The following is a 115,343-nucleotide window of genomic DNA, read 5'->3' on the forward strand; positions in this document are numbered from 1 at the left end:
CAATCGCTTATATAATTAAATGATAATTATTAATAATACCCAAGCAATAAGACATACGCCAAAGAAAGTAACCATTTGAGTAATTAACTTAGCGACCATTTTATTCTCAGATATTTCTGTTTGGCTTCTTTTCTCTTGTGTTAATATACGAAATGCTTCTTTTGCAGATGGCGTTGTTTTAGGCAATTCACTTTGATGTTTATCAATTAATTCTGCAGGACTTACATTAATTGCAGATGCATACTTAGTGATGAATCCTCTAGCGTAATCAGGATTTGGTAATTTTTCGAATTCATTTTTTTCAATCATCACTAAAAATGGTCTCTGTATCTTAGTCTTTTTTTCAAGTTCAACTAATGTCATACCTAACTGTTCTCTTTTATTCCTTAATGTTTCCCCAATATATTTCAAAATATATTCACCTCAGCAAAATTATTCAAAGAAACCAAATCCATCTCCAAATGCCATATTGTCATTTGTAAATAAATCATTTTTATTCAATTGTTCGTATGTAATTTCTTGATCTTCAGTTTCTCTCAATTCAATAATATAATCAAAATCTTCAAGACTATATTCTGAGCGCTGCACAAATAAATCAGGATGTTCAACGACTTTAATAGTTGGTAAACTCATGACTTCTCTAACCAACTGTTTATGCTTTTCATCTGTCTGTTTAGATGTTACAGCACCATCAATTATATAAACGTTCTCGTCTCCATACTCACCTTTTAAGAGAGAGCTTCTCACAGTTTGTTTAATCAGAGTTGAACTAATAAACAACCATTTCTTATGTGCACAGACACTTGCTGCTACTACTGACTCTGTCTTACCAACTCTCGGCATACCACGTACACCAATCAATTTATGTCGATTTTCTTTAAAAAGTTCAGCCATAAAATCAACTAACAAACCTAAATCTTTTCTTTCAAATCTAAATGTCTTTTTATCATCAACATCTCGTTTAATATACCTACCATGTCTTACTGCCAATCTATCTCTTAAACCAGGTGTACGTAATTTCTTTATGGTAATATCATCAATTTCTTTCACGATATTTTCGAAGCGTTTAACTTTATTCATATCATCTGTTTTAATGAGCAAACCTCTTCTCCCTTGGTCTACACCATTAATCGTAATAATATTAATACCTAAAATACCTAATAGACTAGATATATCCCCTAATAATCCTGCTCTATTTACTTGAATATCATATTCTAAGTACCATTCTTTTTTAATTACTTCTTCCATAATATCCACCCCAATATTAAATATACCATCCTCCGTTAATTCGAAGTACTTGGCCAGTTACACTTTGAGATAGCGGGTTTAGTAAATAAGCTACAGTCGCACTAATCTCTCCAGTCGTAACAAAGCGACCTTGTGGTATTTCTTCTTTTAACTGTGTTTGAGTAATTGCATCAAGTTCATCTGTCATTTTACCATGAACAACGCCTGGAGTTATAGCATTAACTGTAATTGATGTTAAAGCTAACTCTTTAGCTAATGACTTTACAAAACCTAATTGTGCCGCTTTCATAGTTGAGTAAATCGTTTCGTAACTTGCACCTGTTTCTCCCCAAATTGAAGATACAACAATAACTCTTCCATTTTCACTTTTTCTCAGTCTATCTACAAATAATTGTACTACCTTAATTAAAGAAAATACATTTATATGGTATTGTACATCAATTTCTTGATCAGTAAAGTCTTGAATAGATCCAAATGACGATTGTCCAGCTACGTATATCAATTGATCTATATGTCCTACTGATTCTAATTCACTTATGTCATTCCTGATTGCAAGATCAAACTGTAGAAAACTAACTGCTTGTCCTTCGTATCTTTGTTTAAGTAGATTTAAATTCGAACTATTATAATGTAGTATGACTTCATTACCAAGTGATAAACATTCGTCTACTATTGAAAGTCCAATATCGCCGCTTCCACCTATTATAAGCGTTCTAGCCATTTTGTTTCACCAAACGACTTTCAACTATATTGTCAAAATCAATTAATGATTTCAATGTTTGCTGAACACTATCAACCGTTACTGATTCTAATATATCAATCAGTTCAAACAGCTCAAGACCTTCAAAATAAAACTTCGTATATTGATTTGCAATATATTCTGGAGAATTCAAACTTGAAATAATTTCGCCTAATGTTTGTTTTCGGACTCTTTCTAATTCATCTTTATTAAAACCTGTATTTATATAATTATTTAATTCTCTAAATAAAGCATCTTTAAATACTTTATGGTTATCTGTTGTTACAGCTAGAATTAAGTAACTATATGTCATTTCATTAGCAAATTGATAACCAAACGTATCATCAATAATACCTTCTTCAAGAAGTCCTTGATAAAAATCTGTCTGTTCTCCAAACATCAGGTCTAAAGCAATCATCATTTCCATATCATTTTTAACTCTATTTTTGTCTGAAATTGTATTAGGCTCAAATTTAAAAGCTAGCATAGACTTCTCTTGTATTATATCCATTTTTGTCTCGATGTAAGGCGTATGCACAGATGTAGGTTCTTCTATAGGTTTTCTTGTAATAGGCGGCATTTCTTTCATATTTCTTGCAGCCTCATGTTTACGAACTAACTCTATTGTGTCTTCTGGACTTACATCTCCAACAATAATTAACACCATATTCGCAGGATGGTAAAACGTTTCATAAGATAAATATAAGTCTTCAGCAGTTATTTTATAAATGCTGTCCACTGAACCAGCAATATCTACTTGAACTGGATGATTATGATAAAGTGCTCCTAAAGTTTGAAACATTAATTTATAATTCGGCTGTTCTTGATACATTTTAATTTCTTCAGCTATAATACCTTTTTCTTTCTCAACAGTCTTCTCTGTAAAATAAGGGCTCTCTATCATTTTTAATAGTCTTATAATATTGTTATTTATATTACCAGTCGCGCTAAATAAATAACTCGTTCTGTCGAAAGTCGTAAAGGCATTAACTTGTGCATCATTTTCGGCAAAGCTAGTAAACACATCGCCTTCTTCTTTTTCAAAAAGTTTATGTTCTAGAAAATGTGCCACACCATCAGGAACTGAGACAAATGCTTCTTTCCCGTGTGGTTTAAATGTATGGTCAAGTGAACCAAAATTAGTCGTATATGTTACAAAAGTTTTAGAAAAACCAGCCTTAGGAATAACAACCACTTTTAATCCATTGTCTAAAGTTTCTTCATAAACTGTTTCATCAATCTGTTCGTAATATTGATTACTCATTATTTTCACCTTCAGTCAGTATATATATTGTATCCAATTGTCCTAGTTGAGCAATATTTTTAATGTCATCTATCGTAATTGATTCTATTTCTTTAATCCAATCATCATGATTATATACTGATTGATAACGTGCATGTGTATGTAATAAATCAATCATTTGCCGTTGCTTATCAAACGTCTCTCGTGCATGAGATATAAGAACTTTTTTAGCTAACTCTAACTTTTGCTCGTCGAAGTTCCCTTCCTCTAAATCTTTATAAATGTCCAATATCGTGTCTTTAGCTAATTGAACTTTATCTTTGGAAATTCCACCAACAATATATAAAAAGCCATTTCTAGCATCAATTTGAGAATGAATAGAATATGCCAAACTTTGTTTTTCTCGAACTTCGCTAAATAATATTGAGGATGCATCTCCACCTAATAACATATTCAATACTAAAAATGAATAATATTCTTTAGAATGGAATGCAATTGGGAATCTATAGCCCATATTTAACTTAGCTTGATCAATTTTAGTATAATCCACTATTTCTTTTACTTCTTCAATGACTTTTAATGATGAAGTTTCAATTTCTAAATGACTATTGTGATCAAAACTAAAATAATCATTACAAAGTGCTTTAACTTCGTCTAATTCAACGTTTCCAATAATATATGTAGAAATTGCGTTTTCATGAAGTAAATCATGATATGTATCAACTAATGATTCTGGAGTCACATTATCAATGTCTTCAAGACGACCAGATGCTAAATATTTATATGGTTCATCCTCAAACATATGATTCATGAACTGAATAAATGCTCGTTGCGACTTGTTATCTTCTATTGCAGTTAATTTTTTATGTAAAAGTGATTTTTCTTGCTTTGTATATTTTTCATTGAACTTTCCATTTTCAATTAATGGATTAAATATTACTTCGTGTAATAATTGAACAGCATTTTCAAATAAGGATAACTCACTTCTTAAGTATTTTTCATTCACTATTTCAATACCAATCGTCATAATATGATTATTTGCTTGTTTATTTACATAACTAAATAAATGTGCACCGTATAAATCAGCGAGTAGATTATTCATCTCTCTATCTGTTTGATACTTTTTAGTTATTCTTGTTATTAACTTACTTAAAATTGACCTAGATGTAATCGTAGTACTATTTAAAGGCGCTACAAATTTAAAAACTATCGTCGTTGTTTTAAACTTTTCTGTTGGTATGACATAAACATCGTTTGATGCTAATTGTATATGTTCTGTAGTAATCATCAAATACACCTCTCTTATATGTATATATATACAGAAACAAAGCAACAATTGTTACTTTGTTTTCCTCAATATATTTATTATATCCTATTTCTTGTAATTCGAAACTTTACAAGACTACTTTTAAAATAATTTAAAGAATAAAGAACCGGTGTACCATGTTCATTATAATGTATCTGCGTTAATAACATCATAGCATCGTCTGGTTCAGAGTTAAGTATTTCACTTATATAAGGTTCATAGCTTATAGATTCTATAGATGTATTTGCATGCGTAATTTTAAACTCTACTTTACTTTCTATTGCTGATAGTATTGAAGAATTCGAACGATAGTCACTACATGCAAATAAATCAGTAGCAATTTTATCTAAACAATATACAACTGGTTCTCCATCAGCAGTTCGCAATCTTTCAATTACAGATATCATGGCATCTTTTTCTAAATTAAGAACTTCTATATCTTTTGAAGTAGCAACTTCTTCATCTAAACTGATAAATTCTGTACCCGCCACTTCTCCATTCTTTTCTATCATTTTAGTAATACTTAACAATTCATCTAAAGGATAATAGTAAGGTTGAGTCGGTTTAACAACTGTGACATCCCCAGATTTTTGCGATAGGATTTGTTCAGTGACAAGTTCATGTATAGCTTTTTCAATTTCTTCATAATTTACTTTCAACAATCTTTTGATTTCGAACTCATTAGGTATCGTTTCACCAGGTTTAATTTCTCCTGATTGAATTTGATCTAATATCCAGTTCTTTACAAAATTTGTAGTTGCATCTGTAGACATAATATCCCCCTATTCCTCTTGATAAATATCAACCAATACTTGTCTAGGTTTACTACCTGATTGTGGTCCAATAACACCATTGTTTTCTAAATCGTCCATTAATCTAGATGCTCTATTATAACCTATTCTAAATCTTCGTTGTAACAAACTAGCACTTGCTTTTTGTTCTTCAACAACAAATAAATATGCTTCTTTATATAGTGCATCTTCACTTTCCATTTCACTCGCTTCAGTAGGTTCATCAGGTTCCATTTCTTTCACATAATTAGCAGTTTGTTCTCCAACTACATGCTGAACGACTGTCTCTACTTCACCATCTGATAAGAATGCACCTTGTATTCTTGTTGGTTTTGATGAATCTCTTGATAAGAATAGCATATCTCCTCTACCAAGTAGTTTTTCAGCACCACCACCATCTAGTATCGTTCTAGAATCTGTTGCAGAACTTACTGCAAAGGCAATTCTCGATGGTATATTTGCTTTAATACTACCTGTAATAACATCTACAGAAGGTCTTTGCGTCGCGATTATTAAATGTATACCTGCTGCTCTAGCTAACTGAGCTATTCGCATAATTGATGACTCCACATCTTTCCCTGCAACCATCATTAAATCTGCAAGTTCATCAACAATAACTACGATATATGGTAATTGTGCTTGCTTTTCTTCCATTTCTTGATTCGTACGTTCAATAAATTGATTATATCCTTCTATATTTCTCGCACCTACATGTTGGAATAAGTCATATCTTTTTTCCATCTCTGATACAACTTTTTGTAATGCTTGATTTGCCTTTTGAGGGTTTGTGACTACCGGCGTTAATAAATGCGGCACACCGTTATAAACATTTAATTCTACCATTTTAGGGTCAATCAGCATTAGTTTCACTTCATGTGGTTTAGCATTCATTAAAATACTCGTAATAATACCATTAATACAAACTGATTTACCACTACCAGTTGCACCAGCTACAAGTAAATGAGGTAATTTATTTAACTCTGCTGTTATTGGCTCACCAGAAATATCTCTACCAAGTGCTACTTCAAGTTTATTTGTCGTAGGTTTCGCTTCGCTTAACACTTCTTTTAATGTAACCATTGAAATATGTTCGTTTGGCACTTCAATTCCAACAGCTGATTTACCTGGAATAGGTGCTTCAATTCTTATGTCTTTAGCTGCTAAATTAAGTGCGATGTCATTACTTAAATTGACTATTTTGTTAACTTTCACACCTTGAGCTGGCTGAACTTCATATTGAGTAACAGCTGGACCAATTCTAATTTGTGTTACTTTAGCATCTACATTAAAGTTTCTTAATGTTGCTTCTAGTAACTTGCCTTTTTCTTGAACAGTCTTTTTTGAAACCGATTGAGATTGAGGTGGATCATTTAAAATATCTAATGATGGTAATTTATAATTTAAATTCTCCGTTTCATCTATAGTTGATTCATTGATTTCACTTTCGACAGGTTCAGTATTTTGTGGTGATCGCTTCGGCTGTTGCTTTCTTTTAGCTTCTAGTTTTTCTTGTGATTCATAAATTGGAATATCTTCATTCACTGGTTCTGGTTCAACTGTTGAAACTTCATTAGTAGGTTCTAGTTCTTTTAAGTTCGATACATCTTTTGGTTGATTTTTTTGACGCTTTTCTTTTTCTAATTGTTTAGCTCTTGCTTTTTCTTCACGTTTTTTTTCTAAATTAGTCATTTTTGATTTAGTTTTGCTTTGAGCAATATCAAAAGTTGATTTCGTTATGTCACGATGTCTTTTCTTAGCAATTAAAATAACACTAGATATTAATATAAGTATTGTCAATAAACTATAACCAAAAACAGATATTAGTTTACTCAAAACATTAAAAGCATAATAACCTATATATCCACCACCATTAAAGTAAAATGAATTTCTTTCTAAACTTGAGTACGTTTCACTTATTGTCATTTTAAAAGTATCAAAAGACTTATCTTTAAAATATAAAATCAATTGCATAACAAAAATTAGTGCAATTTGAAATATAAGTAGACCATTTAGTCTTCTTGTAAATTTCAATTTACCGTTTATTGTAATTAGCAGTGATATAACCGCAATGAGAATATATGTGAAGTACTTAGAGTAACCGAATAAAAAATGAAAGAAGCTATCTATCATTAATCCTATAAATCCTAATTGAAAAACTCCTAGCACTAATAAAAACAGCACTATCATTTGAATGACATATTTTAAAGTATTATCCTTTTGCTTTTTCTTACCACGTGTTGTTTTTCTTTTACTAGTTGCTGGCTTCTTCTTTTGTACCATCTTGAAATAGCCTCCTTATCTATAATGCAAAAAATAAGCCCATGATTGGGCTTATTTGACTGTTAATAAATCTTCCATAAAACAATCCATTAGATTTCAGAAATAATAGGAATAATCATCGGGCGACGCTTCGTTTGTTCATATAAATATTTGCCGAGTTTATCACGCATATTTTGTTTCATTTCAGACCATTCAATTTTCTTTTGGAGTAATCCTTCTTCAACAATTTCACGTACTTTTTCTGAAGCATCATTTAATAATTCTTCACTTTCTCTTACATATACAAATCCACGTGATTGAATTTCAGGTCCTCCAACAATTTTTCTGTTCTTAGGATCTAATGTTACTACAGCTATAAATATGCCATCTTCAGCTAATAAGTGTCTATCTCTTAAGACAATATTACCTACATCTCCGACACCAATTCCGTCTATTAATACATTCCCTGCTGTTACTTTTTCATTGGCAAGCATTTTTTCACCATCAAAATTAACAACGTCACCTTTTTCAAGTAAGAAAATCTTCTCAGGATTCACACCAGTTTCAGCAGCCAATTTCGCATGTGCAATTTGCATTTTAAATTCACCTTGTACAGGAATAAAGTATTCCGGTTTCATTAAATTAAGCATCATTTTAAGTTCTTCCATACAACCATGACTTGAAGCATGCGTCTTTTTATTATTAGGCATGATATGTGCACCAGCTTTAACAAGCTCATTTAAAGTTTGTCCAATAATAACTTCCATATTTGCAGAGGCAGTAGTAGAAATGTAAACATTATCCCCTTCTAAAATATTCATAATTGGATGTCTTTGTTGAGCCATTTGACCTAGTGCTTCAATTGGTTCACCTTGCATACCAGTTGCAATGATAATCATCTCGTTCTTAGGATACTTACTAATATCGTGAACAGGAACTAATAAGTTTTCTGGAATATTAAAATAACCTAGTTTACGTGCTACGTTAAATGAACTTTCTAATGAACGTCCTAAGAATGAAACTTTACGATTTAATTTGCTTGCTGCGTTTAATACTTGTTGTATACGGATAAAGTTAGATGCATAACAAGATACAATGATTCGACCATTTGCTTTAGCAAATTCATCTACTATATGACTTTCAATAACATTTTCCGGAACATTATATCCAGGCTTTTCTGCTTCTGTTGAATCACTAATTAGTGCAAATACACCATTTTGACCAATTTCAGTCATTTTAGCAATATCTGGTGCATATGCCCCTTGTAAACTTTGGTCGAATTTAAATTCACCAGTATATACGATAGATCCGTAAGATGTATGTATACATACACCTAAACTATCTGGGATTGAATGTGTTGTATTAAAGAACGTTACATTAACATTTTTAAATCTCATTACTGAATCTTTATTTACTGTATAGTAACGTACTTTTTTATTTATTTTTCTAGCTTTCATATGGTCTTTTACTAACGCAATCGTTAATCTAGAACCATAAACAGGTGCATCTAATTTTTCAAGTATATAACTTACTGCACCAATTGAATCTTCATGTCCATGTGATAAGAAGATACCTTTAAGCTTTTCTTTATTTTCAATTACATATTGTATATCTGGTATAACAACGTCTACGCCTAACATTTCATCTTCTGGAAACATTAAACCAGCGTCTAACATGAACATTTCTTCATCCACTTCAACGATATACATATTTTTTGCGATTTCTCCAACACCACCAAGTGGTATGATACGAATTTTATCATTTTTCTTTTTAATTAAACTCAAAATTGTTCCTCCTAAATGTAGTCCCGTCCATAATATATTTATTTAATCATACCATTTATATAATCGTTTACACAAGCACATACAACAGACTTATACATAATTAAAATAAAGGAAGAGAATATTTTTACTTCTTATTACGATATATATTATTTCTCTGTAAGTATAAATTCAGAATAAGGCGCTTCAAGTAATATTTTTGTAGCTGTTTTAATATCTTTTAACTGAATTTGATTGATTTCTTTTTCAAATTTATCGTTTGAAATAAGTTCGTTATGAAACATGATTGAACGCGCATTTCTTGTCATTTTATTTTGATTAGATTCGGAAGCCATTAAGAAACTTGTTATAATATGACTTTTTGCATCGTCTAGTTCTTCTTGCGTAATGCCATCTTTGAGTAGGTTTTCAAGAACTTCTGTAATCAACTTGCTTGAAGCATCCACATTCTCTTTATCTGTTGCAACATAGATTGTCAACAAGCCATCGTTCGGAAAGCTTTGGAAATCCGAATAAACATTATAGCAAAGACCGTGTTCTTCTCTAAGCACTTGGAATAATTTAGAACTCATCGTTTCACCTAATATTGTATTTAATATATTAGTAGAATAATAGTGCTCATCATTATAGCTTGGTGCGACGTAGCTTCTCATAAAGTGCGTTTGTTCAAGTTCATTTTTATAGTAAGTTTCTTTCTTTTCAATAAACTGCATTTTTTGTTGATCTTCATCAATAGCAATACTCTGCTCATCTGTTAATCGTTCGATTATTTCTTCTTTTAAAGATTCACTGTACGCACCAGCAACAGAAACGATTAATCGATTACTTTGATAAAATTTTTCATGAAAATCGACTAAAGTCTTTCTATCAATTTCATTAACACTTTGTGGTGTACCTAAAATCATTCTACCTAATGGTTGGTCTTTATAGATTTCATTTTCTAATTTATCCAATAACCATTCTTCAGGTGTATCTTCAATCATTTTAATTTCTTCAAGGATTACTTTTTTCTCGCGCGTAATTTCTTCTTCTATAAATAAAGGATTCTTAACCATGTCCAATAATAAATCTGTTGCTTTTTTTTCAAATCTTTTTAAAGTTTTACAGAAGTAACAAGTATAAAGCTTAGTTGTGTATGCATTATTATATCCACCAATTTTATCAAATTCAGTTGATAATTGCTGTCTTGAATACTGTTTACTTCCTTTAAAAAGCATATGTTCCATAAAATGGGCAATACCTTCAGGATAATCTCCTTCATTAGCTGTACCAGTCTTTACATATACACCAATACTAATTGTTTCACTATTAGGAACATCTTCAAATATTAATGTTGTACCATTTTTTAATGATTTTAATTCTGTCATTCTATCACCTCATAATAAAAATAGGGACACGTGAATGTCCCTATTTAAAGCATTTATTTAATTATATTACTATTTTTGTTCTTTTTCTTCATCCAATAACACTTTACGTGAAGCATTTACACGTCCTTGACGGTCAATTTCAGTAACTTTCACTAAGAATTGATCACCAATTTTTGCTACATCTTCAACTTTGTTAACTCTTTCGTTTGAAAATTGAGAGATATGAACTAGTGCATCTTTACCTGGGAATATTTCAACAAATGCACCAAATTTCTCGATACGTTTAACTGTACCCATATAAATAGCGCCGACTTCCGCTTCTCTTACGATATCTTCAATGATTTTACGTGCACGATCAATCATTTCTTTATCTTTAGAACCGATAAATACTGTACCATCTTGTTCAATGTCTAATTTAACACCTGTTTCATCAATGATTTCATTGATTTTTTTACCTCCAGGTCCAATAACATCTCTTATTTTGGCTGATTTAATATGCATGATTTCTATTTTAGGAGCATATTGACTTAATTCTTCTCTAGGCTCTCTTAACGTTTCTAACATATGGTTTAAGATATATAGTCTACCAATTCTAGCTTGTTCAAGTGCTTCTTTTAAAATTTGCTCACTTAAACCGTCAATCTTGATATCCATTTGAATTGCAGTAATACCTTTTTCAGTACCTGCAACTTTAAAGTCCATATCACCTAAGGCATCTTCCATACCTTGAATATCTGATAAAATTGTATAATTATCATCTTTAGTAATTAACCCCATTGCGATACCTGCAACTGGCGCTTTAATTGGTACACCAGCATCCATTAATGCTAATGTTGATCCACAAATTGAAGCTTGTGAAGATGAACCATTAGATTCAAGTACTTCAGATACAACTCTTATTGTATAAGGGAATTCTTTTTCATCTGGAATTACTTGTAATAAAGCACGTTCTCCTAATGCACCGTGTCCAATTTCACGACGACCTGGTCCTCTTACTGGGCCAGTTTCACCAACTGAGAAGTTAGGGAAATTATAGTGATGCATGTAACGTTTTTGTTCTTCAGTACCAAGTCCATCAATAATTTGATGTTCTCCAAGCGCACCTAAAGTAGCAACTGAAAATGCTTGTGTTTGTCCACGCGTAAACAATCCAGAACCATGCGCTCTTGGTAATAGACCAACTTCTGATGCTAATGGTCTAATTTCTTCAGGATTACGTCCATCAGGTCTAATTTTATCTTCTGTAATTAAGCGACGAACTTCGTCCTTAACAAGTGTATCTAAAATTTTACTTGCAGACTTTAGAACTTGTTCGTTATCAGGATCTTCTTCATTATCGAAATGTTGAAGCACTTCATCTTTAACAGCAGAAATATTAATATCACGTTGTTGTTTTTCTTCAGTTCTTATTGCAGCGTTTATGTCTAAAGCTTCAGCTTTTGTACGAACTGATTCTTCAAATGAAGCTTCAATTTCTACTGGAATAAATTCTGCTTTTACAGGTTGAATTTCTTCAATAATTGCTTCTTGGAATTCAACAAGTCTTTGTATTTCTTTATGTCCGAACAAAATTCCATTTAACATCATTTCTTCTGTTACTTCTTTAGCACCTGCTTCAACCATGTTTACTGCATCTTTATGTCCTGCTACTTGTAAATCCAATAAAGAAACTTCTTTTTGCTCTACATTTGGATTTATAACATACTCACCATCTACTAAACCTACATTTACACCTGCAATAGGTCTTTCAAATGGGATGTCAGAAACAGATAATGCCATTGAAGAACCAATCATTGCTGCCATTTCTGGAGAACAATTTGAATCTACACTCATGACAATTGATATTACTTGAACATCATGTTTATAGCCTTTAGGAAATAGAGGTCTAATTGGTCTATCAATTAATCGACTTGTTAAAGTAGCATCTTCACCAGGTCTACCTTCACGTTTATTAAATCCACCAGGAATTTTACCTGCTGCGTACATTTTTTCTTCGTAATTTACCATTAATGGGAAAAAGTCTACATTTCTAGGTTCTTTAGATGCAGTTGCTGTTGATAATACAACTGTATCCCCATATCTTACTAATACTGCACCATTAGCTTGTTTTGCTAATTGGCCTGTTTCAATTATTAATGGACTGCCTGCCCATTCTGTCTTAAAGACTTTTTTCTCTTGAGACATTTATGAATCTCCTCTCATACAATTAATCTCTTATATCATACCATTATATACTTATTTTTTATATTTATTTATAAAAAAAATCGAAAGAAATCTGATCGATTTCCTTCGATTGATATTGTGATTAACGACGTAATCCTAATGATTTGATTAAATCACGGTAACGTTGAACATCATTGTCACGTAAATATGTTAATAAATGTTTACGACGACCAACCATTTTTAATAATCCACGACGTGAATGATGGTCTTTCTTATGTGTACGTAAATGTTCGTTTAAAGTAGTAATTTCTTCAGTTAAAACTGCGATTTGTACTTCTGGAGAACCCGTATCTGTTTCGTGTACGCGGTATTCTTTAATTAGTTCGTTTTTTCTTTCTTGTGAAATTGCCATTGTCAATTTCCCTCCTATAATTGTATTCACCGTAAACCTGAGCGAATCGTCGGAGTGTCGATTAGCCAAGGAATAGGCACTTAAACTATTATACATAAAAGCATATTATCTTTCAAGCAATAATAACGATTTCGCTTCTTCTTTATCTTTTGTGATTTGACTTACGAGTGCATCAATTCCATCAAACTTTTGTTCTGGTCGAATAAAGTGATGCCAATAAACTTCAACACGCTCTCCGTAAATACTTTCATCAAAATCAAATATATTTACTTCAATACTTATTTGAGAAGCAGAAGGGTCATGGAATGTCGGTTTAACACCAACGTTACATACACCTTTATACGTTTTATCTCTAGATTTAATGAGTATAGTAACTGCGTATACGCCTTTTCTAGGTAAAACGTAATCATCAACCGGTTCTACATTAGCCGTTGGAAATCCAATTGTTCTACCTCTTTTTTCACCTTGTACAACCATTCCTTTAATAACATAAGGTCTACCAAGAGCCAAATTACACGCTTCAATTTCACCAAGTTCAAGTGAAGCTCTTATATCCGTTGTAGAAATTTTATCATCGTCTTGCAAAGTTTGTTTAGATACTACATGTACGCTAAAAGGATAATCATTCTCTTGTAAAGAAGACATATTACCTTTTCCATATTTACCAAAACTAAAATCATATCCTGCAATAACAGCTTTCACATGATTTTGTATGAAATACTGATCTATAAAATCATCTGCAGATACATTTGCAAAAGTTGAAGAAAAGTTTACTACGAAACAATAATCGACGCCTAATTTTTCTATTGATTCTATTTTGTCAGCAATAGGTGTTAAATATGTTGTTCGCTTCTTCTCAGGATTCAATACTACTGAAGGGTGTGGATCAAATGTCATGACTGCTTTCTTTAAATGTTGATCTTTAGCTACTTTAATCATTTTTTGAAGTACTTTTTGATGCCCTAAATGTATGCCATCAAAAAATCCAATTGCTAAAGCAATATTTTCATTTACAAATTGTGTTGATTTTATTGGGTGTGTAATTTCTATAACTTCCATCAAAATACTCCTTTAAAGAAAAACTTTTTTCGGCTTATATAATGCACTATTTTTTTCGTATGTATCCATTATTGCTATGGCTTTTTCTTCATACCAAACAACGAATATACCATCATGTTTATGTTCGTCTATTAAATGTTTTTCTATTTTTTGTCCGTTTTGAATTCTTTTAACGATGTCTTCATCGTTTATCGTTATTTTTTCTAAACCATTCAATCCATATTCTAATGGAAGAAGCACATTTTGTAACTTATCTTGCTCAACTATTTCTCTTAAATCATCCAATTTAACAGCTTGGTCGAGTGAAAATCCACCACTTTTTAATCTGATCAAATGAGACATATGTGCTGGAAAGCCTAATAACTCACCCACTTGGGTTGCTAAAGTTCTAATATAAGTCCCTTTACCACATTCTACTTCGATTTCAAATTTGCAGATTTGGTCAACATATGAAATTTCTGAAGTTAATTCTATGCTATTAATAAAGACTTTACGAACAGGTCTTTCAACTTCAATATTTTGTCGTGCGTATTCATATAATTTTTTGCCGTTTACTTTCACAGCAGAGTACATAGGTGGTATTTGTTCAATCTCACCAACTAATTTATTCAATGTAGATCTTATATCTTCGGTACTCCATGTATGCTCATTTACAATTTTCTGTTCTACTAATTCACCTGTTTGATCTTCAGTAGTCGTACTAAAACCAATCGTAACTTCTGCTTTATATTTTTTGCCACTTTCCATAACATAGTCACTTACACGTGTTGCTTTACCAATACAGATAGGTAATACACCACTCACTTCCGGATCCAATGTTCCCGTATGACCAACTTTTTTTGTCTTTAATATTTTACGAAGTTTAAACACAACATCATGGCTTGTCATGCCTACTTCTTTATGAATTGCTAATATGCCATCCAACTTTACGACCTCCAAAACATGCTTCATTTCAATATAAGTTTACATGAAAATGCAATTAAAAAGAAGAAATAACTGATAATCTACTTTAATCGTCTTCGTAGTCATCATTATCATAGTCATCATCATCTTCATAATAATACTGTTCTTTCTTAGCATTTCCCTCATTATAGTCAGTTTGAGGGCGTTCTATATTAAACCAAGATACTGAATTAACCTTACCATTTAACGCATTAACAGAAACCATTGCACCTTCATCATGATCTACATGCTGAGTGACTGTATAAGTAGCTGGTTTAGATTTCTCATTTTTTTTAATATCTACAAATGTTCCACCAACTTCATTCATAACAATCTGTTTAGCTCTTTTTTCAGTTATAAATGTTTGTTTCTCTTTTTCTTTTTTAGGTTTCTGCTTTTTTGCGACTTGTTTAGAAATTGATTGTGATGTAACATTTTTAATTGTTTCATCTTTTCTGTCAATTTCTAAACTATATTTTTTATCTTTATCTTTAATCACTACATAAAACATTCGATCATCCTTAGATTGAGTTAATTTAATTAACTCGCCTTTATACCTTTCTGACACCAAAGTTTTCGCATGATTTTTATCCATCAATTGTTCTGTTGACCTGAAATAAATAATAGTAATTAAAGTAATTAGAAGTATTGCCATAATAACGATAAGAACAGGCTTAATTAGTTTCTTCACATTTTCACACCTTTCTCACTTTTAAAATAAATTCTGATCCAATACCTAATTTACTATTAACTTGTATATCGATTTGGTTTTTAGATGCCAGTTCTTTTGCTATGGATAAACCTAATCCAGATCCACCAGACTGACGAGATCTCGCTTTATCAATTCTATAAAACCTCGTGAATATTTTATCAATATCTTCTTCAGGGATACCAGGACCATAATCTTTAATTTTAATTTCTATATATTTATTTTTACTTATTAAAAATAAATCAATTTCTGATTGACTATATTTGTACGCATTATCTAAGAAAATTGTTATTAACTGATTAAAACTTTCTTTATTAATTTTACCAATTAAAACATTTTCATTTGTGTGTACATTAATTTTTCTTTTATATACTTGTGAAAGTTTTTTAGTTAAATTCGAAACTTGTGAAACAATATCAACATTTGAAAAAACAATATCATGAAATGTACGTTCTATTTTAGCCAAATCTAACATTTGTTCAGTTAAATATTTTAACCTTTTAGCTTCTTCATTTATTGTATCTATTCCCTCATCTAATAAATCGGGTCTTGTTTTGCCAAATCTTTTTAACATTTCGCTATAAGAAGTCATAACAGTAATTGGCGTTTTTAATTCATGAGAAGCATTAAGTATAAATGCTTGTTGCTTTTCGTCATGGTCTTTTAAATTAAGCATCATTTCATTGAAAGTATTTGAAAGTTCTTTCAATTCTTTCATATCGTTATTATTTATATTTATTTTACTGTAATGTTTTGTTTCTCTCGTTTTATTCATTTGTTCAATAAGCTCATTGATAGGCTTCAAAATAATTTGCGTAATGATTCGATTCAATAGAAATATCACGATTAGTATAATGAATGTTGAAACAATTAATATCCACTTTAATATTGAAAAAGTTTCGTACTTAAAATCAATATTTTCAAATATTTGAAGATTATTTACTTCACCATTTTTCAAAATAATCGGTAAAGATACCATTGCAAAATGATTTCCATTTTTATCAACCACTTTTTTATATTGTCTATTTTTGTATGATTCTGCTAAATTCTTATATTTAATATCAGTTGATATTTGCACAATATTTTTATTTTTTGGATTTACTACAGTAATATATCCATCTGAGAGTAAATAAGATTGAAGAACTGCCTCCGTATTTACATCACTATCTGAAGTGTTTTGGAATTCTTTCATTATATTTATTCCCCTGCTTTCTAACTGAGTCACTTCAGATTCTAGTGAAATCTTTTGGTAGACAAAGTAAACAAATAAATTAATGCAAATAACAACAATAACTATCATAACAGTGGTATAGAGTTGTATTTTCGTCCCAAGTTTCATTGATTTAATCCTTTATCATATATCCAATACCTCTTACGCTAGATATTAAGGATATTTCATTTTGATCTAGTTTTTTTCTTAAATATCTTACATAAACATCGATGACATTTGTATCACCATAATATTCGTATCCCCAAACTTTTTCAATAATCTGTTCTCTAGTCAAGGCTTGGTTTTTATTCTCAACAAAATATAACAATAAATCATATTCTTTCTGCGTTAAGTTTATTAATACTTTATCCATGTATACTTCTCGACTTAATGGATGAATAACTATATGTTTAAAGTGAATTTCACTATTATTCTCATTTGTGACTTCATTATTTTGTTTTAAATGAACTCTAATTCTAGCTAGCAGTTCTTCTATTTCAAATGGTTTTGTCATATAATCATTTGCCCCAGAATCTAAGCCACTTACTTTATCCATAACTGCATCTCTTGCAGTTAACATAATTATTTTAATGTTATTATCTACTTCTCGAATCCTTCTCAGAACCTCTAATCCGTTTAATTCAGGAATCATAACGTCTAATAAGACTAGGTCAAAGTCTTTTGATTCAAATAAATCTAAAGCTCGCTTACCAGTATTCGCAATACTAATTTCGTAATTTGCATACTCTAACTCTATTTGTATAACTCTTGCAATTTTCACTTCATCTTCGACTATTAATATTTTTTTCATTTTAGTACTCCTTTATCTAAGCGATAAGCCAGTAAATTGCCACCAAAAATAATAACATGCAATCATCATTAACATATATATTGGCATCAAAATACTGCTAAGTTTTGCTAAATCTTTATTTTCAAAAGGCTTATTTTCTTGCTCATAAAATAAAAGTAGTGCTTTCGAACTTACTGGAAAAGTAACACAATAGTTAGTTCCAATCAAAGTTATAAAAACGACCGCAACTGGATTTAAATTAAACATATCACTAAACAATAAAAATAATGGAACAAACACGACAGCTCTAGTAGTATGACTTGTTACATATAAATGTGACGTTACAGTTATTATAACAATAATCAATAATATAACTTGTACATTTATATTTTCAAATCCAGATAGATAACCAAATAAATGTTCTTGTATATATTGAACAACTTTATATGAAACGAGTAATTTTCCAAGTGATGTTGCTCCAGCTACAAAAAATATTAAACTCCATGAAATACTTTGTAATCCTTCTTTCCATGATATGACACCTACATTAGGCGTTACTATAACAATACTCATAACAATTGTTATAAATGCAATATCAAATCCATGTATAGATTCTGTTATCCACAAACTAATAGTAATTAACAAATATAACAAAGTCTTTTGCTCTTTAACACTAAATGCTGAACGATTCCTTTTTAAATAGTTTGAAGTTGTTTGGGTATTGATTTCATTTGTATTAAAATTCATTTTATTTATAATAATTAAGCTTATAATGCCTATCATGATGCCAAAAGGCCCACCCCATAAAAGAAATTCAACATAAGAAATATTTTCATTTGTTTGACCTTTTAACAATCCAATACCTACAATATGACTACCAGCACCTATTAATGTCAGGTTTGCACCCATTAAAATAAGTACAGGTATCAATAATGCAAAATATTTTTGATTGTCTTGAAATCTAATAGCAAAAGCTTTATATATTGGCAACATAGCTGCAGCTCTCCCAGAAGTCGATGGAACCAATATTGATATTACTTGAACTATTATAAATAGAAATAAATTCATTTTATTTTTTGTACGACATTTATCATTTATCCAATAAATTAATCTATCTAACAAACCACTTTTCTCAACAGCAGCTCCAATAATAAATGCCCCAATCATGAGCCACACAACTTGTTCATTTAAAGATTCAAATAATACTTTTTCTGGCAATCCAAGTACAATACCTATTATTAATGCTATAAATGCAGAAAGTCCTGCAGGCATGTTCGTTAATAGAAACAATCCTAAAGATAATACAAATACTATTAAACTAAGTTGTCCTAAATAAGGTAAATCAGTACTTAAAAATACTATTATAGAAAACACAAAATAAATACACAGATATATTAATTGTTTATTACTCATTGTACAGCATCTTTTATTTTATACATTTGATTGCCTAAATTTATACCAATCAAAATATGTCTCAGTGCATTTTCAGAACAATTTTCTAACCATTTATCTGCGTCTAAAATTGAATTTTCTAATGTCGTTGGTTCTGGAATAATACTACTAAACGCATCAATACCACTTTGATAATTTATCTTTGCATTATGCCCGATTGTACCTGCAAATGCGATGACAGGTTTTCCATGTATTTTTGCTATTCTCGCAACTTCTGATGGGATTTTTCCGTTAGGTGTTTGAAAATCAATACATCCTTCTGCAGTAATTACTAAATCTGCATTTTTTATAGCATCAGAAATTTCAATATACTTCATGATGATTTCAAATCTAGGGTATAAACGCGCATTAAGAAATCCATATAATCCAGCACCTAAACCACCCGAAGCACCACCACCACTCATTAATGAAACATCCTTGTTTTTAAATCTTTTTATGAGTCTTGCAAGGTGTTCTAGATTATTAGACAATTTTTCGACATCACGAGGAGATGCACCTTTTTGTGGCCCATACACTCTTGCTACTCCTTTATTACCACATAATAAATTTGTCCAATTTACTGCTACATCTATATTTACTAAGTGAATTCTAGCATCTATATATCTCATATCAACACCATGAATTCGATCGATTTCACCGCCGCCATTTATGAATATTTCATTACCATGTTTATTTAAGAATTTAACACCTAATGCTTGCGCCATTCCAACGCCACCATCAGAAGTTCCTGAATCCCCACATCCAATTAAAATTCGTTCAGCACCGCAATCTAATGCTTTAATTATAGTTTCACCTACACCAAATGTAGTTGTATTAATTGGATTTCTCATGTCCTTAGGTACTTGTCTTAACCCTGCAATTGCTGCCATTTCTATCACTGCTGTTTTAACACCATTTTCTACAAAAATTCCAAAAAAAGATTCTGTAGGTATACCAACTGGCCCCATCACATGAGTCTTGATTTTGCTTCCTTCTTTCAATTTTATAATCGTATCTACAAAACCTTCACCGCCATCTACCATCGGAATAGTTGTTACTTGATGTGAAGAATCTACTTTTTTTATACCCTTTGTAATTGAATGACCCACTTCCTCTGCACTTAAACTTTCTTTAAATCCTGAAGGTACAACAACAATTCTCATTTTTATTTCCCCCTTATTTATTCTTTGCTATTTTTAACTTGATTTAACTATACCTTTGCAAAGTTCATAAATAATTAGAGAAAAATTAAAACTTGATTAAAAAGAAAAAACGAAGCTAGGACAAATTAATTGTCTTAGCTTCGCTTTATTATATTTGCAGTAGATGATTGGTCCACTACATATAAATTCAATCAAATATTCAAACTTTAGTCATTACGATTTAAATCTTGAATCATACGTTCAATCTTATTACCATAATCGATTGATTCATCATATTTAAAATGTAATTCAGGTAGAATACGTAATTTCATACGACTTCCAATCTCAGATTTAATGAAACCTTTACCTTTTTCTAAACCTTTAAATGTATCTTCTTTTTCTTTATCTGTTCCTAATACTGTTAAATAAACAGTAGCATGAGATAAATCACCAGGAAGTTCTACATCTGTAATCGTTAAAAATCCAACTCTTGGATCTTTAAGTTTATTGTTTATAATATCCATTAATTCTTTTTTCATTTGTTCGCCAACGCGTTCAGAACGAATACTCATTTCTTTCACCTCTTAATATTCAAATCTCTATTTATACATTATTAAATTATAACACATGCTTGTTGGCTTAAAAAGACAATCATATCAAAGTTTAGGTAGTTTAAATATTATGATAAATGCGACATTATTTAAACATCATTAATCGTTCTTATCTTTATAAGCATTGATCGTATTATAAATAATACTTCTTGCTTCTTTAGCTTCTGGTATAGGCTCTAATGGAAACACATGATTTTGATTTATATACTCATGATATGCCACGTTATTATTAAATGCTTGTAACTTGTCATTAAACAATTGAATATCCGGTAATAAAATTTCTCTAGAACCTACGAATAATGTAATTGGTGGTAAGTCTTGCAAGTCTCCATAAGTTGGTGATAATAGATGATGTTTTTTATCAGTATGTCCACTCCATAATTCACCAACAAATTTTAATGATTCAACTGTTAACATTGGATCACTTTCTTGAAGGAATTCAGTCATATTTTCATTATCCATATTAATATCAATCCATGGAGAAATTAAAAAGACATGAAGCGGTTGTTTAATCTCTTGTTCTTTCAATAACTGAACTAAACCTGTCGCTAATCCACCTCCAGCAGAATCACCAATTATCACTATGTCATCGTAAGTTTCAATCATTCTACGATACAAATCAATAATAAGTTCATAAGACCTTAAAAACATTTCATTTGGAGCTTTAGGATATATTGGCAACTCAACAGTAGCATCTACTTTCGTCGCTAATTCTTCTATAAAATAATGATGAAAAATAGACGGTTGATGAATATATGCACCACCATGTAGGTATAATATACCAATATTTGATTTTGCTTTCACATTATAATTAATCACTTTCATTTCATCAATAAAATAATCATCCATATCAGTCTTTGGCTTATACATTTTAGGAAGTTGATATTCTTCCTTATTAACTTTATACAACGCATTAACAAAATCACATTTAGAATCATAATCGTCATAACTAGGACGTTGCGTTTTTGAAGCAATAATCCATTCAGCAATTTGACTTCTCATACTTCTTTTAGAAAGTTTCTTGATTACAACTTGGCTAAGTGCTAAAGTACCTCCGACAGTAGCTACACCTTTAAATAATGTTTTCATATCTATCTACTCCATATTTCTTAATACAAATATATTCCCGTTTTTTGGTATAAGTACACATAAGAAATTACATTTTGTTATTCATCATTTCTATAAATCAACTGTATTACACCTGATTGAAATGTTCTAGTATTGATGAGTTTTAGTTCTTGTCTATCTTCAATATCTATAAATAGCGGTTTTCCTTTTCCGAGAACGATGGGATGTACTGATAATCTATATTCATCAACTAAGCCGTATTTTACAAATGATGTAATTAAGCTTGATCCACCGTACAACCAAATATCTTTTCCAGGCTCTCTTTTTATTTCATTTACCCTTGTATCAATATCATCTTTAATAATATTCACATGATAATCATCAAAATTAAACTTTTTGGAAAAGACATATTTTTCTTTAGAATGTACCTTGCTCCACATCGCTTTATCATCTTCAGAATCCGTTAAACTTGGTTGAAAATCTCCCCACATTTCATAACTTTTTCTACCATAGAAAATAGTATCTATTTGATCTAGAAAATCATCGAAATTCATTTCAGGATCCATAATACACCAATCAATTTCACCATTTTCACCTTCTATAAATCCATCAAGCGTAACAGCTAAATCTAGAATAATTTTCCTACTATTGTCTTTTTCTATCATAGTCTAACCTCCCAAATGGTCTTTCTCTCATCATACAGGATAAAATAAAACCTTCATATATATCCACTTATATGAAGATTTTTATGTTTATTTATTTGTCGTTTCTTCTTTAAATATTTTGATTTTCAATCCTATTTCATCTCTAACTCGTTGAAATTCAGACCATTCTTTTCCTGCTGGATCGTCAAAACCCCAATGTTCTTTTTGTACATGTGCTGGAATTGTTGGGCAGTTTTGATCTGCATGACTGCATAACGTCACAACTAAATCAGCTTGGTTAAGTATATTTGAATGAATTAAATCAGAAGTTTGATCAGTAATATCAATGTTAACTACTTTCATTGCATCTATTGCTTTTGGATTTACACCATGTGTTTCTATACCAGCTGAATATACATTCCATTCGTCACCTAGTAATTGCTTACCCCATCCTTCAGCAATTTGACTTCTACATGAATTACCTGTGCATATAAAGTAAATTATTTTTTTATTCATATATAAATGCCTCTTTTTCTTTAAAATATTATCAATGTTATATATAAGCCTAATAATGTAATAAATAGTACTGGGATTGTAATGATTATACCTGTTTTAAAATATGTTCCCCATGGTATTTTTACGCCTTTTTGAGAAAGTACGTGTAACCATAGCAAAGTAGCTAATGAACCTATAGGTGTTATTTTAGGTCCTAAATCTGAACCTATAACATTAGCATATATCATGCCTTCTTTTAATGTCCCAATTACATTTGATTGATTTATTGCTAATGCATCAATTAGAACGGTGGGCATGTTATTCATAATAGACGATAGAAATGCTGCGATAAATCCCATTCCCATAATACTTGCAAACAGTCCATGTTGAGAAATTGATGTAAGGATATCTCCTAGGATTGTTGTAATACCTACGTTTTTAAGTCCAAACACTACGAGGTACATTCCTATTGAGAATATTACAATATTCCATGGCGCACCTTTAATTACTGCTTTTGTATTTACAGCTTTTGATTTTCGTGCAAGTAATATAAATATTATTGCAATTATACCAGCAATAATCGATACAGGTATATGAACAAATTCGCTAATTAAATATCCTATTAATAATATCGCTAACACTACCCAAGAAATATAAAAGAGTCTTTCATCTTTAATTGCAGTTCTAGGATTTTTAATATGACTTGCATCAAAAGTTCTTGGAATTGATGATTTGAACAACAACCATAATACAAGAATACTTGCAACTAAAGAAAATATGTTAGGAATAATCATACGCGTGAAGTATTCTACAAAGCCAATATTAAAATAATCGGCTGAAACGATATTAACTAAATTACTTACGATTAATGGTAGTGAAGTCGTATCTGCTATAAATCCACTCGCAATGATAAACGGGAATATAATCTTTTTATTAAACCCTAAATTACGGACCATCGCTAATACAATCGGTGTTAATATAAGTGCAGCCCCATCGTTAGAGAAAAATGCTGCAACAACAGAACCTAATAACATAATATATATAAACATTTTCAATCCATTACCATTAGATGCTTTTACCATATGTATAGCTGACCATTCAAAGAAGCCAATTTCATCTAGAATAAGAGAAATTAGAATAACTGCCTCAAATGTTAATGTTAAATTCCATACAATGCCGGTCACTTCTATTACATCAGAAAAACTAACCACTCCCGTTATAATGGAGATGATAGCTCCTATTAGTGCTGTTATACCGATATCCAAGCCTTTAGGTTGCCATATAACAAATATTAGAGTTATTACAAAAATCAATATCGCTAATATAGTCATGCTTTGCACACTCCTGGCTCCATAGAGTTACAAATACAAGATTCACTATTGTGATAGATGCTTTGAAGTTGATTGTTTAACTCATTAAATAATTCTGTATTTAAACGATACATTCTTTTATTACCTTCTTTTCTAGTAAAGATCAAATTACAGTTAACAAGAGACTTCATATGATGGCTTAAAGTTGGTTGAGAAAACTGAAAATGTTCTAATAAATCACAAGCACAAAGTTCACCACATGATAGTAAATCTATAATTTCTAAACGATTTGAATCAGATATTGTCTTTAATAATGTTGATAGTACTTTATAATCCATAAACTCTCCCCCATTCCTCTTAATAGATTAGCATCTATATAGATTTTAGATTAAAATCAAGTCAAAACGCACGAAGACTTCAGAGATATCGGGCGATTCAGCTCATATCCAATAAAAAAATGAGGCTGGGACAAATTAATTGTCTCAGCCTCAACTTAATATTAAATATTATTTTCTTTCGATTTCAACCATTTTGAAAGCTTCAAATATGTCGCCTTCTTTAATATCGTTGAATTTCTCAATTGTGATACCACATTCGTATCCTGTTGCTACTTCTTTAGCGTCATCTTTGAAACGTTTTAATGTATCTAATTCACCTTCAAAGATAACGATACCGTCACGTATTATACGGACACTTGAATCTCTCGTAATTTTACCTTCAGTTACGTAACTACCTGCAATTGTACCTACTTTAGATACTTTGAAAGTTTGACGCACTTCTGCTTGTCCAATTACTTGTTCTTCATATTCAGGATCTAATAATCCTTTCATTGCTGATTCAATTTCTTCGATTACTTTATAAATAATACGGTGTAATCTCATATCTACGTTTTCTTCTTCAGCGGCACGTTTTGCACCTGCATCAGGTCTTACGTTAAATCCAATTATTATACCGTTTGATGCTGCTGCAAGTGTAACGTCTGATGCATTGATAGCACCAACTGCTGTATGAATTATACGTACGTTAACACCTTCTACATCAATTTTCATTAATGATGCTGCTAAAGCTTCTACTGAACCTTGTACATCACCTTTAATAATAATATTTAAGTCTTTCATTTCACCTTGTTTCATTTGTTCAAACAAGTTATCTAAAGAAACACTCTTACTATCTTGACGTTGTTTTAAGATGTTTTCTTGTTGACGTCTTTCACCGATTTGACGAGCTTCTTTTTCGTTTTTAAATACTACAAAACGATCTCCAGCTTGAGGTACATCATGTAAACCAGTAATTTCAACAGGCGTAGATGGGCCAGCTATTTTAATACGTTTACCTAAATCACTTACCATAGCACGTACACGACCATATGTGTTACCTACTACTAATGAATCTCCAACTTCTAAAGTACCATTTTGTACTAATAGAGACGCTGCAGGTCCACGTGATTTATCTAACTCTGCTTCAATAACTGTACCAACTGCTGCACGGTCAGTTTTGGCTTTTAATTCTTCGACTTCAGAAACAAGTCCGATCATTTCTAGTAAATCGTCGATTCCATCACCTTGAATTGCAGATAGTTGAACAAAGATTGTATCGCCACCCCAATCTTCAGGGTATAAACCATACTCTCCTAATTCTTGCATAACACGATCAGGATTTGCTGTTGGTTTGTCAACTTTGTTTACAGCTACAATAATAGGTACTTCAGCAGCTTTTGCATGGTTAATCGCTTCAATTGTTTGAGGCATAACACCATCATCAGCAGCTACTACAAGTACTGTAATATCAGTTACTTGAGCTCCACGTGCTCTCATTGTTGTAAATGCAGCATGTCCTGGAGTATCTAAGAAAGTAATTTTTTTGTTATTATTTTCTATTTGATAAGCACCAATATGTTGAGTAATACCGCCAGCTTCTCCAGCTGTTACACGTGTATGACGAATTGAGTCTAATAGCGTTGTTTTACCGTGGTCAACGTGCCCCATGATTGTAACAACTGCTGGTCTTTCGATTAAACTTTCATCATTTTCGTCTTCAGTTTCAAAGTAATTTTCTAAGTCAGTTTCATCAACATGAATTTCTAACTCTGCTTCGATTTCATAATCAGCACAGATCAATTCAACAGTTTCAGTATCTAAACCTTGGTTAATATTAGCTACTACACCAAGTAAGAATAATTTTTTAATAATTTCAGAAGCATCTTTATTAATTTTATCAGCTAATTCACCAACAGTGATACCTTCTTCATAAGTAATTAAAGATGGTGATTCTTGAACTACTTCTTTAGGTTGTTGTTGTTGTTGTTGATTATTTTGCTTTTTGTTATTTTGCTTCTTATTTTTATTATTCTTTTGTTGATTATTATTTGGTTTGTTGTTGTTTGGTTTGTTATTTGTTTTGCTAGTAATTGCGTGAGTAGTTGGTTGTTCTTTTTTAGCTGTTTCTTGCTTTTTGAATGCTTTATCTAAAATTTTAATGTCGTTCTCCTCTAATGCTTGCATGTGATTTGATACTTCTATATTATTTTTCTTTAACTCATCAATTATATCTTTACTCTTTAAATTGATTTCTTTTGCATACTCATATATTCTTTTTTTACTCATATACTCACTCCTCATGAAAATCATGAATCATCGTTTTTAGCTTTTTGCTAAATCCAATGTCAGTTATGCCCAACACCACTCTGCTTTCTTTTCCAATTGCGTAGCCTAATTCAAAGCGTGTAGCAAAAGTTAAAAGTGTTACATGATAAGTTGCACATTTATTTTTTATTGTTTTTGTAACATTTGCTGCAGCATCTTCTGATAGTATGACAAGTTTTACGTTGCCTCTTCTCATTTCACTTATAACAATTTCTTCCCCTGTTTTAATCTTTCTAGCTCTTGTTGCTAGACCGAGAAGGTTCAAAATTTGGTCTTTCTTATCTATACTCATTTAGGTATACGCTCACGATATATTAAACGAATAATTTCTTTATATACAGGTTCGAGTGTTTCTTTATCGCTGCCGAAATATCGTTCTAATTTACCTTGTTGCTGTGCAGTTTCAACAACGTCTAGATCTTTAGAAACATATGCGCCACGTCCTGGTGCTTTACCAGTTGCGTCAGCTTTAATTTCGTCAGCTTTATTTTTAACTACTCGAATCATATCATTTTTTGGTTTCATTTCATTTGAAAGTATACATTTACGCATTGGTATCTTTTTCTGTTTCATGATAAAAGCACCTACCTTATGATTCTTCAGTTGAAATAATGCCTGCTTCTTTTGCATCAGTTTCTGATTTGATGTCAATCTTCCAACCAGTTAATTTTGCTGCAAGACGAGCATTTTGACCACGTTTACCAATCGCTAATGACAATTGATAATCTGGTACAACTACAGTAGTTGATTGATTAGCTTCATCAACAATAACTTCTACAACTTGAGAAGGGCTCAATGCATTTCTTACAAATACTTTTGGATCTTCATCCCATTCGACAATATCGATTTTTTCTCCGCCTAGTTCATTAACTACAGCTTCAACACGAACACCTTTAGCACCAACACAAGCACCAACTGCATCGATATCTCCGTTTTCAGAAGTAACACTTATTTTAGAACGGTCACCCGCTTCACGTGCTACTGATTTAACAATAACTGTACCATCATAAATTTCAGGTACTTCTTGCTCAAACAAACGTTTTAATAAGCCAGGATGTGTACGTGAAACAAAGATTTGAGGTCCTTTAGTAGTTTGCTCAACTTTATTTACATAAACTTTAATACGTTCATTTGGTAAGTATTGTTCATTTGGACTTCTTTCAGCTTCTGAAAGAACTGCTTCAGTACGACCTAAATTAACATATACATAACGATGATCGACTCTATCAATAACACCTGTTACGATATCATCTTCTTTATCAATAAATTCATCATAAAGAATGCCTCGTTCTGCGTCTCTTAAACGTTGCATTACTGCTTGTTTAGCAGCTTGTGCACCAACACGGCCAAAATCTTTAGGTGTAACATCTTCTTCAAAGACATCACCAATTTCGTATGCTGGGTTCGTTAAAAGAGCTGTATCTAAAGCTACTTGGTCTCTATAATCTTCAACATCTTCGACAACGTCTTTTCTAGAAATAACTCTATAAGTTCCTTCGTCAAGATTTAATTCTATTCTAACATTTTTAGCACTGTCATAATTTTTTTTATAAGCAGTAATCAATGCTGCTTCAATTGCATCTATTAATACCTCACGTGGTATTCTTTTTTCCTTCTCAAGGTATTCAATTGCAAGTAATAATTCATTACCTTTCACAATGTATCCTCCTTTATATTATAAAATTACTGATCGACGTGCTTTTGCTATTTTTTTGCGAGGCAACGTGACATTTTTAGTTCTTGTTTTTATTTTCACTTCAAGCAAAATCGATTCTTCAGTAACTTCTTTTAAAACACCTAACCATTCTTTATCCCCTTCAATAGGTTCATATAATGAAATAAATACAGGTTGATCAATTGCATTCAGATAGTCTTTTTCTTTTTTTAATGGACGTTCCGCTCCTGGAGATGATACATCCATGAAATACGGTTCTTTAATTGGATCTTCTTTGTCCATAACTTCACTAATCTTTTCAGAGGCAATTGTGCAGTCGTTTAAATCAACGCCACCGTCTTTATCAATTGCAATACGTAGATAATAGTCTGGTCCTTCTTTAACATATTCGACATCTACAAGTTCATAATTTAATTCTTCAAGTATTGGTTGAATGATTTCCTCAACGTTTGCTGCAACTTTACTCATAATGACCTCCCTCTTAATACAAACAGAAAAGAGCGGGAAATGTCCCACTCTTTCAACGTCAGAGTATTATTTTAAGCAATAATAGTATATCACATAATGGCGCTATGCTCAAGGATATACGTTACAAATCAAAAATAGAAAGCTGAGCTTTATCTGGCATATTTGGAAGTGAACCAAGTTCATCCAAATAATCTATGATTTTTTGCGAAACTCCAGCCTTTTTATTAAGATCTTCTTTAGCTAAAAATGGCCCTTCTTGTCTCGTTTCAACGATACGTTTAGCTACATTCTCACCCAGTCCTGGAACTGCGATAAATGGAGGGATTAAAGTGTCACCTTCAATTTTGAATTCAAATGCATCACTTTTTTCTAAACTTACCGGTAATAATTTAAATCCACGATGAGCCATTTCATTCGCAATTTCTAATACTGTTAATACATCTTTTTCTTTTTTAGCTAATTCATGGAATCTACTGTAATACTCTTTAATTGCAGATTTAATAGATTCTTTATCTTTAGTCATGACTTTTAAATCAAAGTCTGTTGCACGTACTGTAAAGTAACTTGCGTAATAATACAATGGATAGTGAACTTTGAAGTAAGCGATTCTTAATGCCATTAATACGTATGCTGCAGCATGTGCTTTAGGGAACATGTATTTAATTTTCTTACATGAATCTAAATACCAATCCGGCACTTCATTTTCTTTCATTGCTTCTTCAAATTCATCAGTTAAACCTTTACCTTTACGTACCGCTTCCATGATTTTAAAGGCAAGTGAAGGTTCTAAACCGTTATACATTAAATAAACCATAATATCATCACGACAACCAATAACACTTGATAAGTCACACGTACCAGTTTTAATTAATTCTTGCGCGTTTCCTAACCATACGTCCGTACCATGTGATAATCCTGATATTTGAACGAGTTCTGAAAACGTCGTTGGTTTAGTATCTTCAAGCATTTGTCTTACGAAACCAGTACCAAATTCTGGTACACCGAATGTTCCAGTCTTACATAAAATATCTTCTTCTGTAACACCTAATGATTCTGGTGTACTAAATATTTTCATAGTTTCTTTATCATCTACTGGAATAGTCTTTGGATCAATTCCTGATAAATCTTGAAGCATTCTGATCATAGTAGGATCATCATGTCCTAAAATATCAAGCTTCAGAATATTATCGTGAATTGAATGGAAATCAAAGTGAGTCGTTTTCCATGCTGATTTCTGATCATCTGCTGGAAATTGTATCGGTGTAAAGTCGTATATATCCATGTAATCAGGTACAACAATAATACCACCTGGATGTTGTCCGGTTGTTCGTTTAACACCTGTACAGCCTTTCACCAATCTATCAACTTCAGCTGCACGCTTATGAATACCTTGATCATTCAAATATCCTTTCACATAACCGAATGCTGTTTTTTCAGCTACAGTACCAATTGTTCCTGCTCTAAATACTTTATCTTCACCGAAAAGTTCTTTCGTATAATTATGTGCAATAGGTTGATACTCACCACTAAAGTTCAAGTCAATATCTGGTACTTTATCACCTTTAAAGCCTAAGAATGTTTCGAAAGGAATATCTTGTCCTTCTTTTATCATATCTACATGACATTTTTCACATTGTTTATCAGGCAAGTCAAATCCAGAACCGACAGAACCATCATTAAAGAAGTGACTTTCTTTACAAGATGGACAGATGTAGTGAGGTGGCAATGGATTAACCTCTGTAATTTCGGTCATTGTAGCAACAAAACTAGAACCGACAGAACCACGTGATCCTACTAAATATCCATCATTAAGAGATTTCTTAACCAATCTTTGTGAAATTAAATAAATAACTGCAAATCCATTACCAATAATACTTTCAAGTTCTTTTTCTAGTCTATCAATAACAATTTGAGGCAGTTCTTCACCGTATAAATTTTTAGCATTAACATAACTCATTTCACGAATTTCTTCGTTTGCACCTTCCATGTTAGGCGTATATAATTCATCCCTAATTGGAACGACTGTTTCTAGTCGGTCAGCAAGTTCGTTTGTATTTTTTACTACGATTTCATATGCTTTTTCTTCACCTAAAAAGTGGAATTCATCTAACATTTCATCTGTCGTTCTAAAGTGTGCTTTTGGTAACGTTTGTCTATTAAGTGGATTACCAGGTTGAGCTGCAATCAGTATTTTTCTAGCTACAGCATCATGCTCATTTAAATAATGTGCATTTCCTGTTGCGATAACTGGGATATCCAGTTTTTCACCAACGCTCAATATACGAGAATAAATTTCTTCCATTGTTTCATTGTCTTTAATAAGTTCTCTATCAATTAAATCTTGATATAAACTCTTAGGTTGAACTTCTATATAATCATAATATTTGGCAACTTTTTCAACTTCATCTTGGTCTTTCTGCATGACAGTTGTAAATACTTCACCTTCATCACATGCGCTTCCAACTAGAATACCTTCACGGTGCTTATTTAACAATGAACGTGGTATACGCGGCGTACGATAGTAGTAATCAACTAATGATGCACTTACAATTTTAAATAGATTTTTTAATCCTACTTGATTTTGAACAATCAATGTAACATGAGACGGTCTTGCTCGTTTATAAGCTTCATCGTTAGATAAATGTTTATTAATTTGATTGTGATTATGTACACCTAATTCTTCTAATTGTTTCAGCATTTTAATGAATATATGAGCTGTAGTTTCAGCATCATATATCGCTCTATGGTGTTGAGTAAGTTCTACTCCATATTTTTTCGCTAAGAAATTCAAGCCATGCTTACCATATTCAGTATTAACTGTACGAGATAATTCTAATGTATCGATTACAGCATTTGTAGTAGCACCAATACCTATTCTTTCAAAGCCCGTGTCTATAAAGCCCATATCGAATGAAGCGTTATGGGCAATATATATTGCATCTCCAACCCACTCATGAAATTCACTTAATACTGTTTTAATATCCGGCTGTCCTTGTAACATTTCATCCGTGATACCTGTTAAGTTTTTAATTATTTCTGATAAACGTACACCCGGATCAGAAAAGCGTTCGAAAGTATCAATGACTTCTCCATTCCTTACTTTTACAGCTGCTAATTCTATAATTTGGTCATATTGACTTGATAGTCCTGTTGTCTCCACGTCAAATACGATATATGTAGCTGTTTTAAGAGGTATATCCTGTGGTTTATATGCAATTGGAACACCATCGTCCACTAACATACCTTCCATTCCATAAATCATTTTAATATCATTTTTCATAGCAGCAGCATGAGCATCAGGATACCCTTGTACACCGTTATGATCAGTTATCGCAATAGCTTTATGTCCCCACTTTGCAGCTTGTTCAACATACTTTCCAATATGACTAATACCATCCATTTGACTCATTGATGTATGCAGATGAAATTCTACCCTTTTATCTGGGGCTTTATCTAGTTTCGGTGATTTCTTAATTTCGTGAATATCAGTCATCATCATTACTAAATCACGAATAAATTGGTCTTGTTCAATTCTTCCTTGTGCTCTAACCCAAGCACCGACTTTTAAAGCTTTAAAATGTTCTAAATCATCTTTACCTTTTCTAGTGAACATTTTAAGAATCAGTGAATCCGTATAGTCAGTAATTTTAAGTGTAACAATATGTCTACCACTTTTTAATTCTTTCATTTCAATATCAAAAATAACACCTTCTAGTGCTACTTTGTATTCTTCTTCTATAATTTCTTCAATTTTACGGATTGAATCAACTGGTATATCTTTACCAATTTGACATCGTGACACTGCATTTTCATTATCACCAGATTCAGCTTTTTCTTTTTTCATTTTTTCCATTTTCTCAGATGCAATTCGAGCTGCTTCTTCATCTTCTTGTTGTATATGAGCTTCGAATGACTCTAGCTCTCTCTTCATTTGTTCTTCATTATCCATTGTTTCAAAAATGACACGATTTATTTGAAAACCACATTTTTGCAATGCTTTAACTAATGAACCGTTAACCCTTTTATCAAAATAGTCGCGCTCAATATCATTATTAACTTGAACTTTCACTACTTCTTCAGCAAAAATAATTGGTTTTTGTTTTAATTGATGTTTAACTTTATCGCTTAAATCCGTACCATCGATACAATGTGGCATATATTTTAGAATATGCTCATCTATTTGTTCTTTATTAGCCACTTCAATTGTCCAATCAACTTCTGCAATACTTTGAAAAGCAGATTTTAGTTGATTCGTAAAAACAAGATACATTTCGCTTGATAAGTATTGCGGTAATTTGATGTAGAAATGCCACAATCTTTTAGCTTGAGATACATCAATTCTTGTTAATTCACCTTGTTCAACAATACTATTATCAAGTTCATCTGTAATGTTCATCTGTGTGAGAAGCGTTTGGAATTTCTCTTTCCCTGTCATTGACACTTATACGACCACCTTCATCAAAATGAAAAAGAGGCTAATCTAAAAATAGCCTCTTTAAATATCTTATATTATATCAGAATTAATTGTTTTTATCAGTCTATTTCACTGCATTGTAAAATGATGATAATACATCATTTAATTCATCAATATGCACTTCTTGACTTTCTGAATTATCGCGACGTTTTACCTCAACGATTCCTTCAGCTGCTTTTTTACCAACCATAACACGTACTGGCAAGCCAATTAAATCTGCATCGTTAAATTTAACCCCAGCACTTTCTTTACGATCATCATATAACACGTCATATTGATTTTTCAATTGACTATAAAGTTGTTCTGCAAGTTCTTTTTGATCATCTTTTTTAGGATTAATTGCAATTAAATGCACTTCATAAGGTGAGATAGCTTTTGGCCAAATAATCCCTTTGTCATCATGATGTTGCTCTATAACAGCTGCTAATGTTCTTGAAATACCAACACCGTAGCAACCCATAATTAAAGGTTTCGCTTTTCCTTGTTCATCTAAAAATGTAGCATTCATACTTTCAGAATATTTCGTTCCAAGTTTAAATACTTGTCCAACTTCAATACCTTCAGCAAATTTAGCTTTTCCTAAATTGTCAGGTAATGCTTCACCTTCTAAAATAAATCTAAAATCGCCATATGCTTCAATTTTAAAATCTCTGTCCACATTAGCATTTAAATAATGGAAGCCATTATCATTTGCTCCAACTGCTAAATTATTGATATCTTGAACAAAATTATCAGCATATATCTTAATTTGATCTACATTTACAGGTCCTAAACTACCAGGCTTTGCATTTAAAATATTTTCAATCTCATTATCATTAGCCATCTCGATATTTTCAGTTTTGAAATAAGATTTTAATTTAACATCATTTACTTCGTGATGTCCTCTAATAAGTATCATGACATACTCATCTTCAACTTTTATGATCATAGATTTAATAATTTTATCAACTGTTACATTTAAGAAATCAGCTAAAGCTTGAGCTGTTGTAACATTTGGCGTTTCAATCTTTTCTAAATCTTTCAAAGAAGTATGTTCATGGTTTGGAGTATATGCCACTTCTGCTTTTTCAATATTTGCAGCAAAATCACTCGTTTCACTATAAACTATTGTATCTTCACCAATTTCTGCTAGCGCCATAAATTCATGTGTATGGTCTCCACCAATAGCACCTGAGTCTGCTAATACAGGTCTAAAGTTCAAACCAACTCTTGTGAAAATTTTATGATAAGCGTTATACATATCATGATATGTCTCATCTAAAGAAGATTCATCAGCATGGAAAGAATACGCATCTTTCATAATAAATTCACGGCCACGTAATAGTCCGAATCTTGGACGCTGCTCATCTCTAAATTTAGTTTGTATTTGGAATAATGTTATTGGTAATCGTTTGTATGATTTTAATTCATCTCGTACAAGTGAAGTCACAACTTCTTCATGAGTAGGACCAAGACTAAAATCACGTTTGTTACGATCTTGTAGTCTCATTAGTTCAGGACCATAAGCGTCCCATCTACCTGATTCTTTCCATAATTCTGCTTGTTGTAATACAGGCATTAATACTTCAACACCATCAATGACTTCCATTTCTTCACGAACGATTTGTTCAATTTTATTAAGTACACGCTTAGCTGTTGGTAAATAACTATAAATACCACGCGCATTTTGTTTAATCATACCTGACTTTAATAAAAGTTTATGACTAATAGATTCCGCTTCTGCAGGAACTTCTCTTAATGTTGGTATAAATATTTTAGACTGTTTCATAAGTTTCCTCCTATAAATTACATGAAGTAACGTTGAATATCATTCCATGTAACCATAATCATTACAAATATTAAAAATACAGCACCAATTGAAAGCATAACCATTTCTGCTTTCTTATTAATTGGTCTTCTAAATATCATTTCATAAATTACAAATAATAGTCTACCACCATCTAAAGCTGGAATTGGTAATAAATTCATAATACCTAAATTCACACTTAACAATGCAGTGAAGCCCATTAATGTTTCAAAACCTTGTTTCACCACTGTATCAACATTACTATATATACCAACTGGACCATTTAACATATCAAACGAGAAACCACCCGTAAAGATGCTGCCAATTAAACTTAGTACAGCTTGGAAGATTACTTGACCAGCTACGATAGTCTTTTCAATTCCAGCTAATAATGGTCCAAATACTGTATGTTCTGTCGGTTGTGCTACACCAATAATGTATCTTGTTTCATATTTACCTTTACTTACTTCTTGTGTATCTTTCTTAGCCGCAACTTTGAAAGTCTTTTCTTTTCCATCTCGATCCACTTTTATTTCGACGGGTTCTGTTTTCTTCTCTTTAAAAATAGGCTGTATATCAGTGAATTCATTTATTTTTTTACCATCAACTGATTTAATTTCATCGCCTTTTTTAATACCTGCTGTTTGTGCTGGAGCACCATCTTGTAAATCTCCAAATACTGGATCATTTGTTGGTACGCCGTTCCAATAAGCTAGTCCTACGAATATTACAAGTGCAAGAATAAAGTTAAACAGAGGCCCTGCAAATAAAGTAAGAAATCTTTGATAAGGCTTTTTAGACATTAATTGTCTATCCTTTGGTGCGATTTGAATTAAGTCTCCACCTTGAACAAAATAAGCCTCTCTCGCTAATTTGAAATGGTGTCTTTCATCATCACTGGCAGTAATGCCTTCGATGTAGATTTCATCTTCAAAATCACTATCTTTAATTTCTAAATGCTCAATTTGTTGAAATTTATGTTGATCATCCATAATTACATGTGTTATTTCATTATGGTCATTCAATTTAATTGCAATATGCATACCAGGTGTTAAAGGGTTTTGTTCTAAACCATCGCCTGCCATTCTGACATATCCACCAACTGGCAGTAATCTAATTGTATAAAGTGTTTCATTTTTCTTATATGAGTAAATTTTCGGCCCCATACCTATAGCAAATTCCGGACACATAATACCAGCTCTTTTTGCAAAAAACATGTGTCCATACTCATGTACAGTAACTAAAAGACCAAAGACAAAGATAAATGCTAAAATTGTATAAATCACGCTTACACCCCGTAATCCTTAGATTTATAAGCTGCATCAATTTTTAGAATTGTTTCTAAATCTGGATGCTCTATAACTTCATGTTCTTTCATTGCTTCCTCAATCATATCTTCAATTTTTAAAAATGATATTTCATTATTCAAAAATTTGTGAACCGCCACTTCATTTACAGCATTTAATACAACAGGCATCGTGCCCCCTATTTTAATAGCTTCATAAGCAAAGTGTATACATTTAAATCGATTAAAATCCATTTCCTTAAAGTTCAATTGTCCTATTTGAGCTAAATTGAGTCTTTCAGCATCTCTAAATGCTCGTTTTGGGTATGTAAATGCATACTGTATAGGTGTTCTCATATCTGGAGTACCTAACTGTGCAATTACACTTGTGTCGTTAAATTCAACCATAGAATGAATAATACTCTCTTTATGTAAAACCGTTTCAATTTGATCAATATTCAAATCAAATAACCATTTAGCTTCAATCACTTCTAATCCTTTATTCATCATAGTTGCAGAATCAATCGTAATTTTTTGACCCATTGACCAATTAGGGTGATTTAAAGCATCTTCAAGTGTTACATTTTTCAAATCTGCTCGTTTTAAGTCTCTAAATGAACCTCCACTAGCAGTGATAATTAACTTGTTTATATCTTTTTGGTGTTCACCATTTAAACATTGAAAAATTGCTGAGTGCTCAGAATCTACGGGCAATATCTTTACATTTTTTTCTTTAGCTTTTTCCATTACAAGCTCACCAGCGACTACTAATGTTTCTTTATTAGCTAAAGCAATATCTTTACCTGCATCAATTGCAGCCATAGTAGGTCGTAATCCAATACTTCCTAATATAGAATTCAATAGCAAATCAGCGTTAGAATATGTCGCAACAGCTAATAATCCCTCTTCGCCATGTACGAGATCTACATCTAGATGTTTAAGTTTATCCATGTCTTCTTCATGTTGTACAGATACGAGCTCTGGATGAAATTCTTCTATTATATTTTGAGCATATGCAATATTTTTCCCTACTGATAATGCCACTAAATTAAACTGTGAGTTGTGTTCTCTTATAACATCTAATGCTTGTTGTCCCACTGACCCACTTGCTCCTAAAATAGCAATATTCTTCATAGATTTCACCCCAATTTACAATTGAAATAAGAAAAGATTTAACAATGGTAACACAAAGATAAAACTATCAAACCTGTCTAGTATACCACCGTGTCCTGGCATTATATTCCCTGAATCTTTAACACCAAAATGTCTTTTTAATCCTGATTCTACAAGGTCACCTAATTGACCAAACATACTTAATAGCATTGTTAATGGAATTAATAACCATAATGATACATCCATATTAAATGATTGTCCAAAAATAACCGCTACTATTAAGCTCGAGAAAATACCACCAATAAAACCTTCTATCGTCTTATTAGGACTAATTAATGGCCATAATTTATGCTTACCAAATAATCTACCAAATATATATGCACCAGTATCAGTTAACCACACTAATAGTAATGCAAATAAGATAAATTGTAAGCCATGTTCTCTCGTTTCATAAAAATACATAAAACCTATACCAATATATGTAACTGACATAACGCAAAAAGATGCATCCATGAAGTTAAATCTATTTTTAGACATGACTGTATAACTCAACATTAAGAAACTCATAATGATTAATAATTGTAACTGTATACGTATATCGTTATTAATCAGTTCTTGAGGTAATAAAATAATGCATAGTGAAATAACAGACAAAAAACCTGGTATAGAAACAATCGATAAATTATTCATATTTAAAATTTCTTTTAATGCAATAATCGCAAGTAGATACGCTAATGCGATGACAGGTAATCCCCCATATATTACGATTGGAAGAAATACAGCCATTGCAACGATTGCAGATATTGTTCTCGTCTTCATTTTTATCTCCTTTACAGCCCACCAAATCTACGTTGTCTCGACTGATAAATTTTCAAACAGTCTATTAAAGATTGTTCATCAAAATCTGGCCACAATGTTTTAGTAAAGATAAATTCACTATATGATGATTGCCAAATTAAGAAATTACTCAATCTTTCTTCTCCTGAAGTACGTATAAGCAATTCAGGATCTGGTATATCAGAAGTAAATAAATGTTTTTTCAAATTATCTTCACATACTTCATCAATAGATAAATGACCCTGTTCGACTTCATGATAAAGTTCTTTAACTGCATTTAGAATTTCAGCTCTACCACCATAATTCAATGCAAATACAAGATTTAATCCTGTATTATCTTTAGTTTTTTCGATAGCTTCTTCAATAGCATTTTTAGTATGCTTCGGCAAAGCCTCTGTAAAACCAATTGTCGTAACTTTAACATTTTTCTCGATGAGTTCAGGCAAGAACGTTTTAAGGAAATCAACAGGAAGTTTCATTAAATATTTCACTTCATCTTTTGGTCTTGACCAATTTTCCGTAGAAAAAGCGTATAGAGTCAAATATTTCACACCTAAATCATTTGCTTTACGTGTGATTTTTTTAACTGTTTGCATACCCTCATAGTGCCCTTTAACTCGAGGCATTTTTCTATTCTTAGCCCATCTACCGTTACCATCCATAATTATTGCTATATGTTCAGGGACTGTTAATTCAATGTCTTGATTATTTATTTGTTGTTTTTGCTTTATAAACTTTTTTATCATAGCGTCCTCCATCAAACAAACGCGAATTTATATGTATAATTAATTAAACATATCGTAATACATTTTATCACAAAAAGAACGGTTCTGTGTACATAAAGAAAAAAACCGTACCAAAGTCTGATTTGGTACAGTTCTTATCTTTAAACTTCCAAAATGTCATTTTCTTTTTGTGCAGTTAAATCATCTATCTGTTTGATGAAATCGTTCGTAATATCTTGAACTTCATCTGTTTGACTTCTTAAGTCATCTTCAGTAATATCGCCATTCTTTTCTTGTTTCTTCAAATCTTCATTTGAGTCACGACGAACGTTACGAATTGCTACTTTAGCACTTTCTGCTTCTTTTTTAGCTTCTTTCACTAATTCTTTTCTACGTTCTTCTGTTAATGCTGGTACTGAAATTCTAATGATTGTACCATCACTTGTTGGATTAACACCAAGATTTGCTGCATTAATCGCTTTAAGAACATCTTCAACTGAAGATTTATCGTAAGGTTGCACGACAAGTAAACGAGCTTCTGGTACAGAAATACCAGCTAATTGTTGAATTGGTGTTGGTACACCATAATACTCAACATTAACTCTTTCTAAAAGATTCGCATTTGCATGACCAGTTCTTATTGAAGCTAAATCTCTACTAAAACTTTCAATTGTTTTTGTCATTTTTGACTTTGTTTCTTGAATAACATCTGCCATGGAATTACACCTCATGTTTATTTTGTAATAATCGTACCGATTTCTTCACCTTGAACAGCACGTTTAATATTTCCTTCTTCCATAATTGAGAATACAACAAGTGGGATATCATTGTCCATACAGAACGATGAAGCTGTTGAATCCATTACTTGTAATCCTTCTTGTAACATTTGAATATATGTTAATCTTTCATATTTTTCTGCATTAGGATCTACTTTCGGGTCAGCAGAATAAACGCCATCTACGTTATTTTTACCCATTAAGATAACATCAGCTTCTACTTCAGCTGCTCTTAAAGCTGCAGTTGTATCTGTAGAGAAATATGGATTACCAATTCCTGCTGCAAATATAACCACTCTATTTTTCTCTAAGTGACGAATTGCGCGTCTTCTAATATATGGTTCTGCAACTTGTTTCATTTCAATTGAAGTTAATACACGAGTATCACATTCTAATTGTTCTAAACTATCTTGTAATGCTAAAGCATTCATTACTGTGGCTAACATGCCCATATAATCTGCAGTACCACGATCCATACCTAAATCGCTTCCTGTTTTACCTCTCCAAATGTTTCCGCCACCAACGATAACTGCAACTTCACAGTCCATTTGAGCAACTTCCGACACTTGTTGTGCTATACTTTTTATCACTACTGGGTTGATACCAAAGCCTGAATCACCGGCTAAAGCTTCTCCGCTTAGTTTTAGAACGACGCGATTATATTTAGAATTCTTAGTCATCTTGATCCCTCTCTATGCTTATAATTAGGTCTTTATATATAACGAAAGAAGACACAAGACGTGTCTTCTTTCTAAAAAGCAAACTTAGTTGCCTTTCATTTGTCCTTTTACTTCATCAGCAAAGTTATCAGAACGTTTCTCGATACCTTCCCCAACTTCGTAACGAACGAAATCTACAAGCACGCCACCTTCTGTTTTTAAGAATTCAGCAACAGTTTGGTCTGGATTTTTAACGAATGCTTGGTCTACAGCACAGATTTCTTCTAAATATTTACGCATTCTACCTTCAACCATTTTTTCAACGATATTTTCAGGTTTACCTTCATTTAAAGCTTGTTGTTTAAGAATTTCTTTTTCGTGAGCTAATTCTTCTTCTGAAACTTGGTCACGAGAAACAAATTTAGGATTTAATGCAGCAATGTGCATAGCAACGTCTTTAGCTGCATCAGCATTAGTTGAACCTTCAACAACAGTTAACACACCGATACGTCCAGCCATGTGTAAGTACTCACCGAATGAATCGTTGTCAGTTTTAGTTTTTAAAGTGAATCTACGTAATGTTAATTTTTCACCAATAGTAGAAATTGCTTCGTTCATTCTTTCGTCAACAGTTTGTCCATTTGCTAATTTAGAAGCATTTAATTCTTCAACATCAGCTGGTTTAACTTCAAGAATATGATCTGCCATTTCTTTAACTAAGTTTTGGAAACCTTCGTTACGAGCAACGAAATCTGTTTCTGCGTTTAATTCAAGAATTACAGCATCGTTACCTTTAGAAGCAACATAAGTTGTACCTTCAGCAGCAATACGGTCTGCTTTTTTAGCAGCTTTAGCAATACCTTTTTCACGTAAGTAATCTACCGCTTTGTCGATGTCACCATCAGTTTCTGTTAAAGCTTTTTTACAGTCCATCATACCTGCGCCAGTTTTTTCACGTAGTTCTTTGACAAGTTTAGCTGAAATAGCCATAATCTAATTCCTCCATTTATATAAGTAATAAGTTGTTTATAGTAAATCTTTCTAAAAAAAGGTGATAAGTTATAGAACCTTATCACCTTTTTGAAATTATGCTTCAGTAGTTTCAGTTGATTCTTCTTTAGGTGCTTGTTCTGTTTCTTTTAAGTCGATGTTTTGCTCTTCAGCTACATCTTCATTTGAAACGCCTTGTTGACCTTCTAAAATAGCGTCAGCCATTTTACCAGTTAACAATTTAACAGCACGAATAGCATCATCGTTTGCAGGGATAACATAATCGATTTCATCTGGATCACAGTTTGTATCAACAATACCAACGATTGGAATGTGTAATTTACGTGCTTCAGCAATCGCGTTACGCTCTTTACGAGGGTCAACTACGAATAATGCTTGAGGCATTGATTTCATATCACGAATACCGCCTAAGAATTTGATTAAACGGTTGTATTCTTTTTTAAGTTCTACAACTTCTTTTTTAGGTAGTACATCAAATGTACCGTCTTCTTCCATTTTTTCGATTTCAGAAATACGTTTTACACGTTTAGAAATTGTTTTGTAGTTAGTTAAGATACCACCTAACCATCTTTGGTTAATGTAGTAATGTCCAGCACGTTCAGCTTCTTCTTTAACTGACTCTTGTGCTTGTTTTTTAGTACCTACGAATAATACTTTACCGCCTTCTTCTGAAACAGATTTAATAAAGTTGTATGCTTCGTCAACTTTTTTAACTGTTTTTTGTAAGTCGATAATATAGATACCGTTTCTTTCTGTGAAAATATATTTTTTCATTTTTGGGTTCCAACGGCGTGTTTGGTGACCGAAGTGAACACCTGCTTCAAGCAATTGTTTCATTGAGATAACTGCCATGATAATTCCTCCTAATTGGTTTTATTCCGCCATATACACTTTTTATAGAAACAACATGATATGTTGCACCACTCTATAATTTACGTGAATATGTGTGAATTTGGCTTTTATAGCCGTTGTTAAATATATCACATCTTATACTGTTCATCAAGTATTTTATTTATTTAAACCTAATTCATCTAAGAAACGTTCTTTTTTGATTCGAATGAATGTACCTTTCATCCCTAAAGAACGTGATTCAATAACGCCAGCACTTTCTAATTTTCTTAATGCATTTACTATTACAGATCTTGTAATACCAACTCTATCAGCAACTTTTGAAGCTACTAATAAACCTTCAGGTGCACCAAGTTCTTCGAAGATATGTTCAATTGCTTCTCTTTCTGAATAAGAAAGTGAATTAATTGCCATAGTAATAGCTGCTTTATCTCTTGCTTCTTGTTCAATTTCGTTATGTTTTTCTCTTAAAATTTCCATTCCGATTACAGTTGCTGCATATTCACCAAGAACAAGGTCATTGTCATTAAAGTCTTGAGAAACACGACCAACTACTAATGTTCCTAAACGTTCACCGCCACCTAAAATAGGGAAGATTGTTGTTTGGCTATCTACGAATAGTTCTTTGTTTTCTGGTGGAAATACAGTTAGAACGTTCTCAATATCAATGTTAGACATTGTTTGTTCAACATGCATTAATTGATCAGTATATTCTTTAGGTATGTGTCTGTCTTCTAACATTTTAATAATACGCTCGTTACTTAATAATTCATTTAAGCTTGAACCTAGAATTTTACCTCTTCTTGACACAATAAATACATTTGTAACTGTTACATCACTTATAGTTTTTGCCATATCTTTAAAATCTACAGCAATACCTTTATGCTTTTGTAGTAATGTATTTAATTCTCTTGTTTTTGTTAATAAACTCATTTAATTTTTTCTCCTTTTTTATAGAATAAATGCACTTAAATCTTTATTTTTTGCAATCGATTCTAATTTTTGATTAACGTATTCTGGTGTAATATCTACTACTGCATTTGGCATATTTGAAGCTTCGAAAGAAAGATCTTCTAACATTTTTTCAAGTATTGTATGCAGTCTTCTTGCGCCAATATTATCTGTTTCTTGGTTCACTTGAAAAGCAATTTCAGCTAATCTATTGATAGCTTCATCAGTAAAGTTGATTGTTACTAATTCAGTTTGTAACATCGCTTTGTACTGTTCAAGTAATGATTGTTTTGGTTCTTTTAAAATTTTAACAAAATCTTCAGTAGTTAAACTGTCTAATTCAACACGAATTGGAAATCTACCTTGTAGTTCAGGTATTAAATCACTAGGTTTAGACATATGGAATGCCCCAGCCCCAATAAATAAAATATGCTCTGTATTGATAGAACCATATTTTGTTTGTACTACGCTGCCTTCTACTATAGGAAGAATATCCCTTTGAACGCCTTGTCTTGAAACATCTTGCCCACCATTATTATTACTAACTGCAATTTTGTCTATTTCATCAATAAACACCATGCCCATTTGTTCAGTTAACTGGATGGCTTCTTCATTTACTGATTCTTGATCAATTAATTCGTTAGCAATTTCATCAGTTAAAATTTTTCTTGCAGTTTTAACTGGTAGTTTACGTTCTATTTTTTTCTTAGGCATCATTTGACTTAACATATCTTGCATTTGTGGATTATTTTCCATGCCCATCATGCCTAAAGATTGTTGCTCTTGTTCTACTTTGATTTTAACAATTTCTTCTTCTAATTCACCGTTAGATAATTGATTCTTTATATCTTCACGTTTCGTTTTAATTTCTTCAGTTGGTGCTTCTTCAACTTCTTCTTGTTGGTTAAAGTTTGGAAATTGGCCGCCAAATAAAGATTCAAGTGGGTTGTTACCATTACTTTGTGCTTTTTTCTTCATACTTGGTACAAGTAATTTAATTAATTTTTCATTCGCTTTCTTAGTAGCGTCATCATGTACTTCTTTTTTCTTTTCCTCTTTGACTATACGACGACCTACTTCAACTAAATCTCGAATCATACTTTCAACATCGCGTCCTACGTAACCTACTTCAGTAAATTTCGTAGCTTCGACTTTTACAAACGGTGCTCCAACTAACTTAGCCATTCTTCTAGCAATTTCAGTCTTACCTACACCAGTAGGGCCAATCATAAGAATATTTTTAGGTATAATTTCACTTCTTAGTTGATCGTCTAACAAACTACGTCTATAACGGTTTCTTAGTGCAATAGCAACTTTACGTTTTGCATCTTGTTGACCAATGATATGATCATTTAATCGATCAACAATGTCGTGCGGTGTCATTTTCAATTGATTTTGTGACAACCTTAAACCCTCCATTTATATTTCTTCTACTTTTATTTCATGATTTGTAAATACACAAATATCTGCAGCAGTATTCAATGAAGCTTCCGCTATCTCTTTAGCTGATAAATGTGGTGCATATGACTTAAGCGCTCTTCCAGCACTTAATGCATAGTTACCGCCAGAACCAATAGCAATTATACCATCATCTGGTTCGATAACTTCGCCTGTACCACTTACAACTAATAAATCTGTCTCATTCATAACGATTAACATCGCTTCAAGTTGGCGTAGCATTTTATCTCCTCGCCATTCTTGAGCAAGCTCTACTGCAGCTCTCGTCAAATTCCCACTGTATTCTTGTAATTTGACTTCGAACTTTTCAAATAATGTAAAAGCATCTGCAACACTACCAGCAAAGCCAGCGACTACTTTATCATGATACAGTCTTCTAACTTTTCTTGCAGTTTGTTTCATGATGACTTGTTCACCTAATGTAACTTGGCCATCACCTGCCATTGCAGAATGTCCATTATGTCTAATAGCAAAAATTGTTGTTGCATGTAATGATGAACTCATTATAAATTCTCCTTTACGCACGTGGATGTGCAGATAGATATACTTTTCTTAACTGATCTTTCGTTACGTGTGTATATTGACTAGTCGTCGATAAACTTTCATGTCCTAATAAACTTTGAACACTTCTCATATCAGCACCTTGATTTAATAAATGTGTCGCAAATGTATGTCTCAATTTATGAGGATGAATATGATATACCCCTTGAGTTCGCTTCACTATTTCATTTAGTGCATAGCGCACACCTCGTTCAGTAATCGCTTGACCTCTCATATTTACAATTAAATAGTCATGATCAATATTTAATTGATTTCTGAAGCTTTCAAGATAATCCGTAATAGCACTTTGACAATATTCACCAAAAGGAACAATACGTTCTTTATTTCCTTTTCCTAAAACTTTTACAAATGAATAATTTAAGTCTATATCATTTATCTTTATATGCACTAACTCCGACACACGTATGCCTGTTGCATATAGCAACTCTAAAATTACTCTATCTCTAATATTTGTTTTCTTACCATCATCTAACGTTTTAAATAGCTTTTCCATTTCTTCTTCATAGAAAAAACTTGGTAAATGATGTTCTTTTTTAGGATGTACGAGCTGAACAAATGGATTTTGTATTTCACCATCTACGCTCATCCAATATTGGTATAAAGATCTTAGTGTCGAAATTTTTCGTGATACACTTGTTCGCTTATGTCCCTTATCATATAAAAAAGCAAGGTATCTCCTTGCATCTTTATACTCAAAAGAATCTAAAGATAAATGTTCGGATTGTAAAAATGCGTTAAACTCGTTTAAATCTAGCTGATATGCATTTAAAGTATGATTAGAAAATTGCTTTTCATACGTTAGCATATCAATAAACTGCTGTTCAATTGTATGCATCATTACTTATTCCTCCCAATTTATCTGAATTGTATCACAATTATAATAAATCTTAAAATATTTACTATAGCATTACTTTAAATGAGTTTAAGTGCTTAAGAGCGCGATTAGCTAATGTCTCGTAACGTACTTTTTTATCTTTAATTCGTTTTTCTAATGAAGGTAATAATCCAAAGTTCGCATTCATAGGCTGGAAATTTTTCTTATTAGCATGTGTTATATAATACGCCATACTTCCAATAATAGTTTCTCTTGGGAATTTAATAGGCTCTAAATCAGAAACTAATTTACTCGCATTAATACCCGCAATTAATCCACTTGCTGCACTTTCTACATACCCTTCAACACCTGTCATCTGTCCTGCAAAGAATAAATCATTTCTAGAGTTTAATTGATATGTTTCTTTTAAAGCGTTTGGTGAATTAATGAATGTATTTCTGTGCATAACACCATAACGCACGATATCTACATTTTCTAATCCTGGAATTAATGAAATAACTTCTTTTTGAGCACCCCATTTTAAATGAGTTTGGAAACCTACAATATTATATAAAGTACCTGCAGCGTCATCTTGTCTCAATTGAACAACTGCATATGGTCTTTTACCAGTTTTCGGATCTTCTAAACCTACAGGCTTCATTGGACCAAATAATAAAGTTTTCTTTCCTCTTTCAGCCATCACTTCAAAAGGCATACATCCTTCAAAATAAATTTCTTTTTCAAATTCTTTTAAAGGAACAACATCTGCTTTAATTAAAGCATTATAAAATGTATCAAATTCTTCTTCTGTCATAGGACAATTTAAGTAAGCTGCATCACCTTTATCATAACGTGATTTCAAATACACTTTATCCATATTGATTGATTCTTTATCAATAATTGGTGCAGCTGCATCATAAAAATACAATTGCTCCTCACCAGTTATATCCATAATTTGCTTCGTTAAGCTTTCTGTTGTTAAAGGACCAGTCGCAATTATTGTTGGACCTTCTGGTATCTCAGTAATTTCTTCGTTTTTCACAGTTATATTAGAATGATTTTTTAATGTATCTGTAATGTATCCTGCAAAATCATGTCTATCTACTGCAAGTGCCCCTCCCGCAGGAACACGAGCATTATCTGCAGCTTTGATAATAAGTGAATCAAGTTGTCTCATTTCTTCTTTTAAAACACCTACTGCATTTGTTAACTGATTACCACGTAGAGAATTCGAACATACTAGTTCAGCGAATTGATCTGTATGATGTGCAGGTGTTTGCTTAACCGGTCTCATCTCATATAAATTAACATGTATTCCCCTCTTGGCTATTTGATAAGCCGCTTCGGAACCAGCCAACCCAGCTCCTATAACGTTAATTGAAGTCATTTTATATGCCTCCTTGATTTTCCAATTTTTGCTCCACATTGAATTGTATAACAAATCTGAATTTAATCAAATGATAAAGTAATAATAATTTTTAAAATTTAGTGACGTTTTACCTTTAAATCATTAAAACAAAAAACAAGTGCAAAAAGTTATCCTTAAAAATAACTTTTTGCACTTTATATTTCTATTTTTGTTCTTGTTCTTTATAATCACAATTTGGACACACTACTTGAGCTGATTTTCCTTTTTTACGCTCAACTAATACAGTTTCACATTTAGGACATGAACGATCTAACGGTTTATCCCATGATGTGTAATCACATTCAGGATATCTAGAACAACCGAAGAATATTCTATTCTTTTTAGATTTACGTTCTACAACTTCGCCCTCTTTACATTTAGGGCACTTCACGCCGATTGTTTTAATGATTGCTTTTGTATTTCTACAATCTGGGAAGTTGGAACATGCCATAAACTTACCATATCGGCCCATTTTATAAACCATTGGAGAACCACATAATTCACAATCTTCACCAGCTGGTTCATCTTTAATTTCGATTTTTTCCATTTCTTCTTCTGCTCTAGCTACATCTATTTTGAAATTCTCATAAAACATATCTATTACTTTCTTCCACTCAATTTCACCATCAGCTACTTTATCTAGAAGTGTTTCCATATTAACAGTAAAGTCTACATCTATGATTTCAGGGAAGTACTCTTTAACAGATTCATGAACGATTTCTCCTAGTTCAGTTGGAACAAATCTTTTTTGATCGACTTTTACATAATTTCTCTTTTGTATTGTGTCAATTGTTGGTGCATAAGTCGACGGTCTACCAATTTTAAGTTCTTCTAAAGTCTTAACTAAACGTGCCTCAGTGTATCGAGGTGGTGGTTGAGTAAAGTGCTGTTTTGGATCAATTTTCTCAGCAGTTACAAGGTCACCTTTTTCTAACGGTGGTAACTTGCCTTCTTTTTCTTCATCCGTATCATCTTTAGTTTCAACATAAACTTTCATGAAACCTTTAAATTTGATAGTTTGACCATTTGCTCTGAATTTCAAATCACCTTGCGTAATATCAGCTGCAACAGTATCTGCGATTGCTGGAGCCATTTGACTAGCCATGAAACGTTCCCAAATCAATTTATACAAACGATATTGATCTCTAGATAAGAATGCTTTCATTTGATCAGGAGTACGTTCAACGCCTGTTGGTCTCACAGCTTCGTGGGCATCTTGTGCGCCTTGTTTACCTTTTGTTTCTTTTGATTTTGATAAATATTCTTTACCATATTGATTCTCAATAAATGTCGCAGCTTCTGCTTTTGCACTGTCAGCAATACGTGTAGAGTCTGTTCTCATATAAGTAATTAAACCAACTGTACCTTGGCGTTTCAAATCGATACCTTCGTATAATTGTTGTGCAAGCATCATTGTTTTTCTCGCTTTAAAATTCAATTTACGAGAAGCTTCTTGTTGTAAAGAAGAAGTGGTAAATGATTTAGCTGGATATCTCAGTTTTTCTTTTTTAGTTACTTGAGTGACTTCGAATTTATCTCCATCTAATTGAGTTGTTATTTTTTTAACATCATTTTCAGTTTTTAATTTAACTGGTTTACTTTTTTCATGTAAAAACTTCGCACTAAATGATTTTGTTTTATGTTTAAATAAACCTTCAATTGTCCAATACTCTTCAGGCTTGAAATTATTAATTTCATTTTCACGATCTATAACTAGTCTTAATGCTACAGATTGTACACGACCAGCTGATAAACCTTTTTTAACTTTTTTCCATAAAACAGGAGAAATATTATAACCAACTAATCTATCTAAAATTCGACGTGCTTGTTGAGCATCTACTAATTCATGCTCGATTTCTCTAGGATGCTTAAAACTATCTTTTACTGCATCTTTTGTAATTTCATTAAATACTACTCTTGATTTTTCATTTTTATCTATATCTAATATATGTGCTAAATGCCACGCAATCGCTTCGCCTTCACGGTCCGGGTCACTTGCAAGATAAACGTTCTTTGCTTTTTTAGCATAACGTTTTAAATCTTTGACGACTGGTCCTTTACCGCGAATAGTTATATATCTAGGTTCATAATTATTTTCAACATCAACGCCCATTTGACTACGAGGTAAATCTCTTACATGCCCCATAGATGCAACGACTTTATATTTTTTTCCTAAATATTTTTCAATGGTTTTTGCTTTTGCAGGCGATTCAACAATGACAAGATTTTCTGCCAAAGTAAGTCCCCCTTGCTTTTCTATTGATTACAAGTGTAAATGATAAACTGATAAATTCAGCTTTGTCAATTAAAACATTTTATAAAATTAGTTTTTGTTCACTAAATGTACAATAATCTTCTATAATATCTTGAGCATTTTGTACAAGCTTTGCACCTTCTTTAATTCTGTTATTACCACCCTTACTTAACGTCTGAAAAATCGTCCCCGGGCAACAATAAACATTTCGATTTTGTTCCAAAGCTAAATCGATTGTTATTAAAGATCCACTACGTTCATCAGCTTCTGTAACAAGTACACCTTGAGACAATCCACTTATAAGACGATTCCTTTCTGGAAAACGCCACTTTTGAACTTTTGTAGTCGGGTAATACTCAGATATAACAAGATGATATTTTCTCATTAATTCATTTATATATTTTGTAGCGTTTGGATAATGATAATCTAAACCAAAAGCAGCAACACCTATTGTTTGACCACCATGTTCAATTGTTTTTAAGTGCGCAAAATAATCTGCACCCATAGCCATACCAGAGACAATTGCTATTTTTGTATTTATTAGCTTTGGAATAATAGCATTACATATTTGTTCAGAATAAGTTGTAGCCTTCCTTGAACCGACTATAGCTAATTTCTTCTCATTATTCAATATTGACATATCACCGATGCCAAATAAAACTAAAGGATAATCATAAATTTCTTTCAATAGCCTTGGATAATTTTCATCATCACTAAATAATAATTTAATGTTTCTTATATGCATTGCTTTGAGAATTTTATCAATATCGCTACTCACATATTTAGTATACATTTCTAACATATTGTTATAATTTAATCCACTTTTATAAATAAAATTTGAAAACTCACTTCGATAAGCTACAAAACTTAAGGTTGAATCATATCGAAGCATTTTATGAATATGATTTGTCGTGTAACCTGCATAAATTAGTTTCAAAATCGTTTGTTGATAATTATTCATAATAGTTATGCTCCTTACAATGTTAATTTAATAATTGTTAGAAGAAGAAAGTGTTAACGAGCTTGTTTTATGAGTCTTGCACGTTAGAATTTCTAACGTGCTTGTTTACTATTTCTTGCTCGTTAGAGCTGATTTTTATAGCTTTTTTGTGTGATCCTTCACTTTTAAAACCTTAATTTGTGCCCTAACGTGCTTATTTTGTGAGTCTTGCTCGTTAGAATTTCTAACGTGCTTGTTTACTATTTCTTCCTCGTTATCAACTCTCCCTCTAACTTCTTTCTATGTTTTTAAATAATATCTCTTATATCTTTGTCCTTCACATTCTAAAAACTCATTACATATCCTCCTTACTGAATATACATTTTCTGCTTCACACGATTGAATTGCCTCTTGTAAGGTAAACCCTTCTTCCCCTTTTATAACTGCTAATTCCATTATGTTGAAATAATAAACCGTCCTTCGTTTGAAAGTATTCTTGCATTGTATGCATATCATATACTTCTTATTTTTTTCAATTGAAATAGTATAAAGCTTTTTGCAATTTGGACATTTAATACCTTTCTTTATAAGTGAAAAATCAAGTTTAATTCTCTGTTTAAATTTATGTGAAAAAAATTGTTGTTTTTGCATGATTTGCTTAAGAATCAACTTGTCCCTAGTAATCTGTTTTGATTGAAATAATTTTGGGAATTTATGAAATTCTGATTTCAAAAGTACTTGTGAGCGTTTTGGAATTGAAGATTTTGCTGTAAATGTTGAATTTGAGAATATTAAATATTCATTTATTGGTAGATTAATATCTATTTCGAGAAGAATTTGTTGGAGATTTATTTTTCCTTTTTTTAGTTGTATAAACGGTGAGGGATAACGATTATGATGAGCACTTTGTATATATTGATCAAAAAATTCAAAGTCCCCGTAATAATGTTTTACTTCTAAAATACTAATTTGATTATTATGTACTATTAAAAAGTCAATTTGGAATGGATTCGTAGCTATAAATTCAAGATTATGCTTATAAACGATATCTCCATGAAGTTTTAAATGGTTATCAACAATACGTTCACCTTCATAACCATGTATCTTATTTATTATTTCATAGTTGCTATTATTAGCTTCAAATCTTGATTGTAAAGCATTGTAATATAAAAAATCTGAGTTAAAATTCATCTTTCACTCCTAGTTTGTAAATATTTTACATATATTATATTATATGAATTTAATTAAGTCCATAAAAAAATAAGAGGAGAGAGACAAATTAATTGTCACTTTCCTCTCAAAATTAAAACACCAAATAAGCACAGTGTTTACTACTCGTAAAAACACTGCACTTATTCTTATAAACTAAATTATTTGATTGTTAAACATTTTTCATATAAACCGTCTTCTTTTTTAATACGGTTGATTAATGTTTCAGCAATAACAGATGGTGTATCTGCAGTATCTACGCCACAGTCATTAAGTGTTTTGATTTTTTCAGATGCAGTACCTTTACCGCCTGAAATAATCGCACCAGCATGACCCATACGTTTTCCTGGAGGTGCTGTTTGACCACCGATGAAACCAACAACAGGTTTAGTCATATTAGCTTTGATCCATTCAGCAGCTTCTTCTTCTGCTGTACCACCAATTTCACCAATCATAACAACAGCATATGTGTCGTCATCTTCATTGAATGCTTTTAATACATCAATAAAGTCTGTACCGTTTACAGGGTCGCCACCAATACCTACTGCTGTCGTTTGACCGATACCAGCTTGAGTTAATTGATGAACTGCTTCATAAGTTAAAGTACCAGAACGTGATACTACTCCTACATGACCTTTTTTGTGAATGTAGCCTGGCATAATACCAATTTTACATTCGTCAGCTGTAATAACACCTGGACAGTTTGGTCCTACTAAACGCGTTTTTTTGCCTTCTAAATATCTCTTAACTTTTATCATATCAATAACTGGAATATGTTCAGTTATACAAATCGCTAAATCTAATTCAGCGTCTGCACATTCAACAATTGCATCTGCTGCAAATGGAGCTGGAACATATATTACTGATACAGTAGCACCAGTTTCTGCAACTGCTTCTTCTATTGTATTGAATACTGGTACGCCTTCAACTACTTGGCCACCTTTACCAGGTGTTACCCCAGCAACGATTTGAGTACCATAATCTAGCATTTGTTTCGTATGGAAAAGTGCTGTTGCACCAGTAATACCTTGAACTAATACTTTTGTATTTTTATCGATGTATACACTCACGTAACTCTCCGCCTTTCTTATCGTTCTTGAACTAATTTAACAATTTTTTGAGCACCATCAGCCATGATTGATGCAGGTTCGATTGCTAAACCAGATTCTTTTAAGATTTGTTTACCTTGTTCTACATTAGTACCTTCTAGTCTAACAACTAAAGGCATATCTAATGAAACTTCTTTGACAGCTGCTACAATACCTTCTGCAATAACATCACATTTCATAATTCCACCGAAGATATTTACAAATATACCTTCTACTTGTGAATCACCTAAAATGATTTTGAATGCTTCAGTAACTTTTTCTTTAGTAGCGCCGCCCCCCACGTCAAGGAAGTTAGCCGGATTACCGCCGAAGTGATTAATTGTATCCATCGTAGCCATAGCTAAACCAGCTCCGTTTACCATACAACCAATATTTCCATCTAAAGCAATATATGATAAATCATATTTAGAAGCTTCGATTTCTTTCTCGTCTTCTTCTTCTAAGTCGCGCATTTCAACGATATCTTTATGTCTGAATAAAGCATTATCATCGAAGTTTACTTTTGCATCAAGTGCTAAAACTTCACCTTCACCAGTTGTAACTAATGGGTTAATTTCAACAATTGAACAGTCTTTTTCTACAAACACATTATATAAAGACATCATTAATTTAACAGCTTTATTCACTGATTCTTTAGGGATGTTAATATTAAATGCAATTCTTCTAGCTTGATAAGGCATTAATCCAGTTACAGGATCAATTACTTCTTTGAAGATTTTTTCAGGAGTTGCTGCTGCAACTTCTTCAATTTCAGTTCCGCCTTCTTCTGAAGCCATTAAAGTAATTCTATCTGTTGCTCTATCAATAACAAAACCAATGTAATATTCTTTTTGAATATCGCATCCTTCTTCAACTAAAAGACGTTTAACTTCTTTGCCTTCTGGACCTGTTTGGTGTGTAACAAGTACTTTACCTAATAATTCTTTGGCGTACTCACGAACTTCATCAATTGATTTAGCAATTTTAACTCCGCCAGCTTTACCACGGCCACCAGCATGGATTTGTGCTTTAACTACATAAACATTTGAATCTAATTCTTTTGCTTTTTCTACTGCTTCAGCAGGTGAAAAAGCCACTGAACCATTAGGTACAGCTACGCCCATAGAGCGAAAAATCTCTTTACCTTGATACTCATGGATATTCATTCTCCATCCTCCTATTACATACAATATGTTTGCTTACTTCTCAATTATAGAAAATGTAAGCGTTATTGTAAACAAGGAGAGTCTATTTTTAAGAATTGTTAGACTAATATTTCACTTTTGATTTGATTGGCTCAAAAGATTTCCTATGAATAGGCGTTATTCCGTAATTTTCAATACCTTCTAAATGAGCTTTAGTACCATAACCTTTATTTTTATCAAAATCATATCCTGGATATTCTGAATTCAACTTTACCATCAATCTATCTCGGTACTCTTTTGCAATTACACTTGCTGCAGAGATAGAAACACTATTCAGATCACCTTTAATAATTGATGTTTGGGGAATACCATTATCTAGCTTCATAGCATCTATCAATAAATGGTCTGGCTTGTAATCCAATTGGTCAATCGCTCTTTGCATAGCAACTTTAGTAGCTTCATATATGTTTAATTGATCGATTTCTTCAACTGTAGCTATTCCAATACCTACTGATAATGCTTTATTATAAATTTCTTGTTCAAAAAACACTCTTTTACTTTGTGATAATGCTTTAGAATCTGTAATACCTAAATAATGATGGCCTCGTTCTAAAATGACTGCACTTGCTACAACAGGACCAGCTAATGGACCTCGACCTACTTCGTCTATTCCACATATCAGTGCTTCTTCTTTATCAGCTAATATTTGATTCTCATATTGATTCATTTTAATATATTTCAGATTAAGATTTTCTATTTTTTCTAATTGTTTTAATCTTTTTTTAAAAGCGGTTTGAACCCCTTTTCTTTCATCTTCGTAATAAATCGATCCTTTTATTTCATCAATTGATTCATAAAGATTAATCTCAGATGTAATATCTTTAATGCTCTTTTGTTTCATAAAGTCCATCCTTCATTTCTTCATAAATATCGAAGCAATAGTTGCCTATTTTAGCATTTCTTAAGTCTCTAATAATCAATTCTGTTACTGATTCATAATCTATTTCATTTCCTCGTTTCAACATACCTCTTCTTCTACCAATTTGATCGAATAAATCTACAACTTCATCTTCTTCATTTAATTCTATTTGATAAAATTGTTTTAGCTTTTCAGGATCATTATCAATTAAGAAGTTCAATCCATATATCGCAACTTCGTCTAAATGAACGATGCTATCTTTTATTGCACCAGTTAAACTAAGTTTTTTTCCTATCGTTTGGTCTTCAAACTTCGGCCATAAAATACCTGGTGTATCTAATAGTTCTAATTCTTTTCCAACTTTAATCCATTGTTGTTTTTTTGTTACACCTGGCGTATTTCCAGTTTTAGCAATAGATTTTTTGGCTAATTTATTAATAAGGGTTGATTTTCCAACATTAGGAATCCCTACAATCATGGCTCTAATCGCTCTTGGGCGAAGTCCTTTACTCTTTTCTCTATCAAATTTCTCTTTAGTTGCAGCTTGTGCAGCCTTCATAAGCTCACCTAAATGTTTACCATGTTTAGAATCAATTTGTACTGGATAAAATCCTTGATTCTTGAAATATTGCATCCATTTATCTGTTTCACTTTGTTTAGACATATCTTTTTTATTGAGTATTACAACTCTCGGTTTTTGCTTAACGATATCATCAATCATTGGATTTCTAGAAGATAACGGTATTCGAGCATCTACAAGCTCAAAAACTACATCTACCATCTTTAATTGTTCAGTTACTTCTCTACGTGCTTTAGCCATATGGCCAGGGAACCATTGAATTGTCATTTATATTTATCCTTTCTTATCTTAAACTTATGAAATATGATATATTTACCATATCTATATAGGAGGTTTGTTATGTTCTTATCAATTATAGTTCCTCTTTATAATGAGGAAACTAACATCTCTATTTTACATGAAAAAGTCTCGAACGTCTTTTTAAATTTGTCACATCAATTTGAATTAATATTTATTAATGATGGATCTACTGATCACTCTCTTCAAGTCTTGAAATCTTTATCCGAAAAAGATGAGCGAGTTAAATATGTTTCTTTCTCTAATAACTTTGGAAAAGAGTCAGCTATGTATTGTGGATTGGAACATTCTAATGGAGATGCCATTATTATTATGGATTCTGATTTGCAGCATCCTCCTGAAATAATTCCAAAATTGATTCAATTACACGAAGAAGGCTTTAGCCAAGTCGTCGCTTTAAGAAATCGTAAAAATGAATCATTTATTAAAAAAATTCCTGCTAAAGTATTTTATAAACTATCTCAATATATGATTGATGTTAAATTAAAAAGTGGTGAAGGCGACTTTCGTTTAATATCGAAAGAAGTTGCAAATTCAATTTTAAAAATGACTGAATATAATAGGTTTTCAAAAGGAATATTTGAGTGGGTTGGTTTTAGTAAGACAACAATAACTTTTGACCATCAAGAAAGAAATGATGGTTATTCAAAATTTTCCATATTTAAATTAATTGATTATGCTATAGATGGCATAATTAGTTTTAATAATAAACCGCTTCGATTATGCTTTTATTTCGGTGGCTTTACGATGTTTATATGCCTGTTATATATTTTTATAACATTTATTAATATCCTCTTACATGGTATTGAAGAACCTGGTTATTTTACAATAATTTCAGCTATTTTATTCTTAGGAGGACTTCAATTATTTAGTTTAGGTGTAATCGGAGAATATATTGGTCGTATATATTACGAAACAAAAGATAGACCGAAATATATAATAGAACAATCAAATTTAAAAAAACATGAATAATTAAATAATGATATAGGTGAATGAGATGGTAAACAAATTCAAAAATTACATAAATAACAAGGTTAAAATTAAATATATTTTCCTATTCATTATTTTAGCAATATTAGGTCATAGTTATGTGCTTTTCAGATATTTTAAAGATGGTGTTATCTTCACAGGTCCTAATGATGGCATTGAACAAATGCTCCCTATTCAAATGTATTTATATGAACATTGGACGAGTGGTTCATTCTTCTATTCAACTGATTTAGGACTCGGTGGAGATATGTTTATGGATTTTGCATATTATTTTTCTACAAATATTTTATTTATAATAAACGTAATTTTGATTTGGTTAGGCTCATTCATTTTTAATTTTAATACTGAACAAATGATTTTTTGGGCACAAAACGCAATATTTATATCTATCGTAAAATCATTTTTAATCATGACTTTTACATTTCTACTATTTAAAAAACTTGGATTAAATCACATATCCTCTATTGTTGTGTCATTTTTATTTGCTGTATCTCCTATTTATTTTAGATTTACAGTTTACTGGCCATTTTTTAGCGATGTATTTATGCTTTTACCTCTTTTAATTCTAAGTATTGAAAGATTTTTAAAAGATAAAAAAATAGGTTTGGTCATTATTGTTGTTGCAATTACTTTTATTAATAATTTCTACTTTGCATACTACCAGTTATTAACAGGACTAATTTACTTTTTATATCGATTTATATTCACTCATAAAGATGATATTGTTCCTAGAATCCAGCAATTAACGTTATTAATTATTGCCAGTGTTCTTGGTTTAGGTAGTAGTTTGTTTGTATTTTTCCATTCTGCTCATAGTTTTATAGGTAATAATAGAGAAGTATATCAAGGTAGAATACCATTACTTTCAGATTTTACGAAGCACGACAATATTTTTTATGACAACTATTTATTCGTTGTACTATTTATTACGATACAAGCATTACTTACATTTAAATTATATAAACATTATTTTTATCGTCTATTCAGTATATTTACGATAATGTTAATCGTCTTTAGCTTTATACCATACGTCGATAGTGTATTTAATGGTTTTTCTGCTCCACAAAAAAGATGGCATTACTTATTAACATTTTTCTCTAGTGGTTTAATTGGTTTTTATGTTTATTATTTTAAAACGATTCCACTTAAACATTATATTTTAACTACTTTACCAACTTTTGTTGTTATATTTGCAAGTTATTTCATAACTAAAGATTATGTCATATGGATATGGATGGTTCCGATTTTATTCATTAGTGGTTTGCTTGTTTTAACTTTAAATGTAACACGTAAGCTACCAATTATAATTTATGCATTGTTGATTTTGTTATTATCTTTTCTTGTATCAAAAGAGCATAGTAAAAATCAAATCTATCATGATGACCACGAAAGAAGAGCAAATGATTTTTATATACAAGCAAGCACATTTGATAGTGGCCTTCAACGTAAGCATATATCGAAATTAAAAAATCAAACTGATGATGATGAAAGAATTGGATGGAGAGTATTAACTCAAGATAATACGCCGATGTATCAACATTTTAAAGGTATGAGTTTATATTCAAGTATTTTTGATGGTCAATTAAATCAATATTTATTTAGCGATGTAAAAGTAAATTTACAAGACGAATCTTTAAGTCGCTATAGCAATATGCAAGGCAGATCGAATCTATATAGTTTATGGTCTACTAAATACATTATGAAAAAGAGTTATCAAAAAGAAACACCTGCAAACTTTAAAATCAAAAGCGATGATGGCAAATATCAAATGTTAGAAAATGAGGAAATGTTACCTGCTGTTAAAGTTACAAATCAATATTTTGATAAGAAACAGATAAGTAATCCATTAGATTTAGAACATGCCATGATTAAAGGTGTTGCTACTTCTGACTCTTCAAAAGAGTATGCACAATTAAACAAGACACAAAATTTATTAAATCAAACAAAAATTACAGAACGAGATGCTAACTATAATAATAATACTTTAACAGTTCCAAATAACGGTGATGGTATAACAATAAATATACCTAAAAAAGTAGCAAGTAAGTACGAAGACATGTATTTAATGATGCATTTAGAACGGAAATTACCTCAATCCAATTTTACAATTCAAATTAATGATTATGAAAATAATCGTCTGTTTGAAGACTCTAAATATAGAATGAATCAAGATGATTTGTTGTACCGTATTCCAGTACCGAAAGACGGTAAAATTTTTATAGGATTAACAAATGGCAAATATAACTTAAAATTACAAGGGTTGTATGGCGAGAATTACAATGCATTGAAACAAGCTGATAAGCGCAAACAATACACTTATCTAGAAGAAAATGGCAAAATAGATATACATTTAAAAGCACACCATAAAGGAACGGCGGTTATCAATATCCCTTATAGAAATGGTATGAGAGCTAAAGTTGATGGAGAGAAAACACCTGTTCAAAAGGTAAACCATATTATGACTGCTGTTGATGTCGATAAACAAGATAAACATATAGAATTATCATATACGCCACCCTATTTTAAAACAATGATCATCATTTCAATCCTATTCATAGGACTGAGCATAATATTCACAAGAAAAATTAATCGAAAACCATAATTCAACTTATTATTTTAGGGGTTGAGACAATTTAAAAGTCTCAGCCCCTTTTCTTTATCAATAATGTATTACTGTTAAAGTTTAACAATCCATATAATTGGGAATAATTAACTAATTATACAACAACATATTAAAAGGATAAAAGGTACCAATTATGTTAAAAAAATTTAAACACATCCTATACATATTACTTCTATCAGTTATTATTTCAATCCTATATTACATACCAACCATTTATAGATTTATACACTTTGGTGATTTATATACAAGTGTTGGCGACGGTTTAAAACAAATGATACCTTTTCAAATGTTTCTAATAGAGCATGCTAAACAATTTACAATGTTTTATGACATTGGATTTGGTCTTGGTGGAGATTATTTTTCTAATTTAAGTTATTATTATTCAACTTCTCCTTTTGCTTGGATCAGTATTTGTTTTGTATTAATATATCAATTTTTTGCAAACTACGAACACTTAGTCTATATTGTTATTGCAAATCAAATAGCCATAGCAATCTTTAAATGTGCGTGTATCATAGTTGTAACTTATTTCTTATTTTTAAAGTACAACATACGTAAAATTTATGCCTTTATAGGTAGCATACTTTACGCTTGCTCAACAGTTTATTATTATTTTACATTCACTTGGTCGTTCTTTAGCGATGTTATGTTCTACCTACCACTCGCTTTATTAGGTATTGAACTACTCTTTAGACAAAAGAAAATTACGATACTTACACTTGCAGTAGCGGTAACGATTACGTCTAATTTTTACTTTACATATTATGAATTTATTATTTTAGCTTGTTATGCAATATATAGAATTATTTTTAAATATAAAGAAGACATTTTGACAGTTAAACAAAAATTATTGTATCTCATTTTATGTATTACGATTGGTTTTTTAATTGGCAATTTTGGTTTTGTACAAGGTGTTCTATCTTATATCAATAACGATAGAAGCTTGATTAACAATCATGTTGATGCAATTATTCCATTTAAAAAGCAATATAATATGCTATATGGTGGATTTTATATTACGATTTCATTCCTATCTATTACAGCTTTATTTTTAAAACCATTATATAAGAAATATTATTTTAAATTATTAGCGACATTCACCATTTTATCTTTAATTGGATCATTTTCACCTTATTTTGATTCGTTTTTCAACGGCTTTTCAATGCCTGAAAGAAGATGGGTTTATGCATTAGCTCTATCTACAGCTGGCCTTACTGCAATGCTTGTTCAACATATCCAAATGATCACAGTAAAACAATTTCTTTTAGCATCTGTACCACCTATTTTATTCATTACTATTTCAGCATTTTGGCAACAATCTTTTTATAGTTGGCTCATTTTCATACCAATAATGCTCGTTCTATTATTATTTAAAATAAAACATCCGTTTAAATATTTGAATATAGCTATTTGCTGTGTACTTATTGCATACCAATTTACGCTTATACAAAACTACCAAGATAAAGTTATTAAAAAGTATACACCAAATATTAAAACTGTCAGTAAATCAAATATATATTCACAACAAACATCCTCAAAAATTCAAAAACTAAAAGAAAATCAAATTGATGATTTAAGACGTATTGATATGTTAAGACCACTTTCTATCAATTCAGCAATGTATTATAATTTTAATGGGACTAAACTTTATAGTAGCATTTACGACGCAGAAATACTTAAATTTTATGAAAAAGATTTATTAGTCAGTATGCCAAGAAATAGTAATAGTTATTACGCTAGCTTTTCTGAAAGAACTAACTTAAACAGTTTATTTAATGTTGATTATACTATTAAAGCAAAAGATAATTTACATTATCCAGCACTTTCAAAAAGAATTGACTCCTTTAAAGACCAAGATGAGTATTTCCACATATATGAAAATACAGAAAAATTGCCTAGCGCAAGAGTTGTTAATAACATTTATAATGACACACATTTAGACAGTCCTTTAGAAAAAGAACATGCCATGTTAAACGGCATAATTACAAATGATAAAAAATCAAACAAACAAATTAAACCACCTAATGACTTACTTAAATCAGCAAACATTTCATACAATAACGCAAGTTATAATGGTAAACGTTTAACTGTAAATAAAAATGGTGGTGGCTTAACGATTGATTTACCAAAAAATACTGCTGAAAAATATAAAACATTATATTTAATGATGGACGCTAAAATAATAAAACCTAGAGATATGAACTATTATATTTCAACTAATGAAAATAAAATATTTAGATATAGATTAAACTATCGTTATATTAGACCACATCACACTACAACAGCAAATATAAAATCAACAAATACCGTTCATATAAAATTTAAAAAAGGAACATATCATTTCAATTTAAAAAACATACAAGGTGAAGATTATTCAACATTAAAAAATGCTACTAAAGATGCTCAATCTCAAAATATTAAATTTCATAACAAACACACACATTATGAAATAGATTTAAACAAAAATCCTTCAGGAAATCTCGTTATGCCAATTATTTATAATAAAGGATTAAAAGCATCAATTGATGGAAAACCAGTTAAAATAAATAAAGTGAACTATTTAATGTCTAACATCAAAGTCGATAAAAATGATAAAAAAGTAAAAATAACATATGAAACACCATTTTTCAAAACGAGTATTTGCGGAATGTTGATAGGACTGATATTGCTAGTATGGTTAAGAAAAAAGTATAAATTATAAAAGCATAGATGAATAATCGTTGGAAGAGGCTGAGACAAATTAATTGTCTCAGCCTTTCATTGTGCGGTGTTGATTTTGAGGATGTCTTCGATTAACTTTCGACTTAATCTACAACTTGGCCGATCTCTTAGATTAACTTCCGATTTAATCTACAACTTAGCCAATCTCCTAGATTAACTTCCGAATTAATCTACAACTTGGTCGATCTCTTCGATTAACTACTGACTTAATCTACAACTTGGTCAATCTCTTCGATTAACTACTGACTTAATCTACAACTTGGCTGAACTCTTCTATTAACTACTGACTTAATCTACAACTTGGCCGATCTCTTAGATTAACTACTGACTTAATCTACAACTTGGTCGATCTCTTCGATTAACTGCCTTATAAATTACATCTTATCCAATTTTTCAAAAAAAATTTATTTTTATCCCACTATCTTCATTGTATAAGGGACATAATTCTGAGAAATGTCCGTAAGAGGTGCTGTTAGGGACATAATTCCGAGTAATGTCCGTAAGATGTGTTGTTAGGGACATTATTCCGAGTAATGTCCGTAAGAAATAGTGTCTAATGATCACAATCCAGAATTCTGCCACTAAGAACAATCTAACGTGCACAATCCAGAAATCTGCCAGTTAGCACACACTTAGCACACGACCTATAATCAATGCCTTCAAGTTCCACAATCAATCCTATCTTCACAATCCCATTTTCTCTACACAAAAAAGAGCTTAGAATAATATATTCTAAGCTCTTTTCTTTAAGTACAAAGGTCAATGACCTAAGTCTTAATTTATCTAATTTCTTTAATACGAGCAGCTTTACCACGTAAGCTACGTAAGTAGTAAAGTTTCGCACGACGTACTTTACCGCGACGTTTAACTTCGATTTTCTCGATTTTTGGAGTGTGTACAGGGAATGTACGTTCAACACCAACACCGTAAGAAATTTTACGAACTGTAAACGTTTCAGAAATACCGCCACCACGACGTTTAATAACTACACCTTCGAATAGTTGGATACGTTCGCGACTTCCTTCAACGATACGTACGTGTACAGTTAAAGTGTCACCAGCACGGAATGTAGGAATGTCCGTACGTAATTGGTCTTTAGTTACTGCTTCGATTAACTTATGATTACTCATTATTTTCTCTCCTTCTGACTATGTTCTTGCCCAATGTATATAATTCAATTAAATGCTAGCAGCGGATCATAGTGATATTGTGCTCACACACTTATATTAATATATCACATCGGGTAATTTGATTCAATCTATTTTTTATTGCTATTTAAGAATTTTTGATCTTTTTCAGTTAAAGGATATTGCTCTAATAAATCTGGTCTTCTCTGTTGTGTTCTCAATAAGGATTGTTGATGTCTCCAATTTTCTATGTTTGCATGATTACCTGATAACAATACATCTGGAACCTTTAATCCTTCATAATCTGCCGGTCTTGTATACTGAGGATGCTCTAATAATCCAGATGAAAATGAATCATCTTCATGAGAAACTTGATTGCCAAGTACTCCTGGTATGAGCCTCACAATAGCATCTGTCATAGTCATACTTGCAAGCTCGCCACCAGTTAATACATAATCGCCAATTGAGATTTCATCCGTTACACAATGCTCTCTTATACGTTCATCATAACCTTCGTAATGACCACATATAAAGATGATATGCTCACTTTCTGATAATGACTCTGCTTTTTGTTGAGTAAATGGTTCACCTTGAGGACACATTAAAATAACACGTGTCTTTTCAGTTTTATCCAAAGCTTCTAGGGCATTAAATATAGGCTCTGGCTTAAGCACCATACCTTGGCCGCCTCCATAAGGATAGTCATCAACTTGTGAATGCTTATTATTTGCATAGTCTCTAAAATTAACAGTGTTAAACTGAACAATTTCTTTGTCTTGTGCTCTTTTCATTATGGAATGATTAAGCACACCTTCATACATTTCTGGAAATAAAGTTAAATAATCTATTTTCATTAATCTAACAAACCTTCTAATGGTTCGATTTTAATTGTTTTGCGATCAACATCAACTAATTTAACAACATCTTCAATATAAGGTATTAAATATTCTTTATCACCTTTAACGACCCATACATCGTTTGCACCAGTTTCCATAATATCAACGACTCTACCTAAAGCTTCGTCTTGAACAAACACAGTACATCCTATAATTTGATAATAATAGTATTCATTTTCTTCTAGTTCAATCGATTCATTTTCTTGATCTTGAAAAATTTTGCAACCTTTTAAATGTTCAATATCATTAATATTATGAATACCTTCAAATGTTAATAAATGAAAGTTCTTGTGTATTCTATGTGATGCAATTGTAAAAGGAATTCCTTCGTTTTTATTTTTCACTTTTATAAGTTGACCTTTTTTAAAACGTTCATCTGTAAAATCTGAATCGGTTAATATTTTAACTTCACCTTTAATGCCATGTGTATTTACAATTTTACCTATTTCAACATTCATTGAGCCAAGCCTCCTCAACTGTTTCTTAATTAACAATAAAAAAGAGCACCGAATAGGCACTCTTAATTAACTTCTACAAACACTTTCTTGCCATACTCGTTCATTGAACCAGACACAATTGTACGAATGGCTTTAATCATTCTGCCCTTCTTACCAATAATTCTGCCAATGTCTTCTTCATGAACGTCTATATTGAACGTAATGCTAGAATCTTGTTCATCTTTAGATATATTGATGTTCTCCGGATAATCTACGAGCGGTACTATAATTGTTTGTATTAATTTTTCCAATATAATCTACGCTTTACTTAGAAAGTTTAGAATTATGGAATTTCTCCATGATACCTTGAGTTGATAAGATATCACGAACTGTATCAGTAGGTTTTGCTCCATCAGCTAACCATTTTAAAGCTAATTCTTCATTAACTTTGATTTCTGCTTCAGGTTTAGCAACTGGATTGTAAGTACCGATTGGTTCGATAATACGACCATCACGTGGAGAACGTGCATCTGCTACTACTATACGATAAAATGGGTTTCTTTTTGAACCCTTACGTGTTAAACGAATTTTAACTGCCATGTTTAAAAAACTCCTTACTCATTTATAATTTATCTTCTACAAGTAAATACTATAACAGGATATAAATAGTTTGTAAAGTGTTTTCTCTTTACCAATTTGAATTTTACTAAAAAAGAAGAACGATGATGATTATTAAAGTCGTTAATCATACACCGTTCATCGTAATCACATTAAAACGGTAAGTTCATACCTTGGAATGGATTACTAGCTCTTTTGCCCTTTTTACCTTTTTTATTACTACCTGTAAATTGTTTCATCATTTTCTTCATATCGCCAAATTGTTTTATTAATCTATTAACTTCTTGTAAAGATCGTCCAGAACCTTTTGCTATACGACGCTTTCTAGAAACGTTTAAGATTTCTGGATTATTTCTTTCTTCTAAAGTCATAGAACGAATAATTGCTTGTACATTATCAATTTGTTTAGGGTCCATGTTAGCATTCTTCATGCCTTTCATTTTGTTTGCCCCAGGAATCATATTCATTAGATCATCTATTGAACCTAATCCTTTTACTTGTTCCAATTGTTCTAAGAAATCATCAAAAGTAAATGAAGAAGTTCTCATTTTCTTTTCTAATTCTTTAGCTTTCGTTTCATCTACACCCTCTTGGGCTTTTTCAATTAAACTTAAGACATCACCCATACCTAAAATTCTAGATGCCATACGTTCTGGATGGAATAACTCAAGTCCATCAAGTTTCTCACTCATACCGATAAACTTAATTGGTTTATTCGTTACGGAACGAATTGAAAGCGCAGCACCACCACGTGTATCACCATCTAATTTCGTTAACGTTACTCCGGAAACGTCTAATGTTTTATCAAACGATTCAGCAACATTTACTGCGTCTTGACCTGTCATGGAGTCTACTACAAGCATAATTTCATCAGGTGTAGATACTTCTTTAACATCTACAAGTTCATTCATTAACGCTTCATCAATGTGCAAACGACCTGCTGTATCAATGATTACGAAATCTAAATGCTCTTCTCTTGCATATTTCAAAGCATTTTCTGTAATTTCTTTTGGACTAACTTGATCACCTTCTGTATAGACAGGTATATCAATTTGTTTACCAACAGTTTGTAATTGTTGAATAGCAGCTGGTCTATAAACATCACATGCTACAAGCAATGGCTTTTTGTTATATTGCTTTCTCATTAACAATGCTAACTTACCTGCAGTTGTCGTTTTACCAGCACCTTGTAAACCAACCATCATAACAACAGTTGGTGGTTTACTGCTCATATTAATTTTACTATTTTCTCCACCCATCAACGAAGTTAATTCATCTTGTACAATTTTGATAACTTGTTGACCTGGTGTTAAAGATTGCATTACATCTGCACCTAATGCGCGTTCAGATACTGTGTTAACAAAAGATTTAACAACTTTAAAGTTAACATCCGCTTCTAACAATGCTAATCGTACTTCACGCATCATTGCTTTAATGTCTTGTTCTGTAACTTTACCTTTACCTTTGATGCGTTGCATCGTGGCTTGAAGTCTTTCTGATAACCCTTCAAATGCCATAAATTTCTCCTCCTATTCAAGAATTTCTAAGCGTTCTATTGCTTGCTTAAGTTCTTGATTATCTCCTGACAATCTTTTTAATTCGTCTATAATTGTTTGTCGTTCTTTAAATTTGTTAAAGAGTTGTAATTTAGTTTCATACTCTTCTAGTAATTCATCTGTTCGCTTTATATTATCATATACAGCTTGTCGACTCACATGAAAAGTCTCTGCTATTTCACTTAAAGCATAATCTTGTAAATAATACAATTCTAAATAATTACGTTGTTTTTCTGTTAATAAACCTTGATAAAAATCAAATAAGTAATTCATTCTCATCGTTTTAACGAGGTCATTACTTTCCTTCATTATGATCAACTTCTTCAGTAGTATTTTCAATATCTTCATTTGAATCAATCATGTCAGCGAATAGTCCATATACATAACTTTCCGCATCAAACGGTTGTAAATCGTCTAACTTTTCACCTAATCCAACATATTTAACTGGGATTTGTAATTCATTACGTATTGCTAATACAATACCACCTTTTGCAGTACCGTCAAGTTTAGTTAATACGATACCTGTAACTTGAGTGACTTCTTTGAATGATTTTGCTTGAGACAATGCATTTTGTCCAGTTGTAGCATCTAAAGCTAGTAATACTTCATGCGGTGCACCAGGAATGTTACGATCAATAACTTTTCTAACTTTTTGTAACTCATTCATTAAGTTAGCTTTATTTTGTAATCTTCCTGCAGTATCACAAATAAGAATATCTGCACCTCTATTTTTTGCAGCATTTACAGCATCATACATAACAGCTGCAGGGTCAGAACCTTCTTTTTGACTTATTACTTCAACACCAACTCTTTCACCCCATACTTTCAATTGTTCAATTGCTCCAGCACGGAATGTGTCACCAGCTGCTAAGACTACTTTTTTACCTTCTTGTTTATAACGGTGTGCTAATTTACCGATAGTTGTTGTTTTTCCAACGCCATTAACACCAACCATTAATATAACATTTAATCGGTCATCTTCAATGTTCATACGATCAATTTCTTCATCATCTTGTACATATATATCCACAATCTTTTCAACGATAACTTCTCTTAATTCAGATGTTTCAGTTATGTTTTGACGTTTCGCTTCCATACGTAGTTCATCTACTAATTCCATAACCGTGTTTAAACCAACATCAGCTTGAATTAACATTTCTTCTAATGCTTCAAAGAAATCTTCGTCTACTTTTCTATAAACTGCTAATAAATCATTTAGTTTATTTTGGAAATTCTCTCTAGATTTTTCAAGTCCTTGTTTAAATTTCGCACCAAGTTGTTCAGATTCCCATTCCTCAAATTCATCCAATGACATAAGTCCGTCATCAAATTGTACCGCTTCAGGATTTTCTTTTTCATTGGATTCAGGTGGTAAGTCTTGAACTGGTTTTTCTTCTTGAGTCTCTAATTCTTTATTCGTTTCTTCTGAAGGAGAAAATTTACTTTTTAATCTTTTAAAAAAACTCATGATTGTAATGCCTCCAATTCTTCTTCTTTAATTGATTTTAAGTTAACACTCACAAGTTTAGAAATGCCTGCTTCTTGCATAGTCACACCATATAAACTATCAGCGTAAGACATGGTACCTTTTCTATGTGTTATCACGATAAATTGAGTTTCTGCTTTTAATTTATCCAAGTATTCAGCGTATCTGATTACATTTTGTTCATCAAGTGCTGCTTCTACTTCATCAAGTATAACAAATGGAGCTGTTCTCGACTTCAATATCGCAAATAGCAAACTGATAGCAGATAATGCTCGTTCTCCACCACTTAACAATGATAAATATTGTCTATTTTTACCAGGAGGTTGCACAACAATTTCAACTCCCGCATTTAGAATGTCTTTATCAGTAAGCTGCAATTCTGCTCTCCCACCATTAAATAGTGATTTAAACACATTGCCAAAATGATGATTAACTTCATCAAATGTTTCTTTAAATCTTGTTGATACTTCACTATCCATTTCTAAAATAACTTGTTCTAAAGTTTCTTTAGCTTCTAATAAATCAGTTCTTTGATCGCTTAAGAAAGTATATCTTTCATTCACTTCTTTAAATTGATCAATAGCATTTATGTTTACATGACCTAATTCATCTATAGACATCTTAGTTAATTTCACAGTTTTTCGAGCTTCTGAAATATCTTCTGGCATTTCATAAAGTGACTGTGCTTTTTCAAATGTAAGTTGATAGGTTTCATTCAGATGTGACAATTGATGTTCTATCATAATATCAATTTTAGAATGTTTACTTACCATATCTTGAAGTCCGGTTTCTAAACCAGAAATATTTTGATGTAATGTTTGAGTATCTTGTTCTATTTTCCCAATTTCTTCTTGAATCAATTTATACTTATCTTGTTGATCCATCATTTTAGTTTCAATTTCTTGTTTTAAGACAGTAAAATGCTGAATTTGACCTTCTACTTTTTCAAACTGTCCACTGCCTGTATATTCATCAGAATTAATTAATTCTAATTGATCATTTATTTTACTTAGTGTATGTTCTTGTTCATTTAAATCTTCTTTTAATCTTTTCTTATCTCGTTCTTTCAAACGGTTACGTTCTTTTTCGACTGCAAGGTTTGAACGTTTTTCATTCAATTCATTTTGGATAGTCTTTTCACTGTCTTTATTATTAGATAAAGAGGCATTGAGTTGATTAATATTTAAATCAATTTTTTCTAACTCATTTTTTATAGTAACAAGTTTATTTTTCTTTTCTTGTAATGTTTCTTGCCCTTTTACAAAATTATATCCATCATTTTTTTCAAACTCAAAAGTCTCATTTTCTTCTTTCAAACGTTTTTCTTTAGCTAAAACTGCATCTAGTTGTAATGTTACTTCGTGTTCACTTGCTCTAAGTTCTGTACCTCTTTCTTGAGTTGTTGAAAGAGATTCTTCTAATTGCTGAATGTCTGCTTTTAATGATTTTACTTTTGATTCAATTTGCGTAGTTTGTTGCATGAAGTTTTGATATTTATCTTCAGTCGTTTTCAGTTCATCTTTTTGAGATAGCAAACTTGCTTTCTTCTCTTTACCGCCACCTGTCATAGCGCCACCAGGTGTAATAACATCACCTTCAAGGGTAACAATTCTATGCTTAAATTGAATTGTTCTAGCGATTTGATTCGCAGTTTCTAAGTCTTTGGCAATGATTGTGCTACCAAGTAAGTGTTCTACAATATTGCGGTATTTCGGATCAAATTGAACACCTTCAGATGCTACTGTTATAAACCCATTATCTCCACTTATTTGATCGACAATATTTTGCGGTACAAAACGTTTTTTCACAACATTCATCGGTAAAAATGTTGCTCTGCCTAACTTTTTATCTTTTAAATATTTTATTGCAAGTCGAGCATCTTTTTCTTCTTGCACAATAATATGTTGAAGTGAAGCTCCTAATGCTATTTCTATTGCAGTAGTTAATTTTGATGGTGTATCGATTATTTCTGCTACTGCACCTTCTATACCTTTTAAAGATTTTTCTTTTAAAACATGTTTAACTCCAGAATAAAAACCAGAATACTCATCTTGCATACTTTTCAGAGTATTAATACGTGTCTTCATTTGTTCTGTATATCGATAAGCTTGATACAGTTTAGACTCAGCATCTTTATATTCTTGTTCTTTATTTTTCAATAGTGCGTGGTCTGATTTATATTTTTCAGTCGTTTCTTTAAGTTCATTTTCTACTTCATTCAATTTCTGAGTAAAAGAATCTTTTTCTTCCCAAACTTTTTGAAGTGAATCATATACTTCTTTTTGACGACCATCTAATCTAGATTGTTTTTCTTGATGTGTTGTTAATTTATCCTCTAAAAATCGAATATCATTATTTATATCTGATTGTTCAGTCATAAGTTGATAGTAACGATCTTTAAGCTGTTCAATTCTTTCTTCAAATGTACCTTCTTGATTTGAAAGCTGACTTTCTAGTTGATTTATTACTTGAACCATCTCTTGATATTTACTTTTAAAAGTGGATAATTCATCATCAATTTCTTTGATTTGTTCAGAAATTTTATTAATTCTCGTTTGTGAAGCATGCTTTTCTTCTTCTAGTCTTTCATTAGTTGCATCACTATTTTTTTGGCGCTCTTTTAATACTTCGAGTTGACCTGTAAATCGTTCTAATGACTCTGTAGCTTCTACTAATGACTTATTAGATTCTTGAATTTGATAAGAAATGTTGTCTCTTGCTTTTTTCTTTTCATTTAATTCAAACGTCATTGCATCTAGTTCATTTGTTTTTTGATCTTTTTGATTTTGAAAATGCTCAATATCTTGTTCTAATTGTTTAAAATCTTTATTTAAACTTTCAATATCGTATACAGTCACTGTAATATCGCTTTTTTTCATTTCTTCTTTCAAAGCAATATATTCTTCAGCAATTGCTGCTTCTTCTCTTAAAGGCTCAACTCGCGCTTCTAAGTCAAATACAATATCTTCGACTCGATTTAAGTTTTGTTCAGTTTCATCTAATTTATGAGTAGCTTCTTTCTTACGTTTCTTATATTTTAAGACTCCGGCAGCTTCCTCTATTAAATATCTTCTATCAGTTGGTTTAGCATTTAACACTTCATCAACTTTACCTTGTGATATTATACTGAATGCTTCTTTACCTAAACCTGAATCTAAAAATAAATCTATAACAGATTTCAAACGTGTACGTTCCTTATTTAAATAATATTCACTATCGCCATTTCTATATAGTCTACGTTCAACAGTGATTGTATCTTCATCTATATTTAATTTTCTAGAATGATTATCTAGTGTTAATTTAACTTCTGCATATTGACATTTCTTACGTTCCTTAGACCCATTGAATATAACATCTTCCATCTTAGAACCACGTAAACTTTTGGCAGATTGTTCGCCTAGAACCCATTTTATAGCGTCCGTAATGTTACTTTTCCCACTACCATTCGGTCCAACAATAGCTGTTACACCATTATCAAAATCTACATGTGTATGTTCAGCAAAAGATTTAAACCCATATGCATCTATTGATTTTAAATAAACCATAAACTACCCCTTATTAACCATTATTCAGCGCTTTTTTAGCTGCATTTTGCTCTGATTCTTTTTTCGTTCTACCTTGTCCAGTTTCTAAAGGATTACCATTTAACAATACTTCTGAAGTAAATAACTTATGATGAGCTGGACCACTTTCATCTAACAAATTATAAGTAATCGTACCTTTATTGCGACGATGCATAAACTCTTGTAATTCAGTTTTGTAGTCTCTGTTAGCCGTATAACTGTCATCTATAACATGTGGATATACAACTTTATTTAAAAATACTTCTACAGTATCAAGACCTTTATCCAAATATAATGCACCAATAAACGATTCAAAAGCATCAGCTATAAGAGAAGGTCTTTCACGTCCACCCGTTTTCTCTTCACCTTTACCTAATAAAAGTAATTCATTCATATTCAAACTCATTGCAAATGTTACAAGTGATGGTTCACATACAATTGATGCGCGCAGTTTAGTGAGCTTACCCTCTGGAAGTAATGGGAATTTCTTATACAAAAACTGTGACACCGTCAATTCTAACACCGCATCTCCTAAAAATTCTAATCGCTCATTATGACTTAGTTTATCAAGTTTAAAATCATTAATAAAACTAGAATGAGAGAACGCTTGAACATATATATCATAATTTCCAAATTCGATATCGACTTCATTCATGAACTCATCGAATCTGGCTTTAAACTGGGTTATGATTTGTGATTTATTTTTAAACATGCCTTTCCTCCTTAACATTATGTTTCCTATCTATTTTACGTTATATTTCATAAAAAAAAAAGAATATTATCATAAAGAACAATAACAGTTCATAATCTATATACATATTACAAATAAAGGAAAGAATATAAACATATATCTAATAGAATGCATAAAAAAACTGCCAACAAAATATAAACTTTGTCGACAGTTTGAATTAATTAACTTACATTTAATTAGTTTGGTCTGATAAACCACATTTCACTTTCGTAATCGTGTGTAATTCGCTGAGCAACCTCAGTCTTATCAGTTCCACCACCATACCAATTTTGATCTAGACTTTGGAATTGCATTAAGTTTCCATCAGCATTACCATTTAATACAATTGCTGTATGACCTGCTCCAGAACCAAAATCTCCATTAAATACTACAATATCTCCAGGTTTTGCAACAAATGAAGGTGAATTCTTATAAACTGTAGCTTCACCACTAAAATTATTAGCAGTAGGAATATCTTTTGCATAATCACCGTGTAAACCATGACCATATAAATAATTCCAATAGTAGTTTACAAGATCAAAGCATTGCCACCCATAATAGCCATCAAAATCCCAGCCCTTACCTTCTAATGAATAAATATAATTCATGGCAGCCGTTGAAGATTTCGCAACTTCTTTTTGGACCTTACTCGATTTTTTATCATAATCTCTATGTTCAATTTCTACGTTCTGTATCTTAGGTGTTTTGTCTTTAGATGTATCACTACCGCCGCCATCTTTAGCGTCAGCATTCATATTCATATTCAGTGCAGTCAAACTCGTAAATGCGATCGCTAACAATAATTTAGACTTAATTTTCATACATCCCCTTTAACATTATGTATTAAATATTCCTATTTGGAATATTAAAACATTTTAACATATATAAAGTATACTGGATATATTATAAATATTAAGTCTTGTTTACAAAATGTAAAAACTGAAATATTTATTTTTTATAAAATCTTACGATTTTGTTCGAGCATGCTTGCCTAGGGGTATGGCTCGAGCCTGTAGTCTCTCACACATACTATTCCCTCAGGCGTCAGCACTTCACAAAATCGTTGCAAATATTCATTTTTAAACAAAAAAGAGCTTAAGACATTTATGCCCTAAGCTCTTTTTTAATTAGAATTATTTTTCTAATGATTCAATATATTTAACAGCGTCACCAACTGTGTTGATTTTTTCTGCTTCCTCATCAGGGATTTCCATATCAAATTCATCTTCTAATTCCATTACTAATTCAGCGATATCTAAAGAATCAGCACCTAAATCATCTTTAAATGAAGCTTCAGGTGTTACTTTTTCAGCGTCTACGCCTAAACGATCTACAATAATTTCTTTAACTTTATCGAAACTTGCCATTCCATTCACCTCCTTTAAATAATTGTCTATTCTATATAATAAGAAATACAATTTCTCTTACTACCATGTATTACTATATAATAAATCCTATTGCATGTACATTCCGCCATTAACATGAATTGTTTGACCTGTTATATAACTTGCTTTATCGCTTGCAAGGAACGCTACAGTATTCGCAATATCACTATCTTCACCAAATCTTGCTAATGGTATTTGTGACTTCATTTGTTCTTTTAAATCATCTGATAGTTGATCTGTCATATCTGAAACGATAAAACCTGGAGCTACAGCGTTACAAGTTATACCTCTTGATGCTAATTCTCTTGCGAAGGTTCTTGTCATACCTTCTACACCTGATTTAGTAGCAACATAGTTTACTTGACCAGGATTACCTAAAGCACCAACGACACTTGAAAGGTTGATAATACGGCCTGACTTTTGTTTTAACATAGGTCTTGTAACTGCTTGAACACAGTTAAATACGCCTTTTAAATTTGTGTTAATTACGTCATCCCATTCATCTTGTTTCATTCTCATCAATAAATTATCTTTTGTAATACCTGCATTATTTACTAATACATCAATTGTTCCAAATTGATTCGTAGTTTCTTTAATCATAGCTTTTACTTCATCAATTTCACTAACGTTAGCTTGTATAGCAAATGCATCTACACCGAATTCTTTTATTTCAGAAACAACTTGTTCAGCTTTTTCTTTGTTTCCTGCATAGTTTACGACTACGTTATAGCCTTCTTTACCAAGTTCTAGTGCGATTTTTCTACCAATACCTCTAGAAGCACCCGTTACGATTGCTGTTTTTGTCATTATTCATTCCATCCTTTAATATCATCAATAGTTTGAATTGATGTTATTTTAACATCTCGGCTAATTTTTTTGACTAAACCAGATAAAACTTTATTCGGACCTACTTCAATAAAATGATCTACACCTTGATCAATTAAATATTCGATAGATTGACTGAATTCTACTGGTGAAAATAATTGTTTCACCATGTTTTCTTTTATTACTTTATGGTCTGTTTCAGGTTTTGCATAAACATTTTGAACGATTGGATGTTTCGCATCTTTCCATTCAAATTGGTCAATATAATTTTCAAAATCTTCAGCAATTGTTTTCATCATTGAAGAGTGAAATGGCCCTGAAACTTTCAATGGCATAACACGCTTTGCTCCATGTGATTTACCTTCTGAGACTAATTTATCTATTAATTCTGAATGTCCAGATACGACAATTTGACCAGGGCAATTAATATTTGCAGGTTCAATTAATTTATCTTCTGTAGATAATTGCTCACATATAGCTCTTACTTCATCAATATTTAGTCCTAAGACTGCAGCCATAGAACCTACGCCTTGTGGAAAAGCTTCAGACATTAATGTACCACGTTTATGTACAATTTGAACTGCATCTTCAAATTTTAATACACCTTCTGATACTAATGCTGAATATTCCCCTAAACTATGTCCTAAAGCAAAGTCATAATTTAAATTTTCCAACGCGTTCATTAGTGCTGAACTATGTGTTAATAAAGCTGGTTGAGTATATTCTGTTAAACCTAAAATTTCTTCTGGATCTTTAAACATTATTTCAAGCAAATCAAAAGATAATGATTCATTTGCTCTATCTAAAATGGATGTTGAATTAATTTCTTTTTGATATAAATCCTCGGCCATCCCTACTTTTTGAGAGCCTTGACCTGGAAACATAATGGCAACTTTACTCATTTATTTCACCTACTGCTTTCTTCATTTTATCTACTATTTTAGTATCTGCAGCTAGTTTAGCTTGTTTAATCGCATTATAAAAAGCTCGTTCGTTTGATGATCCATGTGCTTTTACGACGATACCATTCAGTCCTAATAGAACGGAACCACCATATTCGGCATAGTCCATTTTATCATTAATTTTTTTAAAATCTTTTTTCAAGGTAAGTGCAGCTAGTTTATTTTTAGTTGATGCAGTCATTGCCTCTTTTAACATTTTAAATATACCAGTTGCTGTACCTTCTATTGTTTTTAATACCAAATTCCCGTTATATCCATCTGACACAACAACATCACATGCATCTAAAAGTAAAGATTTTGACTCAACATTACCAATAAAATTATCAAATTTTTCTTCTTTTAATAATTGATATGTTTTTTTAGTTACAGCATTACCTTTAGATTCTTCAGTACCTATATTTAGTAAGGCAAGTGAAGGATTATCGATTTTTCTAACTTGTTTTGCATATATCTCACCCATTTTTGCATATTGAACTAGGTGTTCAGGTTTAGCATCTGAGTTTGCACCGATATCTAAAAATACAAATCCTTTTCCCGTTACTGTAGGAAATGTAGCTACTAACGCTGGTCTTTCTATACCTTTAATTCTACCTACAATAAATAATCCACTACTCATCAACGCACCCGTATTACCAGCTGATACACACGCTTCTGCTTTCCCTTCTTTAACAGCATTAGCCATCAAAACCATAGATGAATTTTTCTTTTTCTTTATAGATCTTACAGGTTCATCATCCATAGTTATCACTTCATCTGTATGTTGAAAAGTTATACGTTCATGTTGATAGTTATATTGTTTTTCATCTCCATACAATAAAATTTCTAAGTCTGGAAAGTCATGAATTGCTGTTTTTACCGATTCTATTACGATACCTGGTGCTTCGTCTCCACCCATCATATCTATCGCAATTTTAACCATTATTTTCACCCTCGTTCGAATAATACATTTCAAATTGTCCTTGGAAAACAAGTTCCCCATGAACAGTACTTGTTACTTCAACTTTAGCTATATGTTTAGATTTACTAATAACAGTAGCTTTAGCGATTACTCTATCTTTTAAATTTACTGATTTTTTGAATTGAACATTACTCTTAGTAGTTAATGCTAATTCGTCATTGATTAAAGCTACACATAACGAATTTGCTTGAGCAAATAAATAGTGACCTCTCGCAATTTTATTACGTGTAAACACATGTTCTTCTTTAATATCTAAAATTGATATAGCGGATTTATCCAGCTCAATATCAATAATTTCCCCTATTACATCTTCAATGGGCAATGATTTAATTTCATCATGATTTTGTGTTGCTACGTCTTTAATACGTCGTCTTAATTCAGGAATTCCTAGCTCCATTCTATCCAGTCTAATAGTTTGGATGCTTACTTTAAAATATTCACTTAAAGTTTCGTCAGTTATGAAAGGTTCTGCTTTCAAACGATTTGTTAATTCCTTCTGGCGATCTGCTTTCGATAATTTCATTTCATCCATATCCATTCTATTATGTACTTATAGCTAAAATTAGCACCTGCTATCATGACCTACTTTATTTATACTAACACGGGTATAACAATATACTCAACAAATAATACAATAAAAAAGAGTGAAATTTAATTTTTCACTCTTTTAATATAAATTATGATGATTTTTCCTCTACAGCAGTATATATCATACGCTCTTCAAATAATAAAGTTTCAGGATTATAAGTATCACAAGTAATTAATGTTAATTGGTTAGGTTTACCTTTGTGTTCATTCAAAACTTCAACTTGACTAGGTTTAACATTTTTTATGTTATTGATTTTGTATTTTTTTGTACCTTTAACTGTAATGAGCTCAACGCTATCTCCGACTTTAGATCTATCTAAATTATTAAATCTAATACCTGCCCCTTCGACACGATGACCAGCTATTGCAACATTTTGCTCATTAAGTTGTTCATTTTCATCAACTAATGACAGACCATTTTTCAAATTCTGTTCCGTTGCTGGACCTTTAAATATAGGCTCAGATATATCTGCAGATGGCACTTTTAAATAGCCAACCATATTATCATTAACTTTGAGTTTATTCGTTTCAGTCTTCGTAATCCACGATTCAATCGGATTCACTTTAACTTTATCATTTTGATTTTCATATGATTCAATCACTTTATCATTAACGCGTTCCGTAAAGTAAGTTCTAATATCATTCCAGAAAAATATTGAAATAGCTGTAATGATTAATAAAATTCCTATAATTTTTAAAACCCACCTCATGTATCTTACCTACTCTCAAATTATGGTAATTATAATTTATACAATCCATCTATTGATGTCAATCAAAATTTTGTTCTTCCATTGATTCTTGAACAAGCATTCTTAACTTATCATATTGTGGTTTAAAAAATTCACCCGACTGAACTAATTCACTCGCTTCATCTCTAGCGACTTCCAACATTCTATAATCTTCAACAATATTTGCAACTCTAAAGTCTGGCAATCCACTTTGTTTTACACCAAAGAAATCACCCGGACCTCTCATTTCTAAGTCTCTTTCAGATAAGTAAAATCCATCAGTTGATTCAGTCATAATATGCATACGTTCTACTCCACTTTCAGTTTTTGGAGATGCAACTAAAGTACAATAACTTTGGTGATGACTACGACCTACTCTTCCTCGTAATTGATGTAGTGTAGATAAACCAAATCGATCTGCATCATAAATGACCATATATGTTGCATTAGGGACGTTTACACCTACTTCAACAACCGTTGTAGATACTAAAATTGCTATTTCATTATTGCTAAATTTATTCATAATTTCATCTTTATCGTCAGCATGCATTTTCCCATGAACAAGTCCTACTTTTTCAGAACCAAATCTTAACTGCAACTGTTCATATATTGCTACAACATTTTGAACATCAAGTGCTTCACTCTCTTCAATCAATGGACATATAACATACGCTTGACGTCCCTTTACGATTTCACTATTGAGTTTATTTAACACATTATCTATCTCATCATGTTTAGCCCATGATGTTATAATTTCTTTACGACCTTTAGGCATTTGTTTGATTGAAGTAACGTCCATTTCTCCAAATGCTGATATTGATAAAGTTCTAGGTATTGGTGTTGCAGTCATAAACAACACGTTTGTATCAGCACCTTTTTCTCTTAACTTTTTCCTTTGATTCACACCAAAGCGATGTTGTTCGTCAATAATAACTAAACCTATTTCATTAAATGATACATCATCTTGTATTAATGCATGTGTACCCACTAAAATATCAATTTCTCCAGCTTCTAACTTCTCTAAAAGTATTTTTCTTTTTTTACCTTTAACTGAACTTGTTAATAAGGCTACATTTAACTTTCCACCAAACAATTCATCTAAGCTAATTGCATGTTGTTCAGCAAGTATAGCTGTTGGAACCATTAAAGCACTTTGTTTACCAGCATTATACATAGCATATATTGCTATAGCTGCAACAACCGTCTTACCTGATCCTACATCACCTTGTAATAATCGATGCATTTTAATAGGGGCTTTTAAATCTCTAAAAATTTCATTCACGCTATTTTTTTGAGCATCTGTTAGTTCGAAAGGCAATGTTTCAATAAATGATTTCACTTCATTCACGTCATAATTGAGTCCTTCAATTTTATTAGATTCTTTCTCCAATTTACTTAACCACTTCATTTTGAGCTGAAATAGAAATAACTCATTAAATGAAAATGTACGACGAGCTAATTTTAAATGCTCAAACTGTACAGGTTTATGTAATATAGGTATGACATCTTTTAATGACATTAATTTATATTTTGTCATTAATTCTGGAGATAACCATTCTTCTATATCAACTAGACTTAATGCTTGCTCTATATATTTATTAAGTTGCTTTTGTTTAAGCCCCTCTTTCAATCTATATATAGGGGTTAATGCATTGCCACCATCTTCTTTTTCCGCCATAACTTTTTGACCTGTTATAACTTGTTTCTTTTGTTCCCATTTGCCCTTCACCGTTACCGTTTCACCCATTATGAGTCTTTTTTTCAAATATGGTTGATTAAAGAATGTTACTTTTACAGCTATATTATCTATCATCATATGGCATGTTAATTTTGATTTATTTCTACCAAAAAATGCAACAGTTGGACTAGAATATACTTCTCCTATAACTGTTACAACATCACCATCATTAGCTTCATTTAAATTGATGACTGATTCATCTTCATAACGAGTTGGTAAATACAGTACAAGGTCTTCTAAAGTATAAATATTTAATTCATTTAACAGCTGAAGACTTTTCGGTCCAACACCTTTAAGTTCTTGCAGTGTATGGTCTGTATATATCAGATGTTGCTTTCTCATTTTTATCACCTATATTAATTAATACTCTAATTATAGAACAAATATTTATGATTAACCAATCGAATTCATTTTACAAACAATTGTGTAGAACAATTAACCTTATATATAAACAAAAAAGAGACTGTGACAATAAAGTTTTGTCATAGCCTCTAAATATCCATTCTAGTTACCAAATATTTCTTGTTTTAATCTTTCACCTGTAGGCGTACCTGCCAATCCACCACGTCCTGTTTCACGTAGAGCTGATGGCATTGTTTGCCCAATTTTATACATAGCTTCTATTACTTCATCAGTAGGTATTCTTGATTTCACACCTGCTAATGCCATATCAGCTGAAATTACTGCATTTGATGCACCTGCTGCATTTCTTTTAACACAAGGAACTTCTACTAATCCTGCAACTGGGTCACAAACAAGTCCGAGCATATTTTTTAAACTAATTGCAAATGCTTCTGCAGATTGTTGAGGTGTACCTCCAGCCATTTCCACTGTTGCGGCTGCACTCATTGCAGCTGCAGAACCAACTTCTGCTTGACATCCACCTGCTGCGCCAGAAATAGATGCATTATTTGCAACGACAAAACCAAAAGCACCTGTTGTAAATAAGAAATGAATCATATCTTCTCTAGTTGGATTCAATCTTTTTTTAAGTGCAAACAACACACCAGGAGCGACGCCTGCCGAACCTGCTGTAGGTGTTGCACAAATTTTACCCATTGCTGCATTAACTTCATTTGTAGCTACTGCTTTGCTAACAGCATCAATCATTAAATCACCTGAAAGTGACTGACCACTTTCTAAATATTTTTGTAATAATACAGCATCCATGCCTGTTAATCCAGTTGTAGATGATACACCATTAATCCCACGTTCTATCGCTTTTTCCATTGTATCTAAATTGCGTTCCATATTTTGATATATTTCTTCTTTGGAGAGCTTCGAAACACGCATTTCCTGTTCAATCATGACTTCGTATATTTTTTTATTTTCTCGTTCACAAATTTCTATAAGTTCTTTCACACTTTGGAACATGATAACCCTCCTTCTATTATTCCCCCATTAATGACACTGTTTGTACACCATCGATATCTTTTATTTTCCCTAATACATCTTCTGGGATATCATCGTCTAGTTCACAAGTCATTAAAGCAAGTTCACCTTTTTCTTTACGGGCAACTTGCATACTTCCAACATTAATTTGATGATCACCAAATACATTTGTAACTTTTCCAATCGTACCAAACGTATCATTATGGAATACTAATAATGCTGGATAATTCCCACTGATCGCGATTTGGAAACCATTTATTGCAACGATTTCCACTTTACCGCCACCAATAGAAATACCTTCAACTGAAATTTCCATTTCTTTATTTCTCATACTTATTATTGCAGTATTAGGATGCGATCTTTCCTCGAACATTTCGATAAAGTTAACATCTATTCCTTGTTGTTCAGCTTCTTCTAAGCTCGTTTTAATTCTGTCGTCATCAGTATCATAACCTAAAATACCTCCAACAAGTGCAACATCTGTTCCATGACCTTTATATGTTTCCATAAAAGACCCGTACAAATATATATCTATATGATCTGGTTTCCCATCAAATAACCCTCTAGCTATCAAACCAATTCTAACTGCTCCTGCAGTATGTGATGAAGATGGTCCAACCATGACAGGACCTATAATGTCAAAGACACTTCTATATTTCATCAATAATCACTCGCTTCTCTTTTAATTTCACCTTATCATTATAACAATTTTAATACATTTTGTAAGCGTTTTAGAATATAAAAAACAACAATGCTTTTTGTTTAACATTGTTGTTTTTTTATTTAACAAAATTATTCTACTGAGAATAAGAATGAATAGATCGGTTGATCACCTTGATGTACTTCTACTTCAACGTCTTCATAGTTTTCTTCAATGTATGATTCTAATTGAGCAACTTCGTCATCAGAAGCATCTTCACCTTTTATAATTGTAAGGATTTCACTATCTTCATCAATCATTTCATCGATTAATTTCTTACTAACTGAAAGATGATCAGCATCACTTACTTTAATACTGCTTTCATGTATTCCCATGTATTCGCCTTTTTTAATAGTTATACCATCAATATTTGTATCTCTAACAGCATAAGTTACAGATCCAGATTTAACAAAACTCATCGCTTCTTCCATTTGAGCTTTGTTTTCTTCAATTGATTGTTCTAAATTAAGGTTTAACATCGCTGAAAGTCCTTGAGAAACTGTTTTTGAAGTCACAACAGCTACTGGAATATCAACTAAATGTCCTACTTGCTCAGCTGCCATTATAATATTTTTATTATTTGGTAATATGATTGCATTTTTACAACCAGATTGTTTAACAACTTTTACGATATCTTCTGTTGAAGGATTCATTGTTTGGCCACCACTTATTACATGTGTAGCACCAAGTGATTTGAATAACTTAGTTATACCTTCGCCCATAGAAATCGTAATAATAGCTGTGTCTACAGCTTCTTGTTGCTGTTCTTGCTTAATTTTCTTATCTGCACTTTTTCTAAGTACTTCTCTATGTTGTTCACGCATATTTTCGATTTTAATTTTGATAAGTTCTCCGTACTGGCTGCCATATGTAAGCACTTCTCCCGGAGTTTCTGAATGCACATGAATTTTAACGATTTCATCATCTGAAATCACTAATAAAGAATCACCAAATTGACTCATATCTTCTCTAAATTGGTCTTCATTGAAAGGTTTTTTATCTTTTCCAAAGCGAACCATAATTTCAGTACAATAACCAAATACGATGTCTTCTGTATTCATAACACCACCAAAATCGTGGTCATCATTTATAAATTCATCAGTATTAACTTTTTCTTTATTAGGTTCAATTTTTTCACCTTTTAAAGTTGCTAAGAAGCCTTCGTATACAAACATCAAGCCTTGTCCACCACTATCAACGACACCGACTTCTTTAAGTACAGGCAATTGATTGGGTGTATTTTCTAACGCTTTTTGTCCTTGTTCAATTACAGCTTCCATAATTGTAATGATATCATCTGTCGTTTCTGAAGAATTCATAGCTGCTTCACCTGCAACTCTCGCTACAGTTAAAATAGTTCCTTCTACTGGCTTCATAACAGCCTTATAAGCAGTGTTAACACCAGACTGGAAAGCTTTAGCAAATTGTTTAGCGTCAATTTCACTTTCATTCTCAATTGATTTTGAGAATCCTCTAAATAATTGAGATAAGATAACACCTGAGTTACCTCTTGCTCCCATTAATAAACCTTTTGAAAATACTTTACCCACTTCACCGATATGTGCGCTATCTTGAGATTTCACCTCAGCAGCACCAGATGACATAGATAAATTCATATTTGTACCTGTATCTCCATCTGGAACTGGAAATACGTTTAAAGAATCTACAAAGTCTGCATTGTTTGATAAACTGTCTGATCCTTGAACGATCATGTCAGCAAACAATTTGCCGTCAATCTTTTTCATACTCTAATTGCCTCCCTATGCTTCCTCATCATCATTAATAACTCTAACACCTTGGATATATATGTTTACTGCGTTGACTTTTAAATTTAATGATTGTTCTAAAGTATATTTAACAGCAGATTGGACATTGTTTGCTATTTCTGAGATTTTCGTACCATAACTCACAATTATATACATATCTACATCAAGTACACCTTCATTTTGAGATACAATAACACCTTTGGCATAATTGTCACGTCCTAGAATTTCAGCAATTCCATCTCTTACTTGGTGTTTACTTGCCATTCCTACGATACCATAACATTCTACTGCAGCTCCGCCAGCAAGTGTTGCGATAACATCATTTGAAATATCGATACTTCCATACTCATTTGTAATTTCTAAAGTCATGATTACGTCCCTCCTACACATCTAAGTTATAAATAACTATCTTTACTTTTATATGTTCTGTTTAATTATACTTAATAACATACTCAAATCGCAAGAATTCATAATTTTATTCACGTTATTTTATACAACGTTTTCACAAGATATCATTATAACAAATAAATCGAACTTTAAAACACTTTTTCCGAAATTTGTTATTATTTTTTCTGTTTTTTGTAAAAAATCCGTTGAATAAATTATACCTGCGTGTTATATTATTAAAGTGTGTAAACGTAAATAAATGTGTATTTATATTTCATTAAAGGAGGATATTTATGGCTAAAGAATGTTTCGTAACAGGTCGTAAAGCTAGAACGGGTAATAATCGTTCTCACGCATTAAATGCTAACAAACGTCGTTGGAACGCTAACTTACAAAAAGTTAGAATTTTAGTTGACGGTAAACCTAAACGTGTATGGGTTTCTGCTCGTGCTCTTAAATCAGGTAAAGTTACACGCGTTTAATGAATATAAGTCACATATAGTAAAGAGAACCTTTGTGTGGAAGGTTCTCTTTTTTTATTTATCTTTACTTTGAATCACTAATATATTTCCAAGCTCAACTGTTACTTTAGGCTGTTCAAACCCTTCTTTAAACTCATTACTAATAGTCAAAGTCGAACCTTGTTCTAAAGTTGTATATGGTAATTCATATTTAAATTGTTCTAATTTCACACGAATATTTGATGTTAAAGGTACAAAAGAGATATACTTCATACCCTCAATTTGTGAAATTCTATGATTCCCCGGTTTCAAAACATTAATTATATTTTGATGATCAATTAGAGATATTTTAATATCATCTGCTAAAAATTCTGGTTTAGTTAATATTTGAATTGCACCCATAAAGTGATCTAAGCGACCACCAGTTGCTCCATATATCTTAATTTCAGAGTAACCTAATTCGACTGCAAGATTAACTGCTAATGCTAAATCTGTATCATCTTTTTCCTTTTTTACTGGGTCAATTTCAATTTGTTCTTTTATTTGATTTAACTCTTTCTCTGTGACTGAGTCAAAATCACCAACTGCTGCTATAGGTTTTATTTGATGATTTAATAATTCTAAAGTACCTCTATCTACACCTATCCAGTCAGATTGTTGTTCTAGAAAAACACTTTCATCTACATTACGTAAACTACATAATAAATTCACTTTCAAAATTATTCACCCTTTAATTTACGAACTGGTTCTTTATAGTCTTCATGTTTGAAATAATAAGATCCTGCAACTAAAATATCTGCTCCTTGATCTTTACATAATTTTCCTGTTTGATCGTTTATGCCACCATCTACTTCTATTTCATAGTTTAAATTATTATCTTTTCTATATTGATTTAACCAAGTTATTTTATCTAATGTACTTTCAATAAATCCTTGTCCACCAAAACCAGGGTTTACCGTCATGATAAGTACGAAGTCTACATCAACTAGTATTTGAGATAATAGTTCTACAGGTGTACCAGGGTTAATAACAACACCTGCTAATTTATTATGTGACTTAATTTGTTGAATTGCTCTATGAATATGGTTTGTTGCTTCATAATGTACAGATACCATATCACTTCCTGCTTCACAAAATAAATCGATCATTTGTTCTGGATTTTCAATCATTAAATGTGTATCAATTGTCATATCTGTTACTTTTCTCAATGATTCTAAGATTGGTAATCCAATAGAAATATTTGGTACGAATTGACCGTCCATTACATCAAAATGAAGTATCTCTGCTCCAGATTCTTTAACGCTCGTTACTTCTTCTTTCAATATTGCAAAATCACATGCTAAAAGTGAAGGTGCTATTTTAACCATTAATATCTTACCTTTCTATTTTGAATTTCTTCAAACAATGTTAAATAGTGCTTATATCTTAATTTATAAAATTCTTTTTCTTCGATAAGTTCTTTTACTGCACACTTTGGTTCGTTAATATGTGTACAATTTCTAAATTTACATTCTGACTTGATCGCTTCAAATTCTGGAAACAGGTCAGCCAACTCTTCTTTTTCTATATGAGAGAAATCTAAAGCACTAAAGCCAGGTGTATCCGCTAAGTAACCATCTTCCATTTCATACAATTCTACATGTCTTGTCGTATGTTTACCTCTATTAAGTGCTTTTGATATTTTATTTGTTTCCAAGTTTAAATCTTTAAATAGACGATTCATAATTGTTGATTTACCGACACCTGATTGTCCACTTAATACAATTATACCTTTGATTAACGGTTTAATAGATTGTGTTAAATCATCGTCTTCACCAACAAATAGTGTTTCATAGCCGACTTCTTCATAATTTTTTAATATTTCTTCTATTTTACTAATTTCAACTTTATTTGCTAAATCTTTTTTAGTGACGCATATTATAGGGGTAATATGATATGAATGTACCACTACTAAAAATCTATCTAACAATTGTTGACTAAATTCAGGTTCAATCGCACTAATCACTACAATGACTCTGTCTATATTAGAAACAGGTGGTCTTAATAAAATATTTTCTCTTGTATGGATATGATGAATATAACCACCAGTCTTATTTTCAACTTGAAAATCTACTATATCTCCTACTACTGGAGACATTTTCTTCTTTCGAAATAAACCTCTAGCTTTTGTAATATATACGCCATCACTAGTTTGAACTGAATAATCGCCACTAATTGATTTTATTATACGACCAGTTTTCAATATAACACCTGCCTCACTTTATTTTTATTATACCAAATGAGGATAACTTTATAGTCATCACACATTATTTTTGAACAAAATTGTAACTTTAGTACCTTTATCAACTTCACTATTAAAGAAAATATGAGCATCATGATGTTCAACAATTGAATCAACAATCGATAAACCTAGACCATTACTATCAACATGCACATTATGTGATTGATCCCCTTTATAAAATCTATCTTTAATCTGACTTAATTGTTCTTGTGACATTCCATAACCTTCATCAATGATTGCTACAGTTATAAAGTCATCTTGTTGAAATACTTTAATTTGAATCATGCTATATTCTGGAGAATATTTAATCGCATTATTTAAAATATTATAAAATGCTTGGTATAACAATTTATTATTACCTTGAATTACTATTTCTTCCATATCAAAAATTATAGATACTTCTTTCTCGTCTAATAAATAATTTAAATTTCTGACGACTTCTTTCATTACTTTATTTAATTCAACAGTCTCATTAAATGAAAGGTGTTCGCTATTATCTAATTCAGATAATAATAATAGTTGTTTCGTCAAATTACTTAAGCGATATGCTCTACCGTATATATCCTCTATGATTTGTACTCTTTTACTTTCAACTTCTTCGTATTCTAGTTCTCTTAACAAACTTAGAATAGATTGTAATGGGGATTTTATTTCGTGAGATACGTTTTGTACAAAAGATTGGCGCATTGTTTCAAGTTGTTTTAACTCGTCTCTCATTTCAATAAATCTATATTGTAGAATTCCGATTTCATCGTCTCTTGTTACTTTAATTTGCACATCAAAATCACCTTTACCTAATGACTCTGTCGTCTTCATTAATCTTCTGATTGGCGTAGCAAGTGAGTGACTTGAAAACATCACTAACACTAATGAAATAATGACCAATAGCACAAGTAAAATCGCTAAAAATATTCTAAATTCACCTAGCATTAAGCCGACACTTGGTCTTAAAAACAGAGCATATTCCGCTCCTTGATGCTCTAATTTCACACCAACAGTATTTCGTGTTTCATTGTCAAAGAACCCTGTTATAAAAATATTAAATGGGCGTTCTTTTATTCCATGATACGTGTTACTACTCAATACTTGTTTAACAGCTTTCACATTTAAATTATATTTTCTAAAATGATCACCATAATATGTTGCTTCCATCTTATCATCGTATAAAATAGCTTGATAATGCAGTTCACTTAAATGTTGTAAATATGCATTCAAATCCAATTCATTATCTTTATCAATATACTTTTGAACTTGTTTTAAAGTTTTTGTAACTTTATAGTCATTCTTTTCTTTTAAATCTATGTGATAGTATATATTTGTCAGAATAAACCCTAAAATTGAACTGACTGCCATAACTACGATTGTATAAATTGTAATGCGCTGTGCTAATGATTTAAACTTCATCTTCAAGCACCGCCTTGTAACCAACGCCTCTCACTGTTTTTATCAAGACATCGCTCTCCAACTTTTCTAGTCTTTTTCTTAATCGCTTTATATGGACATCAAGTGTTCGTTCATCACCTTCAAAATCTATGCCCCATACGACCTCAATAATTTTATCTCTTTGCAATACTTTATCTTTATTTCTCATTAAATAATCCAAAAGTGCAAATTCTTTTTTAGGTAGCAGCATTGATTTCTGGTTAATTGTTATTTCCATATCAACAGAATTCACAAGCGTGTTACCTATTTTTAATTCACTTGAAGAATTAATTTTAAACCTTCTTAAAACAGCCTTAATTCTAAAGAGAAGCTCTTTCATTTCAAATGGCTTAGTGACATAATCATCTGTTCCGGCTAAGAAAGCATTTTCTTTATCACTCAGTTCATCTCTAGCAGTTAACATGATAACTGGAATATCAAAACTTTCTTTAAGCGTTTGGCATAATTCAAAACCATTCATACCTGGCATCATAATATCTACAACAGCTAAGTCTATATATTTATGTTCAACAACTTCCAATGCTTCTTCTCCGCTGAGGCTAGTTACAACATTTATATTTTCACGTTCTATTTCTCTTTTCAAATCATTTAATATAAATCGATCATCATCGACTACTAAACAAGTTACCATGTTATCACCTCTTTCCTATAATGATACCAAATATGTTGTGTATTTATTACAAAAAACTCAAATATATAACGCTTCACTTAAAAAAAGACTACCAACAAATTATATTTTTTGTTGGTAGCCAATTACATTTAACTATTTGAAATAGCGTAAAGTTATTAAACAGATTCTACGTTACGGTTAACTAACGCATTTACATTTTCAATAATTGTTCCACTTACAACTCGACCAGGTAATTTGTTTAATTTCACAGATAAATCTTGGTCTTGTTTCATATCATATGAAATATTTCTTGCGAAGTATTTCATTGATTCTTCCATAATGATGATTGTCATCCATTCACCAGCACAACGGTGATTTGTATTATAATCTCCGCCACCTTGTGGAATTAAATCAAACGGACTACCATCCCAATCACTGAAACGGTTAGGATAGAATCTCTCAGGATTTTCCCATAAACCTTCTTTATGCAATGTTCCGTAAATATCCATTATTAAGAAAGTATCTTTTTCAATAGTATATCCATCAAATTCAATATCAACTGCCGCTTTACCAGGTAAGAATGGCACGAAAGGATAGAATCTTCTTACTTCTTGCACAAATTTATAAGCATAGTCATCTTCGTTATTGAAGACTTTTTCAGCTTCTCCTGGATAGTCATGTAACGCTTTAACACCAAAGCTAACGAAACGGTTAATCGCTACTAGAGGACGTACTACGTTCATTAAATCAATAGCACATAATCTAGAATCCATTAAGTTACCTTCGAAATCTTCCCAATGACTAAATTCATGTAAAGCTGTACCTTGTGGAGGCGTTAATTTGCCTTCACGTACCGCAATAATTTGATTTTCAAGGAAAGTTTCAACTCTAGCTCTAGCTTGTTTAGCTTCTTTATAACCTTTAAATGCTGTACCGATATTTTTAAATGAATCTATCATTGTATCCATATCTTTCGCGCAGCTTTCAATTTCTTCTGGAGAAGCAATGATACCAGCCCATCTAAATCCTACTTTAGTTAATAAGACTATAGATTCTTTATAAACATTTACTTCATCCATTCTTTCCATACGTTCAGTATTCATAAACCAAGTACTACGTGTAAGTTCTCTTAAGTAGTCTAAGTTCTCTTCAGTCATTAAAGACATAAATAGAGCTTTACGGTCTATATGTTTTTTACCACCAGTAGTATGTATAGCACCTTTACCGAATAAAGTATTTACAACACGTTTAGGTAATGTTCCTTGTCTTTCAATTAACTCATTGTTATAAAAAAGCTCTGCAGCTTCTTTACCGCTAATTACTACTGTTCTTCTTCCGCCTAAAGCTCTTAATTCGAAAATATTAGAATCAAATTTTTCAAGTCTACTAGGCACATAATTATATCCTTCTTTTAAAACTTTAAATGTACTATCAAGCCCTCGATCTTTTGGTATTTGCTTACCCATAAAATCATTGCCCCCTAAAAATTATTGTAAATTTCATATACTTACATATTATTTCATTTTCTTGGAAAATAATCAATCAACTACTATTATCAATTGAAAATTTTATATCTTTATCTACAATTGCGTGTCTTTTTGACCATTCGATTAATATTTCCGGGTATATAACTTCATCTTTTATTTCATTGTTCACATTCTCGACAGGAAACGTTAATACAAATCTTTGGTCTATAACTTCATCTACTAAATTAAAAAATTTCAAATTACCTTTAGTTGGTCGTCCTACAAGATTAACAATTCCCGAATTTGATACTTTATAAACTAACCATTCAGCTGCATTTTCAGTATCTTTATCAATTAAAATCGTTATTTTTTCAAAACGACTTAAACCAATAAAGTCGATTTTATTGTCATCAAAATATTCCCAGTTACCTGAAGGTTGATCCATTAAATTTTGATAAAATGCTTGTTCATTCATTTCTTCGCATTGTTTAAAAATTCGTTCTATTTTTTGTTTATATAACGATTTATGTCGTTCACGGTCAATCACTATATGTGTGTCACTAGTTAATATTGTTTCTTGATTGCCAATTTCATAAAAATATGGAATAAGAAATTCTGCAATACTTAATTTATCAAAAGTTGCTTTCCTAAAATCAAATATTATATCCTTTGATGACTGTTTAATTTTGGATAATTGATATAAAGCTTCCACAGTTTGTTCAAACGTAATATTACCAACAAACTCTGCAATAGGTGTATTTTCTTTAATATACACATTGATCGAAGCCTCATCATTTAATTGATACTTTTTCAATTCAAAATGATAATACTGATTGCTTCTCTTTACATCCACTTCACTTTGAAACGTCAAAATATGTTCCCATTCTTCACGATGATAAGGTTCATCGCCTAACAAACGTTTATATCGCTTCCTACAAAATTCTATAGGATCTCCAGATAATGTTACAATTTCATCGCCTAATACAAAGCGAATATCATTTATAACTTCTGTTACTACAAGCGAATCTTTAGTTGCTCTAACTTTAATGCCAACTTGTTTTTCAGGTTCTTTTAAAGATTTTATTTTCGTATTAAATAGACCAATATCAAAGAAATAATTATTCATTACTTCTATAAATACTTGGTCCGTTAATTGTGGTGAAGTAACGATATTTTTATATTCGTCATAGATATTATACTTCTCATCAATATTTTGAATAGCATGTTCAACCTGTTTGTGCATATATTCATACAAAGATACATATGGAAGCATATTTTCACCTCGGATTCATTTTCTAAATTTTACTAATAACCGCTTATTAAATCAATTAAAAATATAAAAAATTATAAAAAAAGCTACTTCCACAACTAACATGTCTAAAAAGGATGATATCAAGACATTGGCAAGTTATGAAAATAGCTATATTATTAATTAAAAATCATCGTAATCGATTGTATTGCTTTCTATTTCTTTACCGTCTACTTCTACACGATATTCAGCTGATTCACCTTTAGGAATCGTGAAATCAATACTTTTCGTTGTATCTTTCTTAATAGTAAATGAATCAGATACTTCTTTTATATCATTAGTTTTATCTTTTACAAAAATTTCTACTTTTTGACCTTTATTCTTATCTGATCCTGTAAAAGGTATATAAACAGATTGAGTATAAGTCTTGTCTCTAAGACTGTCTTTATCATCAGATTTGTCGCCTTGCTTATCATCAGATTTGTCTTTGTTAGAGTCTTTGCCTTTTGACACATCAAGATATATCGTGGATTCAACAGGTAGTTGACCATTTTTAAATGACTGCTTAACTACAGTATCTTTTGATTCTTCACTGTCAACCTCATTAGTTTCAACTTTAAATCCTAATGATTCTAGTTCAGAAGTTGCTGTCGCAACCTCTTCACCAGTATAGTCTTTAACATATTCTTGTTGTACACCTATTGATTTTGTTAATATAATCATCGTGTCTTTAGGCACTACTTTACTACCTGGTTCAACATTTTGGTTAATAATTGTACCATTTTCAGCTTTGTCATATTCTTCTTTTATTCGAACAGATTCAAAGCCTTGCTTCTCTAATTGCTTTTTAGTATTATCAGCTGATTTACCGACGTAATCCTCTATTGTAAATGTCTTAACACCTTTTGAAATAACTAAATCAACTTTAGACATTTCTTTTACTTTCGTACCTACTTTAGGTGTAACTTTCATAACTTCGCCTTCTTTGAAGTTATTACTATAGTCTTCAGTGATTTTTCCTTTACGCAATCCTTTTTCATTTAATAAAGCAGTTGCCTCACCTCTAGATTTGCCTAGTAAGTTTGGTACGTCTTCATATTTAGGTGCCGTTAAAGCAAATCCTATAGCTCCAACTAGCATACATAATAAAAGAATTGGTACAAAGACAATTAACCATTTGTTTCTTTTATGTTTAGGTTTTTCATTTTCTTGATTTACACTGTTTGAAGTACTGTGACCTGTATCTGCAACTGGAACTGTCTTGGTTTGGTCTCCATTGTCATCAGTTTTTACGACAGGTATTGTCTTTGTTTCAGAACTCGATTCGTATCTTGGTGTTTCATCTTTACGCTCTTCATCTAAAGCCGTTAATAAATCATTATACATTTCATTAGTATCACGATACCTTAAAGCTTTTTCTTTTTGTGTTGCTTTCATTATAACGTTTTCTAAACTTTGAGGTACTGATGGTCGTTCATTTCGAACAAAAGGCAGTTCTTCTTGAATATGTTTAATTGCAACACTTACAGGTGTTTCTCCATTAAATGGCGGATGTCCTGTTAACAATTCAAATAATACGATACCAATTGAATATATATCAGATGATTCATCAGTAGATTGACCTTTAGCTTGTTCAGGAGATAAATATTGAACTGATCCCATTACATGATTCGTTTCAGTCAATGCAGTTTCACTTAAAGCTCTAGCTATACCGAAATCTAATATTTTTAAAGTACCCTTTTTAGTCATTAAAATATTTTGTGGTTTTATATCTCTATGAATAATTCGATGATGATGTGCATGTGCAATGCCTTTTAATATTTGAAGCGTCATTTCTACCGCTTCTTCTGCAGATAACTTACCTTCTTTACATAAATACTCCTTTAATGTAGGACCATCTATATATTCCATAACTAAGTAATAACAATTATCATCTTCTTCAACGTCCAACACATTCACAATATTATTATGACTCAAAATAGTTGTGTTCTGAACTTCTCTTTCAAAACGTTCAACTGCTTTTTCTTTTTCATATGGCGGTATATTGATGACTTTAACCGCTACATCACGGTTTAAGATGTTATCTTTTGCTAAATAAACATTACTCATGCCACCGCCACCTAGATATTTCACAAATTCATAGCGACCGGCGATTATGCGACCTATCATATTTTCCCACCTTCAAATGGGTATAATACTAAAGAAATATTATCTTTACCTTCAGCTTCAATGGTTTCTTCTATAAGTGTTTCACCTATATCTTCCGTTGAACCTTTATGAGTCATAATAATTTGTTGTACATCATCTTCACGTAAATAATCAGTTAAACCATCAGAATTTAATAAAAGATAGTCATAATATTTAGTGTTATAGTAAAAAACATCTGGCTTAACTCGTTTATCTGTACCCATTACTTTCGTTATTATATTTCTTTGAGGATGTGTAAAAGCCTCTTCTTTAGATATTTCTCCAATCGTAACAAGATGATTAACAAATGTATGATCATTTGTTAATTGCATCATTTCACGACTGTTAATCAGGTAAGCACGTGAATCACCTATATTAGCAACAACGATATCTTTTTCATATACAATTATACAAACACAAGTTGTACCCATGCCTCTAAATTCTTCGTTGTTCATAGACTCGTTATATAATTGTCTATTAATATCTGCAAGATTGGATTTCAACCAATCTTCAGCATGATCATATTCAATATAATTTTCTTCTTCGAATCTATCCTTTAGTGAATCATTCACAAATTGACTTGCAACTTCACCTGCAGCATGTCCACCCATTCCATCACAAATCACTAATAGGACTTGCCCAGTTTGGTTCGTGTAGATACCACCTGCATCTTCATTTTGTTCTCGAAATTGACCGACATCTGTAAAAAAACGTGCTTCCATGATTTCTTACCTCGTTTCTTCTTTTCGCTCTTTTGCTCTTAGTTGACCACATGCAGCATCGATATCTGCACCTTGATTACGTCTAATTGTAGCATTTATGCCATTTCTTTTTAATTCTTTTTCAAATTTAAAGATATCTTCTTTTGAAGTCTTAACATAATCACGTTCAGGTACATGATTTACTGGAATTAAGTTAACATGACAATTTAAATTTTTGATTAATTTTGCTAAAGCTTTTGCATGATGTACTTGGTCATTTACGCCACCAAATAAGCCATATTCAAAAGTGATTCTTCTGTTTGTTTTACTAACATAATATTCTATAGCTTCCATTAATTTATCTAAATCATAAGCTCTGTTTATTGGCATTAATCTTGAACGTGTTTCATTATCTGCAGCGTGTAAACTTACCGCAAAATTAATTTGAAGAGATTCATCTGCGAAATCATAAATTTTAGGAATGATACCTGATGTAGATACTGTAATATGACGTGCACCGATATTCAAGCCTTTATCATGATTAATAATTTTTAAGAAGCCCATCATTTCATCATAATTTTCAAATGGTTCACCAATTCCCATAATTACAACTTGGCTTACACGTTCATCTGATTCATCTAAAGCTTTTTGAACTGTTAATACTTGAGCCACAATTTCTCCTGCTTCAAGATTACGTTTTAACCCACCTATAGAAGATGCACAGAATGTACAACCTATTCTACAGCCTACTTGTGTTGTTACACATACTGAGTTTCCGTATTCATGTCTCATTAAAACTGTTTCAATCGTATATCCATCTTGTAATTCAAATAGGAATTTAATTGTACCGTCTTTACTTTCTTGTTTAACAGCTACTTCTAACGTTGTAATTTCAAATGATTGAACTAATTTTTCTCTTAATTCTATTGATAAATTAGTCATTTCACTAAAAGCATCTACTCTTTTAACGTATAACCAATCAAAGATTTGTTTAGCTCTAAACTTCGGTTCTGATTGATCAATCAACCAATCTTCTAATTCTCCTAACTGTAAAGAGTATATTGAAGGTCTTTCGAAGTTAGGCATAAATTTATTGCGCTTTTTCTGTATCGCTGGCATATTATCTTTCCTTTCTCTTAATTTTAGTAATAAAGAATCCGTCTGAATTATAATCTTGCGGTAATAACTGTAATGTTTTTGTTTCTTGATTGGTTCTTGGATCATTAAATAGAGCAAACTCAAACTCTGGATTTGCTTTTAAAAATGAATAAACAACATTTTCATTTTCCATTTGTTCAATCGTACAAGTTGAGTAAACAAGCTCTCCACCAGGTGCTAGAGATTTACTTGCATTTTCCAATATTTCTAATTGTAAATGCCATAATGATTCTACATCTTTAGCAGTTTTATCATATTTAATTTCTGGCTTTCTTCTCATAACACCGAATCCACTACAAGGAGCATCAACTAGTACATAATCATATGTCTTATCAAATGGTTTAGTTGCATCATGAACATCTGTTGTAACATTTTCTAATCTTAATTTTTTGACATTAAAATCAATTAAATCTATTTTATGGGGATGAATATCATATGCATCAACTTGGCCAGTTTGGTTCATCATTTCTGCAATATGACAAGTCTTTCCGCCAGGTGCACTACATGTATCTAATACAGTACTGTTTTCTTTTGGATTTAAAATTTCTGCTACGAACATTGAACTCTTATCTTGAACAGATAACAACCCATCTTTAAATAATCGATCATTGACGATTGGTTCACCTTTAATGTGTAAACATCTTTCGATATCTTTATCTATTTCGACAGTATAACCATTACTTTGTAATCTTTCAACTGCATCTTCAACCGATATTCTTGTCGTATTGACTCTGACAGTAGTGTTTGGAGGCGTTAAACTTAATAAACACATTTCTCTTGTCTTCTCATAACCAAAATGTGTAATCCAATGTTTAGTTAACCAAAGTGGTACGCTTCCTTCAATAGATAATCGTTTATCATCATGTTTAATTTCATCTAAAGTTCTTAGCGGAGATGACATAAAGTTTCTAAGAATTGCATTAATAGCTTTACTATTATGCAAATCACCTCGTACTTTTGCAATATTAACTGCCTCGTTAATTATTGCATGGTCAGGTACTTTATCCAAATACACAAACTGATATGCGCTCATTGTTAATAAACGTTTCATCCAACCTTTTAACTTGGTTTGAATAAATGGCTCTATTAAGTATTCTAAAGTAAGCTTTCTTTGTAGTGTGCCGTATACTAGTTCAGTTAGTAGTCCTACATCTTTTTTAGAAATTGCTTCATTTTTTATTGCTTCATTAAGTTGTAGATTACTGTATGCTTCTCCAGTTAATACATCGTCTAGAATCGTTAATGCAACATATCTTACATTGTTTTTCATCATATTAGTTTAGTCCCATCAATTTTTGATTGTAATCCGCTCAAGTAATCACGTGTTTTAACGCGTTTTTTACCCGCTAATTGTATTTCTGTTAAAGCCACACCATTGTCAGATCCAGTTGCAACAATTATAGAGTCTTTTGTCGTTTCTGCAATTTCACCAGGTTCACCTTTAACATTTTCAACAATTTCACTTCTCCAAAGTTTTAAATTCTTATCGTTCATCGTCGTGTAAGCAACTGGCCATGGAGATAGTCCTCTTATATGATTGTGAATTGATTGAGCATCTTGTGACCAATCAATTCTTTCATCTTCTCTTGAAATATTAGAAGCAAAGCTTACTAAAGATTCATCTTGAGGTGTACTTTCGTTCGTTCCATTAAAAATAGTAGGTAAAGTTCGTTTCAATAACTCTGTACCAAGTACTGCTAGTTGATCATGAACATCCCCTACTGTATCGTTCTCTTTAATGATTATCTCATCTTGACTAATGATATTACCTGCATCTAGCTTTTCAGCCATATACATAATTGTGACACCCGTTTTCTTTTCACCATTCATCACTGCATAATGTATTGGTGCTCCACCTCTATATTTAGGCAATAGAGAAGCATGTACATTAACTGCTTTATATTTCGGTGCATCAAGTAATGATTTTGGTAACAATTGCCCGAAAGCAGCAGTCACAATTAAATCAGGCTTTAAATTTATAATTTCTTCTAATTCAGAAGAATGATTTAATTTTTCAGGTTGATAAACAGGAATATTATGTTTGATTGCTACTTCTTTTACTGGAGGTGGCGTTAGTACTTTCTTACGACCTACAGGACGATCTGGCTGAGTAACAACAGCAATGACTTCATTATCTTCAATAAGCATTTCTAAAATACCTGTAGAAAAATCTGGCGTACCCATGAATACGATTTTACTCATCCTTATACATCTCCTCTAGTTCTTCTTCACTAACTTCTCTCGTCATTTTATCAGTAAACAACTCACCATATAAATGATCGACCTCATGTAAAATAATTCTAGCAACATCATCGTATGCCGTTAATTCAACACTATTTCCATTCAAGTCATTACTATTAACAACAATCATTTTACTTCTATTAACTTCCCCAAAAACACCCGGAACACTCAAGCAACCTTCTACATCTGCTTCAGTTTCTTCAGATTGAGAAACAATTGTTGGATTGATAAGCTGCAAAATACCCTCTTGCTCCATATCAACAATCGCAACTTTAAGATCAACACCAATTTGAGGAGCAGCAATACCTACCCCATCATTTTCATACATTGTGTCCTCTAAGTTAGAAATCAATTCTTTTAAAGATTCATCGAAAGTAACAACATCTTTAACTTCTCTATTTAATATTGGATTTGGTACCGTAACAAGTGGTTTTACAGCCATCTCTATCGCTCCTTTTTAAAAACTCATCGTATAATTATAACGTAAATCAACATAAAAAGCGACAGAGAATATTTATCCTCCATCGCTAATTACATTTGTTTAATTTTGAGTTCTCTTTAAAAAAGTTGTCACACAAACTAAAGATAAAATCACAAGTGAGAATAATGCAAATTGGATTATACCATTTTCACTTTCACCTGTATTAGGTAAAACCATCTAATGGTCTTGAATGATGACCGACGAACAAGTCATTCGTTCTACGTTTAGAAACATAAAATAGAAGATAGTATTAATTGCTTATACATACGAACACTTCACACCTTTGAATTTGGATTTTAATCCCTAAACATATTTTTATGTCTCAAGGTGATTTCTATGTATACCTATTATTTATTAAAAATGGAATTTTATTGTAGATGTTAATTATATAATATTATACAATCTAATTATAAGTAAATCTACTTTTTTTATAACAATATAGAAAGGATAGTCATATGAAAGCTAACGATTATATTAAATACGTAACTGCACTGGAAGGAAGAACTTTATTAAGTAAAGAGGAAAGAAATTTTTTAATTACTTATCATAATGGAGAGGAGGGTGAGAAATATTTTACTGCTATGTTAAATTCTCTCAATAATATTTATTATATTCACTCATTCGAATTTGGTTCTACTAATCATGTTCAAATAGATTTTCTAGTTGCTACTAGTAATAAGTTTGTTGTTTTTGAAGTTAAACATTATAAAGACGAATGGTACTTTGAACATGATACTTTGAAAAATAATTATGGAATTATAACCAAATCTCCTATAATCCAAGTCCGTAATATAAAGCATGAGCTTCAAAAATTACTTCATAGATGTGGAATATTTTTAGATATTGAATCTTACATCGTATTTACTAATCCTCATTTAATCCCTTTAGGAACATGGCCAAAAAATCAAAATATAATACTTCCACATGAATTAGATAAAATCTCAAAAATACTATCACCACAACTTCCAAATGATAACCATCAAATATTGAATTTACTTCTAGAAAATGAATCGAAACACTCCACTTATTATCAAAAAGACATTACGACAAAATATGATTTAAAGTATGCCGGTATAAAATGCCCCAACTGTAGAAAAATGCATACTATAAAAATATTAGATAACAAAACACTTTATTGTTGCTCATATTGTAAGTCGGAAATTAAATGTGAAGATATAGTATTCTTTAATTTAAAAGAGCTTTATATTATAAAGAGAGACAGTTTTACTTTTGAAGAAGCTATAGCATGGTGTTATCCAGTGAAAAAGTATACTATTGAACGCGTTTGTAAGAAATACTTTTTATCATTAACACGGAGAAACAGAAAATTCTTTTTAGATAGTAAATAGATATATCTTTATCAGCAGTTTCTTCTCAAATTGCTTTTAACACCACTCTTATCAGCAGTTTCTTCTCAATTTGCTTCTAACTCCATTCTTATCAGCAATTTCTACTCAAATTGCTTCTAACGCCATTCTTATCAGCAATTTCTACTCAAATTGCTTCTAACGCCACTCTTATCAGCAATTTCTACTCAAATTGCTTTTAACACCATTCTTATCAGCAATTTCTACTCATATTGCTTTTATAAAACACGTACTAAATACTTTTTTATCCTTAAAATTAAGAAAACCCGTGAAAATCCTCGAATTTTCACGGGTTTTCTACTTACATCATCATTTGCGGATTAATATCTATTTCTAATGAGAGTTTGTCTTTCATATATTGTTCATGGTAATAATCATCTAGATATTTCAAAGCTGTTAACAAGTCTGGTTCATTCTTGAACTTTATGAGTATTTGGAATCTATGTTGGTTGTTTATTCGTGACAATGGACTTGGTGATGGTCCTAATATGAAGGACTGTGTTGTTACGTGTTGTACAAGTATGCCATGGATATGTTTGGATGCTTGCAACACTTTCCTCTTATCGACATGACTGATTGTTAAATTCACTAGATAGTAATAAGGTGGATATTTACCGACTTGTCTAAATTTCATTTCTTTTTGATAAAATGACAAGTAGTCATTCTTTGTTACATCTAATATAGCGTAATGATCAGGATTATATGTTTGAATCATTACTTCTCCTTGTTTCTTATGCCTACCTGCTCTACCTGCTACTTGTGTGAGTAATTGGAATGTCTTCTCACTTGATCTAAAGTCTGGTAAATTGAGCATAGTATCAGCGTTTAATACGCCTACTAATGTAATATTTTCAAAATCTAATCCTTTAGCAATCATTTGAGTGCCTAATAAAATATTTGCTTCTTGATTACCAAAAGCTGTTAACAATCTTTCATGTGCACCTTTTTTAGACGTTGTATCTACGTCCATTCTAATCACTTTAGCGCGATCAAATGTTTCATATATAATTTCTTCTACTTTTTGAGTTCCGACACCCATTTGTCTAATATGTTCGCTTTCACAACTTGGGCATTTTTGTGGCATAGGTTCACTATAACCACAGTAGTGACATTTTAAGTCATCATGTGTTTTATGATATGTAAGCGAAATATCACAGTTGGGACATTGTGGTACGTGTCCACAATCTCTACATAACACGAAAGATGAATGTCCTCTTCTATTTAAGAAAAGTACAATTTGTTCACCTTTATCTATTCTTTCTTGAATGGCTTCTGTTAAATGATGAGAGAACATAGATCTATTTCCTTCTTGTAATTCTTCTCTCATATCGATTAATTCAATTTCTGGCATCTTCTGTTGATTAACTCGATCAGGTAATCCTAAATATTGATATACATTTTTTTCTGCTCGAGCAAATGTTTCTAAACTTGGTGTTGCTGATCCTAATACTACTGGACAATGGTGATATTCACTTCTCCATATAGCAATTTCTCTTGCATGGTACCTCGGATAGTCTTCTTGTTTGTACGTTGATTCGTGTTCTTCATCAATAATAATGAGGCCAAGCTTTTCAAAAGGTGCAAACACACTAGATCTTGCTCCTACTGAAACACTCGCTTTACCATCTCTGATTTTTTGCCATTCATCATACTTTTCACCTTTTGATAGTCCTGAGTGCAGTACTGCAACTTCATCACCAAATCTTGCTTTAAAACGATTGACCATCTGTGGTGTTAAAGCAATTTCAGGTACGAGCATGATAGCTTGCTCGCCTTTTTTTAAGACATTCTCAATTGTTTGTAAATAAACTTCTGTTTTACCTGAGCCTGTTACACCATGTAATAAAAATGTCTTAGATTCATTTGCTTTAACCGCTTCATCAATTTGAGTAAAAGCTTCTTGTTGCGCTTCTGTTAAAGCTTTATTGTGTTCTTTTTCAAAAATTCTATGCTCATAAGGGTCTCTATTTACAATGGCTTCGTATTTTTCTAGAACTTGATTTTTAACTAAAGTATTAATACTAGAATTAGAAAACCCTTCTTCTTTTAATGTTTTTAACAATACATCTTCATGTCTATGTTCTATTAAATAATTAAGGATATCTAATTGTTTTTCTCTCGTACGTAAAGATTCGATAATTTCATCCAGTCTATCTGTCGGTATAATTCTTACACACGTTGCGTACTTTCTCGTTAATTGTTGCCCTACAATCGTATCTTTAGTTAAGGCTTCTGTTTTTGCATAGCTTTCTAATTCTGCTACGATTTGTAGTGTTTGAGCTTGATCAAAAGTTAACATACCTTCTTTATTAAAATGATTTAAATATTGTGCAGGAATAGCATCCGGATCTTTTATGATATATACTTTTTGATATTTAGCTTTAATAGCACTAGGCAACATGATTTCTAATGCTGAAATTCGTTTAACTAAATGAAAATTAGACATCCACTCACTTAGTTTGATTAATTCAGAAGTTAATTCTGGTTTAAAGTCTTTAACTCTAATTAAAGACTTTAATTTAGACTCGTCTATATCACTTGATAATTTTTCACTAATACCAATAACAAAGCCTTGAATTTTCCTTGAACCAAAAGGCACTTCAACTCTAACACCGACTTTAACAATATCCTCTATATCTTGAGGTATAATATAATCAAAAATTTTGTCGACGTTTTTAGCTGGAATATCCACTACAACATTTGCGATCAATCTTCCCACCTACTAGTGATTTCATTTAATATTTTAAAAGCTATTTTCTGTTTTGATTCTTTAGCTAAAGGTACTCTATCTCCATTTGCAAAAAACATTTCGACTTCATTGTCTGATGATCTAAATCCAATTTCTTGGTTTGCTACATGATTTGCAACAATAACATCAGCATTTTTCTTTTTCAGTTTGCCCATAGCATAAGTTTCCACATTATCTGTTTCAGCTGCAAAGCCAACCAAATATTGTTTATCCTTATGTTCCCCTAAATATTTCAAAATATCTGTCGTTCTTTTAAAAGTAAGCTCTAAATTACCATCTTGTTTTTTCATTTTATTATTTACAGTTTTAACTGGAGTATAATCAGCTACAGCTGCTGCTTTAATAATCATATCCATATCATCCATTCGTTCTTTAACTGCCTGAAACATTTCTTCAGCGCTAGATATTTGAATAAATTCTACTCCACTTGGTTGTGATAAACTCGTTTCACCACTTACTAATATGACATTTGCCCCTAAATTTCTAGCAGCTTCTGCTAAAGCATATCCCATCTTACCACTTGATCGATTTGTAAAATATCTTACTGCATCGACTTTTTCTACTGTTGGTCCAGCAGTTACGAGTACATTTTTGCCTTGGAGAGCAAAGGTTTGTGGATTTGATTGTTCTTTAAAATAATCATCTATAATAGTTAGTATCGTTATAGGTTCTTCCATTCTACCTTTTGCAACATAACCACATGCTAAATAGCCTTCTCCTGGTGCAATAAATTTATATCCATAATTTCTAAGTTGTGACATATTCTTAACTATTGATGGATGCTCTAGCATATGTACATTCATAGCTGGCGCAATAAATACTGGAGCAGTTGTTGCAAGCAATGTAGATGTCACAATATTATCAGCTAATCCATTTGCTAACTTGCTAATCGTATTTGCTGTTGCAGGTGCAACAATAACCGCATCTGCCCAATCTGCTAACGTGATATGTTGTATTTCACTTACATCTTTTTCATCAAAAGTGTCCGTATAAACATGGTTACGACTAATTGCTTGAAAAGCTAATGGTGTAACAAACTGTTGTGCATTCTCTGTTAACATGACACGTACAGTATAACCACTTTGAGTTAATTTGCTCGTTAAATCTATTGCTTTATAGGCAGCTATTCCACCAGTTACAGCTAGAAGTATATTCTTCATTTGTGTAATCCTCCGATAAATTCGATTCTAAATCTTTATATTTATTATACATTCTTTAAAATAGACTGTCATGAATATAAACTACTTACCTTCATTTAAATAAAAAGACCTTTTATGAAGGGATTATATTTCCCATACATAAAAGATCTTTTTTAGATAATGATAATTAGTCTTCTAGTTTAGCATATACTTTATGTGCTGCTATTTCTTCTAGTGCTTGACCTACATTTTTTAATGAACGATATTCATCTAATAATAAACTATCAGGGTGTTCTTGTAGTTCTCGGGCTCTTTTAGCTGCAGTCGTAACGACTAAATATTTAGAATTAATACTGTCTTTTAATTCATTTTGTGGTGGATATAACATTATTTTTTTGCCTCCAATATCATTTTTCTATAGCGCGCTTCAACACGTTCTCTTTTTAAATGTTCTGCTTCTACGATTGATTGAATACGTTCTTTAGCTAATTCAACTTCATCGTTTACAACAACATAATCGTAAAGGTTCATCATTTCTACTTCTTTACGTGCTTCTAAAATACGGTTTTGGATGATTTCGTCTGATTCAGTACCGCGTCCAACTAACCTTTCTTTCAAGTGTTCTAAACTCGGCGGTGCTAAGAAAATAAATAAAGCTTCAGGAAATTTCTTCCTAACTTGTTTAGCACCTTCAACTTCGATTTCTAAAAATACATCATAACCGTTATCCATTGTATCTCTAACGTATTGTACAGGCGTACCATAATAATTACCTACATACTCAGCATACTCTATAAATTGGTCATCAGCAATTAAAGCTTCGAATTCTTCTCTTGATTTAAAGAAATAATCTACACCATCTGTCTCACCTTGACGCATTTTCCTAGTAGTCATAGAGATAGAATATTTAAAATCCGTACTAGGATCATCAAATATTGATTTACGTACCGTTCCTTTACCAACTCCAGATGGGCCAGAGAGCACTATCAGTAACCCTTTTTCAATGTTCATGTCAAACGACCTTTCCTAATGAATACTAACAATTTATTATCATTTTGTTTTTTATATCTTACCATATTTCAATTATATATGGCTAGAGAGGTTGTAAGATTAAACAGAATTATACTCATTTAATCCCTTACATGTTACAATAAATTGACTTTTGATAAAGGTGTGAGTGCAAATGGCTTTTGATGGCTTATTTACAAGAAAGATTGTTGAAGATATTCAATCGCTCGTTTCTGGGCGAATTCATAAAATTGCTGAACCAAGTTCAGATACGATTATCTTAACAATTCGTAGTGAAAGAAAAAACAAACAACTATTATTATCAACACATGCAAATTTTAGCCGTTTTCATTTAACAACGGAAAAGTATGACAATCCTTTTGATCCTCCAATGTTTTTAAGAGTATTACGAAAACATTTAGATGGAGGAATTATACAAAGTATTACTCAAATAGGAAATGATAGATTAGTTGAGATTGATATACATTCAAGAGATGAAATTGGAGATTTAAGAAAACGAACAATTGTATTAGAAATTATGGGACGACATAGTAACATTATTTTAATAGATGGAGAACGTAAAATTATCGATGGCTTTAAACATCATACTCCTAATACAAATACTGCTCGTACAATTATGCCTGGTTTCAAATATGAATATCCTCCTACTGTTAAAAAATTAAATCCATTTGAAGTAGACGATGTAAATAAATATATCAATTATAATGCAGGTAAAATAGACCGACAATTATTACAACAATTTGAAGGTTTTAGTCCACTGATTACAAAAGAAATTGTTTCTCGAAGACCATTTATGAATCAAGAAACGTTAGTAGAATCTTTTGATGAAGTAATGAACGAGGTAGATCAAACGCCTAAACCTGTAATTTATAGTGATGATTCAACAAATAAAGAAATCTTCTATTTCATGCCATTACATACTTATGGAAATAATTATATGGCATTTGATACAATTCATGAATGTTTAGATAGATTTTATGAATCACGTGGAGAGAGAGAACGCGTTAAACAACGTGCGCTAGATTTAGTAAAAATTATAGATCAACATTTACAAAAAAATAGAAATAAATTAGAAAAATTGATTAACGAAAAAGAGGCAGCTCGTACTAAAGATGAGCAACAATTATATGGTGAACTGATTACCGCTAATATGTATCAAATCAACCAAGGTGATAAAACGTTAGAAACAATCAATTACTATAATAATGAACCTATTTCTATACCATTAAATCCAACTAAATCACCTTCAATGAATGCACAATATTATTACAAACAATATAACAGACTCAAGACAAGAGAAATAGAATTAGAAAAGCAAATTAAACTTACTCATTCTAACATTCTATATTTCGAGTCATTAGAACAACAACTTGCTCATATATCAGTAGAAGATATAGACGATATAAGAGAAGAATTAGAAGACCAAGGTTTTGTAAAAAAACGTAAAAGTAAGAAAAAGAAAAAATCAAATAAAATAACAATCACGACATTTGTTTCTTCAGATGGGCAAACAATATTACTTGGTAAAAACAACAAACAAAATGATTATCTTACTCATAAAGTAGCAAGAAAAAATCAATTGTGGTTCCATACGAAAGATATTCCAGGTTCACATGTTGTTATACAAGAAGACGAACCAACAAATAGAACAATTGAAGAAGCGGCAATGATTGCAGCTTATTATTCTAAAGCAAGTCAGTCAGCACAAATACCAGTAGATTATACTGCAATAAGAAATGTCCACAAACCAAGTGGCGCAAAACCAGGATTTGTGACTTATGATAGTCAATCAACTCTGTACGTTACAACAGACTATGATGATATTAAAAAATTATTAAAACAATAAATAAAACGAAGTGCTATGTTGATTCAATAGCACTTCGTTTTTATTTTGAAAGAAAGTTTATTATTGTTGTTCTGGTAAAGCTAATTGGAAATTAACACCGTATTTATCTTGTACCCATGCAAATTCTCTGAATGTTGGTGGTAATTCAGTTTTAGGCATTAATATTGCACCACCAGATTTTAATTTAGAATATAGAGTCTCCATCTCCATAGCAGATTCACATGTTACATACAATGACATAGCTGGATTCATTTCTATTTCCACACCATTTCCTTGATCAATAGCCATAAATATTTGTCCGTTTATTTTAAAAATAGAATGTTGTACAGTACCAGGTTCCCCTGGCCCTTCTTCTCCATATTTAACCATAGTTAAAATTTCACTATCTTGAAAAATTGATGTATAAAATTTAATAGCTTCTTCAGCTTCACCGTTAAACATTAAAAATGTTGTAATTTTTGGTATCATGTAATAAACACTCCAATATCATATTTTAAAAATTTCTTATATCTTATATAATTTAGTATAATATTTATAAGAGACAAAGACAAAGGAGAGATTTTATGTCAATTTCATTATTGTTACCTATTGTTATTATGTTAGCCGTTATTATCATTGGGTACGTCTTTATCAAACTATTTATGGACTAATTCTTATGAAAATTCTTTAATTTATAAAATGGGTATCGTGCGTTTTACCTGATTTTGAACGGAATCGCACGATATCTCGAAAGTCTTCGTGCGTATTAACCTGATTTAATCCTAATTACTCAAAATAAAGACTCTCCTTGCCGTTATATGTAGTTCCACGGTATGGGAGAGTCTTTTTATTAATTATTTTTATTTAGTTGCTACAAATTCAATTCCAAATAACCATGGTACCATAAACCAAACGAATCCTACTATGATGACACAACTGATTAAGTTTAACCAAAATCCTGCTGTTGCCATTTCTCTGATTGTTACTTTATCTGTACCAAACACAATCGCATTTGGAGGTGTACCTACTGGCAACATAAATGCACAGTTTGCTGCCATTGCTGCTGGAATCATTAAAGCTAACGGATGTAAATTAATGCCTACAGCTATTGTTGCAAGTATCGGTAAAATCATTGTTGCTGTTGCTGTATTCGATGTAATTTCTGTTAAGAATAGTACAAAGAGCGCTACAATAGCAATGATTAGAATAATGTTTACACCTTCTAATCCAGAAATTTGTTTACCCATCCATTTATCTAAACCACTTTCTGTAATAGCTGAAGCTACTGCTAAACCACCACCAAAGAGTAATAAAATACCCCACGGTAAATCTTTAGCAATCGACCAATCTAAAATTCTAGCAAACTTTCTTTTAGCTGGTATTAAGAATAATATAACAGCAATAAACATTGATATCGTTCCATCTTTAACTAGCTCTGTAAAAGGTAACTGTGATAATAAGAATTCTCTTGATACCCATAAAAATGCTGCTAAACAGAATAACGTAAATACGACTTTCTCTTCATATGATGTCTTTCCTAATGCTTTTAATTCTCTAGTAATAATTCTTTTACCACCAGGTAATTCTTTCATGTCATGTTTAAACATGACAAAATTCAAATATGCCCAAGTAATTGCTAATAATATAATTACTGTTGGGACACCCATTACCATCCATTGTCCAAATCCAATTTCTTCACCAAATATTTTTTCATATTGACCTTTTAAAATAATTAAAGGTGGCGTACCAATTAATGTTCCAAGTCCACCAATTGTACCCGCATAACCAATACCTAATACAAGTGATTTTTCAAATTGAGTTAAACTATCGGAATCATTCCCGTCAGCTGTAAGTTCATTAGCTTCTTTAATAATCGCCATACCGATTGGAATCATAATCATAACAGCCGCTGTGTTTGACACAAACATTGACAATGCACCAGTTGCAATCATAAATCCTAATAAAATTCTACCAGTACTTGTTCCTATACTATTAATAATGACTAGTGCAATTCTCGTATGTAAATTCCATCTTTCCATTGCAATTGCAATAATAAATCCACCTAGGAATAAGAATACAATATCATTACCATAGGCGCTGGATACTGTTTCACTATCCATAACTCCACCTAATGGAAATAAGAATAAAGGCATTAAACTAGTGGCCGGAATCGGAATAGCTTCTGTAATCCACCATACTGCTATCCATAAAGTTGCTGCCATTACGTATACTCCAGTTTGGCTTAACCCATCCGCTTTGAAAAATAGCAATATTACTAAAAATAATAGTGGCCCTAAAATTAATCCGATTAATTGAGCTGTATTATAAGCTTTTAATTCAGGATCTGGTTTGTTTTGAGATTTTAATGCATCTGAAGAAAAGAATTTTAACATTTCTTTAGTTCTACTACTTTCTTTCCAAAGCTTTTCTGTAAATTTTTTATCTTGTTTACCCATATTATTACGCCCCCTTTTAATGTGTATTCGTTTACATTTTAACAAAGTTTATACAAAAGTAGTACTATTTTCTGAATATTCTATAATATTTATGCATATATTTACTAATTATATTTTTTGTAGTATTTTATCTAACTACCGCAAAAAAAGAAGCTAAGACAAATTAATTGTCTTAACTTCTTGTTCACTTCCCATTACTTATCAGAGTCTTTTGTATTAAAAACTCCATTTTCTTCAAGCTCTTTTTTTATGCTTTTAAATATATTTTTATCGTCTAAATCATAACTTCTCTGTCTATTTACATTAGTGTTATTCGTGTATCCAGTACGTTCATTTAAATTATGATCTCTTACTTTATAATGATTAAAGTCAGGTTTTTTATTAGTATCTTTTTTTAGAAAATCATTTATATGTTCCCATTTTTTTATCTGTTCTTTTTGTTGTTCAACAGATAGTTTATGCTGGCTACTCATAAAGACCCCCCTTATCTAGACTTTATTATAAAGTATCTTTCCATTCTTTTAAAGTTTTTATATCTTTATTTTGGATATATCCTTCTTTTTCTGCAACAGAAATAAGTTCGTCATAATTTGATAAAGTATAGTAAGGAATATCTTTTGATTCGAAAGCTTCTTCTGCCTTCTTGATTCCGTAAGTAAAGATTGCAAATACACCTATTACTTCTGCTCCGTCTTCAATTAATGCATCAACTGCATTAATTGAAGATCCACCTGTTGAAATTAAATCTTCTATAACAACTACTTTTCTTCCTTTGCTTAATGCACCTTCGATTTGATTCCCTTTACCATGCCCTTTACTTTTAGACCTTACATAACTCATTGGCAATCCTAATTGATCAGCAATGAAAGCAGCATGTGGAATACCTGCTGTAGCAGTTCCTGAAATGATTTCAACATCATGAGCATGTTCTTTAATTAATGATATAAGTCCTTTGTAAATCGTTTCTCTAATTTCTGGATAAGCTAATGTGACTCGGTTATCACAATATATTGGAGATTTAATACCTGAACTCCATGTATACGGATCTTCTGGAGATAATGTTACAGCTTTAATTTCTAGTAATGATTGTGCGATATTTTGAGTCATATGAATTATCCTTCCCATCTATGTAATATTTCATGATATCTTGAAACTGGATTTTCATGCTGAGTTATAGAACGACCAACTACTATATGTGTTGATCCCAACTTTTTAGCTTCTTCTGGTGTTGTTACTCTTTGTTGGTCATGCGTTTTGTCGGATTCTAATCGTATACCTGGTGTTACTTTTAAGAAATCTTCTCCGATATTTTCTCTAATGAGTGTCGATTCTAACGGTGAACAAACAACGCCATCAAGTCCTGCTTGTTGAGTGATCTTGGCATAATGAACTACAGCATTTTCTATTGATGTTTGAATGTTTTGTTCATCTCTCATTTGTTCTTCAGTCGTTGATGTTAACTGTGTTACAGCGATTAATTTAGCTCCAGGATTTGTAGCACGTAGTCCTTCAAGTCCTGCAGCCATCATTTTCTTACCACCAGCTGCATGTACATTAATTAAATCGATATTAAATTTACCTAATCCTTTTAATGCGCCTTTAACAGTATTAGGAATGTCATGTAATTTTAAATCAAGAAATATATCATGCCCTCTATCTTTGATGGCTTTTAGCGTTTCAGGACCATTTTGTAAATATAATTCCATACCCACTTTTACAAAAAGAGGTTCGTTAAATAAATCAAGAAACTGTTCAACTTCACTAAGCGTTGCAAAGTCTAAAGCTATTATTGGTGTGTTTTTCATTTATTTAACAACTCCTTGTTGATTATATGTTCGACCTTTAAGTTCTGAAATATGTTGAACACCTAAGTTATCGAGTAATGTAGGTAATTCATCTATAATATCTTTACATACAGTAGGATTCTCAAAATTAGCTGTTCCTACTGCAACTGCATCTGCCCCAACAGAGATATAATCAATTACATCTTGAGCAGTTCTAACGCCACCCATAGCAATAATCGGTATATCAATATTTTGGCTAACTTCATAAACCATTCTTAATGCTACTGGTTTAATTGCAGGACCACTTAAACCTCCAATAACATTACTAATGATAGGTTTGCCGGTTTTAGAATCTATTCTTAAGCCAACGAGCGTGTTAATCATCGTAATACCATCAGCATATTCTGAGATAGCTTTTGCCATTTCAACGATATTCGTAACATTCGGTGATAATTTCACATATACTGGGACTTCAGAAACTGCTTTTACTTTTCTTGTTAACTCACGTGCAACTTCTGGTACAGTTCCAAATTGAATACCACCTTCTTTAACATTTGGACATGAAATATTTAACTCTAGCGCATGAACATTTGGTGCGTTAGAAATATGTTTTGCTACATATACATATTCTTCTTCAGTAGAACCTGCCACATTTGCAATAATCGGTACATCGAATTGCTCTAAATATTTAAGTTCATGTTCTAAAATATGATGAACTCCCGGGTTCTGTAGACCAATTGCATTAATCATACCGCTAGCAGTTTCAGCAACACGAGGTGCCTCATTACCATATCTAGCATGCTGAGTTGCAGCTTTAATCATAATAGAACCCAACTCAGATAAATCATAAAATTGACTAAATTCCTTACCAAAAGCAAAACATCCACTTGCTGGCATAACTGGGTTTTTTAAATTTAGACCTGGTAAAGTTACATTTAATCTACTCATATGATCACAGCTCCTTTTTCAAATACTGGTCCATCTGTGCATACTTTTACATAGCCCGCTTCATCATTCGTATGACAAACACATGCATAACAAGCTCCAATTCCACAACCCATACGTTCTTCTAATGATATATAACCTTTAATATCACTTAATTGTTCTGTTAATGCTTTAAGCATTGGTTTTGGTCCGCAGCTATAAAAAATGTCGAAGGGTGTTTCAATATTATCAATAACAGTTGTAACAAATCCTTTTGTACCTAAACTTCCATCAACAGTTGCGATATACGTGTCACCGAGTGCTTTAAATTCTTCAATATAGAAAGCATCTTTAGCACTTTGGAATCCTAACACATGGATTGTCTTTATACCTCTTTTATTTAATTGTTTAGATAACTCATAAAGTGGTGGCACACCAATACCACCTCCAACTAACAAGGCAGTATTTTGTGCTTCTTCTACAGGGAAGCCATTCCCTAAAGGTGCAATCACATCAATTGGATCTCCAGATTTCAAAGTAGAAATCATTTCAGTACCATGACCTTCTTTTCTAAAAAGCATTGTGAATGTCTCTTCTTCATGGTTTACTTCACAAATAGATATTGGTCTTCTCAACATATGTTCAGTACCTGTACCTGCTTTAATATGAACGAATTGTCCTGGGTTTTTCATATTTTTCGTGAGATTTCCATGTACTTTTAATTCAAAGATAGCATCTGCTATTTGATTGTTTGATACAACTGTCATTATTTTAGACATAATACTCCCCCTCTACATTTGTTCGGTTTTGAAAGTCATACTTTCAATTACATCTGCAAGTGCATTTGCAGTATCAAGTGAAGTCAAACATGGTATGCCATTTTCAACTGATTCTCTTCTAATTTGGAAACCATCTCTATCATATAATTTCCCTTTCGTCATCGTATTCACAACTAGTTGAACTTCACCTTTTTGAATAACTGAAAGTAAGTCATGTTCTCCACCAATTTTTCCTACTGTGTATACTGGAATGTTTTGTTCGTTAAAGTATTTTGCAGTACCAGCTGTGGCAAAAATACGATACCCAATTTCATGGAATCTTTTCGCTATTGCTAAAGCTTCTGCTTTATCTTTATCACTAACCGTAAATAATGCTGTGCCTTGATCTTGTACCTTTAATCCGCTAGCTGTTAAGCCTTTGTATAATGCTTTTTCTAAAGTACTATCTTTGCCCATTACTTCACCTGTTGATTTCATTTCAGGCCCTAATGTTATGTCTACATTTTTAAGTTTGCTAAAGCTGAATACTGGTGCTTTTACGTATACACCTTCTTTATAAGGTGCTAATCCACTTTCATATCCTTGTTCTTTTAATGAAATGTTAGCAATTGCTTTTGTAGCAATTTTAGCCATTGGGATATCTGTGATTTTACTTAAGAAAGGTACAGTTCTACTTGCTCTAGGGTTTACTTCTAGAACAAATACCTCACCTTTAGACAATACAAACTGAATATTGATAAGACCAATTATGTTTAAGCCTTTAGCTAATCTCGTTGTGTAATCTACTAATAAATCAATTTCTTTATCAGTTAAAGTTTGAGGTGGATAAACTGCGATTGAATCACCTGAATGAACTCCAGCTCTTTCAATATGTTCCATAATACCTGGGATGACAACTGTTTCACCATCTGATATTGCGTCCACTTCTATTTCTTTGCCTGTTAAGTAACGGTCGATTAATACAGGATGTTCTGGACTTGCTTTAACAGCTTGTTCCATATAATTTTTCAATTCTGGTTCTGCATAAACAATCTCCATTGCTCTTCCACCTAATACGTAAGAAGGTCTTACTACAACTGGATAACCGATTTCATTTGCATTGTCTATTGCTTCTTGAACTGAAGTAGCTGTTTTACCATGAGGTTGCGGAACATCAATTTTTTGTAATAATGCTTCGAATTCTTTTCTATCTTCTGCTCTATTAAGATCTTCTAATGACGTTCCTAGAATTTTAACACCTTTTTTAGAGATTTTGTCAGCTAAATTGATAGCGGTTTGACCACCAAATTGAACAACTACGCCTTTAGGTTGTTCATGATTAATAATACTCATTACATCTTCTTCAGTAAGTGGTTCAAAGTATAATTTATCTGATATAGAGAAATCAGTAGAAACTGTTTCTGGGTTGTTATTAATAATAATTGCTTCGTATCCAGCTTCTTGTATTGCCCAAACTGCATGAACAGTAGCGTAATCAAATTCAACGCCTTGTCCAATTCTTATTGGTCCGGATCCTAGCACAATAATTTTTTCTTTTTCAGTCACTACAGATTCATTTTCTGTTTCGTAAGTGCCATAAAAGTATGGTGTTTCAGATTCAAATTCAGCTGCACATGTATCAACTGTTTTATAAACTGGATTAATTTCATTTTGTTGTCTTAACTCGTATATCTCTAGCTCTGATTGTTCCCATCTATGTGCAATTACTTTATCACTAAAGCCATATTGTTTTGCCCATAGTAATGCTTCTAAGTCACCTTTATTATTTTTTAAGTCATGTTCTATTTCGATGATGTGTTTAAATTTATTTAAGAAGAAATAATCAATTTGAGTTAATTCATGAATTCTTTCTAAAGAAGTTCCTCGTCTTATTGCTTCACCAATAAAGAATAATCTTTCATCATCTTGTGCTTTAATTCTTTCTTCAATAAAATCAAGTTCAAATTCATCACCATTTGGTAATCCTAAATGGTGTACACCATATTCTAATGAACGAATGGCTTTTAATAGTGACTCTTCATAGGTTCTACCTATTGCCATTACTTCTCCAGTAGCTTTCATTTGTGTACCTAAATGACGTTCCCCTTTTTCAAATTTATCGAATGGGAATCTCGGTATTTTAGATACGACATAATCAAGAGCAGGCTCAAATGCAGCATAAGATGTTCCTGTAACTGGATTTAACATTTCGTC

At 31.6% G+C, this 115,343-nt stretch carries 105 protein-coding genes (1 of these 105 cut by a window edge); 6 read left to right on the plus strand and 99 right to left on the minus strand.

What is annotated here, in order from left to right:
- Positions 1-15: 15 nt before the first annotated feature.
- From LQ609_RS00810 to ylqF, 51 genes are all read right to left on the minus strand, one after another.
- Positions 16-411, minus strand: a complete 396-nt coding sequence (locus LQ609_RS00810) for a helix-turn-helix domain-containing protein (protein ID WP_078356182.1) — start codon at positions 409-411, stop codon at positions 16-18.
- 21 nt (positions 412-432) lie between these two features.
- Positions 433-1,248, minus strand: a complete 816-nt coding sequence (locus LQ609_RS00815) for a YmfK family protein (protein ID WP_078356181.1) — start codon at positions 1,246-1,248, stop codon at positions 433-435.
- A gap of 16 nt (positions 1,249-1,264) precedes the next feature.
- Positions 1,265-1,969: an elongation factor P 5-aminopentanone reductase gene (ymfI, locus tag LQ609_RS00820; protein WP_078356180.1), complete on the minus strand. Its 705-nt coding sequence runs from the start codon at positions 1,967-1,969 to the stop codon at positions 1,265-1,267.
- Complete coding sequence (gene yfmH / locus LQ609_RS00825; protein ID WP_239734235.1) at positions 1,962-3,251, minus strand: EF-P 5-aminopentanol modification-associated protein YfmH; 1,290 nt, start codon at positions 3,249-3,251, stop codon at positions 1,962-1,964. The genes ymfI and yfmH overlap by 8 nt, the downstream gene beginning before the upstream one ends.
- Entirely contained in the window at positions 3,244-4,518 is a 1,275-nt protein-coding gene (gene yfmF, locus LQ609_RS00830) for an EF-P 5-aminopentanol modification-associated protein YfmF (protein WP_115337518.1), read from the minus strand. Before yfmF ends, yfmH begins: the two co-directional genes overlap by 8 nt.
- A gap of 77 nt (positions 4,519-4,595) precedes the next feature.
- Entirely contained in the window at positions 4,596-5,309 is a 714-nt protein-coding gene (locus tag LQ609_RS00835) for a GntR family transcriptional regulator (protein WP_078356177.1), read from the minus strand.
- 9 nt (positions 5,310-5,318) lie between these two features.
- Complete coding sequence (locus tag LQ609_RS00840; protein WP_078356176.1) at positions 5,319-7,607, minus strand: DNA translocase FtsK; 2,289 nt, start codon at positions 7,605-7,607, stop codon at positions 5,319-5,321.
- 89 nt (positions 7,608-7,696) lie between these two features.
- Positions 7,697-9,370: a ribonuclease J2 gene (gene rnjB / locus LQ609_RS00845; protein WP_078356175.1), complete on the minus strand. Its 1,674-nt coding sequence runs from the start codon at positions 9,368-9,370 to the stop codon at positions 7,697-7,699.
- A 146-nt stretch (positions 9,371-9,516) separates the two neighbouring features.
- The gene (locus tag LQ609_RS00850; protein ID WP_078356174.1) at positions 9,517-10,734 is read right to left on the minus strand and encodes a M16 family metallopeptidase; all 1,218 of its coding nucleotides are present in this window, start codon (positions 10,732-10,734) and stop codon (positions 9,517-9,519) included.
- 69 nt (positions 10,735-10,803) lie between these two features.
- Positions 10,804-12,918, minus strand: a complete 2,115-nt coding sequence (gene pnp, locus LQ609_RS00855; RefSeq protein ID WP_078356173.1) for a polyribonucleotide nucleotidyltransferase — start codon at positions 12,916-12,918, stop codon at positions 10,804-10,806.
- 121 nt (positions 12,919-13,039) lie between these two features.
- Positions 13,040-13,309, minus strand: a complete 270-nt coding sequence (gene rpsO / locus LQ609_RS00860; protein WP_078356172.1) for a 30S ribosomal protein S15 — start codon at positions 13,307-13,309, stop codon at positions 13,040-13,042.
- A 105-nt stretch (positions 13,310-13,414) separates the two neighbouring features.
- Positions 13,415-14,368: a riboflavin biosynthesis protein RibF gene (gene ribF / locus LQ609_RS00865; RefSeq protein WP_078356171.1), complete on the minus strand. Its 954-nt coding sequence runs from the start codon at positions 14,366-14,368 to the stop codon at positions 13,415-13,417.
- Between the two features lie 12 nt (positions 14,369-14,380).
- Positions 14,381-15,292, minus strand: coding sequence for a tRNA pseudouridine(55) synthase TruB (truB, locus tag LQ609_RS00870; protein ID WP_088368983.1), 912 nt, complete (start codon positions 15,290-15,292; stop codon positions 14,381-14,383).
- A gap of 85 nt (positions 15,293-15,377) precedes the next feature.
- Entirely contained in the window at positions 15,378-16,001 is a 624-nt protein-coding gene (locus LQ609_RS00875) for a hypothetical protein (RefSeq protein WP_078356169.1), read from the minus strand.
- A 4-nt stretch (positions 16,002-16,005) separates the two neighbouring features.
- The gene (locus LQ609_RS00880; protein ID WP_078356168.1) at positions 16,006-17,358 is read right to left on the minus strand and encodes a sensor histidine kinase; all 1,353 of its coding nucleotides are present in this window, start codon (positions 17,356-17,358) and stop codon (positions 16,006-16,008) included.
- Between the two features lie 4 nt (positions 17,359-17,362).
- Positions 17,363-18,040 carry a response regulator transcription factor gene (locus LQ609_RS00885; RefSeq protein WP_078356167.1) on the minus strand — a complete coding sequence of 226 codons (678 nt, stop codon included), beginning with the start codon at positions 18,038-18,040 and terminating at the stop codon, positions 17,363-17,365.
- Between the two features lie 12 nt (positions 18,041-18,052).
- Positions 18,053-19,432, minus strand: a complete 1,380-nt coding sequence (locus tag LQ609_RS00890; protein ID WP_078356166.1) for an SLC13 family permease — start codon at positions 19,430-19,432, stop codon at positions 18,053-18,055.
- Positions 19,429-20,613 carry a glycerate kinase family protein gene (locus LQ609_RS00895; protein ID WP_078356165.1) on the minus strand — a complete coding sequence of 395 codons (1,185 nt, stop codon included), beginning with the start codon at positions 20,611-20,613 and terminating at the stop codon, positions 19,429-19,431. Before LQ609_RS00895 ends, LQ609_RS00890 begins: the two co-directional genes overlap by 4 nt.
- 206 nt (positions 20,614-20,819) lie before the next feature.
- Positions 20,820-21,164, minus strand: coding sequence for a 30S ribosome-binding factor RbfA (gene rbfA / locus LQ609_RS00900; RefSeq protein WP_078356164.1), 345 nt, complete (start codon positions 21,162-21,164; stop codon positions 20,820-20,822).
- Between the two features lie 138 nt (positions 21,165-21,302).
- Positions 21,303-22,292, minus strand: a complete 990-nt coding sequence (locus tag LQ609_RS00905) for an alpha/beta hydrolase fold domain-containing protein (protein ID WP_078356163.1) — start codon at positions 22,290-22,292, stop codon at positions 21,303-21,305.
- 77 nt (positions 22,293-22,369) lie between these two features.
- Complete coding sequence (locus tag LQ609_RS00910; protein WP_078356162.1) at positions 22,370-22,936, minus strand: dihydrofolate reductase family protein; 567 nt, start codon at positions 22,934-22,936, stop codon at positions 22,370-22,372.
- Positions 22,937-23,023: 87 nt separating this feature from the next.
- Positions 23,024-23,431 carry an arsenate reductase (thioredoxin) gene (arsC, locus tag LQ609_RS00915; protein WP_078356161.1) on the minus strand — a complete coding sequence of 136 codons (408 nt, stop codon included), beginning with the start codon at positions 23,429-23,431 and terminating at the stop codon, positions 23,024-23,026.
- A 20-nt stretch (positions 23,432-23,451) separates the two neighbouring features.
- A complete protein-coding gene (gene arsB, locus LQ609_RS00920) occupies positions 23,452-24,741 on the minus strand; it encodes an arsenite efflux transporter membrane subunit ArsB (protein WP_239734236.1) in 1,290 nt (429 codons plus the stop codon).
- Positions 24,738-25,058 (minus strand): ArsR/SmtB family transcription factor, encoded by a 321-nt coding sequence (locus tag LQ609_RS00925; RefSeq protein ID WP_239734237.1) that lies wholly within the window; start codon positions 25,056-25,058, stop codon positions 24,738-24,740. Before LQ609_RS00925 ends, arsB begins: the two co-directional genes overlap by 4 nt.
- A gap of 168 nt (positions 25,059-25,226) precedes the next feature.
- Positions 25,227-27,323 (minus strand): translation initiation factor IF-2, encoded by a 2,097-nt coding sequence (gene infB, locus LQ609_RS00930; protein WP_239734238.1) that lies wholly within the window; start codon positions 27,321-27,323, stop codon positions 25,227-25,229.
- A gap of 4 nt (positions 27,324-27,327) precedes the next feature.
- Positions 27,328-27,654 carry a ribosomal L7Ae/L30e/S12e/Gadd45 family protein gene (locus tag LQ609_RS00935; RefSeq protein ID WP_078356157.1) on the minus strand — a complete coding sequence of 109 codons (327 nt, stop codon included), beginning with the start codon at positions 27,652-27,654 and terminating at the stop codon, positions 27,328-27,330.
- Complete coding sequence (rnpM, locus tag LQ609_RS00940) at positions 27,651-27,935, minus strand: RNase P modulator RnpM (protein WP_078356156.1); 285 nt, start codon at positions 27,933-27,935, stop codon at positions 27,651-27,653. Before rnpM ends, LQ609_RS00935 begins: the two co-directional genes overlap by 4 nt.
- A gap of 16 nt (positions 27,936-27,951) precedes the next feature.
- Positions 27,952-29,019 (minus strand): transcription termination factor NusA, encoded by a 1,068-nt coding sequence (gene nusA, locus LQ609_RS00945; protein WP_078356155.1) that lies wholly within the window; start codon positions 29,017-29,019, stop codon positions 27,952-27,954.
- Positions 29,020-29,037: 18 nt separating this feature from the next.
- A complete protein-coding gene (gene rimP, locus LQ609_RS00950) occupies positions 29,038-29,505 on the minus strand; it encodes a ribosome maturation factor RimP (protein WP_078356154.1) in 468 nt (155 codons plus the stop codon).
- Between the two features lie 121 nt (positions 29,506-29,626).
- Positions 29,627-33,946 carry a PolC-type DNA polymerase III gene (locus tag LQ609_RS00955; RefSeq protein WP_481817181.1) on the minus strand — a complete coding sequence of 1,440 codons (4,320 nt, stop codon included), beginning with the start codon at positions 33,944-33,946 and terminating at the stop codon, positions 29,627-29,629.
- 97 nt (positions 33,947-34,043) lie between these two features.
- The gene (locus LQ609_RS00960) at positions 34,044-35,747 is read right to left on the minus strand and encodes a proline--tRNA ligase (protein WP_078356152.1); all 1,704 of its coding nucleotides are present in this window, start codon (positions 35,745-35,747) and stop codon (positions 34,044-34,046) included.
- 17 nt (positions 35,748-35,764) lie between these two features.
- Complete coding sequence (gene rseP / locus LQ609_RS00965) at positions 35,765-37,051, minus strand: RIP metalloprotease RseP (RefSeq protein ID WP_078356151.1); 1,287 nt, start codon at positions 37,049-37,051, stop codon at positions 35,765-35,767.
- Between the two features lie 2 nt (positions 37,052-37,053).
- Positions 37,054-38,184 (minus strand): 1-deoxy-D-xylulose-5-phosphate reductoisomerase, encoded by a 1,131-nt coding sequence (gene dxr, locus LQ609_RS00970; protein WP_078356150.1) that lies wholly within the window; start codon positions 38,182-38,184, stop codon positions 37,054-37,056.
- Between the two features lie 15 nt (positions 38,185-38,199).
- Entirely contained in the window at positions 38,200-38,982 is a 783-nt protein-coding gene (locus tag LQ609_RS00975) for a phosphatidate cytidylyltransferase (protein WP_078356149.1), read from the minus strand.
- Between the two features lie 11 nt (positions 38,983-38,993).
- Positions 38,994-39,746, minus strand: a complete 753-nt coding sequence (locus tag LQ609_RS00980) for an isoprenyl transferase (protein ID WP_078356148.1) — start codon at positions 39,744-39,746, stop codon at positions 38,994-38,996.
- 140 nt (positions 39,747-39,886) lie between these two features.
- A complete protein-coding gene (frr, locus tag LQ609_RS00985) occupies positions 39,887-40,441 on the minus strand; it encodes a ribosome recycling factor (protein ID WP_078356147.1) in 555 nt (184 codons plus the stop codon).
- Between the two features lie 17 nt (positions 40,442-40,458).
- The gene (pyrH, locus tag LQ609_RS00990; protein ID WP_078356146.1) at positions 40,459-41,181 is read right to left on the minus strand and encodes a UMP kinase; all 723 of its coding nucleotides are present in this window, start codon (positions 41,179-41,181) and stop codon (positions 40,459-40,461) included.
- A gap of 84 nt (positions 41,182-41,265) precedes the next feature.
- On the minus strand, positions 41,266-42,153 hold the full coding sequence (gene tsf / locus LQ609_RS00995) for a translation elongation factor Ts (RefSeq protein ID WP_174221880.1): 888 nt from the start codon (positions 42,151-42,153) through the stop codon (positions 41,266-41,268).
- Between the two features lie 93 nt (positions 42,154-42,246).
- Positions 42,247-43,023 carry a 30S ribosomal protein S2 gene (gene rpsB / locus LQ609_RS01000; RefSeq protein ID WP_078356144.1) on the minus strand — a complete coding sequence of 259 codons (777 nt, stop codon included), beginning with the start codon at positions 43,021-43,023 and terminating at the stop codon, positions 42,247-42,249.
- A gap of 156 nt (positions 43,024-43,179) precedes the next feature.
- Positions 43,180-43,953 carry a GTP-sensing pleiotropic transcriptional regulator CodY gene (codY, locus tag LQ609_RS01005; RefSeq protein ID WP_078356143.1) on the minus strand — a complete coding sequence of 258 codons (774 nt, stop codon included), beginning with the start codon at positions 43,951-43,953 and terminating at the stop codon, positions 43,180-43,182.
- An 18-nt stretch (positions 43,954-43,971) separates the two neighbouring features.
- Entirely contained in the window at positions 43,972-45,354 is a 1,383-nt protein-coding gene (hslU, locus tag LQ609_RS01010; RefSeq protein ID WP_411815740.1) for an ATP-dependent protease ATPase subunit HslU, read from the minus strand.
- 36 nt (positions 45,355-45,390) lie between these two features.
- Positions 45,391-45,933 (minus strand): ATP-dependent protease subunit HslV, encoded by a 543-nt coding sequence (hslV, locus tag LQ609_RS01015; RefSeq protein WP_037560086.1) that lies wholly within the window; start codon positions 45,931-45,933, stop codon positions 45,391-45,393.
- Positions 45,934-45,946: 13 nt separating this feature from the next.
- A complete protein-coding gene (xerC, locus tag LQ609_RS01020; protein ID WP_107509531.1) occupies positions 45,947-46,825 on the minus strand; it encodes a tyrosine recombinase XerC in 879 nt (292 codons plus the stop codon).
- A gap of 64 nt (positions 46,826-46,889) precedes the next feature.
- Positions 46,890-48,191: an FADH(2)-oxidizing methylenetetrahydrofolate--tRNA-(uracil(54)-C(5))-methyltransferase TrmFO gene (gene trmFO, locus LQ609_RS01025; protein WP_078356141.1), complete on the minus strand. Its 1,302-nt coding sequence runs from the start codon at positions 48,189-48,191 to the stop codon at positions 46,890-46,892.
- A gap of 184 nt (positions 48,192-48,375) precedes the next feature.
- On the minus strand, positions 48,376-50,448 hold the full coding sequence (topA, locus tag LQ609_RS01030; RefSeq protein ID WP_078356140.1) for a type I DNA topoisomerase: 2,073 nt from the start codon (positions 50,446-50,448) through the stop codon (positions 48,376-48,378).
- Positions 50,449-50,527: 79 nt separating this feature from the next.
- Positions 50,528-51,427, minus strand: a complete 900-nt coding sequence (dprA, locus tag LQ609_RS01035) for a DNA-processing protein DprA (RefSeq protein ID WP_107509529.1) — start codon at positions 51,425-51,427, stop codon at positions 50,528-50,530.
- A gap of 279 nt (positions 51,428-51,706) precedes the next feature.
- The gene (locus LQ609_RS01040; RefSeq protein ID WP_239700380.1) at positions 51,707-52,597 is read right to left on the minus strand and encodes a nuclease-related domain-containing protein; all 891 of its coding nucleotides are present in this window, start codon (positions 52,595-52,597) and stop codon (positions 51,707-51,709) included.
- Positions 52,598-52,776: 179 nt separating this feature from the next.
- Positions 52,777-53,685 (minus strand): succinate--CoA ligase subunit alpha, encoded by a 909-nt coding sequence (gene sucD, locus LQ609_RS01045; RefSeq protein WP_078356137.1) that lies wholly within the window; start codon positions 53,683-53,685, stop codon positions 52,777-52,779.
- A gap of 17 nt (positions 53,686-53,702) precedes the next feature.
- Positions 53,703-54,869 (minus strand): ADP-forming succinate--CoA ligase subunit beta, encoded by a 1,167-nt coding sequence (gene sucC, locus LQ609_RS01050; protein ID WP_078356136.1) that lies wholly within the window; start codon positions 54,867-54,869, stop codon positions 53,703-53,705.
- Positions 54,870-54,972: 103 nt separating this feature from the next.
- Positions 54,973-55,749: a ribonuclease HII gene (locus LQ609_RS01055; RefSeq protein ID WP_078356135.1), complete on the minus strand. Its 777-nt coding sequence runs from the start codon at positions 55,747-55,749 to the stop codon at positions 54,973-54,975.
- Positions 55,730-56,614: a ribosome biogenesis GTPase YlqF gene (ylqF, locus tag LQ609_RS01060; protein WP_078356134.1), complete on the minus strand. Its 885-nt coding sequence runs from the start codon at positions 56,612-56,614 to the stop codon at positions 55,730-55,732. The genes LQ609_RS01055 and ylqF overlap by 20 nt, the downstream gene beginning before the upstream one ends.
- Positions 56,615-56,686: 72 nt before the next feature.
- Here ylqF and LQ609_RS01065 point away from each other — a divergent pair, with 72 nt between their 5' ends.
- The 3 genes from LQ609_RS01065 (at position 56,687) to LQ609_RS01075 (ending at position 62,958) form a co-directional block, all read left to right on the plus strand.
- Positions 56,687-57,616 (plus strand): glycosyltransferase family 2 protein, encoded by a 930-nt coding sequence (locus LQ609_RS01065; RefSeq protein ID WP_107510133.1) that lies wholly within the window; start codon positions 56,687-56,689, stop codon positions 57,614-57,616.
- Positions 57,617-57,641: 25 nt separating this feature from the next.
- Complete coding sequence (locus LQ609_RS01070) at positions 57,642-60,236, plus strand: YfhO family protein (protein ID WP_239734239.1); 2,595 nt, start codon at positions 57,642-57,644, stop codon at positions 60,234-60,236.
- 154 nt (positions 60,237-60,390) lie between these two features.
- Complete coding sequence (locus tag LQ609_RS01075) at positions 60,391-62,958, plus strand: YfhO family protein (protein WP_078356131.1); 2,568 nt, start codon at positions 60,391-60,393, stop codon at positions 62,956-62,958.
- A 799-nt stretch (positions 62,959-63,757) separates the two neighbouring features.
- On the opposite strand, the gene rplS is transcribed toward LQ609_RS01075, so the two are convergent.
- The 22 genes from rplS to LQ609_RS01185 form a co-directional block, all read right to left on the minus strand.
- Entirely contained in the window at positions 63,758-64,108 is a 351-nt protein-coding gene (gene rplS, locus LQ609_RS01080; RefSeq protein ID WP_078356130.1) for a 50S ribosomal protein L19, read from the minus strand.
- A 128-nt stretch (positions 64,109-64,236) separates the two neighbouring features.
- Complete coding sequence (gene trmD / locus LQ609_RS01085; protein WP_078356129.1) at positions 64,237-64,959, minus strand: tRNA (guanosine(37)-N1)-methyltransferase TrmD; 723 nt, start codon at positions 64,957-64,959, stop codon at positions 64,237-64,239.
- Complete coding sequence (gene rimM, locus LQ609_RS01090; protein ID WP_239734240.1) at positions 64,959-65,459, minus strand: ribosome maturation factor RimM; 501 nt, start codon at positions 65,457-65,459, stop codon at positions 64,959-64,961. Before rimM ends, trmD begins: the two co-directional genes overlap by 1 nt.
- A 62-nt stretch (positions 65,460-65,521) precedes the next feature.
- A complete protein-coding gene (locus LQ609_RS01095; protein ID WP_016910740.1) occupies positions 65,522-65,749 on the minus strand; it encodes a KH domain-containing protein in 228 nt (75 codons plus the stop codon).
- 13 nt (positions 65,750-65,762) lie between these two features.
- Positions 65,763-66,038, minus strand: a complete 276-nt coding sequence (gene rpsP, locus LQ609_RS01100) for a 30S ribosomal protein S16 (protein ID WP_078356127.1) — start codon at positions 66,036-66,038, stop codon at positions 65,763-65,765.
- A 170-nt stretch (positions 66,039-66,208) separates the two neighbouring features.
- On the minus strand, positions 66,209-67,573 hold the full coding sequence (ffh, locus tag LQ609_RS01105; protein ID WP_078356126.1) for a signal recognition particle protein: 1,365 nt from the start codon (positions 67,571-67,573) through the stop codon (positions 66,209-66,211).
- Between the two features lie 12 nt (positions 67,574-67,585).
- A complete protein-coding gene (locus tag LQ609_RS01110; protein WP_078356125.1) occupies positions 67,586-67,921 on the minus strand; it encodes a putative DNA-binding protein in 336 nt (111 codons plus the stop codon).
- Positions 67,908-69,080 (minus strand): signal recognition particle-docking protein FtsY, encoded by a 1,173-nt coding sequence (ftsY, locus tag LQ609_RS01115; protein ID WP_239734241.1) that lies wholly within the window; start codon positions 69,078-69,080, stop codon positions 67,908-67,910. The genes LQ609_RS01110 and ftsY overlap by 14 nt, the downstream gene beginning before the upstream one ends.
- Positions 69,077-72,643: a chromosome segregation protein SMC gene (smc, locus tag LQ609_RS01120; RefSeq protein ID WP_208143942.1), complete on the minus strand. Its 3,567-nt coding sequence runs from the start codon at positions 72,641-72,643 to the stop codon at positions 69,077-69,079. The genes ftsY and smc overlap by 4 nt, the downstream gene beginning before the upstream one ends.
- Positions 72,644-72,656: 13 nt before the next feature.
- Positions 72,657-73,373, minus strand: coding sequence for a ribonuclease III (rnc, locus tag LQ609_RS01125; RefSeq protein ID WP_078356122.1), 717 nt, complete (start codon positions 73,371-73,373; stop codon positions 72,657-72,659).
- Positions 73,374-73,588: 215 nt separating this feature from the next.
- On the minus strand, positions 73,589-74,212 hold the full coding sequence (locus tag LQ609_RS01130; protein ID WP_208143943.1) for a CHAP domain-containing protein: 624 nt from the start codon (positions 74,210-74,212) through the stop codon (positions 73,589-73,591).
- Between the two features lie 312 nt (positions 74,213-74,524).
- Positions 74,525-74,758 carry an acyl carrier protein gene (locus LQ609_RS01135; RefSeq protein WP_078356120.1) on the minus strand — a complete coding sequence of 78 codons (234 nt, stop codon included), beginning with the start codon at positions 74,756-74,758 and terminating at the stop codon, positions 74,525-74,527.
- An 87-nt stretch (positions 74,759-74,845) separates the two neighbouring features.
- Positions 74,846-75,583: a 3-oxoacyl-[acyl-carrier-protein] reductase gene (fabG, locus tag LQ609_RS01140; protein ID WP_078356119.1), complete on the minus strand. Its 738-nt coding sequence runs from the start codon at positions 75,581-75,583 to the stop codon at positions 74,846-74,848.
- Positions 75,583-76,503: an ACP S-malonyltransferase gene (gene fabD, locus LQ609_RS01145; RefSeq protein WP_078356118.1), complete on the minus strand. Its 921-nt coding sequence runs from the start codon at positions 76,501-76,503 to the stop codon at positions 75,583-75,585. The genes fabG and fabD overlap by 1 nt, the downstream gene beginning before the upstream one ends.
- On the minus strand, positions 76,496-77,482 hold the full coding sequence (gene plsX / locus LQ609_RS01150; protein WP_107509151.1) for a phosphate acyltransferase PlsX: 987 nt from the start codon (positions 77,480-77,482) through the stop codon (positions 76,496-76,498). Before plsX ends, fabD begins: the two co-directional genes overlap by 8 nt.
- Positions 77,475-78,044: a transcription factor FapR gene (fapR, locus tag LQ609_RS01155; protein WP_078356372.1), complete on the minus strand. Its 570-nt coding sequence runs from the start codon at positions 78,042-78,044 to the stop codon at positions 77,475-77,477. The genes plsX and fapR overlap by 8 nt, the downstream gene beginning before the upstream one ends.
- Positions 78,045-78,198: 154 nt before the next feature.
- Complete coding sequence (locus LQ609_RS01160; protein ID WP_239734242.1) at positions 78,199-78,819, minus strand: class A sortase; 621 nt, start codon at positions 78,817-78,819, stop codon at positions 78,199-78,201.
- Between the two features lie 58 nt (positions 78,820-78,877).
- On the minus strand, positions 78,878-80,917 hold the full coding sequence (gene recG / locus LQ609_RS01165) for an ATP-dependent DNA helicase RecG (protein ID WP_239734243.1): 2,040 nt from the start codon (positions 80,915-80,917) through the stop codon (positions 78,878-78,880).
- Between the two features lie 162 nt (positions 80,918-81,079).
- Positions 81,080-81,949, minus strand: coding sequence for an L-serine ammonia-lyase, iron-sulfur-dependent, subunit alpha (gene sdaAA / locus LQ609_RS01170; RefSeq protein WP_078356114.1), 870 nt, complete (start codon positions 81,947-81,949; stop codon positions 81,080-81,082).
- Positions 81,950-81,965: 16 nt separating this feature from the next.
- Complete coding sequence (sdaAB, locus tag LQ609_RS01175; RefSeq protein ID WP_078356113.1) at positions 81,966-82,628, minus strand: L-serine ammonia-lyase, iron-sulfur-dependent subunit beta; 663 nt, start codon at positions 82,626-82,628, stop codon at positions 81,966-81,968.
- Between the two features lie 131 nt (positions 82,629-82,759).
- Positions 82,760-84,412 (minus strand): fatty acid kinase catalytic subunit FakA, encoded by a 1,653-nt coding sequence (gene fakA / locus LQ609_RS01180; protein ID WP_078356112.1) that lies wholly within the window; start codon positions 84,410-84,412, stop codon positions 82,760-82,762.
- A gap of 15 nt (positions 84,413-84,427) precedes the next feature.
- A complete protein-coding gene (locus LQ609_RS01185) occupies positions 84,428-84,802 on the minus strand; it encodes an Asp23/Gls24 family envelope stress response protein (protein ID WP_016911554.1) in 375 nt (124 codons plus the stop codon).
- Positions 84,803-85,113: 311 nt separating this feature from the next.
- Here LQ609_RS01185 and rpmB point away from each other — a divergent pair, with 311 nt between their 5' ends.
- Positions 85,114-85,302 carry a 50S ribosomal protein L28 gene (gene rpmB, locus LQ609_RS01190; protein WP_078356111.1) on the plus strand — a complete coding sequence of 63 codons (189 nt, stop codon included), beginning with the start codon at positions 85,114-85,116 and terminating at the stop codon, positions 85,300-85,302.
- Between the two features lie 54 nt (positions 85,303-85,356).
- On the opposite strand, the gene LQ609_RS01195 is transcribed toward rpmB, so the two are convergent.
- The 14 genes from LQ609_RS01195 to LQ609_RS12740 all read right to left on the minus strand — a co-directional run bounded on the left by LQ609_RS01195 (position 85,357) and on the right by LQ609_RS12740 (position 99,275).
- Entirely contained in the window at positions 85,357-85,992 is a 636-nt protein-coding gene (locus tag LQ609_RS01195; protein WP_325878985.1) for a thiamine diphosphokinase, read from the minus strand.
- A gap of 8 nt (positions 85,993-86,000) precedes the next feature.
- Positions 86,001-86,648 (minus strand): ribulose-phosphate 3-epimerase, encoded by a 648-nt coding sequence (rpe, locus tag LQ609_RS01200; protein WP_107509147.1) that lies wholly within the window; start codon positions 86,646-86,648, stop codon positions 86,001-86,003.
- Positions 86,648-87,523 (minus strand): ribosome small subunit-dependent GTPase A, encoded by an 876-nt coding sequence (gene rsgA / locus LQ609_RS01205; RefSeq protein ID WP_078356108.1) that lies wholly within the window; start codon positions 87,521-87,523, stop codon positions 86,648-86,650. Before rsgA ends, rpe begins: the two co-directional genes overlap by 1 nt.
- Before the next feature lie 57 nt (positions 87,524-87,580).
- Entirely contained in the window at positions 87,581-88,966 is a 1,386-nt protein-coding gene (locus LQ609_RS01210) for a sensor histidine kinase (protein WP_239734244.1), read from the minus strand.
- Complete coding sequence (locus tag LQ609_RS01215) at positions 88,956-89,636, minus strand: response regulator transcription factor (RefSeq protein ID WP_078356106.1); 681 nt, start codon at positions 89,634-89,636, stop codon at positions 88,956-88,958. The genes LQ609_RS01210 and LQ609_RS01215 overlap by 11 nt, the downstream gene beginning before the upstream one ends.
- Before the next feature lie 155 nt (positions 89,637-89,791).
- On the minus strand, positions 89,792-91,081 hold the full coding sequence (locus LQ609_RS01220; RefSeq protein WP_078356105.1) for a cytochrome P450: 1,290 nt from the start codon (positions 91,079-91,081) through the stop codon (positions 89,792-89,794).
- Between the two features lie 76 nt (positions 91,082-91,157).
- Positions 91,158-92,354 (minus strand): hypothetical protein, encoded by a 1,197-nt coding sequence (locus LQ609_RS01225; RefSeq protein ID WP_078356104.1) that lies wholly within the window; start codon positions 92,352-92,354, stop codon positions 91,158-91,160.
- Between the two features lie 159 nt (positions 92,355-92,513).
- Positions 92,514-94,499, minus strand: a complete 1,986-nt coding sequence (gene pknB / locus LQ609_RS01230) for a Stk1 family PASTA domain-containing Ser/Thr kinase (protein WP_239734245.1) — start codon at positions 94,497-94,499, stop codon at positions 92,514-92,516.
- On the minus strand, positions 94,496-95,242 hold the full coding sequence (locus LQ609_RS01235) for a Stp1/IreP family PP2C-type Ser/Thr phosphatase (protein ID WP_107509144.1): 747 nt from the start codon (positions 95,240-95,242) through the stop codon (positions 94,496-94,498). Before LQ609_RS01235 ends, pknB begins: the two co-directional genes overlap by 4 nt.
- Positions 95,243-95,245: 3 nt before the next feature.
- Complete coding sequence (gene rlmN, locus LQ609_RS01240; protein ID WP_078356101.1) at positions 95,246-96,337, minus strand: dual-specificity RNA methyltransferase RlmN; 1,092 nt, start codon at positions 96,335-96,337, stop codon at positions 95,246-95,248.
- 1 nt (position 96,338) lies between these two features.
- The gene (gene rsmB, locus LQ609_RS01245) at positions 96,339-97,649 is read right to left on the minus strand and encodes a 16S rRNA (cytosine(967)-C(5))-methyltransferase RsmB (protein ID WP_078356100.1); all 1,311 of its coding nucleotides are present in this window, start codon (positions 97,647-97,649) and stop codon (positions 96,339-96,341) included.
- A complete protein-coding gene (fmt, locus tag LQ609_RS01250; protein WP_078356099.1) occupies positions 97,646-98,578 on the minus strand; it encodes a methionyl-tRNA formyltransferase in 933 nt (310 codons plus the stop codon). The genes rsmB and fmt overlap by 4 nt, the downstream gene beginning before the upstream one ends.
- Entirely contained in the window at positions 98,571-99,059 is a 489-nt protein-coding gene (gene def, locus LQ609_RS01255) for a peptide deformylase (protein ID WP_078356098.1), read from the minus strand. Before def ends, fmt begins: the two co-directional genes overlap by 8 nt.
- A 99-nt stretch (positions 99,060-99,158) precedes the next feature.
- A complete protein-coding gene (locus LQ609_RS12740; protein WP_078356097.1) occupies positions 99,159-99,275 on the minus strand; it encodes an LPXTG cell wall anchor domain-containing protein in 117 nt (38 codons plus the stop codon).
- A gap of 278 nt (positions 99,276-99,553) precedes the next feature.
- Between LQ609_RS12740 and LQ609_RS01260 the strand changes: the two genes are divergently transcribed.
- A complete protein-coding gene (locus tag LQ609_RS01260) occupies positions 99,554-100,447 on the plus strand; it encodes a nuclease-related domain-containing protein (protein ID WP_208143950.1) in 894 nt (297 codons plus the stop codon).
- 319 nt (positions 100,448-100,766) lie between these two features.
- On the opposite strand, the gene priA is transcribed toward LQ609_RS01260, so the two are convergent.
- From priA to gmk, 4 genes are all read right to left on the minus strand, one after another.
- Positions 100,767-103,175 carry a primosomal protein N' gene (gene priA, locus LQ609_RS01265; protein ID WP_239734246.1) on the minus strand — a complete coding sequence of 803 codons (2,409 nt, stop codon included), beginning with the start codon at positions 103,173-103,175 and terminating at the stop codon, positions 100,767-100,769.
- Positions 103,172-104,374, minus strand: coding sequence for a bifunctional phosphopantothenoylcysteine decarboxylase/phosphopantothenate--cysteine ligase CoaBC (gene coaBC / locus LQ609_RS01270; RefSeq protein ID WP_078356094.1), 1,203 nt, complete (start codon positions 104,372-104,374; stop codon positions 103,172-103,174). The genes priA and coaBC overlap by 4 nt, the downstream gene beginning before the upstream one ends.
- Positions 104,375-104,540: 166 nt before the next feature.
- Positions 104,541-104,741 carry a DNA-directed RNA polymerase subunit omega gene (gene rpoZ / locus LQ609_RS01275; protein ID WP_016911048.1) on the minus strand — a complete coding sequence of 67 codons (201 nt, stop codon included), beginning with the start codon at positions 104,739-104,741 and terminating at the stop codon, positions 104,541-104,543.
- The gene (gmk, locus tag LQ609_RS01280; RefSeq protein ID WP_078356093.1) at positions 104,741-105,364 is read right to left on the minus strand and encodes a guanylate kinase; all 624 of its coding nucleotides are present in this window, start codon (positions 105,362-105,364) and stop codon (positions 104,741-104,743) included. The genes rpoZ and gmk overlap by 1 nt, the downstream gene beginning before the upstream one ends.
- A gap of 172 nt (positions 105,365-105,536) precedes the next feature.
- On the opposite strand from gmk, the gene LQ609_RS01285 reads away from it, so the two are divergent.
- A complete protein-coding gene (locus LQ609_RS01285; RefSeq protein ID WP_208143953.1) occupies positions 105,537-107,228 on the plus strand; it encodes an Rqc2 family fibronectin-binding protein in 1,692 nt (563 codons plus the stop codon).
- Between the two features lie 60 nt (positions 107,229-107,288).
- Here LQ609_RS01285 and LQ609_RS01290 read toward each other — a convergent pair whose 3' ends face one another.
- The 8 genes from LQ609_RS01290 to carB form a co-directional block, all read right to left on the minus strand.
- Positions 107,289-107,696 (minus strand): VOC family protein, encoded by a 408-nt coding sequence (locus tag LQ609_RS01290; protein WP_078356091.1) that lies wholly within the window; start codon positions 107,694-107,696, stop codon positions 107,289-107,291.
- Positions 107,697-108,067: 371 nt separating this feature from the next.
- A complete protein-coding gene (locus LQ609_RS01295) occupies positions 108,068-109,600 on the minus strand; it encodes an SLC13 family permease (protein ID WP_078356371.1) in 1,533 nt (510 codons plus the stop codon).
- Positions 109,601-109,857: 257 nt separating this feature from the next.
- A complete protein-coding gene (locus LQ609_RS01300) occupies positions 109,858-110,136 on the minus strand; it encodes a hypothetical protein (protein ID WP_078356090.1) in 279 nt (92 codons plus the stop codon).
- Between the two features lie 25 nt (positions 110,137-110,161).
- Positions 110,162-110,770: an orotate phosphoribosyltransferase gene (pyrE, locus tag LQ609_RS01305; RefSeq protein ID WP_078356089.1), complete on the minus strand. Its 609-nt coding sequence runs from the start codon at positions 110,768-110,770 to the stop codon at positions 110,162-110,164.
- Between the two features lie 5 nt (positions 110,771-110,775).
- Positions 110,776-111,468, minus strand: coding sequence for an orotidine-5'-phosphate decarboxylase (pyrF, locus tag LQ609_RS01310; protein WP_107509139.1), 693 nt, complete (start codon positions 111,466-111,468; stop codon positions 110,776-110,778).
- Positions 111,469-112,395 (minus strand): dihydroorotate dehydrogenase, encoded by a 927-nt coding sequence (locus LQ609_RS01315; RefSeq protein ID WP_107509138.1) that lies wholly within the window; start codon positions 112,393-112,395, stop codon positions 111,469-111,471.
- A complete protein-coding gene (locus LQ609_RS01320; protein ID WP_078356086.1) occupies positions 112,392-113,150 on the minus strand; it encodes a dihydroorotate dehydrogenase electron transfer subunit in 759 nt (252 codons plus the stop codon). The genes LQ609_RS01315 and LQ609_RS01320 overlap by 4 nt, the downstream gene beginning before the upstream one ends.
- A gap of 12 nt (positions 113,151-113,162) precedes the next feature.
- On the minus strand, positions 113,163-115,343 hold the 3' portion of the coding sequence (carB, locus tag LQ609_RS01325; protein ID WP_078356085.1) for a carbamoyl-phosphate synthase large subunit. It continues 993 nt past the right edge of the window; 2,181 of the gene's 3,174 nt are visible here — the last part of the coding sequence; its start codon lies beyond the right edge, outside the window — the gene reads right to left on this strand; the stop codon is at positions 113,163-113,165.

Origin of the sequence: Mammaliicoccus sp. G-M28 (assembly GCF_022386595.1) — a bacterium.
GTDB lineage: Bacteria > Bacillota > Bacilli > Staphylococcales > Staphylococcaceae > Mammaliicoccus > Mammaliicoccus fleurettii.

Coding starts and splice junctions, on each gene's coding strand:
- fabG (WP_078356119.1), bottom strand. CDS start 75,583: ATGACAAAAACAGCAATCGTAACGGGTGCTTCTAGAGGTATTGGTAGA.
- rlmN (WP_078356101.1), bottom strand. CDS start 96,337: ATGCCAGCGATACAGAAAAAGCGCAATAAATTTATGCCTAACTTCGAA.
- rimP (WP_078356154.1), bottom strand. CDS start 29,505: ATGAGTAAAGTTGCAGCAAACGTTGAGGAAATCATTCAACCAATACTT.
- LQ609_RS00925 (WP_239734237.1), bottom strand. CDS start 25,058: ATGGATTATAAAGTACTATCAACATTATTAAAGACAATATCTGATTCA.
- hslU (WP_411815740.1), bottom strand. CDS start 45,354: ATGACACCGCACGACATTGTTGATCGATTAAATGATCATATCATTGGT.
- arsB (WP_239734236.1), bottom strand. CDS start 24,741: ATGACTATATTAGCGATATTGATTTTTGTAATAACTCTAATATTTGTT.
- sucC (WP_078356136.1), bottom strand. CDS start 54,869: ATGAATATCCATGAGTATCAAGGTAAAGAGATTTTTCGCTCTATGGGC.
- rpmB (WP_078356111.1), top strand. CDS start 85,114: ATGGCTAAAGAATGTTTCGTAACAGGTCGTAAAGCTAGAACGGGTAAT.
- LQ609_RS01225 (WP_078356104.1), bottom strand. CDS start 92,354: ATGCTTCCATATGTATCTTTGTATGAATATATGCACAAACAGGTTGAA.
- LQ609_RS01135 (WP_078356120.1), bottom strand. CDS start 74,758: ATGGCAAGTTTCGATAAAGTTAAAGAAATTATTGTAGATCGTTTAGGC.
- LQ609_RS01260 (WP_208143950.1), top strand. CDS start 99,554: ATGAAAGCTAACGATTATATTAAATACGTAACTGCACTGGAAGGAAGA.
- recG (WP_239734243.1), bottom strand. CDS start 80,917: ATGAGAAAGCAACATCTGATATATACAGACCATACACTGCAAGAACTT.
- LQ609_RS00835 (WP_078356177.1), bottom strand. CDS start 5,309: ATGTCTACAGATGCAACTACAAATTTTGTAAAGAACTGGATATTAGAT.
- sdaAB (WP_078356113.1), bottom strand. CDS start 82,628: ATGAAATATAGAAGTGTCTTTGACATTATAGGTCCTGTCATGGTTGGA.
- fmt (WP_078356099.1), bottom strand. CDS start 98,578: ATGAGTAAAATCGTATTCATGGGTACGCCAGATTTTTCTACAGGTATT.
- LQ609_RS00890 (WP_078356166.1), bottom strand. CDS start 19,432: ATGAGTAATAAACAATTAATATATCTGTGTATTTATTTTGTGTTTTCT.
- ffh (WP_078356126.1), bottom strand. CDS start 67,573: ATGGCATTTGAAGGGTTATCAGAAAGACTTCAAGCCACGATGCAACGC.
- LQ609_RS01315 (WP_107509138.1), bottom strand. CDS start 112,395: ATGAGTAGATTAAATGTAACTTTACCAGGTCTAAATTTAAAAAACCCA.
- LQ609_RS00815 (WP_078356181.1), bottom strand. CDS start 1,248: ATGGAAGAAGTAATTAAAAAAGAATGGTACTTAGAATATGATATTCAA.
- LQ609_RS01160 (WP_239734242.1), bottom strand. CDS start 78,819: ATGAGGTGGGTTTTAAAAATTATAGGAATTTTATTAATCATTACAGCT.
- trmD (WP_078356129.1), bottom strand. CDS start 64,959: ATGAAAATAGATTATTTAACTTTATTTCCAGAAATGTATGAAGGTGTG.
- LQ609_RS01130 (WP_208143943.1), bottom strand. CDS start 74,212: ATGAAAATTAAGTCTAAATTATTGTTAGCGATCGCATTTACGAGTTTG.
- LQ609_RS00975 (WP_078356149.1), bottom strand. CDS start 38,982: ATGAAGACGAGAACAATATCTGCAATCGTTGCAATGGCTGTATTTCTT.
- LQ609_RS00895 (WP_078356165.1), bottom strand. CDS start 20,613: ATGAGAATTGTTGTTGTACCTTCAGGATTTAAAGAAAGTTTAAGTGCA.
- LQ609_RS00910 (WP_078356162.1), bottom strand. CDS start 22,936: ATGATAGAAAAAGACAATAGTAGGAAAATTATTCTAGATTTAGCTGTT.
- LQ609_RS00980 (WP_078356148.1), bottom strand. CDS start 39,746: ATGATAAAAAAGTTTATAAAGCAAAAACAACAAATAAATAATCAAGAC.
- pknB (WP_239734245.1), bottom strand. CDS start 94,499: ATGATAGGTCGCATAATCGCCGGTCGCTATGAATTTGTGAAATATCTA.
- rimM (WP_239734240.1), bottom strand. CDS start 65,459: ATGAATGTTGAAATAGGTAAAATTGTAAATACACATGGCATTAAAGGT.
- LQ609_RS01075 (WP_078356131.1), top strand. CDS start 60,391: ATGTTAAAAAAATTTAAACACATCCTATACATATTACTTCTATCAGTT.
- LQ609_RS00840 (WP_078356176.1), bottom strand. CDS start 7,607: ATGGTACAAAAGAAGAAGCCAGCAACTAGTAAAAGAAAAACAACACGT.
- rpsB (WP_078356144.1), bottom strand. CDS start 43,023: ATGGCAGTTATCTCAATGAAACAATTGCTTGAAGCAGGTGTTCACTTC.
- LQ609_RS01070 (WP_239734239.1), top strand. CDS start 57,642: ATGGTAAACAAATTCAAAAATTACATAAATAACAAGGTTAAAATTAAA.
- LQ609_RS01185 (WP_016911554.1), bottom strand. CDS start 84,802: ATGACTTTAGAAATTACAAATGAGTATGGAAGTATCGATATTTCAAAT.
- rplS (WP_078356130.1), bottom strand. CDS start 64,108: ATGAGTAATCATAAGTTAATCGAAGCAGTAACTAAAGACCAATTACGT.
- LQ609_RS01300 (WP_078356090.1), bottom strand. CDS start 110,136: ATGAGTAGCCAGCATAAACTATCTGTTGAACAACAAAAAGAACAGATA.
- rnpM (WP_078356156.1), bottom strand. CDS start 27,935: ATGAAACAGAAAAAGATACCAATGCGTAAATGTATACTTTCAAATGAA.
- rbfA (WP_078356164.1), bottom strand. CDS start 21,164: ATGAGTATTCGTTCTGAACGCGTTGGCGAACAAATGAAAAAAGAATTA.
- rpoZ (WP_016911048.1), bottom strand. CDS start 104,741: ATGTTATATCCACCACAAAATGAATTAAAAGACAGTATTAATTCTAAA.
- LQ609_RS01290 (WP_078356091.1), bottom strand. CDS start 107,696: ATGATACCAAAAATTACAACATTTTTAATGTTTAACGGTGAAGCTGAA.
- yfmF (WP_115337518.1), bottom strand. CDS start 4,518: ATGATTACTACAGAACATATACAATTAGCATCAAACGATGTTTATGTC.
- arsC (WP_078356161.1), bottom strand. CDS start 23,431: ATGAATAAAAAAATAATTTACTTTATATGCACAGGTAATTCATGTAGA.
- pyrF (WP_107509139.1), bottom strand. CDS start 111,468: ATGAAAAACACACCAATAATAGCTTTAGACTTTGCAACGCTTAGTGAA.
- LQ609_RS01295 (WP_078356371.1), bottom strand. CDS start 109,600: ATGTTAAAATTCTTTTCTTCAGATGCATTAAAATCTCAAAACAAACCA.
- rnc (WP_078356122.1), bottom strand. CDS start 73,373: ATGTTTAAAAATAAATCACAAATCATAACCCAGTTTAAAGCCAGATTC.
- LQ609_RS01215 (WP_078356106.1), bottom strand. CDS start 89,636: ATGGTAACTTGTTTAGTAGTCGATGATGATCGATTTATATTAAATGAT.
- fabD (WP_078356118.1), bottom strand. CDS start 76,503: ATGAGTAAAGTTGCCATTATGTTTCCAGGTCAAGGCTCTCAAAAAGTA.
- LQ609_RS00905 (WP_078356163.1), bottom strand. CDS start 22,292: ATGAAAACATTATTTAAAGGTGTAGCTACTGTCGGAGGTACTTTAGCA.
- dprA (WP_107509529.1), bottom strand. CDS start 51,427: ATGAATAATTATCAACAAACGATTTTGAAACTAATTTATGCAGGTTAC.
- ribF (WP_078356171.1), bottom strand. CDS start 14,368: ATGGAAGTTATAGAAATTACACACCCAATAAAATCAACACAATTTGTA.
- rpe (WP_107509147.1), bottom strand. CDS start 86,648: ATGGTTAAAATAGCACCTTCACTTTTAGCATGTGATTTTGCAATATTG.
- LQ609_RS01285 (WP_208143953.1), top strand. CDS start 105,537: ATGGCTTTTGATGGCTTATTTACAAGAAAGATTGTTGAAGATATTCAA.
- sdaAA (WP_078356114.1), bottom strand. CDS start 81,949: ATGTTCCAAAGTGTGAAAGAACTTATAGAAATTTGTGAACGAGAAAAT.
- LQ609_RS12740 (WP_078356097.1), bottom strand. CDS start 99,275: ATGGTTTTACCTAATACAGGTGAAAGTGAAAATGGTATAATCCAATTT.
- frr (WP_078356147.1), bottom strand. CDS start 40,441: ATGGCAGATGTTATTCAAGAAACAAAGTCAAAAATGACAAAAACAATT.
- codY (WP_078356143.1), bottom strand. CDS start 43,953: ATGAGTTTATTAACAAAAACAAGAGAATTAAATACATTACTACAAAAG.
- hslV (WP_037560086.1), bottom strand. CDS start 45,933: ATGAGTTCATCATTACATGCAACAACAATTTTTGCTATTAGACATAAT.
- rpsO (WP_078356172.1), bottom strand. CDS start 13,309: ATGGCAATTTCACAAGAAAGAAAAAACGAACTAATTAAAGAATACCGC.
- rsmB (WP_078356100.1), bottom strand. CDS start 97,649: ATGATGAAAAACAATGTAAGATATGTTGCATTAACGATTCTAGACGAT.
- LQ609_RS01320 (WP_078356086.1), bottom strand. CDS start 113,150: ATGTCTAAAATAATGACAGTTGTATCAAACAATCAAATAGCAGATGCT.
- def (WP_078356098.1), bottom strand. CDS start 99,059: ATGGCTGTAAAACCACTTGTTACGGTACCAAATCCAATATTAAATAGA.
- pyrH (WP_078356146.1), bottom strand. CDS start 41,181: ATGACTAAGAATTCTAAATATAATCGCGTCGTTCTAAAACTAAGCGGA.
- yfmH (WP_239734235.1), bottom strand. CDS start 3,251: ATGAGTAATCAATATTACGAACAGATTGATGAAACAGTTTATGAAGAA.
- LQ609_RS01065 (WP_107510133.1), top strand. CDS start 56,687: ATGTTCTTATCAATTATAGTTCCTCTTTATAATGAGGAAACTAACATC.
- LQ609_RS00935 (WP_078356157.1), bottom strand. CDS start 27,654: ATGAGTATAGATAAGAAAGACCAAATTTTGAACCTTCTCGGTCTAGCA.
- trmFO (WP_078356141.1), bottom strand. CDS start 48,191: ATGACTTCAATTAACGTTATAGGAGCTGGGTTGGCTGGTTCCGAAGCG.
- coaBC (WP_078356094.1), bottom strand. CDS start 104,374: ATGAAGAATATACTTCTAGCTGTAACTGGTGGAATAGCTGCCTATAAA.
- plsX (WP_107509151.1), bottom strand. CDS start 77,482: ATGGTTAAAATTGCGATAGATATGATGGGTGGAGACGAAGCACCAGGT.
- LQ609_RS01040 (WP_239700380.1), bottom strand. CDS start 52,597: ATGAATTTTAACTCAGATTTTTTATATTACAATGCTTTACAATCAAGA.
- smc (WP_208143942.1), bottom strand. CDS start 72,643: ATGGTTTATTTAAAATCAATAGATGCATATGGGTTTAAATCTTTTGCT.
- ftsY (WP_239734241.1), bottom strand. CDS start 69,080: ATGAGTTTTTTTAAAAGATTAAAAAGTAAATTTTCTCCTTCAGAAGAA.
- LQ609_RS01220 (WP_078356105.1), bottom strand. CDS start 91,081: ATGGGTAAGCAAATACCAAAAGATCGAGGGCTTGATAGTACATTTAAA.
- rpsP (WP_078356127.1), bottom strand. CDS start 66,038: ATGGCAGTTAAAATTCGTTTAACACGTAAGGGTTCAAAAAGAAACCCA.
- LQ609_RS01055 (WP_078356135.1), bottom strand. CDS start 55,749: ATGAAACAAAAGAGCATTAAAGATATTACATCTGAGATTAATCTTTAT.
- ymfI (WP_078356180.1), bottom strand. CDS start 1,969: ATGGCTAGAACGCTTATAATAGGTGGAAGCGGCGATATTGGACTTTCA.
- LQ609_RS00850 (WP_078356174.1), bottom strand. CDS start 10,734: ATGACAGAATTAAAATCATTAAAAAATGGTACAACATTAATATTTGAA.
- infB (WP_239734238.1), bottom strand. CDS start 27,323: ATGAGTAAAAAAAGAATATATGAGTATGCAAAAGAAATCAATTTAAAG.
- LQ609_RS00960 (WP_078356152.1), bottom strand. CDS start 35,747: ATGAAACAGTCTAAAATATTTATACCAACATTAAGAGAAGTTCCTGCA.
- LQ609_RS01210 (WP_239734244.1), bottom strand. CDS start 88,966: ATGAAGTTTAAATCATTAGCACAGCGCATTACAATTTATACAATCGTA.
- dxr (WP_078356150.1), bottom strand. CDS start 38,184: ATGAAGAATATTGCTATTTTAGGAGCAAGTGGGTCAGTGGGACAACAA.
- LQ609_RS00880 (WP_078356168.1), bottom strand. CDS start 17,358: ATGAAACTTGGGACGAAAATACAACTCTATACCACTGTTATGATAGTT.
- xerC (WP_107509531.1), bottom strand. CDS start 46,825: ATGCATACAATTGAACAGCAGTTTATTGATATGCTAACGTATGAAAAG.
- fapR (WP_078356372.1), bottom strand. CDS start 78,044: ATGAAATTATCGAAAGCAGATCGCCAGAAGGAATTAACAAATCGTTTG.
- pnp (WP_078356173.1), bottom strand. CDS start 12,918: ATGTCTCAAGAGAAAAAAGTCTTTAAGACAGAATGGGCAGGCAGTCCA.
- gmk (WP_078356093.1), bottom strand. CDS start 105,364: ATGAACATTGAAAAAGGGTTACTGATAGTGCTCTCTGGCCCATCTGGA.
- pyrE (WP_078356089.1), bottom strand. CDS start 110,770: ATGACTCAAAATATCGCACAATCATTACTAGAAATTAAAGCTGTAACA.
- LQ609_RS01110 (WP_078356125.1), bottom strand. CDS start 67,921: ATGAAGGAAAGTAATGACCTCGTTAAAACGATGAGAATGAATTACTTA.
- fakA (WP_078356112.1), bottom strand. CDS start 84,412: ATGAAAAAGATTGACGGCAAATTGTTTGCTGACATGATCGTTCAAGGA.
- ylqF (WP_078356134.1), bottom strand. CDS start 56,614: ATGACAATTCAATGGTTCCCTGGCCATATGGCTAAAGCACGTAGAGAA.
- LQ609_RS00885 (WP_078356167.1), bottom strand. CDS start 18,040: ATGAAAAAAATATTAATAGTCGAAGATGAAGTGAAAATTGCAAGAGTT.